The 109,733-nt window shown below is 61.7% G+C and carries 124 protein-coding genes and 16 pseudogenes (2 of these 140 only partly in view); 80 read left to right on the top strand and 60 right to left on the bottom strand.

All coding sequences use genetic code 11. From position 1 onward, the window contains the following. The 3 genes from ACFQT0_RS04805 to ACFQT0_RS04795 form a co-directional block, all read left to right on the top strand. Positions 1-284, top strand: the 3' portion of a protein-coding gene (locus ACFQT0_RS04805; protein WP_380200829.1) for a carotenoid biosynthesis protein. The gene continues 379 nt to the left of window position 1, outside the view; only the last 284 of its 663 coding nucleotides appear in the window; its start codon lies beyond the left edge, outside the window; its stop codon occupies positions 282-284. Positions 285-367: 83 nt separating this feature from the next. Continuing rightward, positions 368-982: a hypothetical protein gene (locus ACFQT0_RS04800; protein ID WP_380200827.1), complete on the top strand. Its 615-nt coding sequence runs from the start codon at positions 368-370 to the stop codon at positions 980-982. 397 nt (positions 983-1,379) lie between these two features. Further along, the gene (locus tag ACFQT0_RS04795) at positions 1,380-1,874 is read left to right on the top strand and encodes a YciE/YciF ferroxidase family protein (RefSeq protein ID WP_380200825.1); all 495 of its coding nucleotides are present in this window, start codon (positions 1,380-1,382) and stop codon (positions 1,872-1,874) included. An 87-nt stretch (positions 1,875-1,961) separates the two neighbouring features. Here the strand turns inward: ACFQT0_RS04795 and ACFQT0_RS04790 are convergent, their stop codons facing one another. Next, positions 1,962-2,222, bottom strand: coding sequence for a hypothetical protein (locus ACFQT0_RS04790; protein ID WP_380200823.1), 261 nt, complete (start codon positions 2,220-2,222; stop codon positions 1,962-1,964). Between the two features lie 256 nt (positions 2,223-2,478). Between ACFQT0_RS04790 and ACFQT0_RS04785 the strand changes: the two genes are divergently transcribed. Then, positions 2,479-4,209 (top strand): M28 family metallopeptidase, encoded by a 1,731-nt coding sequence (locus ACFQT0_RS04785; protein WP_380200821.1) that lies wholly within the window; start codon positions 2,479-2,481, stop codon positions 4,207-4,209. 259 nt (positions 4,210-4,468) lie between these two features. Further along, positions 4,469-5,053 carry an HdeD family acid-resistance protein gene (locus tag ACFQT0_RS04780; RefSeq protein WP_380200819.1) on the top strand — a complete coding sequence of 195 codons (585 nt, stop codon included), beginning with the start codon at positions 4,469-4,471 and terminating at the stop codon, positions 5,051-5,053. A gap of 64 nt (positions 5,054-5,117) precedes the next feature. Here the strand turns inward: ACFQT0_RS04780 and ACFQT0_RS04775 are convergent, their stop codons facing one another. Then, a complete protein-coding gene (locus tag ACFQT0_RS04775) occupies positions 5,118-5,549 on the bottom strand; it encodes a hypothetical protein (protein ID WP_380200817.1) in 432 nt (143 codons plus the stop codon). Positions 5,550-5,767: 218 nt separating this feature from the next. Here ACFQT0_RS04775 and ACFQT0_RS04770 point away from each other — a divergent pair. Together ACFQT0_RS04770 and ACFQT0_RS04765 are read left to right on the top strand one after the other, a co-directional pair. Then, positions 5,768-6,979: pseudogene (locus tag ACFQT0_RS04770) on the top strand (M13 family metallopeptidase); the annotation flags it as partial. A gap of 196 nt (positions 6,980-7,175) precedes the next feature. Beyond that, a pseudogene (locus ACFQT0_RS04765) lies at positions 7,176-7,818 on the top strand (M13-type metalloendopeptidase). Between the two features lie 33 nt (positions 7,819-7,851). Here ACFQT0_RS04765 and ACFQT0_RS04760 read toward each other — a convergent pair. The 6 genes and pseudogenes from ACFQT0_RS04760 to ACFQT0_RS04730 form a co-directional block, all read right to left on the bottom strand. Further along, positions 7,852-9,072 carry a sensor histidine kinase gene (locus ACFQT0_RS04760; RefSeq protein WP_380200815.1) on the bottom strand — a complete coding sequence of 407 codons (1,221 nt, stop codon included), beginning with the start codon at positions 9,070-9,072 and terminating at the stop codon, positions 7,852-7,854. A 348-nt stretch (positions 9,073-9,420) separates the two neighbouring features. After that, positions 9,421-9,855: a hypothetical protein gene (locus ACFQT0_RS04750; protein ID WP_380206153.1), complete on the bottom strand. Its 435-nt coding sequence runs from the start codon at positions 9,853-9,855 to the stop codon at positions 9,421-9,423. 117 nt (positions 9,856-9,972) lie between these two features. Then, on the bottom strand, positions 9,973-10,401 hold the full coding sequence (gene rpiB, locus ACFQT0_RS04745; RefSeq protein WP_380200813.1) for a ribose 5-phosphate isomerase B: 429 nt from the start codon (positions 10,399-10,401) through the stop codon (positions 9,973-9,975). A 57-nt stretch (positions 10,402-10,458) separates the two neighbouring features. Next, complete coding sequence (tatC, locus tag ACFQT0_RS04740) at positions 10,459-11,007, bottom strand: twin-arginine translocase subunit TatC (protein ID WP_380200811.1); 549 nt, start codon at positions 11,005-11,007, stop codon at positions 10,459-10,461. After that, positions 10,929-11,264 (bottom strand): twin-arginine translocase subunit TatC, encoded by a 336-nt coding sequence (locus tag ACFQT0_RS04735; protein WP_380200809.1) that lies wholly within the window; start codon positions 11,262-11,264, stop codon positions 10,929-10,931. Before ACFQT0_RS04735 ends, tatC begins: the two co-directional genes overlap by 79 nt. 147 nt (positions 11,265-11,411) lie before the next feature. Beyond that, a pseudogene (locus ACFQT0_RS04730) lies at positions 11,412-12,702 on the bottom strand (serine hydroxymethyltransferase). A gap of 247 nt (positions 12,703-12,949) precedes the next feature. Here ACFQT0_RS04730 and ACFQT0_RS04725 point away from each other — a divergent pair. From ACFQT0_RS04725 to ACFQT0_RS04715, 3 genes are read left to right on the top strand one after another with little or no spacing between them, the layout of a single operon-like run. Further along, on the top strand, positions 12,950-13,378 hold the full coding sequence (locus ACFQT0_RS04725) for a hypothetical protein (protein WP_380200807.1): 429 nt from the start codon (positions 12,950-12,952) through the stop codon (positions 13,376-13,378). Further along, positions 13,375-14,079, top strand: coding sequence for a hypothetical protein (locus tag ACFQT0_RS04720; protein ID WP_380200805.1), 705 nt, complete (start codon positions 13,375-13,377; stop codon positions 14,077-14,079). Before ACFQT0_RS04725 ends, ACFQT0_RS04720 begins: the two co-directional genes overlap by 4 nt. Beyond that, positions 14,060-14,191 carry a hypothetical protein gene (locus ACFQT0_RS04715; RefSeq protein ID WP_380200803.1) on the top strand — a complete coding sequence of 44 codons (132 nt, stop codon included), beginning with the start codon at positions 14,060-14,062 and terminating at the stop codon, positions 14,189-14,191. Before ACFQT0_RS04720 ends, ACFQT0_RS04715 begins: the two co-directional genes overlap by 20 nt. A gap of 158 nt (positions 14,192-14,349) precedes the next feature. Here ACFQT0_RS04715 and ACFQT0_RS04710 read toward each other — a convergent pair whose 3' ends face one another. The 5 genes and pseudogenes from ACFQT0_RS04710 to ACFQT0_RS04690 form a co-directional block, all read right to left on the bottom strand. Next, positions 14,350-15,630 carry a T9SS type A sorting domain-containing protein gene (locus tag ACFQT0_RS04710; protein WP_380200801.1) on the bottom strand — a complete coding sequence of 427 codons (1,281 nt, stop codon included), beginning with the start codon at positions 15,628-15,630 and terminating at the stop codon, positions 14,350-14,352. 1,806 nt (positions 15,631-17,436) lie between these two features. Beyond that, positions 17,437-17,715, bottom strand: coding sequence for a hypothetical protein (locus ACFQT0_RS04705; RefSeq protein WP_380206152.1), 279 nt, complete (start codon positions 17,713-17,715; stop codon positions 17,437-17,439). A gap of 86 nt (positions 17,716-17,801) precedes the next feature. Next, positions 17,802-18,080, bottom strand: a pseudogene (locus ACFQT0_RS04700) (metallophosphoesterase); the annotation flags it as partial. Positions 18,081-18,226: 146 nt separating this feature from the next. Next, positions 18,227-18,451 (bottom strand): hypothetical protein, encoded by a 225-nt coding sequence (locus tag ACFQT0_RS04695; protein ID WP_380200799.1) that lies wholly within the window; start codon positions 18,449-18,451, stop codon positions 18,227-18,229. 76 nt (positions 18,452-18,527) lie between these two features. After that, positions 18,528-19,031 carry a hypothetical protein gene (locus tag ACFQT0_RS04690; RefSeq protein ID WP_380200797.1) on the bottom strand — a complete coding sequence of 168 codons (504 nt, stop codon included), beginning with the start codon at positions 19,029-19,031 and terminating at the stop codon, positions 18,528-18,530. A 119-nt stretch (positions 19,032-19,150) separates the two neighbouring features. On the opposite strand from ACFQT0_RS04690, the gene ACFQT0_RS04685 reads away from it, so the two are divergent. The 7 genes and pseudogenes from ACFQT0_RS04685 (at position 19,151) to ACFQT0_RS04655 (ending at position 23,756) form a co-directional block, all read left to right on the top strand. Next, a complete protein-coding gene (locus tag ACFQT0_RS04685; RefSeq protein WP_380200795.1) occupies positions 19,151-19,408 on the top strand; it encodes a 4a-hydroxytetrahydrobiopterin dehydratase in 258 nt (85 codons plus the stop codon). Positions 19,409-19,686: 278 nt separating this feature from the next. Further along, positions 19,687-20,136, top strand: coding sequence for a 16S rRNA (cytidine(1402)-2'-O)-methyltransferase (gene rsmI / locus ACFQT0_RS04680; protein ID WP_380200793.1), 450 nt, complete (start codon positions 19,687-19,689; stop codon positions 20,134-20,136). 75 nt (positions 20,137-20,211) lie between these two features. Further along, complete coding sequence (locus ACFQT0_RS04675; protein WP_380200791.1) at positions 20,212-20,445, top strand: hypothetical protein; 234 nt, start codon at positions 20,212-20,214, stop codon at positions 20,443-20,445. Between the two features lie 16 nt (positions 20,446-20,461). Next, positions 20,462-22,135 carry an apolipoprotein N-acyltransferase gene (gene lnt, locus ACFQT0_RS04670; protein WP_380200789.1) on the top strand — a complete coding sequence of 558 codons (1,674 nt, stop codon included), beginning with the start codon at positions 20,462-20,464 and terminating at the stop codon, positions 22,133-22,135. Positions 22,136-22,191: 56 nt separating this feature from the next. After that, a pseudogene (locus ACFQT0_RS04665) lies at positions 22,192-22,994 on the top strand (inositol monophosphatase family protein). 75 nt (positions 22,995-23,069) lie between these two features. Continuing rightward, complete coding sequence (locus ACFQT0_RS04660) at positions 23,070-23,291, top strand: hypothetical protein (RefSeq protein ID WP_380200787.1); 222 nt, start codon at positions 23,070-23,072, stop codon at positions 23,289-23,291. Positions 23,292-23,414: 123 nt separating this feature from the next. Continuing rightward, positions 23,415-23,756: a hypothetical protein gene (locus tag ACFQT0_RS04655; protein ID WP_380200785.1), complete on the top strand. Its 342-nt coding sequence runs from the start codon at positions 23,415-23,417 to the stop codon at positions 23,754-23,756. A 109-nt stretch (positions 23,757-23,865) separates the two neighbouring features. On the opposite strand, the gene ACFQT0_RS04650 is transcribed toward ACFQT0_RS04655, so the two are convergent. From ACFQT0_RS04650 to ACFQT0_RS04600, 11 genes are all read right to left on the bottom strand, one after another. Further along, positions 23,866-24,885, bottom strand: coding sequence for an SPASM domain-containing protein (locus ACFQT0_RS04650; protein WP_380200783.1), 1,020 nt, complete (start codon positions 24,883-24,885; stop codon positions 23,866-23,868). A gap of 126 nt (positions 24,886-25,011) precedes the next feature. Next, complete coding sequence (locus ACFQT0_RS04645) at positions 25,012-25,920, bottom strand: TlpA family protein disulfide reductase (RefSeq protein ID WP_380200781.1); 909 nt, start codon at positions 25,918-25,920, stop codon at positions 25,012-25,014. Next, positions 25,917-26,819: a hypothetical protein gene (locus ACFQT0_RS04640; RefSeq protein ID WP_380200779.1), complete on the bottom strand. Its 903-nt coding sequence runs from the start codon at positions 26,817-26,819 to the stop codon at positions 25,917-25,919. The genes ACFQT0_RS04645 and ACFQT0_RS04640 overlap by 4 nt, the downstream gene beginning before the upstream one ends. 243 nt (positions 26,820-27,062) lie before the next feature. Next, complete coding sequence (gene radA / locus ACFQT0_RS04635) at positions 27,063-28,460, bottom strand: DNA repair protein RadA (protein ID WP_380200777.1); 1,398 nt, start codon at positions 28,458-28,460, stop codon at positions 27,063-27,065. A 288-nt stretch (positions 28,461-28,748) separates the two neighbouring features. Continuing rightward, positions 28,749-29,627, bottom strand: a complete 879-nt coding sequence (gene rfbA / locus ACFQT0_RS04630; protein ID WP_380200775.1) for a glucose-1-phosphate thymidylyltransferase RfbA — start codon at positions 29,625-29,627, stop codon at positions 28,749-28,751. A 116-nt stretch (positions 29,628-29,743) separates the two neighbouring features. Further along, positions 29,744-30,751, bottom strand: a complete 1,008-nt coding sequence (locus ACFQT0_RS04625; protein WP_380200773.1) for an SDR family oxidoreductase — start codon at positions 30,749-30,751, stop codon at positions 29,744-29,746. A gap of 91 nt (positions 30,752-30,842) precedes the next feature. Then, complete coding sequence (gene rfbB, locus ACFQT0_RS04620; protein WP_380200771.1) at positions 30,843-31,898, bottom strand: dTDP-glucose 4,6-dehydratase; 1,056 nt, start codon at positions 31,896-31,898, stop codon at positions 30,843-30,845. Positions 31,899-32,027: 129 nt separating this feature from the next. Further along, positions 32,028-33,062, bottom strand: a complete 1,035-nt coding sequence (gene galE, locus ACFQT0_RS04615) for a UDP-glucose 4-epimerase GalE (RefSeq protein ID WP_380205912.1) — start codon at positions 33,060-33,062, stop codon at positions 32,028-32,030. An 86-nt stretch (positions 33,063-33,148) separates the two neighbouring features. After that, a complete protein-coding gene (locus ACFQT0_RS04610; protein WP_380200769.1) occupies positions 33,149-34,222 on the bottom strand; it encodes a nucleotide sugar dehydrogenase in 1,074 nt (357 codons plus the stop codon). A 10-nt stretch (positions 34,223-34,232) separates the two neighbouring features. Beyond that, positions 34,233-34,442, bottom strand: a complete 210-nt coding sequence (locus ACFQT0_RS04605) for a hypothetical protein (protein WP_380200767.1) — start codon at positions 34,440-34,442, stop codon at positions 34,233-34,235. A gap of 29 nt (positions 34,443-34,471) precedes the next feature. Then, positions 34,472-35,104 (bottom strand): acyltransferase, encoded by a 633-nt coding sequence (locus tag ACFQT0_RS04600; protein ID WP_380200765.1) that lies wholly within the window; start codon positions 35,102-35,104, stop codon positions 34,472-34,474. A 92-nt stretch (positions 35,105-35,196) separates the two neighbouring features. On the opposite strand from ACFQT0_RS04600, the gene ACFQT0_RS04595 reads away from it, so the two are divergent. Then, entirely contained in the window at positions 35,197-35,412 is a 216-nt protein-coding gene (locus ACFQT0_RS04595) for a Uma2 family endonuclease (protein WP_380200763.1), read from the top strand. Next, complete coding sequence (locus ACFQT0_RS04590) at positions 35,402-35,785, top strand: Uma2 family endonuclease (protein ID WP_380200761.1); 384 nt, start codon at positions 35,402-35,404, stop codon at positions 35,783-35,785. Before ACFQT0_RS04595 ends, ACFQT0_RS04590 begins: the two co-directional genes overlap by 11 nt. Before the next feature lie 16 nt (positions 35,786-35,801). Here the strand turns inward: ACFQT0_RS04590 and ACFQT0_RS04585 are convergent, their stop codons facing one another. The 8 genes and pseudogenes from ACFQT0_RS04585 to ACFQT0_RS04550 form a co-directional block, all read right to left on the bottom strand. Beyond that, the gene (locus tag ACFQT0_RS04585) at positions 35,802-36,362 is read right to left on the bottom strand and encodes an aldehyde dehydrogenase family protein (protein WP_380200759.1); all 561 of its coding nucleotides are present in this window, start codon (positions 36,360-36,362) and stop codon (positions 35,802-35,804) included. Beyond that, positions 36,268-36,870, bottom strand: a complete 603-nt coding sequence (locus tag ACFQT0_RS04580) for an aldehyde dehydrogenase family protein (protein WP_380200757.1) — start codon at positions 36,868-36,870, stop codon at positions 36,268-36,270. The genes ACFQT0_RS04585 and ACFQT0_RS04580 overlap by 95 nt, the downstream gene beginning before the upstream one ends. A gap of 145 nt (positions 36,871-37,015) precedes the next feature. Then, positions 37,016-37,243 (bottom strand): annotated as a pseudogene (locus ACFQT0_RS04575) (aldehyde dehydrogenase family protein); the annotation flags it as partial. 150 nt (positions 37,244-37,393) lie between these two features. Beyond that, entirely contained in the window at positions 37,394-38,275 is an 882-nt protein-coding gene (locus ACFQT0_RS04570; RefSeq protein ID WP_380200755.1) for a glycosyltransferase family 2 protein, read from the bottom strand. 247 nt (positions 38,276-38,522) lie between these two features. Next, the gene (locus tag ACFQT0_RS04565; protein ID WP_380205911.1) at positions 38,523-39,029 is read right to left on the bottom strand and encodes a class I SAM-dependent methyltransferase; all 507 of its coding nucleotides are present in this window, start codon (positions 39,027-39,029) and stop codon (positions 38,523-38,525) included. Further along, entirely contained in the window at positions 38,962-39,183 is a 222-nt protein-coding gene (locus tag ACFQT0_RS04560) for a hypothetical protein (protein WP_380200753.1), read from the bottom strand. The genes ACFQT0_RS04565 and ACFQT0_RS04560 overlap by 68 nt, the downstream gene beginning before the upstream one ends. Positions 39,184-39,303: 120 nt before the next feature. Beyond that, complete coding sequence (locus tag ACFQT0_RS04555; RefSeq protein WP_380200751.1) at positions 39,304-39,444, bottom strand: hypothetical protein; 141 nt, start codon at positions 39,442-39,444, stop codon at positions 39,304-39,306. Continuing rightward, the gene (locus ACFQT0_RS04550) at positions 39,444-41,630 is read right to left on the bottom strand and encodes a hypothetical protein (protein WP_380200749.1); all 2,187 of its coding nucleotides are present in this window, start codon (positions 41,628-41,630) and stop codon (positions 39,444-39,446) included. Before ACFQT0_RS04550 ends, ACFQT0_RS04555 begins: the two co-directional genes overlap by 1 nt. An 888-nt stretch (positions 41,631-42,518) precedes the next feature. Between ACFQT0_RS04550 and ACFQT0_RS04545 the strand changes: the two genes are divergently transcribed. The 5 genes from ACFQT0_RS04545 (at position 42,519) to ACFQT0_RS04525 (ending at position 45,435) form a co-directional block, all read left to right on the top strand. Beyond that, entirely contained in the window at positions 42,519-43,205 is a 687-nt protein-coding gene (locus ACFQT0_RS04545) for a hypothetical protein (RefSeq protein ID WP_380200747.1), read from the top strand. A 279-nt stretch (positions 43,206-43,484) separates the two neighbouring features. Beyond that, positions 43,485-43,619 (top strand): hypothetical protein, encoded by a 135-nt coding sequence (locus ACFQT0_RS04540; RefSeq protein ID WP_380200745.1) that lies wholly within the window; start codon positions 43,485-43,487, stop codon positions 43,617-43,619. Positions 43,620-43,651: 32 nt separating this feature from the next. After that, positions 43,652-44,095 carry a hypothetical protein gene (locus ACFQT0_RS04535; RefSeq protein ID WP_380200743.1) on the top strand — a complete coding sequence of 148 codons (444 nt, stop codon included), beginning with the start codon at positions 43,652-43,654 and terminating at the stop codon, positions 44,093-44,095. Between the two features lie 36 nt (positions 44,096-44,131). Beyond that, positions 44,132-45,106, top strand: coding sequence for a hypothetical protein (locus ACFQT0_RS04530; protein WP_380200741.1), 975 nt, complete (start codon positions 44,132-44,134; stop codon positions 45,104-45,106). Beyond that, positions 45,079-45,435, top strand: coding sequence for a hypothetical protein (locus ACFQT0_RS04525; protein ID WP_380200739.1), 357 nt, complete (start codon positions 45,079-45,081; stop codon positions 45,433-45,435). The genes ACFQT0_RS04530 and ACFQT0_RS04525 overlap by 28 nt, the downstream gene beginning before the upstream one ends. 80 nt (positions 45,436-45,515) lie before the next feature. Here ACFQT0_RS04525 and ACFQT0_RS04520 read toward each other — a convergent pair whose 3' ends face one another. The 6 genes from ACFQT0_RS04520 to ACFQT0_RS04495 form a co-directional block, all read right to left on the bottom strand. Next, positions 45,516-45,704, bottom strand: coding sequence for a hypothetical protein (locus tag ACFQT0_RS04520; protein WP_380200737.1), 189 nt, complete (start codon positions 45,702-45,704; stop codon positions 45,516-45,518). Then, on the bottom strand, positions 45,692-46,453 hold the full coding sequence (locus tag ACFQT0_RS04515) for a hypothetical protein (RefSeq protein ID WP_380200735.1): 762 nt from the start codon (positions 46,451-46,453) through the stop codon (positions 45,692-45,694). Before ACFQT0_RS04515 ends, ACFQT0_RS04520 begins: the two co-directional genes overlap by 13 nt. Before the next feature lie 25 nt (positions 46,454-46,478). After that, the gene (locus ACFQT0_RS04510) at positions 46,479-46,781 is read right to left on the bottom strand and encodes a hypothetical protein (RefSeq protein ID WP_380200733.1); all 303 of its coding nucleotides are present in this window, start codon (positions 46,779-46,781) and stop codon (positions 46,479-46,481) included. 85 nt (positions 46,782-46,866) lie between these two features. Beyond that, on the bottom strand, positions 46,867-47,592 hold the full coding sequence (locus ACFQT0_RS04505) for a glycosyltransferase family 2 protein (RefSeq protein ID WP_380200731.1): 726 nt from the start codon (positions 47,590-47,592) through the stop codon (positions 46,867-46,869). A gap of 146 nt (positions 47,593-47,738) precedes the next feature. Beyond that, positions 47,739-47,975, bottom strand: coding sequence for an SDR family oxidoreductase (locus ACFQT0_RS04500; RefSeq protein WP_380200729.1), 237 nt, complete (start codon positions 47,973-47,975; stop codon positions 47,739-47,741). After that, complete coding sequence (locus ACFQT0_RS04495; RefSeq protein ID WP_380200727.1) at positions 47,929-48,534, bottom strand: SDR family NAD(P)-dependent oxidoreductase; 606 nt, start codon at positions 48,532-48,534, stop codon at positions 47,929-47,931. The genes ACFQT0_RS04500 and ACFQT0_RS04495 overlap by 47 nt, the downstream gene beginning before the upstream one ends. 174 nt (positions 48,535-48,708) lie before the next feature. Here ACFQT0_RS04495 and ACFQT0_RS04490 point away from each other — a divergent pair, with 174 nt between their 5' ends. The 11 genes and pseudogenes from ACFQT0_RS04490 to ACFQT0_RS04440 all read left to right on the top strand — a co-directional run bounded on the left by ACFQT0_RS04490 (position 48,709) and on the right by ACFQT0_RS04440 (position 57,810). Next, on the top strand, positions 48,709-49,065 hold the full coding sequence (locus ACFQT0_RS04490) for a DUF2079 domain-containing protein (RefSeq protein WP_380200725.1): 357 nt from the start codon (positions 48,709-48,711) through the stop codon (positions 49,063-49,065). Then, complete coding sequence (locus ACFQT0_RS04485) at positions 49,005-49,775, top strand: DUF2079 domain-containing protein (RefSeq protein WP_380200723.1); 771 nt, start codon at positions 49,005-49,007, stop codon at positions 49,773-49,775. The genes ACFQT0_RS04490 and ACFQT0_RS04485 overlap by 61 nt, the downstream gene beginning before the upstream one ends. Then, positions 49,730-50,272, top strand: a complete 543-nt coding sequence (locus ACFQT0_RS04480; protein ID WP_380206151.1) for a hypothetical protein — start codon at positions 49,730-49,732, stop codon at positions 50,270-50,272. The genes ACFQT0_RS04485 and ACFQT0_RS04480 overlap by 46 nt, the downstream gene beginning before the upstream one ends. Continuing rightward, positions 50,269-50,794: pseudogene (locus ACFQT0_RS04475) on the top strand (3-hydroxyanthranilate 3,4-dioxygenase). The gene ACFQT0_RS04480 and the pseudogene ACFQT0_RS04475 overlap by 4 nt, the downstream one beginning before the upstream one ends. Positions 50,795-50,798: 4 nt before the next feature. Continuing rightward, a complete protein-coding gene (locus ACFQT0_RS04470; protein WP_380200721.1) occupies positions 50,799-52,097 on the top strand; it encodes a glycosyltransferase family 39 protein in 1,299 nt (432 codons plus the stop codon). Positions 52,098-52,115: 18 nt separating this feature from the next. After that, positions 52,116-53,149 (top strand): annotated as a pseudogene (locus tag ACFQT0_RS04465) (amidohydrolase family protein). A gap of 43 nt (positions 53,150-53,192) precedes the next feature. After that, the gene (locus ACFQT0_RS04460; protein WP_380200719.1) at positions 53,193-53,747 is read left to right on the top strand and encodes a hypothetical protein; all 555 of its coding nucleotides are present in this window, start codon (positions 53,193-53,195) and stop codon (positions 53,745-53,747) included. Between the two features lie 22 nt (positions 53,748-53,769). Continuing rightward, a complete protein-coding gene (locus ACFQT0_RS04455) occupies positions 53,770-55,074 on the top strand; it encodes a hypothetical protein (RefSeq protein ID WP_380200717.1) in 1,305 nt (434 codons plus the stop codon). A gap of 46 nt (positions 55,075-55,120) precedes the next feature. Beyond that, positions 55,121-56,408, top strand: a pseudogene (gene kynU, locus ACFQT0_RS04450) (kynureninase). Positions 56,409-56,479: 71 nt separating this feature from the next. Further along, positions 56,480-57,160, top strand: a complete 681-nt coding sequence (locus tag ACFQT0_RS04445; protein ID WP_380200715.1) for a hypothetical protein — start codon at positions 56,480-56,482, stop codon at positions 57,158-57,160. Between the two features lie 56 nt (positions 57,161-57,216). After that, complete coding sequence (locus ACFQT0_RS04440; protein WP_380200713.1) at positions 57,217-57,810, top strand: alpha-ketoglutarate-dependent dioxygenase AlkB family protein; 594 nt, start codon at positions 57,217-57,219, stop codon at positions 57,808-57,810. Between the two features lie 72 nt (positions 57,811-57,882). Here the strand turns inward: ACFQT0_RS04440 and ACFQT0_RS04435 are convergent, their stop codons facing one another. Both ACFQT0_RS04435 and ACFQT0_RS04430 read right to left on the bottom strand, forming a co-directional pair. Continuing rightward, on the bottom strand, positions 57,883-59,463 hold the full coding sequence (locus tag ACFQT0_RS04435) for a TonB-dependent receptor domain-containing protein (RefSeq protein WP_380200711.1): 1,581 nt from the start codon (positions 59,461-59,463) through the stop codon (positions 57,883-57,885). A gap of 499 nt (positions 59,464-59,962) precedes the next feature. After that, positions 59,963-60,631 (bottom strand): annotated as a pseudogene (locus tag ACFQT0_RS04430) (carboxypeptidase-like regulatory domain-containing protein); the annotation flags it as partial. Between the two features lie 604 nt (positions 60,632-61,235). On the opposite strand from ACFQT0_RS04430, the gene ACFQT0_RS04425 reads away from it, so the two are divergent. The 4 genes from ACFQT0_RS04425 (at position 61,236) to ACFQT0_RS04410 (ending at position 63,399) form a co-directional block, all read left to right on the top strand. Then, positions 61,236-62,204: an FAD-dependent oxidoreductase gene (locus tag ACFQT0_RS04425; protein ID WP_380200709.1), complete on the top strand. Its 969-nt coding sequence runs from the start codon at positions 61,236-61,238 to the stop codon at positions 62,202-62,204. Next, positions 62,114-62,614 carry an FAD-dependent oxidoreductase gene (locus ACFQT0_RS04420; RefSeq protein ID WP_380200707.1) on the top strand — a complete coding sequence of 167 codons (501 nt, stop codon included), beginning with the start codon at positions 62,114-62,116 and terminating at the stop codon, positions 62,612-62,614. The genes ACFQT0_RS04425 and ACFQT0_RS04420 overlap by 91 nt, the downstream gene beginning before the upstream one ends. 70 nt (positions 62,615-62,684) lie before the next feature. Continuing rightward, a complete protein-coding gene (locus ACFQT0_RS04415; RefSeq protein ID WP_380200705.1) occupies positions 62,685-63,134 on the top strand; it encodes a LytR/AlgR family response regulator transcription factor in 450 nt (149 codons plus the stop codon). Then, the gene (locus ACFQT0_RS04410) at positions 63,097-63,399 is read left to right on the top strand and encodes a LytR/AlgR family response regulator transcription factor (protein ID WP_380200703.1); all 303 of its coding nucleotides are present in this window, start codon (positions 63,097-63,099) and stop codon (positions 63,397-63,399) included. Before ACFQT0_RS04415 ends, ACFQT0_RS04410 begins: the two co-directional genes overlap by 38 nt. A 29-nt stretch (positions 63,400-63,428) precedes the next feature. Here the strand turns inward: ACFQT0_RS04410 and ACFQT0_RS04405 are convergent, their stop codons facing one another. Further along, positions 63,429-63,722 carry a hypothetical protein gene (locus tag ACFQT0_RS04405; RefSeq protein ID WP_380200701.1) on the bottom strand — a complete coding sequence of 98 codons (294 nt, stop codon included), beginning with the start codon at positions 63,720-63,722 and terminating at the stop codon, positions 63,429-63,431. A gap of 100 nt (positions 63,723-63,822) precedes the next feature. Here ACFQT0_RS04405 and ACFQT0_RS04400 point away from each other — a divergent pair, with 100 nt between their 5' ends. From ACFQT0_RS04400 to ACFQT0_RS04355, 10 genes are all read left to right on the top strand, one after another. Continuing rightward, positions 63,823-64,137, top strand: a complete 315-nt coding sequence (locus tag ACFQT0_RS04400) for a hypothetical protein (RefSeq protein ID WP_380200699.1) — start codon at positions 63,823-63,825, stop codon at positions 64,135-64,137. Between the two features lie 181 nt (positions 64,138-64,318). Beyond that, positions 64,319-65,074, top strand: coding sequence for a hypothetical protein (locus ACFQT0_RS04395; RefSeq protein ID WP_380200697.1), 756 nt, complete (start codon positions 64,319-64,321; stop codon positions 65,072-65,074). A 52-nt stretch (positions 65,075-65,126) separates the two neighbouring features. Then, the gene (locus tag ACFQT0_RS04390; RefSeq protein ID WP_380200695.1) at positions 65,127-66,176 is read left to right on the top strand and encodes a carboxypeptidase-like regulatory domain-containing protein; all 1,050 of its coding nucleotides are present in this window, start codon (positions 65,127-65,129) and stop codon (positions 66,174-66,176) included. Further along, positions 66,145-66,480, top strand: coding sequence for a hypothetical protein (locus ACFQT0_RS04385; protein WP_380200693.1), 336 nt, complete (start codon positions 66,145-66,147; stop codon positions 66,478-66,480). Before ACFQT0_RS04390 ends, ACFQT0_RS04385 begins: the two co-directional genes overlap by 32 nt. After that, complete coding sequence (locus tag ACFQT0_RS04380) at positions 66,452-67,891, top strand: TonB-dependent receptor plug domain-containing protein (protein WP_380205910.1); 1,440 nt, start codon at positions 66,452-66,454, stop codon at positions 67,889-67,891. Before ACFQT0_RS04385 ends, ACFQT0_RS04380 begins: the two co-directional genes overlap by 29 nt. After that, a complete protein-coding gene (locus ACFQT0_RS04375) occupies positions 67,892-69,109 on the top strand; it encodes a DUF4249 domain-containing protein (protein ID WP_380200691.1) in 1,218 nt (405 codons plus the stop codon). A gap of 25 nt (positions 69,110-69,134) precedes the next feature. Next, positions 69,135-70,085 carry a DUF4249 domain-containing protein gene (locus ACFQT0_RS04370; protein ID WP_380200689.1) on the top strand — a complete coding sequence of 317 codons (951 nt, stop codon included), beginning with the start codon at positions 69,135-69,137 and terminating at the stop codon, positions 70,083-70,085. A 259-nt stretch (positions 70,086-70,344) separates the two neighbouring features. Further along, positions 70,345-70,602, top strand: coding sequence for a hypothetical protein (locus tag ACFQT0_RS04365; RefSeq protein ID WP_380200687.1), 258 nt, complete (start codon positions 70,345-70,347; stop codon positions 70,600-70,602). A gap of 735 nt (positions 70,603-71,337) precedes the next feature. Continuing rightward, the gene (locus ACFQT0_RS04360; protein WP_380200685.1) at positions 71,338-72,441 is read left to right on the top strand and encodes a hypothetical protein; all 1,104 of its coding nucleotides are present in this window, start codon (positions 71,338-71,340) and stop codon (positions 72,439-72,441) included. After that, positions 72,438-72,764 carry a hypothetical protein gene (locus ACFQT0_RS04355; RefSeq protein WP_380200683.1) on the top strand — a complete coding sequence of 109 codons (327 nt, stop codon included), beginning with the start codon at positions 72,438-72,440 and terminating at the stop codon, positions 72,762-72,764. The genes ACFQT0_RS04360 and ACFQT0_RS04355 overlap by 4 nt, the downstream gene beginning before the upstream one ends. A 16-nt stretch (positions 72,765-72,780) precedes the next feature. Here the strand turns inward: ACFQT0_RS04355 and ACFQT0_RS04350 are convergent, their stop codons facing one another. Continuing rightward, positions 72,781-73,185 carry a hypothetical protein gene (locus ACFQT0_RS04350; protein WP_380206150.1) on the bottom strand — a complete coding sequence of 135 codons (405 nt, stop codon included), beginning with the start codon at positions 73,183-73,185 and terminating at the stop codon, positions 72,781-72,783. Between ACFQT0_RS04350 and ACFQT0_RS04345 the strand changes: the two are divergent. The 9 genes and pseudogenes from ACFQT0_RS04345 to ACFQT0_RS04305 form a co-directional block, all read left to right on the top strand. Continuing rightward, positions 73,075-73,490, top strand: a pseudogene (locus ACFQT0_RS04345) (5'-3' exonuclease); the annotation flags it as partial. The gene ACFQT0_RS04350 and the pseudogene ACFQT0_RS04345 sit on opposite strands and share 111 nt — an antisense overlap. Positions 73,491-73,499: 9 nt before the next feature. After that, positions 73,500-74,036 carry a 5'-3' exonuclease gene (locus tag ACFQT0_RS04340; RefSeq protein ID WP_380205909.1) on the top strand — a complete coding sequence of 179 codons (537 nt, stop codon included), beginning with the start codon at positions 73,500-73,502 and terminating at the stop codon, positions 74,034-74,036. Then, positions 73,972-74,349: a hypothetical protein gene (locus tag ACFQT0_RS04335; protein WP_380200681.1), complete on the top strand. Its 378-nt coding sequence runs from the start codon at positions 73,972-73,974 to the stop codon at positions 74,347-74,349. The genes ACFQT0_RS04340 and ACFQT0_RS04335 overlap by 65 nt, the downstream gene beginning before the upstream one ends. Continuing rightward, entirely contained in the window at positions 74,319-75,053 is a 735-nt protein-coding gene (locus ACFQT0_RS04330) for a DNA polymerase (protein ID WP_380200679.1), read from the top strand. Before ACFQT0_RS04335 ends, ACFQT0_RS04330 begins: the two co-directional genes overlap by 31 nt. Beyond that, on the top strand, positions 75,050-75,904 hold the full coding sequence (locus tag ACFQT0_RS04325; RefSeq protein WP_380200677.1) for a DNA polymerase: 855 nt from the start codon (positions 75,050-75,052) through the stop codon (positions 75,902-75,904). Before ACFQT0_RS04330 ends, ACFQT0_RS04325 begins: the two co-directional genes overlap by 4 nt. Before the next feature lie 347 nt (positions 75,905-76,251). After that, entirely contained in the window at positions 76,252-76,671 is a 420-nt protein-coding gene (locus ACFQT0_RS04320; RefSeq protein ID WP_380200675.1) for a DoxX family protein, read from the top strand. A gap of 176 nt (positions 76,672-76,847) precedes the next feature. After that, positions 76,848-77,234: pseudogene (locus ACFQT0_RS04315) on the top strand (serine hydrolase); the annotation flags it as partial. Further along, positions 77,210-77,815 carry a serine hydrolase domain-containing protein gene (locus ACFQT0_RS04310; RefSeq protein WP_380205908.1) on the top strand — a complete coding sequence of 202 codons (606 nt, stop codon included), beginning with the start codon at positions 77,210-77,212 and terminating at the stop codon, positions 77,813-77,815. The pseudogene ACFQT0_RS04315 and the gene ACFQT0_RS04310, both read left to right, overlap by 25 nt. A 123-nt stretch (positions 77,816-77,938) precedes the next feature. Beyond that, the gene (locus tag ACFQT0_RS04305) at positions 77,939-78,421 is read left to right on the top strand and encodes a DinB family protein (protein ID WP_380200673.1); all 483 of its coding nucleotides are present in this window, start codon (positions 77,939-77,941) and stop codon (positions 78,419-78,421) included. 109 nt (positions 78,422-78,530) lie between these two features. Here ACFQT0_RS04305 and ACFQT0_RS04300 read toward each other — a convergent pair whose 3' ends face one another. The 9 genes and pseudogenes from ACFQT0_RS04300 to ACFQT0_RS04260 form a co-directional block, all read right to left on the bottom strand. Next, positions 78,531-78,653 (bottom strand): hypothetical protein, encoded by a 123-nt coding sequence (locus tag ACFQT0_RS04300; RefSeq protein ID WP_380200671.1) that lies wholly within the window; start codon positions 78,651-78,653, stop codon positions 78,531-78,533. A 161-nt stretch (positions 78,654-78,814) separates the two neighbouring features. Next, positions 78,815-79,117, bottom strand: a pseudogene (locus tag ACFQT0_RS04295) (outer membrane beta-barrel protein); the annotation flags it as partial. A gap of 11 nt (positions 79,118-79,128) precedes the next feature. After that, positions 79,129-79,491 (bottom strand): outer membrane beta-barrel protein, encoded by a 363-nt coding sequence (locus ACFQT0_RS04290; protein ID WP_380205907.1) that lies wholly within the window; start codon positions 79,489-79,491, stop codon positions 79,129-79,131. Between the two features lie 49 nt (positions 79,492-79,540). Then, entirely contained in the window at positions 79,541-80,065 is a 525-nt protein-coding gene (locus ACFQT0_RS04285) for an outer membrane beta-barrel protein (protein WP_380200669.1), read from the bottom strand. Continuing rightward, the gene (locus ACFQT0_RS04280) at positions 79,977-80,855 is read right to left on the bottom strand and encodes a TonB-dependent receptor plug domain-containing protein (RefSeq protein ID WP_380200667.1); all 879 of its coding nucleotides are present in this window, start codon (positions 80,853-80,855) and stop codon (positions 79,977-79,979) included. Before ACFQT0_RS04280 ends, ACFQT0_RS04285 begins: the two co-directional genes overlap by 89 nt. 530 nt (positions 80,856-81,385) lie before the next feature. Beyond that, positions 81,386-81,838 (bottom strand): hypothetical protein, encoded by a 453-nt coding sequence (locus ACFQT0_RS04275; RefSeq protein WP_380200665.1) that lies wholly within the window; start codon positions 81,836-81,838, stop codon positions 81,386-81,388. A 1,013-nt stretch (positions 81,839-82,851) separates the two neighbouring features. Further along, positions 82,852-83,336: pseudogene (locus ACFQT0_RS04270) on the bottom strand (peptide deformylase). A 168-nt stretch (positions 83,337-83,504) separates the two neighbouring features. Then, complete coding sequence (locus ACFQT0_RS04265) at positions 83,505-83,690, bottom strand: helix-turn-helix domain-containing protein (protein ID WP_380200663.1); 186 nt, start codon at positions 83,688-83,690, stop codon at positions 83,505-83,507. Then, complete coding sequence (locus ACFQT0_RS04260; protein ID WP_380200661.1) at positions 83,669-85,624, bottom strand: sigma 54-interacting transcriptional regulator; 1,956 nt, start codon at positions 85,622-85,624, stop codon at positions 83,669-83,671. The genes ACFQT0_RS04265 and ACFQT0_RS04260 overlap by 22 nt, the downstream gene beginning before the upstream one ends. Positions 85,625-85,859: 235 nt before the next feature. On the opposite strand from ACFQT0_RS04260, the gene ACFQT0_RS04255 reads away from it, so the two are divergent. From ACFQT0_RS04255 to ACFQT0_RS31525, 7 genes and pseudogenes are all read left to right on the top strand, one after another. Beyond that, complete coding sequence (locus ACFQT0_RS04255; RefSeq protein WP_380200659.1) at positions 85,860-86,246, top strand: hypothetical protein; 387 nt, start codon at positions 85,860-85,862, stop codon at positions 86,244-86,246. Further along, positions 86,243-87,193 carry a TolC family protein gene (locus ACFQT0_RS04250; RefSeq protein WP_380200657.1) on the top strand — a complete coding sequence of 317 codons (951 nt, stop codon included), beginning with the start codon at positions 86,243-86,245 and terminating at the stop codon, positions 87,191-87,193. Before ACFQT0_RS04255 ends, ACFQT0_RS04250 begins: the two co-directional genes overlap by 4 nt. Positions 87,194-87,341: 148 nt before the next feature. Continuing rightward, complete coding sequence (locus ACFQT0_RS04245) at positions 87,342-87,755, top strand: universal stress protein (protein ID WP_380205906.1); 414 nt, start codon at positions 87,342-87,344, stop codon at positions 87,753-87,755. Positions 87,756-87,896: 141 nt separating this feature from the next. Then, complete coding sequence (locus tag ACFQT0_RS04240; protein ID WP_380200655.1) at positions 87,897-88,217, top strand: hypothetical protein; 321 nt, start codon at positions 87,897-87,899, stop codon at positions 88,215-88,217. Continuing rightward, the gene (locus ACFQT0_RS04235; protein WP_380200653.1) at positions 88,175-88,477 is read left to right on the top strand and encodes a hypothetical protein; all 303 of its coding nucleotides are present in this window, start codon (positions 88,175-88,177) and stop codon (positions 88,475-88,477) included. Before ACFQT0_RS04240 ends, ACFQT0_RS04235 begins: the two co-directional genes overlap by 43 nt. Beyond that, positions 88,420-88,740, top strand: a pseudogene (locus tag ACFQT0_RS31530) (efflux RND transporter periplasmic adaptor subunit); the annotation flags it as partial. The gene ACFQT0_RS04235 and the pseudogene ACFQT0_RS31530, both read left to right, overlap by 58 nt. Further along, complete coding sequence (locus ACFQT0_RS31525) at positions 88,739-88,954, top strand: HlyD family secretion protein (RefSeq protein ID WP_449272039.1); 216 nt, start codon at positions 88,739-88,741, stop codon at positions 88,952-88,954. The pseudogene ACFQT0_RS31530 and the gene ACFQT0_RS31525, both read left to right, overlap by 2 nt. A gap of 90 nt (positions 88,955-89,044) precedes the next feature. Here the strand turns inward: ACFQT0_RS31525 and ACFQT0_RS04225 are convergent, their stop codons facing one another. Then, on the bottom strand, positions 89,045-89,455 hold the full coding sequence (locus ACFQT0_RS04225; protein ID WP_380200649.1) for a four helix bundle protein: 411 nt from the start codon (positions 89,453-89,455) through the stop codon (positions 89,045-89,047). An 84-nt stretch (positions 89,456-89,539) separates the two neighbouring features. Between ACFQT0_RS04225 and ACFQT0_RS04220 the strand changes: the two genes are divergently transcribed. Beyond that, on the top strand, positions 89,540-91,111 hold the full coding sequence (locus ACFQT0_RS04220; RefSeq protein ID WP_380200647.1) for a DHA2 family efflux MFS transporter permease subunit: 1,572 nt from the start codon (positions 89,540-89,542) through the stop codon (positions 91,109-91,111). Positions 91,112-91,406: 295 nt separating this feature from the next. On the opposite strand, the gene ACFQT0_RS04215 is transcribed toward ACFQT0_RS04220, so the two are convergent. The 3 genes and pseudogenes from ACFQT0_RS04215 to ACFQT0_RS04205 form a co-directional block, all read right to left on the bottom strand. Further along, entirely contained in the window at positions 91,407-92,438 is a 1,032-nt protein-coding gene (locus ACFQT0_RS04215; protein ID WP_380200645.1) for a hypothetical protein, read from the bottom strand. Positions 92,439-92,625: 187 nt separating this feature from the next. Continuing rightward, positions 92,626-93,135, bottom strand: coding sequence for an energy transducer TonB (locus tag ACFQT0_RS04210; RefSeq protein WP_380200643.1), 510 nt, complete (start codon positions 93,133-93,135; stop codon positions 92,626-92,628). A 110-nt stretch (positions 93,136-93,245) separates the two neighbouring features. Continuing rightward, positions 93,246-93,413: pseudogene (locus ACFQT0_RS04205) on the bottom strand (hypothetical protein); the annotation flags it as partial. A 312-nt stretch (positions 93,414-93,725) separates the two neighbouring features. On the opposite strand from ACFQT0_RS04205, the gene ACFQT0_RS04200 reads away from it, so the two are divergent. After that, a complete protein-coding gene (locus tag ACFQT0_RS04200) occupies positions 93,726-93,890 on the top strand; it encodes a hypothetical protein (RefSeq protein ID WP_380200641.1) in 165 nt (54 codons plus the stop codon). Positions 93,891-93,990: 100 nt separating this feature from the next. Here ACFQT0_RS04200 and ACFQT0_RS04195 read toward each other — a convergent pair whose 3' ends face one another. After that, the gene (locus tag ACFQT0_RS04195) at positions 93,991-94,377 is read right to left on the bottom strand and encodes a BlaI/MecI/CopY family transcriptional regulator (protein ID WP_380200639.1); all 387 of its coding nucleotides are present in this window, start codon (positions 94,375-94,377) and stop codon (positions 93,991-93,993) included. Between the two features lie 246 nt (positions 94,378-94,623). Here ACFQT0_RS04195 and ACFQT0_RS04190 point away from each other — a divergent pair, with 246 nt between their 5' ends. The 10 genes from ACFQT0_RS04190 (at position 94,624) to ACFQT0_RS04145 (ending at position 101,005) form a co-directional block, all read left to right on the top strand. Further along, positions 94,624-95,181 carry an RNA polymerase sigma factor gene (locus ACFQT0_RS04190; RefSeq protein WP_380200637.1) on the top strand — a complete coding sequence of 186 codons (558 nt, stop codon included), beginning with the start codon at positions 94,624-94,626 and terminating at the stop codon, positions 95,179-95,181. A 653-nt stretch (positions 95,182-95,834) separates the two neighbouring features. Beyond that, positions 95,835-96,227 (top strand): hypothetical protein, encoded by a 393-nt coding sequence (locus ACFQT0_RS04185; protein ID WP_380200635.1) that lies wholly within the window; start codon positions 95,835-95,837, stop codon positions 96,225-96,227. After that, the gene (locus ACFQT0_RS04180) at positions 96,227-96,964 is read left to right on the top strand and encodes a hypothetical protein (RefSeq protein WP_380200633.1); all 738 of its coding nucleotides are present in this window, start codon (positions 96,227-96,229) and stop codon (positions 96,962-96,964) included. The genes ACFQT0_RS04185 and ACFQT0_RS04180 overlap by 1 nt, the downstream gene beginning before the upstream one ends. Before the next feature lie 114 nt (positions 96,965-97,078). Then, entirely contained in the window at positions 97,079-97,354 is a 276-nt protein-coding gene (locus tag ACFQT0_RS04175) for a hypothetical protein (RefSeq protein WP_380200631.1), read from the top strand. Then, complete coding sequence (locus ACFQT0_RS04170; RefSeq protein ID WP_380200629.1) at positions 97,351-97,623, top strand: hypothetical protein; 273 nt, start codon at positions 97,351-97,353, stop codon at positions 97,621-97,623. The genes ACFQT0_RS04175 and ACFQT0_RS04170 overlap by 4 nt, the downstream gene beginning before the upstream one ends. A gap of 89 nt (positions 97,624-97,712) precedes the next feature. Then, positions 97,713-98,216 (top strand): hypothetical protein, encoded by a 504-nt coding sequence (locus ACFQT0_RS04165; protein WP_380200627.1) that lies wholly within the window; start codon positions 97,713-97,715, stop codon positions 98,214-98,216. Positions 98,217-98,287: 71 nt separating this feature from the next. Beyond that, complete coding sequence (locus tag ACFQT0_RS04160) at positions 98,288-99,163, top strand: hypothetical protein (protein ID WP_380200625.1); 876 nt, start codon at positions 98,288-98,290, stop codon at positions 99,161-99,163. 35 nt (positions 99,164-99,198) lie between these two features. Beyond that, complete coding sequence (locus ACFQT0_RS04155; protein ID WP_380200623.1) at positions 99,199-99,924, top strand: T9SS type A sorting domain-containing protein; 726 nt, start codon at positions 99,199-99,201, stop codon at positions 99,922-99,924. Between the two features lie 315 nt (positions 99,925-100,239). Further along, the gene (locus tag ACFQT0_RS04150) at positions 100,240-100,890 is read left to right on the top strand and encodes a porin family protein (RefSeq protein WP_380200621.1); all 651 of its coding nucleotides are present in this window, start codon (positions 100,240-100,242) and stop codon (positions 100,888-100,890) included. Beyond that, on the top strand, positions 100,850-101,005 hold the full coding sequence (locus tag ACFQT0_RS04145) for a hypothetical protein (RefSeq protein ID WP_380200619.1): 156 nt from the start codon (positions 100,850-100,852) through the stop codon (positions 101,003-101,005). Before ACFQT0_RS04150 ends, ACFQT0_RS04145 begins: the two co-directional genes overlap by 41 nt. A 299-nt stretch (positions 101,006-101,304) precedes the next feature. Here ACFQT0_RS04145 and ACFQT0_RS04140 read toward each other — a convergent pair whose 3' ends face one another. Next, a complete protein-coding gene (locus ACFQT0_RS04140; RefSeq protein WP_380200617.1) occupies positions 101,305-102,417 on the bottom strand; it encodes a vWA domain-containing protein in 1,113 nt (370 codons plus the stop codon). 17 nt (positions 102,418-102,434) lie between these two features. After that, positions 102,435-103,259, bottom strand: coding sequence for a von Willebrand factor type A domain-containing protein (locus ACFQT0_RS04135; protein ID WP_380200615.1), 825 nt, complete (start codon positions 103,257-103,259; stop codon positions 102,435-102,437). A gap of 102 nt (positions 103,260-103,361) precedes the next feature. Between ACFQT0_RS04135 and ACFQT0_RS04130 the strand changes: the two genes are divergently transcribed. The 3 genes from ACFQT0_RS04130 (at position 103,362) to ACFQT0_RS04120 (ending at position 106,986) form a co-directional block, all read left to right on the top strand. Beyond that, on the top strand, positions 103,362-104,054 hold the full coding sequence (locus ACFQT0_RS04130; protein WP_380200611.1) for an RNA polymerase sigma factor: 693 nt from the start codon (positions 103,362-103,364) through the stop codon (positions 104,052-104,054). Then, entirely contained in the window at positions 104,041-105,252 is a 1,212-nt protein-coding gene (locus tag ACFQT0_RS04125) for an energy transducer TonB (protein ID WP_380200609.1), read from the top strand. The genes ACFQT0_RS04130 and ACFQT0_RS04125 overlap by 14 nt, the downstream gene beginning before the upstream one ends. A 441-nt stretch (positions 105,253-105,693) precedes the next feature. After that, positions 105,694-106,986 carry a S8 family serine peptidase gene (locus ACFQT0_RS04120; RefSeq protein WP_380200607.1) on the top strand — a complete coding sequence of 431 codons (1,293 nt, stop codon included), beginning with the start codon at positions 105,694-105,696 and terminating at the stop codon, positions 106,984-106,986. A gap of 310 nt (positions 106,987-107,296) precedes the next feature. On the opposite strand, the gene ACFQT0_RS04115 is transcribed toward ACFQT0_RS04120, so the two are convergent. Beyond that, the gene (locus ACFQT0_RS04115; protein ID WP_380200605.1) at positions 107,297-108,364 is read right to left on the bottom strand and encodes a proline iminopeptidase-family hydrolase; all 1,068 of its coding nucleotides are present in this window, start codon (positions 108,362-108,364) and stop codon (positions 107,297-107,299) included. Then, a protein-coding gene (locus ACFQT0_RS04110; RefSeq protein WP_380200603.1) for a dipeptidase crosses the window boundary here: on the bottom strand, positions 108,324-109,733 show its 3' portion. The gene runs 30 nt beyond the window's last position; only the last 1,410 of its 1,440 coding nucleotides appear in the window; the start codon falls outside the window, past its right edge; the stop codon is at positions 108,324-108,326. The genes ACFQT0_RS04115 and ACFQT0_RS04110 overlap by 41 nt, the downstream gene beginning before the upstream one ends.

The raw sequence follows: 109,733 nt of genomic DNA, 5'->3' as shown, positions 1-109,733 counted from the left end.
TACTGGCGCGCTACATTCCCCTGCCTGAGCTGCCCCGGACCATTCTGGCGGCCCTGCTCATGGTGGGCCTCGACCTGTGCATGGAACCGGTGGCCAGCACTTACGACTTCTGGCACTGGACAGCCAACGTGATTCCGCTCCAGAACTTCCGCGACTGGTTTATTTTTTCGTGCGTGCTTCAAATGCTGTTTAACCGGGCTAATTTTACCAAAAGCAACCCGTTGGTGCCCATCGTGTACCTTACCCAACTCCTATTTTTCTTTTTGCTGGGCACTCTGCAATAAACCATTATTCCGAGTGGCATCGAAGTGCCCGCGCTGGCCTCGACTCGTCCTATTACACTTCCTCCCCTCCTTCCTTCCATTTGATGCCAAATTCTACTCTTTCGGTTACTTCTCTGGAGATGGCCATGCCGGTTTTTCATCGCTACGGCCTGCACTCGGCCACCGATGAACAGGTAGCGACGGCCCTGTCCATGACCGTGGATGACCTTACCGCGCAGTATCCCACCCGGGCCGATTTGGTGCACGACGTTCTACTGGCGGACATCGAGCGCCAGAAGCGCGAACACGCCGAGCTCTACGCCCAGTACCCCACGGCCGTCGAACGCCTGTATGGCCTGCTGCAGCTTGGGCTGCGCGACCTGGCCAGCATACCGGCCCCTTTTTATAGCGACCTGCAAAGCGGCTTTCCCCGCGCCTGGGAGGCGGCCATGACGCACCTGGCCAACTATTCGGGCCCGCAGCTGCAGCAGCTCATCAACGACGGCATTCGCCAGCGCCTGTTCCGCTCCGATATCAACATCCACTTGGTTACCAAAGTGTTGATGGAGCAGCTCAACTTGTTGCTCAACCCGCTCGTGTTTCCGCCCGACCGGTACAACATGTCAGAGGTCTTCCGCAGCATTTTCCTCTACTACATCCGCGGGCTGTGCACCGACGAAGGCGCCCGCATTGCGGCCGAGCATTTTGCCCGGCTGTAAGCGCCGACGCTTGCTGCTACGGCCAGATTAACGAGGCCCTATTGCTGGCTTCCGGCATGAAACAATGATTGAAGCACGCGTAGGAATGCCGGGTCAGGCCTCAGGTTGAGCCAGAATAGGGCCCACAGAATACGCTTCGGGAAGTACGGATTTTCAGGTCGGTACTTCACGCGCTTTGAGTTTGGCAACCAGCTCTGTAGCCGAAATCAATAGTTTATATTCCAGTCATATAACATATTAGAAAGCCCGCGCTGCGCTTGTCCAGGGCCGAACGGCTAGCAGGCGGGCGCCCTCACCCCGGGCCGCGTTGGGACGTACAGAAAAGCAGCCGGGTGCCCGCGTTTGACCACGCGGGCACCCGGCTGCTTTTCCTATTTCTCACTTTATTGCCCACGCTATGTTCGATAAAATGGAAACCCTCGACGACTTGTTCGAGATGCAGCTAAAAGACCTGTACAGTGCCGAAAACCAGCTGGTAAAGGCCCTGCCCATGATGGCCGAGAAGGCCAAAGACGGCCGCCTGCGCGCCGGCTTCGAAAAGCACCTGCGTGAAACCCAAAACCAGGTTGAGCGCCTCGAGCGCATCGGCAAAAGCCTGAAGCTCGACCTGGACAGCCACACCTGCAAAGCCATGAAAGGCCTGATTGCCGAGGGGCAGGAAACCATGTCGGAGCGCGCCACGGCGGAAGTAATGGACGCCGCCCTGATTGCCGCCTCGCAGCGCATCGAGCACTATGAGATTTCGGGCTACGGCACCGCCGCCCACTACGCCGAGCGCCTGGGCCACAACGAGGCCGCCAACCTGCTCCGCCAAACCCTGGAAGAAGAGCAGCTGACCGACACCAAGCTCAACGAGCTGGCCAAAAACTACGTGAACGCCAAGGCCATGTAGGCCCCGCCTAGTATACCAAAAGCCCCGCCGGCCGCCGCACTTCTCTCATGAAGACGGCAGCCGGCGGGGCTTTGCTGTTGGGCTGCGCTAGTACGCGCCGTGGTGGGCCAAGGGCTGCGCACTGGCCGAGGTATGGGCCAGGTGGTCGATGATGCGCCCCACGGCCTGCCCCAGGCTGCTCTCGTCGTCGATGTAACGCTGCAGATACCCGATGGAGGTGTCGTCGGGGCCGGTGCCGTTGGCGGCCATGGTGTCGAGAATGTTTTCGGCCACGAGCTGCCGGCGGGCGCAATGCAGGCGCTGGTCCGGGTCGAGACGCGTCGAAATGGGAGTAAAATAGGAGGACATCGGAAAAGAAATAGGTCTATTTAAGGGGCTAATGCAGCGCTGGCTGTACCGGCTGCTCGCGGTGCAGTGAAGCAAAGGCAGGGCCAAACTAGGCCGGGTAACCTGAGCAGCACATAATTATTTTGAGGAGCGGCATAGGCAAAGCCGTGGTTTCTGATGCTACATTCGCAGCGTCTGGGCCGTCAGGGTACAGATTGTCGCTGAGCGTATTGCCCGTGGCAGGCCGTTCCGGCGCTGGGCCGGAGTTATCTTTTTAATGATGCGTTTCTTCTCCTTGCGCCGGTGGTGGGCGCCCGCCGCCGTGGGCCTGCTTCTGGTGGGTTGCCAGAGCCAATCGTCTTCGGATAAGGCGACGGCCGATTCAGACGCCGCCTCCACTTCCGCCGCCGCGAGTACCGATACCGCCAGCGTGGCCTCCCCGCCCGACGGCATTACGGCGGCGCTCATTGGCCAGCACATCAAGGCACTGGCTTCGGATGAGTTTCAGGGCCGGCGGCCATTTACGGCGGGCGAGGAAAAAGCCACCAGCTATCTGGCCGCCGAGTTCAAGAAGCTGGGCCTCAAGCCCGGGCCCAACGGTTCGTATTTCCAGCCGGTGCCCTTGGTAGAGATAACCGGCACGCCGGCGCCCACCGCGACCGTCGCGGGCAACGGCAAAAGCCTGACCCTGAAGTACCGCACCGACTACATGGTGCTCACCGAGCGGGAGCAGCCCATGGTGGCCGTTAATTCGCCGCTGGTGTTTGCGGGCTACGGCGTGGTGGCCCCGGAATACGGCTGGGACGACTATGCGGGCCTGGATGTGAAGGGCAAGACCGTGGTGGTGCTCATTAACGACCCCGGCAACGCCGGCACCGACACCACGCTATTCAAGGGCAAGGCCATGACCTACTACGGCCGCTGGGGCTACAAGTACGAGGAGGCGGCCCGCCACGGTGCCACCGGAGTCCTCATCATCCACGACACCAAGCCGGCCTCCTACCCTTGGACGGTGGTGCAAAGCAGCTTTGGCGGCTCCAAGCTGTTTCCGCAAACGCCCGACCGCGGGGCCAGCAAAGTGGCCCTGGAGGGCTGGATAACCCTGGACGCGGCCAAGCGCCTCTTTACCGCCGTCGGCCAGAGCTACGACGAGGAGTATGCCGCGGCCAACAAGAAGGGCTTTCGGGCGCGGCCCCTGGGCCTGAATTTCAGCACCTCGCTGCGCAATAAAATTACCCAGAAGGCTTCCAAGAACGTGGTGGCGGTGCTGCCCGGCACCACCCGGCCCAACGAGTACATCGTGTACTCGGCGCACTGGGACCACCTCGGCATTGGGCCGGCCGTGGCCGGCGACTCCATCTACAACGGCGCCGTGGACAACGCCAGCGGCTGCGCTGGCCTGCTGGCCATCGCCAAAGGCTTTGTGCAAGCCAAAGAAAAGCCGGGGCGCAGCATTGTGTTCCTGGCCGTGACCGGGGAGGAACAAGGGCTGCTGGGCTCCGCGTACTACGCGGCCCACCCGCTCTTCCCGCCTGCCAGCACCGTGGCCAACATCAACATGGACGGCCTGTTGGGCTACGGGCCCATGCGCGACCTCACCATCACGGGCTACGGGCAGTCGGAACTGGACGACTATGCTCGCGCGGCCGCCAAGGAGCAGAACCGCTACGTGATACCGTACCAGCACCCCGAAACCGGCAGCTTCTACCGTTCCGACCACTTCAGCTTCGCCAAAATCGGCGTGCCGGCCCTGTATGCCTCGGGCAAGTACGACAGCCGCCTGCATGGCAAAGAGTTTATCGAGACGAAACGCAAAGAGTTCGAGGCCAAGCATTATCACCAACCCTCCGACGAGTACGACCCCAAGGCCGACTTGCGCGGCGCCGAGCAGGATGCGCGCCTGCTGTTCCGCATTGGGCAGCGCCTGGCCAGCGAAACCACCTTCCCCAAGTGGAAAGAAGGCTCGGAGTTTAAGGCCACCCGCGAGAAAAGCCGGCCGGTGCAGTAAACCTTCTGAAGCGGCAACGGAGGCCCTTCTTACGCCCGCACCACTTGGTTTACCTAAACGGCGCGGGAGTGGGAAGGGCCTCTCCTTTTGCTGAAATGCTTACCCAACAACTACGGAAACCAAGCCAATAAATACTGAAAATCAGTTTCTGGGCCCTCAACTAGCAACACCCGACCGGTGCCTGGGGTAATAGCAGGATAAGCTGCCGCTCGTCACGGGAAGCAACGTCGCGTCCCCTCTCCGGCCGGCGCTTCCCGCTATGATGGTTCCCACGGTATTGCACACGAACTGGTGGCTGCTGGCCTTGCGGGGCCTGGCGGCAGTTATTTTGGGCCTGCTCACCTTTCTGCAGCCAGAGATTACGCTCTTTGTGTTGGTGGCCCTGTTTGGCATCTACTGCCTCATCAACGGCATTCTTACGCTGGTGATGGCTTATCGGCGGGGCCGCGGCCAGTCGCGCTGGTGGACGCTTGCGCTGGAAGGCCTGGCCAGCCTGATAACCGGCGGGCTCACGTTGGCGTGGCCCGGCATCAGCCTGCTGGGGCTGCTGTACGTGGTGGCGCTGTGGGCCGTCGTTACGGGCATCTTCCAAATCGTGGCCGCCATCCGGCTCCGCAAGCAGATTACCGGCGAATGGCTCCTGTTCCTGGGCGGCGTGATGTCGGTGCTGTTTGGCGGCATTGTGGTGTTCTGGCCGGGCATTGGGGCCTTGGCCCTGTCTTGGTGGATAGGGGCTTACTTATTCGCTATTGGCATTACGCTGGGCATTCTGGCGTATCGGTTGCGGAAGCATTCGGCCGGGCATTCGTCGGCTTCTTCCTCCATGACCAGCGCCGCGGGCTGATACAGATTAGCGCGCTGTTAACAGAACGTGCTTTGGCTACTCAAGCCATCGCTTATTGAGCTGGCTAGCTGGCCAGCAGCCAGCCCAGTAGCAGGGCCCGGGCCGTCCAGGCCAGCGTGCGCAGCCAGTTGGTGCGCGTGAGGCCGTCGATGGCAATGTAGTCGTAGCCTTGGGCCAGGCGGTTGTGAAAGGGCACGGAGATGAAGAACGTAGCCGCCCACGCCAGCACCACCAGCGCCAGGCTCCACCAGCCGCTGCCGCCGGGCAGCACGCTGCGCCCGGCCCACGCCAGCCAGATGGCCAGGCCCAGCTCAATCACCATCGGGGCCAGCACCACGTAGCTCATGCGGCGGGTATGCGCCGCGTGGAAGGGCGCCCAGTCCTCTTTGGGTACCTGTCCGAAGCTGGGGTAATGCACTATTTGCACCGTCCAAATAAGGCCGGTGAGGTAGGCGGCCGCCGCAAAATTGAGCAGAAGCAACAGGTGAAGGGACATGGCGGGGAAGAAGTAGGGCCTCAACATACGGCGCCTTCGCGTAATAGCGCCACCTAGCCGTTCTCGAACAGTTCTGTTTGTTGGCTACGGCCTACTGCTGAAGTAGCGAGAATGCAACGGTTTAAGCCTAACATTGTCGTTGCAGCCCGCCACGAACAAAAGCGGCGCGCTTTGCTGTTTCCCACCTTCATTATCAAGCCGAGACTCTGCATTCCTGCATGAAAAAACACCTGCTCCTCTTGCCCCTGCTGGCGGCCTTTGTTACGGGCTGCCCATCCAATTCCCTGAAAACGGGCAGTTCCGAGGACAAACCCGACCTCCTGCACGCGGCCCTGGACACCACCGTGGCCCCCGGCGACGACTTCTTCGCCTACGCCAACGGCACCTGGCTCAAGAACCACCCCATCCCAGCCTCGGAAAGCAACTGGGGCATTGGCAAGGAAGTGCAGAACGAGATTTACGCCCGCCTGCGCCAGACCAGCATGGAGGCCGCCAAGGCCAACGCCGCGCCCGGCAGCAACCAGCAGAAAATCGGCGATTTCTGGGCCGTTGGGCTGGATTCGGTGAAGGCCGACAAGCTGGGCGCCGAGCCCATTAAGCCGGAGCTCGACCGCATTGCGGCCATGAAGACCGTGGCCGAAGTGCCCGGCGTCATCGCCCACGAAATACCGCTGGGCGTGAACGCGCTGATTGGCCCCCGCGTGAGCCAGGACGACAAGAACAGCGACAAGATGGCCCTGTACCTGCGCCAAACCGGCCTGGGCCTGCCCAACCGCGACTACTACTTCAACACCGACTCGCGGACCAAAAACATCCGCCGCGAGTACCTGAAGCACGTCGCCAACACCTTTCAGCTACTGGGCCAGGACTCGACCACGGCCAAGGCCAACGCCGCCCGGGTGATGACCCTGGAAACGGCCCTGGCCAAGTCTTCGCGCAAACTCGAAGCCCTGCGCGACCCCTACGCCAACTACCACAAAATGAGCATCGCGCAGCTCAACAAGCTGACGCCCGGCATCGACTGGAAAACCTGGCTCGGCCAGATGGAATTCACCAACGTGGACACCGTCATTGTGGGCCAGCCCGAGTTTTACCAGACGGTGGGCCAGTTGCTCAAGACCAAGCCCGTGGAGGACTGGAAAGCCTACCTGACCTGGCAAGTGGCCCGCGAGTTTGCGCCCACCCTCAGCAGCCAGTTCGTGAACGAGAACTTCCATTTCTACGGCACGGTGCTGCGCGGCGCCAAAGCCATCCGGCCCCGCTGGAAGCGCGTGCTCGATATGCAGGAAAATGCGCTGGGTGAGGCCCTGGGCCAGCTCTTCGTGAAAGAATACTTCAAGCCCGAAACCAAGGCCCGTTATGATACGCTGGTGAAAAACGTGGTGGCTTCCTTCGCCGAGCACATCCAGAAAGTAGACTGGATGAGCGCGCCCACCAAGGTGGTGGCCCTGGAAAAGCTCCGCAAAATCACCCCCAAAGTGGGCTACCCCAACAAGTGGAAGGACTACTCAGCCCTGACCATTGACCGCAGCTCGCTGGCCGCCAACGTTATGCGGGCCAACCACTGGCAGTACCGCTACGAGCCTCAACAAGCTGGGCAAGCCCGTGGACCGCACCGAATGGGGCATGACGCCCCAGACCTACAACGCCTACTACAACGGCTCGAACAACGAAATTGTGCTGCCCGCCGCGGCCTTCGCCGTGCCCGGCCTGCTCGACGCCGACGCCGACGACGCCCTGGTGTACGGCTACGCCGGCGCCAGCACCATCGGCCACGAGCTCACCCACGGCTTCGACGACGAGGGCAGCCAGTACGATGCCAAGGGCAACCTGCACGAGTGGTGGAGCAAGGAAGACCGCAAGCGCTTCAACCAGCGCGTGGACGGCATCGTGAAGCAGTTCAGCGGCTACACCCTGCTCGACTCGCTGCACATCAACGGCAAGGCCACGGCCGGCGAGAACATTGCCGACCTCGGCGGCATCGTCATCGGCCTCGATGCCTTCAAGAAAACCAAGCAGTACAAGGAAGGCAAGAAAATAAACGGCCTCACGCCCACGCAGCGCTACTTCCTGGGCTATGCCCTGGGCTGGCAGATGCACGTGCGCGACGAGAGCCTGGCCTCGCAGCCTGCTCACCGACGTGCACTCGCCCGCGCAGTACCGCGTGAACGGCCCCATGGCCGACGTGCCCGCGTTCTACGAAGCCTTCGGCATCAAGCCCGGCCAGAAGCTCTACCGCCCCGATTCCACGCGGGTGGTGATTTGGTAACGGGCCCGATAGCTCAACAAAAAAGCCCTTCCGCTAGTAGGAAGGGCTTTTTTCGTTTCTAACGGTCTTGGTTTCTTTCAGCTTCTCTTTGGCGGCCGGCAAGCTCACGGTCACGTTGGTGCCGGCGCCGGGACGGCTCTGAATGACGAGCGTGCCGCCGTGCCGGTGCACAAACGCCCGACACAGGGCCAGGCCCAGCCCGAGGCCCGGGCCGGTGGCGCGGGGCGTGGGGGTAGGTTCGGGCAGGGCCGGGCCGCTCATGAGCGCGGCCACGGTGGCGGTGCTCATGCCCGGGCCCGTATCGGTGCAGCTCAACAGCACCATCTGGGGGTCGTCGGGGTCGGGCGCGGCCTCGAGGTGCACGTGCCCGCCGGCCGGCATAAACTTGAGCGCATTGCCCACCAGGTTGCGCAAAATAGTACGGGCCATGTTGCGGTCGGCCATCAGGCGCAGGTTGGCCGGGGCCGACATGGTGATGTGCTGCCTGGCGGCGGCCGTGGTCTGGTACAGGGCCTGGCACTCGGCAAACAGGTCCGACACAAGCAGCGGCGCTGGCTGGCATTCCAGCTCTCCGGTTTGGCTCACGGCCCAGTTCAATACGTTGTCCAGCAAATGGTTAAGACTATCGGCGGCCTGGCGCACCAGCGCGGGCAGTCGCGCCAGCCCAACCTGGTCGTTTTGGGCGATGTAGGTATCAATCAAGCTGGTAACGCCGGCAAAGGCCGTGACCGGGCCGCGCAGGTCGTGGGCCACAATGGCGTACAGCTTGTCCTTGAACTCGGCCACGCTGCGCAGCTCCGTAGAGGCTTTCTCGAGGGCCTGGTTGTTGGCGGCTAGGGCCGCGCGGTTGCGGCGCAGCTTCTGATACAGGTAGGCCGAAACCAGCAGGCCCATGGCCAGCACGGCCACGGCGCCGCCCAGCATGCGGCTGCGCCACACCTGGTCTTCGTGCTGCTGGGTGAGCTGGCGCAGGCGGCGGGCGCGGTCCTGGGTTTCGTCGTTAACTTGGGCCGCGGCCAGGGCCTGAATCGTCTGGCGGTTGTTCAGGCTGTCGTTCAGGGCCAAGTAGCGCTTGTTCCACTCGTAGGCCTGGCGGTACTGGTTTTGCTCGGCCGCCTCCAACGACAGGATGCTGTACGCATCGAGCACGCGCTCCAGGTACCCGCTCTGGCGGGCCAGGCGCAGGGCCTCGTGCACCGCCGCGTTGGCCCGTTCCGGCTCGCCGGCGCGGATGTAGTACTGCGCAAACAGCACCGCTGGTTGGCCTGGCTGCGCAGCGACTGTTGGCGGCGGCTGATGGCCAGCGCCTGCGTGAGCAGGCGCTTCACCCGGCCCATGTTCCCCATCCGCATTTGGTAGGTGGCCAGGCTGGAAAGGTAGTTTGACTGCGCCGTCGAGTCGTTTTCGCGCCGGGCCAGGGCCAGGGCCAGCGAATCATAGTGCATGGCCTGCGGGTACTGCTCGCGGGAAAAGAACAGGCCGCCAACGCTGCCCAGCAGCCGCATCTGGGTGCAGGACTCTACTCCCGCCTGCGAAGCCACCTGCAGGGCCCGGCGATAGTAGCGCCAAGCCGTAGCGGAGTCGCGCCGTTCGTGGTAAATGCTACCCTGCGCCGTGTAGGCATGCGCCAGGGCGTCGCGGTTGTCGAGCCGGCGGGCCAGGGCCTGGGCTTCGGTGAGCAGGTCGAGGGCCTCCGCCCCGTTCGAGAGGTTGGCGTAGCAGGCTCGACAGGTTGAGGAGGCTGTGGAGCAGGGCCGGGCCCTGCTCCTCCTGGGGCAGGGTGCGAGCCAGGGCCACAGCGGCTTCGCCATACGGCAGGGCCCGGGCGGGCTCCTCGCTTTTCAGGGCGCCGCACATGGTATCCAGCAGCCGCAAACGGGTGGTGTCGGGCAGCCGGGTCTCCAGTTTCCGGCGAATGGCCTTGGCGGCCGCGGGCGGCAAGGTCCCGCCCATGGCCCGCGCCGATGCCGCCAGCAGCAGCCCGAAGGCGAGCAGCCACATTAGCAAAAATCCGGGCCGCTTCAGGGTTAGCTGCATAGTGCTAGCCAAAGATAAGCATAGCGCAGCTAATCTTCATGCTTTAATGCTATTCCAGGAAATAAGTTTTTTCAGCCGCCTGGGCCGGCAGCAGACTGACATTCACTTAAATGAAGCTCAGCCGTCTATTTTTGAAACCCGGTGCTGGTGCCGACCGCCTTCAAAATCCGTTTTGAGGAAAGCTGATACAATTTCCTGCGCCTGCTCGCCGCTCACGTAGCGGGCCGGCACGCACAGCACGTTGGCATCGTTGTGCTGGCGGGCCAGGCTGGCTAGCTCGGGCAGCCACGCAATGGCGGCGCGCACGCCGGCGTGCTTGTTAGCCGTAATGGCCACGCCATTGGCCGAGCCGCAAAGCAAAATCCCCTCTTCGTATTCGCCGGCGGCCACGGCCTCGGAAAGCGGGTGCGCTACGTCGGGGTAGTCCATCGAGTCGGCCGTGTGCGTCCCAAAATCATGCACTTCGTGGCCCTGGCTGCTGAGCCAGGTGCGAAGCATTTCCTTTTGGGCAAAGCCGGCGTGGTCGGAACCGAGAGCGATTTTCATACTAGCAGGAGGTGAAGGGCGAAAAGAGGTGGGCAGTGCGGTTAATTCCTCGCCGCCCTACTTTCCCAGCTCACTGTTCAGGCGGGCGGTATCGTTGCGCCGCACGGCACGGGCAATGTTGATGCTGAGCTCGTAGAGCAGCAGAATGGGAATGGTAACGATGATTTGCGACGTAATATCCGGCGGGGTGATGACCGCCGCAATGACCAGAATGACCACAATGGCGTGCTTGCGGTACACCTGCATGATTTCGGGGGTAATCAGCCCCGCTTTGGCCAGGAAAAACACTATCATGGGCAGCTCAAACACGAAAGCACACGAGAGCGTCATGGTCGTGAGCGTGGAAATGTAGCTCTGCATGTCAATCTGGTTCTCGATGGTGGCATCCACCGTGTACGAAGCCAGGAAGTTGATGCTCAGCGGCGCCGCGATGTAATACCCAAACAGCAGGCCCAGAATGAACAGTATCGACACAAAGAACACCGCGCCCTGCGAGTTCTTGCGCTCGTGCGGGTAGAGCCCCGGCTTCACAAAGCGCCACAGCTCCCAGAACAGGTACGGGAACGCCAGCACAATGCCCACCACAAACGACGTGCTGATGTGCATGGCCGCTGCCCGCTCATTTCACGGTTCTGAATCACGAAGTTGACGTTGTTGGCGCAGGGCTCCGCCGACGAGCTCATCCACTGGCCCAGGCGGCAGAAGGCGCGGTAGGTCCAGAAATCGTTGCGCGACGGCCCCAGAATCAGGTCATGAAACAGGAAGTCTTTGGCAAAAAACGCGCCCGTGGCAAACACTACCACCGAAATCGCCGCCCGGATGACGTGCCAGCGCAACGCCTCCAGGTGGTCGATGAAGGACATTTCGTGCTGTTCGCCCAGCGGAGATTTTTTGCGATTGAGATTGCACGGAAGAGTGACTGAGTGAATGAGTAACTGAGTGAATGGGTGAATGAGCAAACGTCTTATTGACGCATTCGCTCATTCACCCATTCACTCCCTCACTCCTTGTTAAGCAAAAAGCGGGTAGTCCTGCAGCCAGGTGTTCACCCGCTGCCGCACCTGCCCGATGCGCGTGTCGTTGTCGTGGTGGGCCAGGGTTTCGTCAATCAGCTCCACGATGCGGCCCATGTCGGTTTCGCCCAGGCCCCGGGTAGTTACGGCGGCCGAGCCGATGCGGATTCCGCTGGTCACAAACGGCGACTTGTCGTCGAAGGGCACCATGTTTTTGTTGATGGTGATGTCGGCCCGCACCAGCGTGTTTTCGGCCAGCTTGCCGCTGATGCCTTTCGAGCGCAGGTCAATCAGCATGAGGTGGTTGTCGGTGCCCCCGAGATGATGTTGTAGCCCAACCCCACGAAACCGGCGGCCAGCGCCTGGGCGTTGCGCGCCACTTGCTGGGTGTAGGCCTTGAAGTCGTCGTTCAGCGCCTCGCCGAAGGCCACGGCCTTGGCAGCAATCACGTGCTCGAGCGGGCCGCCCTGGGTGCCGGGGAACACGGCGCCATCGAGCACGGCCGACATCTGGCGGATTTCGCCTTTCGGGGTTTTCAGGCCGAAGGGGTTTTCGAAGTCTTTGCCCAGCATGATGAGGCCGCCGCGGGGGCCGCGCAGGGTTTTGTGGGTGGTGGTGGTCACGATGTGGCAGTGCTCGAACGGCGAGTTGAGCAGGCCCGTGGCGATGAGGGCCGAGGGTGCGAAATATCGGCCAGCAGCAGGGCGCCCACCTCGTCGGCGGCTTCGCGCAGGGCGGCGTAGTTCCAGTCGCGCGAGTACGCCGAGGCCCCGCAGATAATCATCTTGGGTCGCTCGCGGCGGGCAATGTCCTTGATTTTCGACCAGTCGATGAGGCCGGTTTCTTTCTCGACGCCGTAGAAGCTGGGCTGGTAGAGCTTGCCGGAGAAGTTCACGGGCGAGCCGTGGGTGAGGTGGCCGCCGTGGCTCAGGTCGAAGCCCAGGATTTTGTCGCCGGGCTGCAGGCAGGCCAGCATCACGGCGGCGTTGGCCTGGGCACCGGAGTGGGGCTGCACGTTGGCCCAGGCCACGCCGAACAGCTCTTTCACGCGGTCGATGGCCAGCTGCTCCACCTGGTCCACGATTTCGCAGCCCCCGTAGTAGCGCTTGCCGGGCAGGCCCTCGGCGTACTTGTTGGTGAGCACGGAGCCTTGGGCGGCCATCACCTGTTCCGAAACATAGTTCTCGGAGGCAATGAGCTCGAGGCCGTGGGTTTGGCGGATTTTCTCCTTAGCGATAAGGTCGAAAACGGCGGTATCAAGAAGGCGGGCGGGGGCGACTGTTTGCATAAGCCCAAAGGTAACAGCTGACGGGGTGTTGCGGTAACGCGGAATGAACCATCCGGGAGGTACCGGGGCCGGGATAAATCCCGAGGCCAAGCCAAATGCCCGGCGCCCTCTCGGCCGCGGTGCTGCATTACCTCGTCCGTTGATAACCGATTCCGTTGTTACTTGCCAGTGCCTTTGCTATTTCCCATGTCCGCGCCTCTCGCCGAAACCCTTACCCAGCTGCGCGTCGGCAACCAGAAGTTTCTGGTTGACTTTTACCAGCGCAGCCGGCACCTGTTTGCCCGCTGGGCCCAGCGTAAGCACCGGCTGGCCGCCGCACAGGCCCACGAGCCTGCTGCAGGACACCCTGCTCGACTTTTACGACCAGGTAGCCGACGGCCGCCTCACCCTGATGCCCGCCGACCTGCGGGCGCACGTCTACGGCATGGCCGAGCTGCGCCTCGCGGCTCACGTGCCGGCCCACCAGCCCCTGCCCGCCGCCGAAGCCAGCCGCCGCCAGCGCCTGCTCACGCAGTTCAACCAGGCTCGGCCCCGATTGCCAGCGGGTACTGACCTACTTTTACTTCCACGGCTACCACTTCGAGAAGATGGGGGCAAAATGGGCTTTGCCAACGCCACCGTGGCCCGCCTCCAGAAAAGCACCTGCCTGCGCAAACTTTACGAGCTGTTGAAATGAGTCCCCTGACTCCGTCTCCCGACCTGCGCCCCTACTTCGAGGAGCTCGAACGCTTTGCCGACGGCCAAATGGCGCCGGCCGAGCAGGAAGCGTTTGAGCTGCGCCTGGAGCAGGACGAGGCCCTGGCCGATGCCCACGCCGCCTACGAGCAGCTGACGGCCGACCTGCGCTGGGCGGCCGGGCACGACACGCTGCGCCAGCGCCTGCAAGCCCTCGACGCCCGCATGAACCAGCGCGGCGATGCCCTGGCCCGCATGCAGCGCCTCACCCAGCGCCGGCAGCGGCGCTGGTCGGTGCTGGGCACCATAGGCGTGGTGCTGTTGCTGGCGGCCGGCGCCGCGGCCTGGTACTTTAGCCGCCCCAGCCCGGCCCGGCCCGCCCGCAACTGGGAAGCCTACTACCAGCCCGACCCCGGCCCCGCCGTAACCACCGGCCTGCTGCACAGCCGCCCCTTGCTCAGCGAAGCCCTCGACCAGTACCAGTCGGGTCACTATCCGGCCGCGCTGCACTCCTTGGGCCGCGTGTCGCCCAGCAGCGTGGGTGCCGACACGCTGCAATACCTTCGCGGCCTGATTCTGCTGCGGCAAGGCCAGGGCAGCGCAGCCCAGCTTTACCTGCGGCGCGTGCGGGAAGCCAGCGGCGCCGGCGAGCCTGGCCCGGCGGGCACAGTACCACTTGGGCATGGCCCAATGGCAGGCTAAAGAAACGGCCCAGGCCTTGGCCACCCTGCGCAAAGTAGCCGCCGATTCGCTCAATCCCTACCGTGCTTCGGCTCAAAAAGCCATAGCCGCCGGGATACTGGAGAACAAGTAAACCCAGCTCAATTTTTCATAGACACCCCTTCGAGGCAACATCATAAAACAAAAAGCCCCAGCCAATAACGGCTGGGGCTTTTTGTTTAGGGGCACGCACCGTGCTTTCTGGCTCAATTCCGACTTTTTTTGTCCGGGAGCAAGCTTGGATGTGGACTGCTACTCCTTCACCACACGCTGGCGCAATACCTGGCCGTCCATGGTAGCTGTGAGGATATAGCTGCCGGCGGCGCAACCGGGCCGCACCTGCACGGGGCCGGAAGTCACGTTCTGCTCCTGGTGCCACACCTCGCGGCCCATGGCATCGAAAAGGCGCAGCGTAGCCGTGGTGGCGGTGGGGCTGGCGAGCAACACCGTCAGCTCCGAGCCGAACTGCGTGGGGTAGGCCGCAAACGAAGTCGCGGAAGCGTCGAAGCTCACCAGCTTGGGGCCGAAGTAGGAAACCGGGCCTTTGTGGTCTTCCTGGCGGAGGCGGTAGTAGCGCGCTCCGGTTTTGCCCGCGGTAGCATCCACGAAGCTGTAGCGGCGGGACGAGCTGCTGTTGCCGCCCTCGGGGGCAACGAAGCCGATTTCGCGGAACGTGCGGCCATCCAGGGATACCTCAATGCCGAAGCCGCGGTTGTCTTGTTCGCTGGCCGTGGTCCAGGTGAGCAGGGCGTTGCGGCCCTGGCGCTCGGCCTGGAAGGAAATCAGCCCAACGGGCAGCGGATTGGTCACATCACCCAGGGTCCAACGAGCGAGCGAGAAGTCGTTCACACCGTTGAGCACGGCGTAGCCGACGCCGGCGCTGCTCACGCCTTTGTTCTGCCAGGTAGTGCCGCCATTCACCGACTTGAAGAACTTCAGGTTGGCGGGGGCGATGTTGTTGAGCTCGTGGTCGAAATACTTGAAGGTCATGTTTACGCTCACGCCCGCAGTGGTAGTAGGGGCTAAATCAAAGTAGCGCAAGATGCCTTGGCGCCCACTCACCCCAATTGGTGCAGTACCCGTTACACGCGTTACTTTGGTAGCGCCTGGTAGGCTAGAACTTGGCAACAATTGCACTGATAGGCCAACGCCACCAAATTGTTCAGCGGTGTTTCTAGCTGGTGTCCGGGTCACTATTATAGTTCCCAGTACATAGCTGGCTTCCGTTTCGGTGAGGTTAGCCGACGAGCCCAACTTGATGCGGTAAGAAGGGCCAGTAGCAAGCACACCATTAATCATCTGAATGCCATTGAATACATCGGCATCATCGGTAAAAGTCTTGGTGCCGGCGCCATTTACTTCCAGGTTGAAGTACAGACCGCCACTTACACTTTGCGGACCAGTACCCGTCAGCTTCACTCTACCAGTCGAACAGGTGAATTGACCGCTGTTCACCATGTCTCCTTTTATTTCGATGTCGCCTAAAGTCTGGGCGAATGTGCCGCTATTGATGAAGTCGCCGGTGATAAGCATATCGCCTCCCGTGTGATTGATAATGCCAGCGTTGCTCAGGTCGCCAGTTACAGTTGTTAAGCCGCCTTCTACAACCATTAACTGTTCGTTACTCACATTAAAAGAGGTCAACAAAGTAGTGGCGCGACTCACGAGGTTATTAACACCACTTGTACCACTATTGCTCAGGAAGGACGCGGTGTTCGCATTCAGTTCGCAGCGGCCGGTAGCTATTTCAAATGCGGTGAGGGCGGCAGAGCTGGCAACAGTCAAGCTCACGTTGCTCACAGTGTTGCTGGTTACCTCGTTGGTAAGGGTGGCGCTAGTACCGCAATTAATTACAATGCCGCGAAAGTTTTGGCTGCCAGTGTTTTCCCAAATGCCTCCTGAGGCGCCAGCGGTTTTTCCACCAATGAAGTTACCGGTAATGGTCACGTCATTGGCACCGCTGCCTGGACGGAAGTCAATGCCGGTTTGGGCAGTGGAGGGAGGCGTTGACAAGTTGTAGTAAATGCTGTTTGCACTGATAGTCCATCTGTCGCCGTTACCGGCCGCTACCAGTACCGCGGTATTAGTGAAGTTGAAGAGCTCATTTTCACTCAGGGTAAAAGCATCGTTGGTTCCGTTACCCGCGTTGGCAGCGTAAACCAGGTTTGCTGGCAACTGAGAAATACCCGCGTTAGCTATATAACTTTTAGTGAGGCTGTTGTGGTCGTTGCCGGTGCTTACGCCATCGCCTATTACTACCACGCCACTTGTAGCCGAGCTAGTGGCGCCATAGATATTCGCTTCGCTAACCTCATTATAAGATGCGTCGCCACTGAACACAAGCGCAGACTTTGCAGCGTCGGGCTGACGCAGCGTGAGCGCGCGGGTTTTGCTGGCAGTGCTGTTGTTGCTGCTATTGCCGTTAATAGTAGTGTACGCGCTGTTTGCTCCAAACGTGACCGTGCCGTTGATTGCGGTGGTTGTGTTTGCAGCAGGGCGAATGGTGAGGGTATTTCCTATAGACCCTTTTTTGTTCAGAACTACATTTTCGGGGTAAGTGGCATCAATTAACTGCAGTTCAATTGAATTCGAGAGCGTCATTGGCATATCTGCTAAAGCCTCCGCAATTGTAGCATAATCAGCTTTTTTGATACACCGACCGTGTAGGTTGTAGTGTTGTTCTGGGCGTGGCTGCTAAAAGGCAAGGCCAGGCTCAGGAAAAGCCCCGCTAGCGGCCAACGGCGCTGCAGCCACTGGGAAGCCGAAGGAATGGGAAAGCGTAAAATGTGATTCATATAGTAGAAAATAAATTGTGACAAAGTCGGTTGAAATCCTTCCCAGCACTTGCCAGCCTTAATGGGGCGCATGCAATTCATAAAGGCCGGAGCAAATACCCATAGTTACATTTTACAACATCAAGCCGATACGGTGCTTATGTTTTAACGAGTAGAAACAGGTAAAGCATAATAGGATTTATCAAACCTATAGCCCCCGGAGCCAATTGCAATAGCGCGCCCAAATTGTAGATAGCATAATGCAATTTTATGCCAACAATATATTCTATATCCTACGCATTTCAGGCTATTTTACAATTATTTTTTGATCTTTCTGTTTTTTCAAGGAAAGACGGTTAGCTCCTGGAAACAGCCTTTCAATTACAGAATTCCCCGATTTCGAGCAGGCAAGGTTTCATAATTATTTCCGGCTCTATTTTTCCAGAAGCACAACAATTTCTTTACTGAATTCAAACATATAGAACTCCATATGGTAGCATAACACAAAAAAGCCTCTGCCCTCAAAGCGGAGGCTTTTCTGAATACCGTAAGACACGACTGGCATCTACTCAACGTTTGCCGATGGTATAGGGGGTTCCCGGTTGGGCACCAGGGCCAGCTCCCACGTGTCGAGGTTGAGCGCCGCGAGGTGGGCCAATTCGGGGTTATGGCGGTACACGCAGCCAGTATCGAGCCCGAGGGCGCCGGGGTGCAAAGCTGCTTTGGCGCGTACCTGAGCGGTGGGTGTGGGCACATGGCCGTGCAAGAGGCGTTTGCCTGCGAGCCGCGAGGGGTCAAACACAAACTTTTTGATGTTGAGCATGGAGCTGAGGTCGCTCCGCATTTCGGCGGGGGCAGCGCGAAATTGTAGCCGGCATGCACGAGCACGAAGTCGGGCAGCTCAATTTCGTAGGGCAGGGCGGCCAGCCAGTTCAGGTACAGCGGAGGGATATCGGCCATGCGCCGCACCCCGAAACTGCGCAGCGTGGGCAGCCGGCCGCGGGGGCCCATCCAGTCCCAGCGCCAACGGTGGCGAGAGGCGTCGAGCAAGGCTTGGTCGTGGTTGCCGCGCAGGCAGTGCACGCGGTAGCCCGTGGCCTGCAGGTGCATGAGGTAGTCGAGCACGCCGCGGCTGTCGGGGCCTTTGTTCACGTAGTCGCCCAGCAAGTACAGTTCGTCGGCGGGGGTCAGGCGCAGCTCTTGCTCCACGAGATAGCGGAAGGTTTGCAGGCAGCCGTGCAGGTCGGTGGTGGCGAAGCGGCGCACAAGAAAAGTATGAGCAAGAAAAACGTCCTGCCGGGCGGGTCGGAACGAGTTGACCCGCCCGGCAGGACGTTTTTCAGTAAGGAAGAAGATTAATGACCGCCGCCGTACGCGGGGCGGTCCAGTTCCGGCTTGTCGAGGTTGCGATTGGGGTGGCGCAGGCCAGCGTCGAGGGCTTCCTGCTCCAGGCGGGCCTGCATGGCCTCATCCGTCTCCATAACAGGCAGTTCGCCAGAGGCTTTGGGCTGGCCTTTGCCGGCCGGAGCGCCTTTGTTTTCGCTGGATTGCTGGTTGGTGTTATTGCTTTTGTACGGCATGATAAAGGACGGTTAGAAAGTGGAAATGTGGAAAAAGGAATTTCTGTCGTCGCAACCCGGTACCAGGCGCCGCGGCCTATTGGTCGATGGCGGTGTCGGTGGCGTTGGGGTCGTTGAGTTCGGCGTTGGTGTCGGTGCCGGTGATGGGCTCGATGGGGCGGGGCTCCATCTGGCCCATGCCCACGCGGGAGTTGGGGTTGCGCATTTCGTCAACGCCGGGCCGCAGGTCGTGCGCGTCGAGTTCATCTACCGGGCGTCCCGAGGGAATTATCGACTCCGTGTACTCGGAATCAGCCGGCATGTCCTGGTTGGGCCGGTCGGGGCGGCCTTCGTCGGTGGAGCGCATGTTGTCGTGGGGCGGGCTCATGCGGTCGGCGGTTTCGTTCACCGACAAGGCGGTTTCACCGCCTGCGCTGTCGGTGCCGAAGCCTTCCTTGCCGTCGCGGTTGCCAAAGCCGCCGCGGGCCGCTTCGTTCTTGGGCGGGTCGGCGTTGGGGATGTGGTGGCCGGCCTCCATTTCTTCTTGACTGGTATCGTCGTTGATGACGCGAATGGGGCGATTGTTGGGGTCGATGGCCATTGTGTTAAGTGAAAAGTTAAGGATGCAACTAGGAGTAAGGTGTACTTTAGTTTGGCCGTTTGGGTTGTACCGTAGCCGGTGGTTACCTCTTCGTTAAATACCGTAATTTCCTTATTTGTATGTGGGTCGAAACCGACAACAGCCTGCGCCAACGCTTCCGGTTTGATGATTTTAAAACCGCCTTTGCCTTCCTCACCGAGGTAGCTGCCGAGGCCGAGCGCCTCGACCACCACCCGTGGTTTAGCAACGAATACAACGTGGTCGAATTCCGCCTCCGCACCCACGACGCCGGCAACACCGTCACCAAGCGCGACCACCGCCTGGCCGAGGCCATTGATGCCGTAGCCGCGCGATACGCTGCGCTTAATGAGGAATGAAGAATGGAGAATGAGGAATGGGCGGACAACTCCCCTCCTCAGTTGAGGAGGGGATGTTCGAGCTTTAGCTCGGACGGGGTGGTTGCCCTCGTTGAACGACACCCGAACAATTCCAGCTCAACTCGTTCTGTCGCCAGTCGTTCGGGTGTCGTTCAACGAGGGCAACCACCCCACCAACTTGGCAGTTGAGCGTCCCCTCCTTAAAAAAGGAGGGGAGTTGTCGTTCGCTCATTCCTCATTCCTCATTCTTCATTAAGCGCAGCGTCTACCTTTGCCTTATGCCCAACACGGTCCTTTACCTCGTGCCCACGCCTATTGGCAATCTGGAAGACATCACCCTGCGGGCCATCCGCATCCTGGGCGAAGTGGGCACGGTGCTGTGCGAAGACACCCGCACCAGCGGCCGCCTGATGCAGCACCTGGGCCTGAAGAAGCCTCTGCTCTCCTACCACCTGCACAACGAGCACCAGCAAGTGCCCCGCCTGCTCGAGCGCCTGGCCAAGGGCGAAACCATGGCCCTGATTTCGGACGCCGGCACGCCCGGAATTTCCGACCCGGGGTTTCTGTTGGTGCGCGAGTGCCTGGCGCAGGGCCTGGGCGTGGAGTGCCTGCCCGGCCCCACGGCCTTTGTACCGGCCTTGCTCAAGTCGGGCTTTGGGGCCGAGCGGTTCACATTCGAAGGCTTCTTGCCGGTGAAAAAGGTCGGCAGACGCGCTTGCGGGAGCTGACGGCCGAAACCCGAACCATGATTTTTTACGAATCCCCGCACCGTATCGTGAAAACGCTGGGCCAGCCTGGCCGAGGTGCTGGGCCCCGAGCGGCCGGCCTCCGTCAGCCGCGAATTGACCAAATTATTTGAAGAAACCGTGACCGGCACGCTGGCCAGCCTCGAGGCTGACTTTGCGGCCCGTCCCACTATCAAAGGAGAAATTGTCGTTGTCGTCGAAGGAAATCTTGCCCCGCCCGCCCGCGAGCCCCGCCCCGGCCGCGAAGACCGCTACCGCCGCCCCGAAGACGACGCCGACAGCGAAGACTAAGCTGCCGCGCCCGGCGGTGCTGGCCGTACTCAGCGGCTTACTGCTCTGGGGCGGCTGGCCGCCGCAGCCCTCGGCGCCGCTCTCGCTGCTGCTGTTCATCGGCTGGGTGCCGTACCTGCTCATGGAGCGGCAGCTCACGCGGCAAGGTGCCCGCAAGCGGCGCGTGTTTGCCTACACGTATCTTTTTCTGGTGCTCTGGAACGCCGTCACCACGTGGTGGGTCAGCTACGCCGAGCTCACGGCTGGCATTGCCGCCGTGGTGCTAAACGCCCTGCTCATGTGTTTGCCACTCATGGCCTTCCGGCAGACCAAGAAGCGCCTAGGCAACCGCATTGGCTACCTGTCGCTGCCCGTGTTCTGGATTGCCTTCGAGCAGCTACACCTGACCTGGGACCTCACCTGGCCCTGGCTCACGCTGGGCAATGGCTTCGAGGCCGCACCGCAGTGGGTGCAGTGGTACGAGTACACGGGCTTCCTGGGCGGCTCGGTGTGGGTTTGGGTTGTGAATCTGCTCCTCTTTCACGAGTTGCTGAAAAGAATTCCTGCTTTGGCGGCTTCTACACGGGGGCAGGAGAATCTGGGCAAAAATTCAGGTCCTGACCGGCGGTCAATCATAGCTGGGCCTGCTTTTGCGCGTGGGCCCTTCGTTATTCCCGCTCTGGCCATTCTGCTGCCCATCGGTTTGTCTTACCTGATTGGAGCTACCTACCAGGAAAAAGGTCCTACGACCGAGGTTATCGTGGTGCAGCCCAACCTGGACCCTTACGTGGAGAAGTTTGAAGGTGGAGCCAAATTCGTCCCGTACGACGAGCAGCTAACGCGGCTTTTGGCGCTATCGGAGCAGAAGCTCACGCCGCAGACGCGCCTGGTGATGTGGCCCGAAACGGCGCTGGAAGAATCGTACTGGGAAAACACGATTGAAAGCAACCCCAAAATCCGGCGCATCCGCGAGTGGCTGGCCCGGCACCCGGGCGTGGCGCTGCTCACGGGCATCACCACCATCGACTCTTACCCCAACAAGGAAGCCGCCAGCGAAACCGCCCGCTACCGTGACGACCTGGGCTATTACGACGTTTTCAACACCGGGGCCTATTTCGCCGACGCCACCGCGCCCATTGCCTTCTACCACAAGTCGCGCCTGGTGCCCGGCGTCGAGAAGGTGCCGCCCCTGCTGGTTTCCATTGTCTCACACATCGACTTGGGCGGCACGGTGGGCAGCGTGGGCAGCCAGGCCGAGCGCACCGTGTATCCGGCGCACCCCAGCGTGCCGGCGCTGCGGGTGGCGCCGGTTATCTGCTACGAGTCCATTTACGGCGATTTTGTGGCCAAATACGCCCGCAACGGGGCCACACTGCTCAGCGTCATCACCAACGACGCGTGGTGGCACGACTCGCCCGGCTACCGCCGCCTGCTGCGCCTGGGCGCCCTGCGCTGCATCGAAACGCGGCGCGACCTGGCCCGCTCCGCTAACACGGGCTTCACCGGCTTCATCAACCAAAAAGGCGAAATCACGCAGGTTGAGCCGGCCTGGGTGCCCACTGCCAGCCGCGGCACTGTGCACCTCAACGACGAGGTAACGTTTTACGCGCGCTACGGCGAGCTGATTGGGCAAGGCACCCAGATACTGGCGGTGCTCCTGCTGCTGGTGGCGCTGGCGGTGGGCTGGCGCAAAAAGCATCTGGCTCAATAAACCTGCCGCTTCCCTCCTATCCAAGCAGCAGCCCACCGTTCACTTTCTAGCCTTCTATGCCAACCAATTTCACCGAGCTTTCCCTCGCCCTCGCGGCCTTGTGCCGCAACACGGCCCTGTTCATCCGCCAGGAAGCGTCTACGTTCGACCGCGCCAAAATTGAGCACAAAGGCGTGCACGACCTGGTGAGCTACGTGGACCAGGAAACCGAGCGCAGGCTGGTGGCCGGCCTGCGCGAGCTGCTGCCCGAGGCCGGATTTATTACGGAAGAAGGCACCGCCGGCCCCGACACCCACACCGAGGAGTTCACTTGGATAATTGACCCACTCGACGGCACCACCAACTTCGTGCACGGCCTGCCGGTGTACTCCATCAGCGTGGCCCTGTTGCACGGCAAAGACCTGGTGCTGGGCGTGGTGCACGAAGTAAACCGAGACGAGAGCTTTCGGGCCGTGCGCGGAGGCGGGGCATTTTGCAACGACCGGCCCATCCGCGTGACAGACATTGCAGAGCTCAACGGCTCGCTCATCGCCACGGGCTTTCCTTACAAGGACTTTGGCAGGATGGACACTTATCTCCAGGTGCTGGGCGCCTTCATGAGCCGCACCCACGGCGTGCGCCGCCTGGGTTCCGCTGCCGTGGATTTGGCTTACGTGGCCGCCGGCCGCAACGAGGGCTTTTTGAGTTCAACCTCAACTCCTACGACGTGGCCGCCGGCATCCTGCTGGTGCGCGAGGCGGGCGGGCACGTCACCCAGTTCCTGGAAGACGGCGACCCGCTGTTCGGCCGCGAAATAGTGGCCAGCAACGGGGCCGTGCACGCCGAGATGCAGCAGACCATTCGCGAGTTCTGGCAATAGCCGGGCCCTGCTTTACAAGTAATTTCAGCTCAACTTCCCAGCAAACTATTCTCTCGCCAGCGCAGTTTACCCATCATGCTCCTGCTTGCTCTCACCTCCGTCGAAGTTCAGTATTTTCTGATTGCTGCCTTGTTTGTGGCGGCGGCTTTTTATGTCGGCCGCATCTTTTGGCGGGCCTTTTTCAGCAAGACGGCGGCGGGCTGCGCCAAGGGTTGCGGCGGAGCCTGCGGCACCCTCGACGTAGACCAGCTGCAGCGCACCATCGAAGCGCGCGCTGCCGCGCAGGCCAAGCGCTAGCCTCGCCACTTCTTTGTAGTCGCCCATATAACCCGCCCCCGCCCCGGCTTCGTATAGCCAAAGCGGGGGCGGGCTGCGTTAGCACCGCCCCCTGCGCTTTCACTCTCCAAAACACTAACCGCCATGCAGGACAAAGAAGAAGAACGCTCACTCGTGAACGTTGAAAACGAACTCAACAAGCGTGGCTTCACGCAGGATTTTAACGTCGTGGACGGCCGCCTGCAAACCATTGGCAGCGATTCAAATAAAAGCTACGCAGCCGACGAGGTTACCATCGTAGACTTTTACCGCTTCGAAGGCGAGAGCGACCCCGACGACATGTCCATCCTCTACGCCCTGGAAGCCAAGGACGGTGTGAAGGGCACCATCGCCTCCGCCTACGGCACCTATGCCGATTCGGACACGCTGGACTTCTTGAAACAGGTGGAAGACCTGGGCAAAAACCTGACGAAGGGCCACAAGTAGGACGCCTTCGGCTTAATGGATAATGCAGAATGAGGAGTGAAGAATTAGTCCAACGACCAATTCTTCACTCCTCATTCTGCATTATCCATTCTTCATTAAGTCACTGACCTCAGCCCCACACTTTGGTACCTTCCGAGCAGTTGCGGCACATCTCAATCTGGTCGCGCCCTTTGAGCAAGGTGCTGCGAAACTGCCGGTATTTGGGGCCCCGCCAGAGCTGGCGGAAGGTCTCGGTTTTGAGGTCGCCCTGGCGGTACTCGGCGTCTTTGTCGAAGCAGCAGGGCACCACCAGGCCATCCCAGGTGATGACGCAGGAGTGCCACATCTTCCAGCAGTGGTTGAGCAGGGCATTTTTGAGGCTCCAGGTACCGTTGCCGTTGTTCTGGTAGCGCGAGTAGTAGTCGATGGTAGGGATGAGCGGGGAGCCGTGCGTGTGGTCGTAAATCTGAGCTGTTTTGAACCACACGTCGTCTACGCCCAGAGCCTCGGCCAGCTGCTTGGCGTCGTCAATCTGGTGCTCGTTGGGCCGCACCACCAGAAACTGGAAGATGATGCGCGGCGTGCTCGAGCCGAGCTCCTTGCGCCACTTCACTACGTTGCGAGTGCCTTCGAGCACCTTCTCCAGTTTGCCGCCCACGCGGTATTGCTGGTACACCTCCTGGGTGGTGCCGTCGAGCGAGATGATAAGGCGGTCAAGGCCGCTCTCTACGGTGCGGCGGGCATTCTCGTCGTTGAGGTAATGCGCGTTGGTGCTGGTGGCCGTGTAAATGCCTTTGTCGGCGGCGTACTTCACCAGCTCCAGAAACTGCGGGTGCAGGTACGGCTCGCCCTGAAAGTAGAAAATCAGGTACCACAGCCGGCTGGCCACCTCGTCGATGGTTTTCTTAAATAAATCGGCCGGCAGCATGCCCGTGGGTCGGGTAAAGGAGCGCAGCCCGCTGGGGCACTCCGGGCAGCGCAGGTTGCAGGCGGTGGTGGGCTCAAAGCTCAGGGCCATGGGCAGCCCCCGCAGCCGGGCCTTGCCGGTGAGCTTGCTCAGAATGTAGGAGCCCGTGATTTGGACAGCGTTCCAGACGCGGAGCGGCGTGGCTTTGGATAAGACGTTGAGGCCGTCGGCGAACGAGGACATAGGAGCTGGGTAAAAGCAGTAGCGCGAACATTGTAGTTCGCTTCCTTAGGCCGCGTGAGTAGCTCAACGGCGCGGGGAAGCGAACTACAAAGTTCGCGCTACTTAGGTTGCGTCGCGGCCGACGCGCTATTTCTTGGTAGCTGGAAAATCGATGGCGCTGGTGTAGGTGCTGGCCTTGCCAAACGACTGGTTGATTTCGTCGATGGCGGCGCGGCTGCTCAAGCGTTTGGGCTTGGTGTTGAGGAACGTACCATCTTCACCGACCAGCATGTACGTGGGCACTTCCTGCAGCGCGTAGGCACTGGCCACGGCCGAGCGCAGGCCCCCGCCGGGCACGCGCACTTGCACGCCGGGCAGTTTTTTCACCGTCACTAGCTGCTTCCAGGCTTGCTCGTTCTCGTCCAGCGCGATGTTGATGAAGGTAATGTTCTTGCCTTCAAACTTGCGAATCAGTTCCTGGGCATACGCCAAGTCGCGCAGGCACAAGCCGTTGGTGGTCTTCCAGAAGTTGAGATACACCAGCTTGCCGGCAAAGTCGTGCAGGCTCACGGTGTCGCCCGTGGCCGTGGCCAGCTTAAAGTCGGGCGCCGGCGCGCCAATGGCGAAGCTCTTGTGCTGGTCGAAATCGCTCTGCAGCGTGGGGTAGAACTGGTTCTTGGGGTCGTAGTTGCGGAAGTCCGCCAGCATGGCCGCCGACTGCTTCACGTGCCCAAACCGGAAGGATTCCTGCAGCACGCGGCCCAGAATGATGGCGCGGGTCGGGCCCGTGAGCTTCTTGCTGGCCAGCGCATAAGAGGCCGGGTAGAAGTCCGGGTCGGTGCGCAGGTGCTTGTCCTGCGCCACGGCAAAGTGCACGTAGTTGAGCAGAAATTCGTGGTACAGCTCGCTTTGCACGGCAGTGGGCTCGTTTATCAGGCCCGGCTCGCGCAGGAAGTTGTAGTAGTTGGGCTCCATTTTAAGGCGGCCCTCGGTGTTCACCACCTGCTCGCGCAGGTCCTGGAAGGTCAGCCGGTCGTTGGCGTACGCATATATCACCTCGGCGTGGGCGTAGTTGTAGAAGTCCTGCGTAAACGACTGCTTGGCCGCGTGGTCTTCCAGAAACTCCAGTGGTGCTTGCGCCGGTACTCCAGAAACGACAGGAAGGGCGCTTCGTAGAGCTGAATGTTGTCGGGCAACACCTGGAAGCCGTCGTTTTCCACAAACTGGGCGTCGGCTTCTACCAGGTAGTTGTTGGCGTTGGCGGCTTGCTGGCGGTGGCGCTGCTCCTCGCTCAGGTTCGTGCGGTTGCGCAGCTTGGTGGCCAGGCCGGTGGGCACATCGTTGGGCTTAAATCGCAACGTACCCGACATATCGTCGCCTTTAAAGCGCACGTCCATGTCGGTGCCGGCATCCAGGTACAGCGGGGCCACGTCATCGCCGTACACCAGGTCGGCTTTGGTGGAGCCGTACACGGGGATGACCAGCTTGAAATCGCCTTTCTCACTGAGGGGCACGCGGATGAGCTTTTCCTTCGGGTCGAGCGGATTTTCACGCAGCGTGACGCCAACCGAATCGGTAGTGGCCCCACTTACGCGGCCGGTGAGGATGGCCGTGCCGGTGGGCTTGGCCACGAATGGCTTGGCAGCAACCGGGGCGGGTGCGGCAACGGGCGTTGCGGGCGCCGTCGTAATGCCGGCGGGTACTTTGGCAGCCGGCACCACCGTATCGGCGGTCACCGTTTCCGAAGGCGCCACCGCTTTCGCAACCGGAGCGGGTTTGCGTTGCACCGTTTTGGCCGCGGCCTTGCGGGGTTGCGTTTTAGCCGCCGGGGCGGCCTTGCGCTGCACCGTGCTGCCCGCGGGAGCCGGCTTGCTCTGCGCCTGGCCAAGCACCGGCACCAGCAGGAGCGCCGTGCCCAGCAAGCAGCGCGTACGGGTGATGAAAGAGGATATCATATCACAAAAAACTAGCGGCGGACGACCGCTACCGACCGCCGACAACTGACCAAAAACCCATATCGCCGAGGGCGGTTACCTAAACAATTCGCGGTAAAAGCCAATCAGCCAACCGAAGATAAGGCTTTTTGATTTATAAAATCCAAATCAGTCCTTCATCATTTGTGTGGCGGCCGTGCTTCGCCGCGGCCCAACCGCTATCTAGCGATGTTTACATGGGCTGATTATCAGCATGCTTTTCGTTTAGCCGAATAACCCGTTCAGTACTTCGTCGAGTCGGCTCACGGCCTGCACTTTTAAGCCAAAGCGCGCGAGGTCCAGCCCTTTACCATTGAACTGGGAAACGTACATTTCCTGAAATCCTAATTTTTCGGCTTCGGCTAAGCGCTGGTCGAGGCGCGAAACGGCCCGAATTTCGCCGCTCAATCCGACTTCGGCGGCCAGGCACACATTGCCAGGAATCGGCAGGTCGTTGAGCGAAGAAACCACCGCCGCGCACACGGCCATGTCGAGGGCGGGGTCGTCGAGGCGCAGGCCGCCGGCAATGTTCAGGAACACGTCGTGCTGGCCAAGACGCAGGCCGGCGCGCTTTTCCAGCACGGCCAGCAGCATCTGCAGGCGCTTGGCGTCGAAACCCGTGCTGCTGCGCTGCGGCGTGCCGTAGGTGGACGGCGTGACGAGGGCCTGCACTTCCACCAGCAGCGGGCGGTTGCCTTCGAGCGTGGCCCCGATGGCCATGCCGCTCAGGCTTTCGCCGCGCTGGGAGAGCAAGATTTCGCTGGGGTTGCTCACCTGCCGCAGGCCATCGCCCTGCATCTCGTAAATGCCCAGCTCCGAGGTACTGCCGAAACGGTTTTTGGTGGTGCGCAGAATGCGGTAGCTCATGTGCCGGTCACCTTCAAACTGCAGCACGGTATCCACCATGTGCTCCAGGATTTTGGGGCCCGCTATGCTGCCATCCTTGGTGATGTGGCCGATAAGCAAAACCGGTGTGCTGGTTTCCTTGGCAAACTTCAGGAACTCGGCCGTGCACTCGCGTACCTGGCTCACGCTCCCGGCCCCGCTTTCCACCAGCGTGGAATGCATGGTCTGGATGGAGTCGATGACCAGGATGTTGGGCTGAACCTGGTCAATCTGCCGGAAGATGTTCTGGGTGTTCGTCTCGGTGAGGATGTAGCAGCCCGGGTGCTGGCCGTCGGCCAAGCGCTCGGCGCGCATTTTTATCTGGGCCTCGCTTTCTTCCCCGCTCACATACAGCACCTTCATCTGCCGCAGGCTTAGGGCAATCTGGAGCATGAGCGTGCTTTTGCCGATGCCCGGCTCGCCACCAATCAGCACAATCGAGCCCGGCACGAGGCCACCGCCGAGCACACGGTTCAGCTCACCGTCCGGAGTGATGATGCGCGGCTCGTCTTCGGCCAGAATGTCGCCGAGCGGCACCGACTTTGCCGCTTTGGTGAGGTTGCCGCCGGGTACGGTGCTGGCGGGCTTCCACTGCCCGGTGGTTGTGGCCACGGTTTCCTTCTGCACCACTTCCTCAACGTAGGTATTCCACTCCCCGCACGCCGGGCAGCGCCCTATCCATTTCGCCGATTGAGCACCGCAGGATTGACAGAAAAAGACAGTTCTCGCTTTAGCCATGTAAGGGCGTATTTTCGGTAGATGAGTAATGTTTTATAAGGTCGACAGCGCCGAAAAAGTTGCCTAAAAACGAAAGCAATTGCCCGGCCATACCGACTAGAATCGGGCCGCAAGGTACGGCTCGCCAGTACCGATTTTAGCTCAATTTTCCATGCGCGCCAAAGCCTAGCGTCCAGCCCAATCACCGTCCTGACTTGCTGGCAATGGACGGGGCTGGCTCAACTAACTAAAATAAAAAACGCCCCGCAACGGTGCTGCGGGGCGTTTTTTATTTCAAGCGCAATATCCTTACTCGGCCATCACCAATTGCTCGGGCAGGTGCATCAGGTAATCGCCGTAGCCGCTTTTACGCAGCGGCGCCGCAATGGCCCGAAGCTGGTCGGCGTCGATGAAGCCTTGGCGGTAGGCAATTTCTTCAATGGCGCCCACCTTCAGGCCCTGGCGCTGCTCAATCACCCGCACAAACTCGCCGGCCTGCATCAGGCTCTCAAATGTGCCCGTGTCGAGCCAGGCCGTGCCGCGGCCGAGAATACCAACTTTCAGCGTGCCGCGCCGCAGGTACTCGCGGTTCACGTCGGTGATTTCGTATTCGCCGCGCGGGCTCATCTCCAAGTTCTTGGCGATTTCAATAACGTCGTTGTCGTAGAAATACAGGCCGGGCACCGCGTAGTTGCTCTTAGGCTGCGCGGGCTTTTCCTCGATGCTCAAGGCCTTCTTGTCGCCGTCGAACTCCACCACGCCGTAGCGCTCGGGGTCGAGGACGTGGTAGGCAAACACCACGCCGCCCGTTGGGTCGCTGTTGGACTTCAGCAGCTCTTCCAGGCCAGCCCCGTAGAAGATGTTGTCGCCGAGTACCAGAGCCACTTTATCGTTCCCGATGAAATCGGCGCCAATCACGAAGGCCTGGGCCAGGCCGTTGGGCACTTCCTGCACTGCGTACTGGAAGTCACAGCCCAGGTTCTTGCCATCGCCGAGTAGCTTCTGAAACTGCGCCTGGTCGTGGGGCGTGGTGATAATCAAGACTTCCCGAATGCCTGCCATCAGCAGAATCGACAGCGGGTAGTAAATCATCGGCTTGTCGTACACCGGCATGAGCTGCTTGCTCACGGCCAGCGTGAGCGGGTGCAAACGGGTGCCGGAGCCGCCGGCAAGAATAATTCCTTTCATGAGGGACTGTCATGTTGAGCGGAGCGAAACATCTTATCACGCTCGCACCGCATGGATTGGTATTTCTGACAAAGGCCGCCGTGATAAGATGCTTCCTGCGTCAGCATGACAAACGATTAGTTGCGCTCGGTGATAAACTCTTGGTTGGCCTTGAACCAGTCCAAGGTCTGGCGCAGGCCTTCGCGAATGCGAATCTGCGGCTCGTAGCCCAAAAGGTTGTTGGCCTTGGAAATATCTGCCAGCGAGTCGCGGATGTCGCCGGCCCGGTCGGGACCGAACTTGGGGGCTAGGTCGGAGCCCGCTTCTTCGCGCAGGATGTCGTACATCTCCACCAGCGAAGTCCGGTCGCCCACGGCAATGTTGTACACTTGGTTCAATGCCTCGGGTCGCTGCACCAGCGCCGCGCGGATGTTGGCCTGCACGCAGTTTTCCACGAAGGTGAAGTCGCGGGTCTGGCCGCCGTCGCCGTTGAGCGTGGGCGGCTGGTTTCGCAGGATGGCATCGATAAACAGCGGAATTACCGCCGCATAAGCTCCGCCTGGGTCCTGGCGTGGACCGAAGATGTTGAAGTAGCGCAGGCCGATGATTTCCATACCGTAGGTGCGGCCGAACACGTCGGCGTACAGCTCGTTGGCATATTTGGTAACGGCGTAGGGCGAGAGCGGCTTGCCGATGCGGTCTTCCACCTTGGGCAAGCCGGGGTGGTCGCCGTAAGTGCTGCTGCTGGCTGCGTACACGAAGCGCTTCACGCCCGCGTCTTTGGCAGCGGTGAGCATCTGCACAAAGCCGCCCACGTTCACGTCGTTGGTCAGCACCGGGTCCTTGATGGAGCGCGGCACGGAGCCCAGAGCGGCTTCATGCAATACCACATCAACCCCGGCGCAGGCAGCCGCGCAAACCGCCGCGTCGCGGATGTCGCCATCCATGATTTCCAGGGCCGGGTTATCGGCAAACAGCGCCAGGTTTTTGCGGAAGCCGTTGGAGTAGTTGTCCAGCGTGCGCACCTTCTTAACGCCGTATTTCAGCAGGTACTCCACGATGTTCGAGCCAATGAAGCCCGCGCCGCCAGTCACCAGAAAAGTAAGATTGTCGAGCGGCCGCTCGTGAAAAGGGGTTTCGTACACTTCGTTTAATTAAGAATGAGGAGTGAAGAATGAGGAGTGACAGACCAGGAATTCCTCATTCCTCATTCTTCACTCCTCATTAAGCGCAGCGTTAGCGGTCCGCGTATTGCTTTTGGTTGTACTCCTGGTACGCGCCGCTGGTCACACTGTTCAGCCAGTCTTCGTTGGCGAGGTACCAGTCCACGGTTTGGGCCAGGCCCTGCTCGAAGGTGACGCTGGGCTTCCAGCCCAACTCGTTCATGATTTTAGATGAATCGATGGCATAGCGCATGTCGTGGCCGGCACGGTCCGTCACAAACTTGATGAGCTTGCGGGAGGTGCCCTGCGCTTGGCCGGTTTTCTCGTCCACTACGTCGCAAAGCAGCTCAATCAGCTTGAGATTCTGCCACTCGTTCACGCCGCCGATGTTGTAGGTGTCACCGTTTTTGCCTTTGTGGAACACCGCGTCGATGGCCGTAGCGTGGTCTTTCACAAACAGCCAGTCGCGCACGTTTTCGCCTTTGCCGTACACGGGCACCGGCTGGCCGGTACGCAGCCGGTGAATGGCCAGCGGAATCAGCTTTTCGGGGAAGTGGTTGGGCCCGTAGTTGTTCGAGCAGTTGCTCACCTTGATGGGCAGGCCGTAGGTGTGGTGCCAGGCGCGCACGAAATGGTCGGAGCTGGCTTTCGAGGCGGAGTAGGGCGAACGGGGGTCGTAGGCCGTCTCTTCGGTGAACATCTCGGGGCCGAAATCCAGCGAGCCGTACACTTCGTCGGTGCTCACGTGGTAGAACACGTGGCCGTCGTAGCCGCCGGGCTGCCACAGGTGGCGGGCCGCGTTGAGTAGATTCACGGTGCCGATGACGTTGGTTTTCACAAACGCCATCGGGTCGGTGATGCTGCGGTCGACGTGCGACTCGGCCGCGAGGTGAATCACCGCGTCGGGCTCCTCGTTGGCAAATAGCTGGTCAATAAACGACTGGTCGGAAATATCTCCTTTGATGAAGCGGTAGTTGGCCGCACCTTCGATATCACGCAGGTTTTCCAGGTTGCCGGCGTAGGTCAACGCATCAAGGTTAAGAATCTGGTAGTCCGGGTACTTGGTAACAAAGAGCCGAACGACGTGGGAGCCAATGAAGCCGGCGCCGCCAGTGATGAGGATTTTCATGGTGTTTTATTGTTTGTCATGCCGAGCGAAGCCGAGGCATCTCGCGTGCATTAGTAATTAGTTACTTACGCAGCAGAGATGCTTGCCTGCGGCGACCTTCGGTTCAGTAAGCTCAGCATGACGGTCTGGTTATTTCTTGTCGGCCAAGGCCTGCTGCCATTTCCAGGCGCTGGCCAACGAATCAGCCAGGGAAGTTTCGGTTTTGAAGCCCAAAACCTGCTCAGCCTTGGTCGCATCCGCGTAGATGGCGGGCACGTCGCCGGGGCGGCGCGGGCCAATGCTGTAGTTGAGCTTCTGGCCGGTTACCCGCTCAAAAGTCTGCACTACTTCCAGCACTGAGTTGCCGTGCCCCGTGCCCACATTGAAGGTTTCCACGGTTTCGGTGGCTTTGTGGTCCAGCAGGCGCTGTACGGCTACTACGTGCGACTTGGCCAAATCGACCACGTGGATGTAGTCGCGGATGTTGGTGCCGTCGGGCGTGTCGTAATCGTTACCGTTAATGGTAAGTTTTTCCCGAATACCGGCCGCCGTCTGAGTAATGAACGGCACGAGGTTGTTAGGCACGCCCAGCGGCAGCTCGCCGATTTTGGCCGAGTCGTGGGCACCAATGGGGTTGAAGTAGCGCAGCAGAATGGTGCGCAGCTTGTTATCCGGAGCCGCCGATACATCGTGCATGATGTCTTCGCACATCTGCTTGGTGCGGCCGTAGGGTGACGACGCCGGCTTGGTGGGCGTGGCCTCCGTCACGGGCAGCGCATCGGGGATGCCATACACCGTGCAGGACGAAGAGAACACCAGATTTTCAACGCCAAACTCGGGCATTACCGCGAGCAGGGCCAGCAGCGAGCCCACGTTGTTCTTGAAATATGCCAGCGGCTTCTGCACCGATTCGCCCACGGCCTTGAATGCCGCAAAGTGAATAACCCCGGCAATGTTGGGCTCGGCAGCAAACACCCCGCGCAGGGCCGATTCATCGGCGCAATCCACGCGGTAGACGGGCACGGACGTGCCGATAATGGATTCGATGCCCTGCAGCGCCGACTCCTCCGAGTTGCTGAAATTATCAACGATAACCGGCTGGTAGCCGGCCTGGTACAGCTCCACTACAGCATGGGAACCGATGTAGCCGGCGCCGCCGGTAACAAGAATTTTTTCATAAGCTATTAGCTGAGAGCTGTTAGCTATTAGCTTTCCTAGCTGCTGCCCCAACGGAGGCTAACAGCTAGCAGCTAATGGCTACCAGCTAAAAATTATAGGCTCCAGTACTGCAGCTCCTTCATTTTGCCGCGGTACAGGCCCTTGATGTCGACCAGTACGGCGTTGTCGGAGGTGATGGACTGGAAGAAGGCTTCGTCTTTGTCGGCGTAGGGCAGGTGGCCCACGGCCACGATTACGGCGTCGTAGTCCTGGCGCATGTCGTCGTTGAGCGTGAGGCGGAAGCCGTACTCGTGGTGCAGTTCGTCAGAGTCGGCGTGCGGGTCAACGATGTCTACGTTCACCGAAAAGTTTTTCAGCTCCTGGATAACGTCGGCCACCTTGGAGTTGCGGATGTCTTCCACGTTCTCCTTAAAGGTGGCGCCCATCACCAGTACGCGGCTGCGGGCCACGTCTTTGCCCTTTTTAATCATCATCTGCACCGTCTTACGAGCGATGTAGGCACCCATGTTGTCGTTGGTGGTGCGGCCGCTCAGGATAACCTTGGCATCGTAGCCCAACTCTTTGGCCTTGTAGGTCAGGTAGTACGGGTCCACACCGATGCAGTGCCCACCGACCAGGCCGGGCGAGAATTTCAGGAAATTCCACTTCGTCCCAGCCGCCTCCAGCACCTCGTAGGTGTTGATGCTCATGCGGTCAAAAATCATCGACAGCTCGTTCATCAAGGCAATGTTGACGTCGCGCTGGGTGTTTTCGATGATTTTGGCGGCCTCAGCCACCCGGATGCTGCTGGCGCGGTGCACGCCGGCGTCTACCACCAGCTCGTAGACTTTGGCGATGGTGTCGAGGGCTTCCTGGTCATTGCCGGACACCACCTTCACGATGCGTCGCAGCGTGTGCTCCTTGTCGCCGGGGTTGATGCGCTCGGGCGAGTAGCCCACCTTGAAATCGGTCGGGAATTTCAGCCCCGAGTGGCGCTCCATTACCGGAATGCAGTCTTCTTCGGTGCAGCCGGGGTACACGGTGCTTTCAAACACCACGTAGTCGCCCTTCTTGAGCACCTTGCCCACCGACGACGATGCCCCCAGCAGGGGCTTCAGGTCGGGCTGGGCGTGCTCGTCGATGGGCGTGGGCACGGCCACAATGTAGAATTGGGCCTGGCGCAGCACCTCCAGCGAATCAGTGAAGGTGATGTCGCAGCCCTCGAAATCTTTTTTCTAATTCCCCGCTGGGGTCGATGCATTGCTTCATCTGGGCCACGCGGCCCGCGTTGATATCGAAGCCAATAACCTTGAGTTGTTTGGCAAACTCGAGGGCGATGGGCAAGCCCACATAGCCGAGGCCGATGACGGCCAGGGTGGCCTCTTTGCGCAATAGTTGGTCGTACACTTGAGTAGTCAGTTGCTAATTTACAGAGTTTAGTTGCTGATTTTCGGCAACTTATTGCTTGCCCGCGTTACCGGCCGAACCGTTTTTTTGTCGGGGCTTAGTTCATAGGTTTCGCCGCTCTCGGGGCAGGTAGCGCGGCGGGTGGCATCGAAGTTCAGGCGGTGTCCATACGCACTCATCCAACCTTGCGGCCGGGCGGGCGTGCCGTATACGAGGGCATAAGCTGGAACGTCGTGCGTGACGACGCTGCCCGCTCCCACAAACGCATAGCGCCCCAGCCTTACGCCACAAACGATGGTCGCGTTGGCTCCAACGGTCACGCCCTGTTCCAGATAGGTGGTTTGGTACTGCCCGGCGCCTTTGCGCGGCACGGCGCTGCGCGGGTTTTTCACGTTGGTAAACACCACCGACGGCCCAATAAAGACGTCGTCTTCGCAGACCACGCCCCCGTAAAGGCTCACGTTGTTCTGCACTTTCACGTTGCGGCCCAGAGTCACGCCGTCGGCCACGAAGATGTTCTGGCCCAGATTGCACTGCTCGCCGATATCAGCCCCGGCGCAGATGTGGCAAAAGTGCCATATACGGCTGCCGGCGCCTATCTGGCAGCCCTCGTCGAGGACGGCCGTGGGATGGGCATAGTAATCGGCAGTGGGATGGGGCATGCGGGGCAGGCGAATGGTTGGGCCTGCAAAGGTAAGCCGACGGACGGGGTTGACTTCGTACTTTTGGGTAAACCCCTTATTCCGCTTGCATTATGGGCCAGTCTGCTTTCCAAACCGAACCTACCGCCCATCTCACGCCCGCTGAGTACCTGCGGCTGGAGCGCGAGGCCGAGCAGAAACACGAGTATTTCGACGGCGAAATCCGCGCTATGGCGGGCGCCGGCTACGCGCACAACCTCATTTGCGCGAATTTGACGGGAGAGCTATACAGCCAGCCTGCGCGGGAAAAGCTGCACCGTGGTGGGTAGCGACCAGCGTCTGCAGATTCTGAGCGGCAGCGCCTACGTGTACCCCGACCTGACGGTGGTGTGCGGCCCGCCGGTATTCAACGAAGAAAAAACATTTGATACGCTGCTGAACCCCACGCTGCTAGTGGAGGTGCTTTCGCCCTCAACGGCCAATAACGACCGGGGGCAGAAGTTCATGTTTTACCGCCAGATTCCGAGCCTGCAGCAATACCTGATTCTGGAATCCCAGGAGATTCATGCCGAATTATTCACCCGGGATGAACTGGGCCGCTGGGTGCTCACCGAAACCCGGGACCTGAGCACGGTGCTTGAGTTGAGTAGCATAAGCTGCCAAGTGCCGCTGGCCGAGGTGTACGCGGGGGTTGGTTTTTAACCCCGGCCTCGTTGAGCTAAAGCTTCACACACACGTTCTGGGCCTCCGTGAAGAAGCGCAGCGCTTCCAGCCCGCCCTCGCGACCGACGCCGGAGTTCTTCATGCCGCCAAAGGGCGTGCGCAGGTCGCGGTGCAGCCAGGTATTCACCCACACGATGCCGCTGTGCAGGGATTGAGCCACGCGGTGGGCCCGGTTCAGGTTCTGGGTCCAGATGGTGGCCGATAGGCCGTAGTCGGTGCAGTTGGCCCAGGCTACAGCTTCTTCTTCGGTGTCGAAGGGTGTGAGCGTAACCACGGGCCCAAAGATTTCTTCTTGGTTGGTGCGGCAGTTGGGGGGCAGGTTTTCAAAGACGGTGGGCTCCAGAAAATAGCCCTCGGCGCAGCGGCCGGGCACTGTCACGCGCTTTCCGCCGGCCAGGAGACGGCCGCCTTCTTCGTGAGCCAGTTGAATGTAGCCCAATACTTTGTGCAGGTGCGCTTCGCTAACCAAGGCCCCTTGTTTGGTGTCCGGCTCCAGCGGGTCGCCTATCTTTTGGGCCTCGAGCCTGCTGGAGGAATTCGGCCTTGAACGCCTCATACACTGGGCGCTCAATAAAAATCCGGGAGCCGCACAAGCATATCTGGCCCTGATTGGCGAAGCTGCTGCGGATGCTGGTGGCCACGGCAGCGGCCAGGTCGCAGTCGGCAAAAACGAGGTTGGGGTTCTTGCCGCCCAGCTCCAGGCTCAATTTCTTGAACATGGGCGCGGCCGTGCGGGCCAGGTGGCGCCCCGTGGCCGTGCCCCCTGTGAAGCTGATGGCCTTGATGCCCGGATGCTCCACAATGGCCTGCCCGCAGCCCGGCCCGGTGCCGTGCACAATATTGAGCACGCCTGCCGGCAGGCCGGCTTCCATGCACAGCTCGCTCAGCAAAAAGGCCGTGGCCGGCGTGATTTCCGAGGGCTTGGCCACCACGCAGCAGCCCACGGCCAGGGCCGGCGCAATCTTCCAGGTAAATAGATACAGCGGCAGGTTCCAGGGCGAGATGCAGCCCACTACGCCGATGGGATGGCGCACGGTGTAGTTCAGAGCCACGCCTTCCTGCATGTGCGCCTCGGTGGCAAAATGTTCGGCGGCAGTGCCAAAAAGTGAAAATTGGAGGCCGCGCGGGGGATATCCATCGAGCGGGCCAGGCTGAGGGCTTGCCGTTGTCCTGGCTTTCGGCCTGGGCCAGGCGCTCCAGGTTAGCGTCTATCAGGTCGGCGATTTTGACCAAGATGCGGCCGCGCTCCTCTACAGCCAGAGCGCGCCAGGCCGGCAGCGCGGCTTCGGCAGCAGCCACGGCGGCGGCTACGTCGGCCGCGTCAGAATCCGGAATCTGTCCGTAGACCTGGCCGGTGGCTGGCTCAATATTATCGAGGTAGCGGCCGGAGCGGGGCGGCACCAGGCGGCCGTTGACGTAGTTTTGGATGCGTAGCATGGAAGTTGAGCTCTGGCGCTAAGGCTCCAAAAGTAGGCCTTCTGTTAGCAACATAGGAACACCAGGGACTGGCCCAACTGCTGCCCATAAGGCCCACCTTTCGTGCAATGCTTTCCAATGGACAGGCCGGATGGCACCTCTGGCCGGCGGCTATTGCAAGTGACCCACTTCGGTTGCTCTTACGGGCTGCCCCGGCTGAGTTGGAGATGGTACGGCCGGGATGTTGGTGTCCGAAATCAGGTAGAGCGGGCGCTGGCGCACGTTGGCCGACAAGCGGGCCAGGTACTCGCCGATGATGCCCACCGAAATGAGTTGCACCCCGCCCAAAAACAGGATGCTCACCATGAGCGAAGGCCAGCCGGGCTCGTAGTCGTGGGTCACAAACCGGGAGTAGAGCGTGTACAAGCCCACCATAAAAGCCAGGCCGGACACAAAGAAGCCCCCGAGGGTGGCCGCTTTTAGAGGCACATCGGAAAACGCCGTGATGCCATCGAGCGCCAGGCGAATCATTTTGCGGTAGGTGTAGCCGGTTTCGCCCCCGGCCCGCTCGGCCCGGTCATATTCCACAAACGTCTGCCGGTAGCCAATCCAGGAAATCTGGCCCCGGATGAACTTGTTCTGCTCCGGCATGAGCCGCAGCCCCTCCACCACTTTGCGCGAGATAATGCGGAAGTCTCCCGTGTCGACGGGTATCGAAATGCGCGTGATGCTGGCCAGCAGGCGGTAAAACAAGCGGGCCGTAAGCTTCTTGGCGGCGCTGTCGCCCTGGCGCGACCGGCGCTTGGCGTACACCACCTCGTAGCCCTCGTGCATCTTCTGATACAGCCGGGGGATGAGCTCGGGCGGGTCCTGCAGGTCGGCGTCGATGATGACCACGGCCTGGCCGGCAGCCCGGTCCAGGCCGGCCGTCACGGCAATCTGGTGGCCGAAGTTGCGGCTGAAGTCGATGTAGCGCACCCGCGAGTCGCGGGCGGCCAGGGCCAGCAACAGCGGCAGGGATTGGTCGCGCGAGCCGTCGTTGATGAAAATCAACTCAAATCCCCGGGCAGCGTCATCGGCTCAAGCACGCTCAGCAGGCGGCGGTACAGCTCACCGATGTTGCTTTCCTCGTTGTAGATGGGAATGATGACGGACAGGTCCACGCGGATTGGGTTAGGCAGATGAAAAAGGAGCAGGGAATCAGGCCGGCTTTTGGGCCAGGGCAAACACGCTCACCCCCAGCGGGAGGTTGAAGCGCCGCAGCAAGCGGTTTTCCAGCTTTACCCAGCTCAATAGCAAGCTATTGGCCGGGCCGGCAAAATGGTGCAGGTCGCCGGTAGCGCCGGGCTTGATTTCGGAGGAGGGCGACCCGGAAAGCAGGCGCCGGCCCACCCGCAGCGCGGCCGTGGGGAAGAACATGCCCGCGTTCCAGAACGAGCCTGCGCCGGACGCGCAACCCGGCCCGCGCAAGTGCCGCCACCAGCCCTTGGCGGGAATAGCGGCGGAAGTGGTGGTTCACCACGTCGTGCTCGCTCCAGAGGTAGGCGTGGGCCGGGACAAAGACCAGGAGCTGCCCGCCCGGCTTGAGCACCCGGTTCCACTCGCTCAGGGCTTTGGCCTCATCCTCAATGTGCTCGAGCACATCGGAGGCAATCACCACATCAAACCGGGCGGTGGCGAACTCCAGGGCCGCGCCGTCCATCACCGACACGTTGGGCACGCCCCGGGCCACGGCCAGCTCAATTGCCGGCGCGCTTACGTCGATGCCCGTGAGGTCGGTGTAGCCGGCCGCCCGTAGGCGCTGCAGCAGCGGGCCACCCGAGCAGCCAATTTCCAGAATCGCCGCCGAGGCCGGCAGGTTGAGCCCTGCAATCAGGTCGTATACCGCGTCGCGCCGGCTGGCAAACCACCAGTGTTCTTCTTCGAGCCTGATGGTATTTGGCTTCGTAGGTCAGGTCCATGCTTCAAAAGTAGGCAATCGAACGGGCTGCCGGGACGGAAATGCCCGTTTCCCGCTTCCGTTTTTCCGGTTGGTTTTCTTCCGGCTCAGGCCGTCGGTTCGCTTATAGGCATCTGTCTCATTACCGCGGCGAGGCAGGATAAAGCGGGTAAGTGTTTTTGCTCAGGCTTTCTACCTGGCCGGGCCGGGCATAATAATACACGTCGGTGTCGAGCGGCCGAATGAGCAGGTCGTCGGCCAGCACGTCCCGGCCTTCGTACATCACCTCCAGCCGCGAAACCCCGGGGCGCATCCGCACGGGCAGCGCCACCTCAGCCAGTCGCCGTCGACTTCGGTCATGCCCGAGGCGCCTGCGCCCTGCTGGTCCACCACCTGGTCGCCCACGTACTGGCGCACCAGCATACTGCCCAGGCCGTAAGCCGTTTTACCGTTTATCCACACCGAAACTTCGTAATTCCCGGTGTCGGCTGGCATGGGCACGGGACCGTCGTACAGCACCGAATACTTTGGCGCGGCCTCGTAGAAAGCGCCTGCGGCCAAGTGCCCGCTGCGGTTGGCGCCGTCATCGAAGGTGCGCAGCAGCACGCCTTTGGGAGTAGTGCAGCGCAGGCCGCCGGAGCGCACGGGCAAGTTGGGTAGCAGTTTAGCCGCTTGCGCCCGTTCGGCAGCCTGTGTGGTGGCGACCAGGGCGGCTACCGGCAGCTCATACAGCGCGCCTTCTGCCCCCGCATAGAGGAGCTTTGCCATGGCCGTGATGCGCTGCTCGGCGGGCGACAGGGGCCCATTGCCCACCACTACCAGGAACGGTTTAGCGGAAGGCAGATGGGCCAGCAGCTCCTTGGGCAGCAGCGGGCTGCTCAGCAGCTGGATGTGACGCAGCGCCGCCCCGGCCGAAGCCCGGGTGGTGTGGTTGGCCAGCAGCGGCAGGCCCGTCACGAAAGCTGTGTTATAGCTTTGATAAAAAGACCCTTCGGAGCCGTTCAGGCTCAATTTATCGGTGCCGAGGATGAAATACGGAAGCGAGAGGATGGCCTGAAATTCCTGGGGCCGCCGGTTCACCCACGAAAGCTGCTGGCTGATGCTGGCATCTTTATCCAGCAGGCTGGAGGCGCCGGTCAGGTCGCGTATCATGCTGGCGCGGAAGTCGACGTTTATCCACGCCTCGCCGGCCCAGCCCAACAACACCAGCGGTAGCCAGACCAGCTGCCAGCGCGGGGCCCCGCGCCGCACCTGTCTCTCCCACACCGTGTACAGGCAATACGCCGCGTAGCAGCCGCCCACATAGTAAAAAGGCCACGCGAACCGCCCCAACGCCCGGAACTGCTTGATAGGCCCGGCGTGGTCGGTGAGCCAGGCAAACGACTCCCACCGGAAGGGAATGGCGAACGAGAAGAGCAGCAGCAAGGTGGCGGCCCACAAGCCGGTGCGCAGATGCACGGGCACCGCCGCCCAGCACTGCACGAAGGCGGCCCGCTGCCGCCGCACCACCAGCGCGGCCAGCGCCAGCAGCCCCGACACCACCAGCGTGATGGTAGTAGCCAGCCCCACGTAGGACCAGCCCTCCCCTTCCGCCATTTCCAGCGGCACCACGCGGCTCCAGAGCGGCTGCAGGGGCGCCAGCACCGGCAGGAAAACACTCGTGAGCGTGGCCTTGTACACCAGCAGGCCGTAGGGGTTGGCCGGGCGGTCAGTCACCGAATCGGTGAGCCAGAGCCAGCCCTGCATTATCAGCAAGGGCACAATGGCCGCCACCGCCATGCGCCACGCCAACGGCCCCAGCCGGCGCTGCCAGAGCACCAGCAGCAACACGTGCCCGAGCAGAAAGAGGCTGCCCAGGGCCACGTAATACGGAACAATAAATCCCATCAGGGTTAGGCTGACGGCAAAAATCGTGTACCAGCGCGCCGCCCGCGGCTCGTCCTGCATGCGCACGATGCAGTACCACAGCCACGGAAAGAACACCACGTAGCTCAGGGCCAGGTGGGCGCTGAAGCGCAGCACCTGCGGCGAGAGAAAAGCAATCAGAAGTGCGGTAATGCCCGCGTACCAGGCTGGCAGCCTGGAGCGGCGCAACAGCAAATACAAGGGCCCCGGTGCCAGGGCCAGCCCCAGCAAGGCCAGCAGGTTGGTGATGCCCACCGTGTAGGTGGCTACCGGCAGGCCAATGAGCTCCAGCAGTCGCATGGTTCCGGCCAGCAGCGGCTGCATGTTGGTGTAGTTGATGTGGTCGCCCTCGGGGTAGTTCATGCCGCTGAAGTGCGCCCAGGCACCGTAGCGAGCGTAGTAGCTGGTGGTGAAGTAGGCCTGCACGCCATCGCCCAGGCCGAAATAGTAGTCGTTGGGCGCCAGCAGCACAAACCAGAAAAACGCCCCCACCAACACCGCCCCCGCCAGAAGTACCGCCAGCAACCCCGCGCGGGACGAGGCTTGCAAACCGCTTGCTTTCATAAAATCCAAATAATTGAGCCGGCCAACCAACCTTGTTTGCCTGACAAGCCTGCAAGTTAGGCAGCCGGCCGCTCGGCATTCCGGCAGCCGAACCCAACCGTCCGGCACTCCCCTTTCCTGGGCTGTGGGGTCGGAGGCGCCCGCCCGACTCTGGCAACCCCCGCCCTTACATTTGGGCCGAACGTTGGTCAACATCCCGCGCCGGGGCACATATGGTGAGATTGGTTTGCTGGCTGGTTATTCTAAAGTGCCTTACCTCGGCTACCCTGGGCCACGCCCAGAGCCGGCCGGATACGCTGCGCCACGCCGACTGGCACCTGTACTGGCACGACGAGTTTGACCGCGCCGGCGACAGCAGCACGGTGGCCCGCCACTGGCAATTCGCCTACCCCTGGGGGCGGACGCTGGGCGGGAACGAAGGCGAGTACTACTCCGGCCAGCAGGTGAGCGCAGATACGGCGGGGGTGCTGCACCTCCGGGCCCGGCGACGGGCGGCCCCGCGGCACTACCAGATGCCTGGGGGCCCCATACGCCAGCTACAGTACGAGTCGGGCATGCTGTTCAGCCGGGCGGTGCAGGACTCCATGCGGCTGCCGGCCTGCGGCGAACGGACGGGCTTCACGTACGGCCTGTTTGAGATTCGCTGCCGGATGCCGAGCACACCCAACTCGTTTTCCGCCTTCTGGCTTTATGGCAATCCCGACGAAGTCGACATTTTCGAAGCAGGTGGCTCGGATTTGATATCGAACAACGTCATCCACGGGAGCCACGAGTTCTGGCGCCCCGGGCCGGACGAGGCGTCGCAAAGCTTTTTCTACTGGCCCGGGCCCGGCCGCCTCACCGACGGCTTTCATACCCTGGCCCTGAGCTGGCAGCCCCAGGAGCCTGGTGTATTATTTCGATGGCCTCCCGATTCGCCGCGAAACGCGCCTGCTGCCGCTGGGCTGCTCGCTGGAGCTGATTGCCAACCTGGCCATGTTCAACTGGGCCAGCGCCCAGACTGCCTCCTTCGACATCGACTACATCCGGGTGTACAAGTCCCGAAAGACGCTGGCCCAGGGCCCCGTACGGCCCGTGGCCCCGGCCGCGGGCGCTTATCTGGGGCCGCGCAGCCCGGACGGCGTGCGCGGGGCCACGCGCCCCGAGATGCGCTGGCGCGTGCTCGAACAGCTCAACCAAAGGCCGCGGCTGGTGCTGGAAACCAACCTGAACCCGCGCGATTTCAACACGCTGGCGCTGCCGTCGCAGGGGCGCTGGGCGCCGTCGATGCCGTCGTTCAACGAAGCCGACTCGCCCCGGCACTACGTGGCCGCGCCCGACGCCGATAGCGGCCGCGCGGCCCTGAGCTGGACCATTTATGACCTGTGTGGCCGGCCGATTCAAAGTGGCCGGCAACTGCCCGCCGCCGGCTGGGAATTGAGCTGGCCCGGCCTGGTCCCCGGCGCTTATTCACTCAGCCTGCAAATAGGCAACCGGCAGCTTTATCAAAACCTCTACCAGCTCGGCCGGCCCGCCAGGTCGGAGTTTACAGCTCGATGGCTGGTGCGCCCGGCAGCCGCTCTGCCCCCAGAATAACTGATGCGCAGTGGTCCCAGCTTCGGCAGAACTTGTTCCATACACCGCTTTTAAACAGGCAACCCAGCCCGCCCATTCCTCCGGGGCGCGGCCTGGGGGACGGGCCCTGGCACCATCGGCCCAGGGGCAGCAGAGGATGCGCAGCTCTGATTTAAGGCGGAGCTGGTAAAGCGGAATTGTCTAATTTTGGCCACTCGAGCCCCTTCATTCCTTATTACTTACGCTAGCTTAATGCTTTCCTCACTTCTGGTTTCAGCAGAACGCCACCTCCTTCGTTTCGTGGCCGCCGGCGCCCTGCTGGTCGGGGCCGCGGCGTGCTCTTCGGCCAGCAAGGAGGCCGCGGCACCGGCCAACCTGGTGACGCGCAACGATTTTGAGACCATGGAGGGCTGGGGGTTGCCTCGCCTTCGCTGACCAAAGCGAAAGCGCATTCCGGCCGGTTTTCCGTGAAAGTGGACCGCGAAACCGAGTACAGCATCGGCTACCGCAACACCTTGCTGCAGGTTTCCAACAGCAAAATCAATAAGCTGCACGTGCACGGCTGGGCCCTGCTCTCGGGCCCGCAAGCCAAGGCCGTGATAGTGGTGCAGATTACCGACCCCGCCAAAGGAGGCGAAAAAGTGTACTGGCAGGCGCTCGACATCCGCGGGGAAGTTAAAACGCTCAACCACTGGACCGAAATCGACAAAGACTTTGATTTGCCCGACACCATCGCTCGAGCCAGGAGCTGCAGGTGTACATGTGGCGCACCAGCCCCGACGACACCACCTACCTCGACGACCTGGAAATCACGAAAGATTAAGCCCGCTCCACCTTCCCTCACGGCCGTTGCCCAACGGGGCAATTGGGCTGGCTGCTTGCATAGCGTATTGGCCTTGCGCAAAAAATGAACATCGGTCGGCATGGTCCCTCAAAATAGCCTCTTTGTGCAACGCCTGTTTTCGTGGGCCGTGTTTGGGCTGGTCCTGCTGGAGGCCGCCCAATTCACTTTCTTCAACCAGCAGGCGGGGCCTTACGGGAGCCCGGTGGCGGCGTACCTGACGGCGGTGGCGCTGTGCTGGGCGGCCAGCCGGGCCGTTCGGCACCGGCCCTGGCCCGGGCTGCTCCCCGTGGCGGTGTGCAGCTCGGGGTGGTGGCCCGCAGCCCTGGCGCTGGCGGGCGGCCTGTGGCTGTGCGTGCCTATGCTGCGCCTGCAGGTAAGCGACGTGCACCCGCAGGACTATTCCGACATCATTCCGGCCCTCACGGTGTACTGCCAGCGGTTTCTGGCCGGCGAAGTGGTGCACCGCCCCCTCACCGAAGACCTGGGCTACTTTCTGGAGCCCGGCTACCTGCCAGCCACCTGGTTTCCTTTCATCGTGCCCGAATACCTGCGGTTCGACTACCGGTGGATGAGCAGCTTTGGGCTGCTGCTGGGCGTGCTGGGCTACCTGGTGGTGGTGGTGCGGCTGCGGCGTCCGGCCTGGGTCATCTTCGGATTGAGCGCCCTGCCGCTGCTGTTTACCTACAGCATCCTGCTCACCATTCCCGACATCTTTTCCCTCACGGTCGAGCCGCTGGTGGTGGGGTATTACCTGCTGCTGGTGGCCGGGGTGCTGCTGCCGTCGCGGCCGCTGCTGGTGGCCGCGCTGGTGCTGTGCCTGCTTTCGCGGTATTCACTGGTATTCTGGGTGCCGCTTTATATCGGGCTGCTCTACTTTAATGAGTCGCGGCGCTGGGCCTGGGCGCTCACGGGGCTGGCCGCCGCCGGCGTGCTGGCGCTCTACGTGGTGCCCATTCTCTCGCACGACTGGGGCCTGTTTGTGCGCGTGCAAAAGGTGTACACCGAAACCACGCTGGGCGAATGGCGCCATCTCAACCCCTGGGCAAGCCCGTGCACCTGTACAACGGCATCGGGCTGACCAACTTCTTCTACCGGTTTGCTCCCGGGGAGCTGCTGGCCCGGCTCACCCTAGCCAAGCTGGTGCACCTGGCCGCGGTGCTGGCCATCGTCGGGGGCGCGGCGCTGGCCTACTGGCGCCAGCGCGTGCCCCGGACCCACTACCGCCTCTACGCCGTCATTGTGCTGAAGCTCTACCTCACCACATTCTACGCCCTGCTGCAGGTGCCGTACGCTTACCTGGCGGTGGTGGGCTTCTTCACCTCCTTTTACCTGGCGGTAATAGCCGTAGGCCCCAGCGTGGCGGCAGCCCGCCCGGTGGCCCCGTCCCGGCAGGCTGCCGCGGCCTGAGTCCCGCCGCTTTGCCGAGGCAATTCTGCTGTGCTGCTAAGCACCCAGCCTCCCCAGCCCAGTTCAGCAGCTTTGTTGAGCTAGTGATAGGTGCCGGTGGTGGCAATGGCGTACATGTAGTACAAGCCACTCATGAAGCTGAGCGCCACGGCGCTTAGCAACACAACTTGCCGGGCCCAACCGGCTTGGTTGGCCGGCCGCGGCGACCGCAGCACCTCCAGCGCCACTACCCAATACAGCAAGTGGTTGGCGGCCATTACCTGCCACATAAAGTTGCCGTGCCCGGCCCGGGAGCCGGATTCGTAGACCAGCATAAATTGAGCAAAGGCAAAGACCGTACTGAGCACCGCCACTGGTGGGCGGGCTGCCGCAGCCACGCGGGCCGCAGCGCATACGCCAGCAGCGGCAACGCAAACGAGCCCAGGCCCAGCAGGAGGCTGTCCCAGCCATCCACGTCCGTTAAAAACAGCAACATCTTCCAGCCGGCCGGAAACGCCAACGCGACGTGCGATTCGCCGTGGAAGCTCACTTCCGGGTGCCGGGCAATCCACTGAGCCTGCCCCACTATCACCAGCAGCACCGGGAGCACGGCCAGGGCCAGGCCCGTCAGCAGGCGCCCCACTGGCTGGTGCCGGATGTGCAGCAGCCGCAGCACCCCGTAAGCCGGCACAAACGCGAAGGCATAGCTGGGCTTGCACAAGGCGCACCCCACCAGCACCAACCCCAGCAGCGCATCGCCCCAGAAGCTGGCCCCGCTGCCCGCCCGCCACTGGCGGAGGCCCAACCCAAACGCCGCGATGGAAAACGGCATGGCCGCAACCAAGGTCGAGTTGTGGTACACGTTGGGCGGCAGCAGACCCAGGTAATTATCGAAGCCGCCAATCAGCCAGCTGGCCGGGAACGTATAGAAAAAGCACGCGCCGACTGCCGCCAGCAGTACCGCCGTGGCCGACCAGCGCCTGGCGCCGGCCGCGCCCTGGCTCCCGGCGGCGCGGGGCAGGGTATGGCCAACCCACATGGCCAGGTAGGCCGATGCGCCCCAGCTAATGCCCAGCGCGTAGCAGGCCGCGTGCAGCAGGCTGGCCGCGGTCGCATTTCAGCCCGCCCACCGCCCAGGCCAGCCAATGGAAGCCCGGATTGGCCGGCCAGGCATAGCCCTCGCCGCACACCCGGGCGAGGTAATCGATGTGGTCCTGCACATCCGTGGCCACCTTCAGGTCGAGCAAAAGCCACTGGTAGTACCGGGCCATGGCCAGCCCAACGACCAGGCCAATGCCCACCCCCAGCCAGTGCCGGCGAGCCGGAGCCGTGGTTTCGAAGGCCGGACGAGGAAGGAGTGCTTGCATGGAGAAACCAGGGGTAACGAGGGGGCTAATAGGGCTGAGCTGGCTGGCGTGGCAGTGCCTGGCCCCGGCCGGCCGGGCCCCTGTCTTACTGCCCCAACAGCCCGTACTTGATGATGCAGTAAATGGCCCGAAAGCCGTCGCGCCAGCCAATTTTCTTGCCTTCGGCGTAGGTGCGGCCGTAGTAGCTGATGCCCACTTCGTAGATGCGCACGTCCTTCACGCGGGCCACTTTGGCTGTGACTTCGGGTTCGAAGCCGAACCGCTTTTCCTGCAAGTCGAAGCGCTGGATGATATCGCGCCGAAACAGCTTGTAGCAGGTTTCCATGTCGGTCAGGTTCAGGTCGGTCACCATGTTTGAGAGGAAGGTGAGCACCGTGTTGCCGATGCTGTGCCAGAAGAACAGGATGCGGTGCGGGTTGCCGCCCATAAAGCGCGAGCCGTACACCACGTCGGCAAAGCCCTTGAGGATGGGCTTCATCAGCTGGTTGTACTCTTCGGGGTCGTACTCCAGGTCGGCGTCCTGAATGATGACGTAGTCGCCGGTAGCGGCCCGGATGCCGGTGTGCAGCGCCGCGCCCTTGCCCTGGTTCACGGCGTGCTCAAACAGGCGCAGGTTCAGGTCGGGATAGCGCGCGGCGTAGGCCCGAATGGCATCGCCCGAGCCGTCGGTGGAGCAGTCGTTGACCAGGATAATCTCCTTGCCGATGTTGCGCACCAGCGTCAGCTCGCGCAGTACGTCCAGCACCTGGTGGATGGTGCGGGCTTCGTTGTAAACCGGAATGACGATGGAAAGCGTGTCGAATTTTACCAAAATCAGAGAGGAGCTTGCGGGGCGTAAAAGTAACGCTGCGCTTAATGAGGAATGAAGAGTGAGGAATGAAGAATTGGTCGTTGAGCAAATTCCTCATTCTTCACTCTTCATTCATAATTAAGCCGCAGGCGTCCAAGCCACAGGCGTCACAGGCTGCTGGTGCGGCCGCCGTCCACGGGCAGGCTGGTGCCGTTGATGTAGCCCGCCGCGGGCGAAGCCAGGAAGGCCACGGCGGCGGCTACCTCCTCGGCCAGCCCGAAGCGGCGGGCCGGAATCAGCTTGAGCATGTCGGCTTCGATGGCCTCGGCGGGCTGGCCGGTTTGGGCCATTTTCTTCTCAACAAGCGAGGTGTGGCGCAGGGTGAGGGTGGCGCCGGGCAGCACGTTGTTGACCGTGATGCCGTGCGGGCCCAGGCTCGTTGGCCAGGGTTTTGGCCCAACTCGCTACGGCCCCGCGGATGGTGTTGCTCACGCCCAGCCCGGGCAGCGGGACTTTCACGGAAGTGCTCACGATGTTGATGATGCGCCCGAAACCCGCTTCCTGCATGGCCGGTACCACGGCCTGGGCCAGCAGGTGGTTGGCGATGAGGTGCTGCTCGAAAGCGGCCCGGAAATCGGCGGGCGTGGCCGCGAGCAAGGGGCCGCCGGCCGGGCCGCCGGTGTTGTTCACCAGGATGTCGAAGCCGATGCCGACGGTGCGCAGGTAGTCGCGCACGCTGGCCGCCAGCAGCTCGGGCTCGGTATAGTCGGCCACGATGAAGTCGTGCGTCTGGCCTTCGGGCGTGGGCAGGGCGTCGGCTACCTGCTGCAGGCGCGCGGCGTCGCGGGCCAACAGGGTGACGGTGGCGCCTTGGGCAGCCAGCGCCTCGGCCACGGCCCGGCCGATGCCTTGGGTGGAGCCGCCCACGAGGGCGCGGCGGGAAGAAAGGGGCAAGCTCGTCATCAAGGGGAAGCGAAGAGGTGAGGCAAAGGGGATTCGTGCGTTGTTTTGTGCTTTTGGGGCGCGACGCCCCTGTCATTTGTAGCGAAGGCGGGGCGTTGAGCCAGTGCGTGCTGCATATTTATCTGCTCAGTCTGACCCGTGGTGTTCTCGCAAGCAAAGCTACCAACCCGACGCGTGGCACTGGTGCTGGTGGTTTTCGGCGTGGCGTTTGGGCTGCTGGCGCTGGTCAACCACTACCTGTTCCGGACGTTTGCCTACGACCTGGGCATCTACAACCAGGCACTGTGGGACTATGCCCACCTGCGGCCGAATGTCAATTCGGTGATGCGCTACAACAACCTGTTCGGCGACCATTTTACGCTGCTGCAGCCGCTGTATGCGCCGCTGTACTGGGTATTTGGCTCCTACACCCTGCTGGTGGTGCAAATTGGGCTGATACTCGTGGGGGCTACGGCGCCTACCGCCTGCATATGCTGCGCACCCGCGGCACCCAGCCCGGCGCGGCGCTGGCCCTGCTGGTGCTGTTTCTAAGCACCTGGGGCATCTACTCGGCTCTGGCTTTCGACTACCACGACAACGTGGTGGCGGCCATGCTGCTGCCCTGGCTGTTTTACTGGCTGGAAGCCGACCGGCGCGGGCGGGCCGCCATAGTGGCCGCGCTCATGGCCGTGAGCAAGGAAAACATGGCCTTGTGGCTGGTATTTATTGGGCTGGGGCTGGCCGTGCTGCACTGGCGCGAGCCGGCGCGGCGGCGCTGGGCGCTGGGCGTGGCGGCCGCGGCCGGTCTCTATTTTCTGGTGGTGGTCAAGCTCATCATTCCGGCCCTGGGCGCGGGCGATGCTTACCTCTACCAGCAGCAGTACGTGGCCCTGGGTACCACACCCGTCGAGATGCTGCGCACCCTGTTCACGCGGCCGGGCTACGTGCTGGGGCTGCTGTTTAAGAACCATTTGCCCTCGCCCATCGGCGACTACGTGAAGGTGGAGCTGCACCTCATGGTGCTGCTGGCGGGCGGCCTGGCCCTACTGCGCCGCCCGGCTTATCTGCTGATGCTGGCGCCCATTTACGGCCAGAAACTTTTGTCGGGCACGGTGGCGCATTGGGGCATCAACGTGCAGTATTCCATCGAGTTTGTGCCGGTGCTCAATGCCGCCCTGAGCCACTGGCTGGTGCGGGTGGCGCCGCGCCGGGCGGCGTGGGTGGCGGCGGGGTGGCCCTGCTGGCGGCGACGGCTACCGTAGCTTCGATGCAACTGCGCAAGGCGCCGGCTTTTGATAAAATCGCAGCTCAATTTTTCCGCAGCCGCCACTACTCCGTGGGGTTCGATGCCGGGGCCGTGCACCGGGGCCTGGCCCTGATTCCGGCCACGGCGCGGGTGAGCGCGACTTCGGCCCTGGTGCCGCATTTGGCGGCGCGGCCCTACATCTACCAGCTCCCCTACGTGGCCGATGCCGACTACATCGCGGCCCTGCGCCAGGCCTCAACCTTCCCGCTCAGCCCCGCCGAGCTGGAGGCCCAGGCGGCCGGCTACCAGGCCAGCGGGCACTGGCAGGTGGTGCTGGCCCAGGGCCCGCTGCTCATCCTGCGGCGCACGCGCCCACTGCCGCAGCCCACCCAGCGCTTTTCGAGCGCCGGGCGCTGGGGGCGGGCGATACCGCCCGCGGACCGGGAGCCCGACAGTAGCGGAGTCTCCGCAATTAGTAGCTTAGCACCTGCAACCAACCCTTTCCGCCCATGATAGCCCGCCCGTTTAACTTCCAAAAGTGGATTGACGAACACCGCCATTTGCTGAAGCCCCCGGTGGGCAACCAGCAGGTGTTCAAAGACAACAAGGACTTTATTGTGATGGTGGTGGGCGGCCCCAACGCCCGCAAAGACTATCACGTGGACGCCGGCGAGGAGCTGTTCTGGCAAATCGAAGGCACGATGACCGTGAAAATCATCGAAGAAGGCCAGCCGGTGGACATCACCATCGGGCCCGGCGAGATGTTTCTGCTGCCGCCCAATGTGCCCCACTCGCCGCGCCGTCCGGCCGGCACCGTGGGCATGGTGCTGGAGCGATACCGCGAGCCCGGCGAGCTCGACGGCTTTCAGTGGTACTGCGAAAACTGCGGCCACAAGCTCTACGAGGAGTTCGCCGTCATCACCGACATCGTGGCCCCTGCCGCCCATCATGAACAAGTTCTGGGCTTCGGAAGAGCTGCGCACCTGTAAGAACTGCGGCACCTACATGGAGGCGCCCGCGCCAGTGGCCGGGTAAGCGGGTGGTGCGTTCGCTACACGTGTGGCTGGTGGTGGCGGTGCTGGCCACGCTGGCCGTGTTTCAGGACCGGCCGTGGAAGGCGCTGGAGGTGCTGGATTACGATGCGGGCGGCTACTACGCGTACCTGCCGTCGGCCTTTATCTACCACGACCTCGGCCGGGCCGACTCGTTGCAACGGCTGGCCTTGGCCGCCGGCCGGCCCCGGGAGCGGGGCCTCTACACGCTGCCCAATGGCCGCGTAATCTCGAAATACCCGCTGGGCGTGGCGCTGGGTGAACTGCCGTGGTTTGCGGGCGCGCATGCCTACGCTCGCCTCACCCACCGCTACCGCACCGATGGCTTTTCGCGCCCTTACCAGCACAGCGTGATGCTGGCCGGGCTGGTCTATGGCCTGCTGGGCCTGTGGATAGTGCGCAAGCTGCTGCTGCGCTTCTTCGACGACCGCCACACGGCCTGGGCGCTGGCCGGCGTGGGGCTGGGCACCAACTATTTCAACTACAGCACTTACGACGCGGCAATGGCGCACGCGGCCCTGTTTATGTGGCAGGCGGCCTTACTGTACTGCACCGTGCGGTGGTACGAAACGTTCCGGCCGCGCTGGGCCGTGGGCACGGGGCTTTTCCTGGGCCTGGCCACGCTTTGCCGCTTTACCGAAGCCCTGTATGTTGTTATTCCGCTCACCTGGGGCATCACGTCGTGGGCGGCGCTGCGGCAGCGGCCGGCGCTGCTGCTGGCGCATGCGGGCCAATGGGGGCTGGCGGCGGCCGTGGGCGCGACGGTGCTGGGCCTGCAATTCCTGTTCTGGCGCGTCGTGTCCGGGCACTGGGTGGTCGACAGCTACAGCGTGGAGCACTTCTCCTTTTCGCAGCCCCACGTGCTGTACGGGCTGTTTAGTTACCGCAAGGGCTGGCTGCTGTACACGCCCCTGGCCGGGCTGATGCTGCTGGGCCTGGTGGCGGCCCGGCGCCGCCTGCCGGCCGCGGTGGTGCCGGCGCTGGTGCTGCTGCCGGTGCTGCTCTACGTTACCTTTAGCTGGGAGGCGTGGTGGTACGGCGGCGGTTTCGGCGCCCGGCCGTTGGTAAGCCTCTACCCGCTGCTGGCGTTGCCCTTTGCGGCGCTGCTGGCCGTGGCCCGAGGCTGGAGCCGGCCGCACCAAGTGGGGCTGCAAGCGGCCGTGGTGCTGTGCATCACCCTTAATTTGTGGCAAACCTGGCAGTACGCCGCCGGCTATTTGCTCGGCGACAAAAACACCCGCGAGCTGTATTTCAGTAAGTTTTTTGAGTCGCCTAACCTCTTCTAATCCCTAGCTCGCCCACCCGTGCTCTCCATCGACATTCATACCCACATTCTGCCCGAGCGCTGGCCCGATTTAGCGGAGCGCTACGGCTACGGGGGCTTTATCCGGCTGGAGCACCACAAGCCCTGCTGCGCCCGCATGATGCAGGACGACAAGTTCTTCCGCGAAGTGCAGGACAACTGCTGGGACCCGGCCGTGCGGCTGCGCGAGTACGACCAGTTTGGGGTGCAGGTGCAGGTGCTGAGCACCGTGCCGGTAATGTTCAGCTACTGGGCCAAGCCCGCCGACTGCCTCGACCTGAGCCAGCTGCTCAACGACCACATTGCTGACGTGGTGCACCGCTACCCCACCCGCTACGTGGGCCTGGGCACCATCCCGATGCAGGCGCCCAAGCTGGCCATCAGGGAGCTGGAGCGCTGCATGAAAATTGGGCTGGCCGGCGTGCAAATCGGCTCCCACGTGAACGACTGGAACCTCGACCAGCCGGAGCTTTTCGAAGTATTTGCCGCCGCCGAGGAGCTGGGCGCCTGCGTGTTTGTGCACCCCTGGGACATGATGGCCCAGCAGAAAATGCCCAAGTACTGGCTGCCCTGGCTGGTGGGCATGCCCGCCGAAAGCACCCTGGCCCTCTGCTCGCTGATATTCGGCGGAGTGCTGGAGCGGCTGCCCCGGCTGCGCGTGGCCGTGGCCCACGGCGGGGCTCGTTTGCCAGCACCATCGGGCGCATCGAGCACGGCTGGCAGGTGCGGCCCGACCTCTGCGCCGTCGACAACCCCCACAACCCGCGCAACTACCTGGGCAAGTTTTGGGTGGATTCCCTGGTGCACGACCCGCTCATGCTCGACTACCTGGTGAAGACCCTCGGGGCCGACAAAATCACGCTGGGCTCGGACTACCCCTTTCCCCTGGGCGAGCTGGAACCCGGCCAGCTCATCAGGTCCATGCCGTTTCCGGCCGATGTCAAGGCGCAGATGCTGGGCCAGAATGCGTTGGACTGGCTGGGGCTGCCCCGGCACCGGTTCCTGAACGAAACGGCCCGAATAGCCAGGTTCTAACATCACCCTCCAACGCTTCCACTGCTTTCCCGCCCTGCTCTTCTTGGCCATTTTCATTACTGTTTTCCGAAGCGCGTTGCGAAGTTGGGCTGGCCTGGGGCTGGTGTGCGGGCTGGCGAGCTGCGGCGCGGGCGCCGACCAGCGCTGCCTGCTGCTCAATTCCGATTTTGAGCAGTTTGAAGGATGGGTGACGCCGTTGCCCCCTTTTCTCTCCACCGAAAAGGCTCACTCCGGGCGCTACTCCTACTACGTGGCCGATGGCGCCGAATTTGTGGCACCCTACCACACCACCCTGGAGGCCTGCGCTTTCGTGCCGACCAGCCTCCGGCTGCAGGCTTGGACTTACCTCACCAGCGGGCTGATTCGGTCTACCAAGCTGGTGGTGGAAATCCGCTGCCACGGGCGCCGCCCCGATATCTGGCGGGCCCTGGAAGTATCGCAGGTAGTGCGCCGCTACCAGAAGTGGGAGCACCTCACCAAAACCATTCATCTACCCTCCGACCTGGCGCCCACCGACGAGGTGCTGGTGTACGTGTGGTGCCCCGAGCGGGGCGCGGCCAAATACTTCGACGACCTCACCCTGGAGGCTGTCCGCTAGCCGTTTTTTACCAACTCTGTTTGTGCTGACTCCTGTAGTTTCTCCCGCGGCTCCGGCTTTGTTTGCGAAGCGGTATCCTATTCCCGCAGTGGTGGCGGGCCACCTGCTGCTGCTGGCGGCGCTGGCCTCCACGCTGTACTGCTTCGGCATCATCCGGTACCTGCCTACCAACGACAACATTTCCCGCTGGGACGTGTACTGGTACAACCTTATCCGGGAGCAGGGCTACTTGTATTCGGCCACGAGCATGAGCTCGGCCGCCTTTTTCCCGCTATTTCCCTACCTGTGGCGGCTCACCGGGCTCGATGCCTTCCACATGGGTTTGCTCAACTTCGGCTTGTTCATCGCGGCGTTTACCTGGCTGGCGCAGCAGCTGCGGCTGCCCGCACGCTGGGCCTTGCTGCTGCTCTCGACGCCACCGCTGCTGTTCATGGTGATTCCCTACACCGAGGCGCTTTTTTGGGTTTGCCACGCTGCTGCTGCTCGGCCTGCACCGCGGCCGCCTGAGCTGGTGGATGCTGGGCCTGCTGGGCTGCGGGCTCACCCGCTCGGCCAGCACCATGTTTACGCCAGCGCTGCTCTTTACCACGCTGCTCTGGGCCGCCCAGCCGGGGCAGGCGCGCCGGGCCCTGCTCTGGGGCGGGGCGGGCCTGCTCGCTATTGCTGCATCGGTGGGGTCGGTGGCCTTCATCCAGTGGAGGCAGGTGGGCGAGCCGTTCGCATTTATCAAAGCGCAGCAGTTCTGGGGGCACGTGCTGCAGTGGCCGCAGCTTCCGTTTGCCACGCCCTCAGGCATCAATATGCTCTGGCTCGATGCGCTGGCGCTTTGGGTGGGCGGCGCCTCGATTGCGGCGTGCCTGTGGCTGGCCGGGCGGTGGCTGCTTCGTGGAAAGCGCCCGCTGCCCGCCGTGCCCCCGGCCGTGACGTTTGCCCTAGGCTACTGCGTCAGCATCACCTTGTTTATCCTCTTGTACCAGGGGGCAGCATCTGGAACTTCAGCCGCTACCTGCTGGCCACGCCGTTTTTGGTGGTACTGGTGGGGCATTTGGGCACGCAGCCAGCCTGGCCCCGGCGCTATTATTTCTATCTGCTGCTGGCCACGCTGGGGTTGTGGCAGGTGTTCGGAGCCTACACGCTGGAGTTCGACAACTTCACCCGGGGCCAGGCGCTGTGGTACTTCGGCTTGCTCACGGGGTACCTTTTCGCATACCTGCTGCTGCGGGAGCTGCGCTGGCAGCGCGAGGTGATTATGGTGCTCTACGTCTTCAATCTGGTGATGCAGCTGCACTTGCTCGAGTGCTTTCTGCAGGACTACGTGGTGCAATAAAGCCCGCCCGGCCGGCGCGTAGTTGGGCCGGCTATCTTTGCGCGCAATGACGACCACCCTTTCCGCTGCCCAACTCGACACTGCCGACCCGCTGGCCGCTTTCCGCCAGGAGTTTCACATTCCTCCGGGGCCCGACGGCCGGCCGTGCGCCTACCTCTGCGGCAACTCGCTCGGCTTGCAGCCCAAGGCGGCCCGCGCGGCCGTGGAGCAGGAGTTTGAGGCTTGGGAGCGACTGGGCGTGGAAGGCCATTTCCACGGCACTTCGCCCTGGATGCACTACCACGAAACCCTGACGGATGCCTCGGCCCGCTTGGTGGGTGCCCGGCCCCTGGAGGTGGTCGTGATGAACAACCTGACCGTGAACCTGCACCTGCTGCTGGTGTCGTTTTACCGGCCCACGGCCACGCGCTACAAGATTCTGATGGAGGGCGGCGCCTTCCCGTCCGACCAGTACGCCATCGAGAGCCAGGCCCGTCTGCACGGCCTCGACCCGGCCGAGGCCATTGTGGAGCCTGGTGCCGCGCCCCGGCGAGCACACCCTGCGCACCGAAGACATCGAAGCCACCATTCAGGCGCTGGGCGACTCGCTGGCCACCATCCTCATCGGGGGCGTGAACTACTACACCGGACAGGCCTTCGACATGGCCGCCATCACGCGGGCGGGCCACGCGGTGGGTGCGCTGGTGGGCTTCGATCTGGCCCACGCGGCCGGCAACCTGGAGATGCATCTGCACGACTGGGACGTGGATTTTGCCTGCTGGTGCTCCTACAAGTACCTGAACTCAGGCCCCGGCGGCACCTCCGGCGTGTTCGTGCACGAGCGGTTTGCCCACCGGCCCGATTTGCTGCGGCTGGCCGGCTGGTGGGGCCACGACCCCTCCGATAGGTTCCAGATGAAAAAGGCTTCCGGCCCATGCCCGGCGCGGCCGGCTGGCAGCTTTCGAACGCCCAGATTTTCCCCATGGCCATTCACCGCGCCAGCCTCGAACTCGTGGAGCGGGCCGGCGGCATGGCCGCGCTGCGCCGCAAAAGCGAGCAGGCTCACGGCCTACCTCGAAACCCTTATCCGCGAATTGGGCTTGCCCACTAGTCAGCTCGAAATCATTACCCCCACCGACCCAACTCAGCGCGGCTGCCAGCTCTCGGTGCTGGTGCACCAGCGCGGCCGCGAGCTGTTCGATTACCTCGCCAGTCTGGGCATTATTGCCGATTGGCGCGAGCCCAACGTCATTCGCCTGGCACCCGTGCCGCTCTATAATTCGTTTGAGGACGTAAGCCGGGTGGGTGTCGCGCTGCGGGAATTTTACAGTGAACAGTTAACAGTGAACGGGTAGGGGTTATTTCTGACCTCCCACTTGCCACAACTCAGTGTTCACTGTTCATTACTAACTGTTAACTGACCAAAATGGAAGATTACGCCGCTAAGATGCTGCTCAAGACCGACGCAGCCCTGCGCGAATACGTGACCGGCTACGTCCAGTACCGGGAGGCGGCCGTGCTGGCGGCTTTTGATGAGCTGCGCCGCCGCGGGCAGCCCGCCCCCGAAGAAGCCGCCCTGCGTCCCGGTCTGGAAGAAGCCGCCGCGGCCCAGCGGGCCACCGAAGAAGCCGCCGAAGCCGAGCGCCTGCAAGCCACCGAGGCCGAAGACCCCACCGCAGCGGCGGGCCCGGCGCTGTATTCGCCCATCACCATTGTGCTGTTCTCCATACCGTTCACGTTTCTGGCCGGGGGCACGCTGCTGGGCATCAACCTGTGGCGCCTCGACCGCAAGCGGGCTTTGTTGGGGTTGATTTTGTTCATCGCGGCCTACATGGTGCTGGGCGCCATCGCCCTGCGGTGGGCGCTGCCGCGCTTTGGCATGAGCCCGTGGTACGGGCCGCTGTTCAACCTGCCCGCTATCCTGGCGTACGTGCTGTGGTTCTGGCCCCGCAATGTGGGGGCGGTGAGCTACCGCAGCCGGAGCTGGCTGCCCCCGCTGCTGGTGTGCTTTGCGCTGCTGTTCGGTATCCAGAAGCTGAACAACTACCTGATGCAGAAGCAGCCCAAGGAAGTGCGCGAGCAGTTGGAGCGCATGATGCCCAAGTAGCGCCAACTGGCTCGCTCCGACTGCTGAAGCATCGCCCTCAACGCCCTTCGTTGCCCATGGCTTTATCGCCCCTGCTGCTGCCCCAGGCCGACCTGCTTTTCGACCCCGAATTTCTCCCGGCCGCAGAAGCCGACGCCCTGTTGGCTCAACTAACGGCCGAAGTCGCCTGGGAGCAGCGCGCCATTCGCCTATTTGGGCAAGAGGTGCCGCAGCCCCGCCTCACGGCCTGGTACGGCGACCCGGCGGCCCACTACACCTACTCCGGCCTGAGTTGGGAGCCCATGCCCTGGTCGCCCGCCCTGCTTGACCTGCGCCAGCGCCTGGAAGCTGCCACCGGCGCCCGCTACAACAGCGTGCTGCTGAACTACTACCGCGACGGCCGCGACAGCATGGGCTGGCATTCCGACGACGAGCCCGAGTTGGGCCCGGCACCCGCCATTGCCTCGCTCAGCCTAGGCGCTACCCGCCGCTTCCGGCTGCGGCCCCGGTCCGGTGTGGTCCACCCACCTTTCGGCCTCGACTTGCCGAATGGCAGCCTGCTGCTCATGCGCGGCCCTACCCAGCAGCACTGGCAGCACGCGCTGCCCAAGACGGCCCGACCCGTTGGGCCCCGGCTCAATTTGACTTTTCGCTGGGTGCATCCGCATTAAGCGTTGCGACAAAACAAAAAGCCCCGACCTGCAAGCAGGTCGGGGCTTTTTTCATCAGAGATTTTAGCTCAACTATTTGATGTCGAACAACAGCCCGGCGTAGACAATGCGGCCGATGCTGGGCGCGCCGTACACCTGCAGGTTGGCCGAGTCGAACAAGTTGGTGCCGCCCACTTGCAGGGTGGTGTGCAGGCTCTTGAGCGTGTAGCCTACTTGCGCGTCGAGGGTGTGGGCCACGGGCACGGTGCCGGTGGCAAAGGTCGACTCGTAGAGGAAGGCGTCGACCCAGCGGTAGTTCACGTTGTAGCTCAGGGCGCGCTCCAGCAGGCGGCCGTCGAGCCCGAAGTTGAACTTGTGGCGGGGCGTGTTGAAGAACGACTGCGTGCCCACCTTGAATTCTTTGGTGATGAGGTCATTGTAGCTGTAGTTGCCGCTCACCGTCAGCTCCGGCGCGAAGGCGTAGCTCAACGTGATGCCGGCGCCCTGGCTTTGCACGCGCTGGTCCACGTTGGCCGCAATCTGAATCACGCGGGTGGGCAGAGCGTTGCTTTGGAAGCGGGCGGGCGCGGCGGCGGCTACCTGGGCAGGCGTGGGCCGGCTGCCGTCGATGTTGCCGATGAAGTTTTGGGTGGCAATGAAGTTGTTGTACGTGTTGTAGAAGTAGTCCACGTCGACGTAGAGCTTCTTGGCAAACTGGGCGCGGTAGCCCACTTCGTAGCTGTTCACTTCTTCCAGCTTGAGGGCCGCAGCGCTGTACTGGTAGCTGTCGAACTGCACCGGCTGGCCGGTAGCAAGCTGCGAGCCCAGGGCCGAGGTATAGCCCTGGAAGCCGCCGCTCACGTTGCCCAGCAGAATGGCCCGGCCCACGTCGAGGCGGATGTACTGGTCGTTCTGGGTGGGCGCGCGGAAGGCGCGGCTGAAGCTGGCGCGGAAGTTCTGGTCCTTGTCGGCCCCCAGCGAATACACCACCGAGGCACGCGGCGAAAACGCCGTGCCGAAGTTCTGGAAGCGGTCGACGCGGCCGGCGGCGGCCAGCTTGAGGTGGTCGTCGAGCAGGGTTTTGCTGGCCTGGGCATAGGCGCCGTACTCGTAGTTCTTTATACGGTCGCCGTCCTTGGTGTCTTCAAACAAGCTGCCGTCGGAGCCCAGCAAAAACTGGCGGTAGGCCGCGCCGAAGGTCACGTCGGCGAAATTGTTGCGGTAGGTGTACTGGCCGCTGCCCTCGTTCAGGATGGAGCGCAGTATCAGGCGGGCGCCCTGGCCCGGAGTCGGGTCGTGGATAATTTTGTCGCGGGCGGCGGCAAACTCCGGGGTGCCGGGCTGCAGCAGCGGGGCATTGGCGTTGGCCGCGTTGCGGGCAGTCAGGGCCGCGGCGTCGGCGTTGCGGCCGTTGGCGTTGTACGCCTGGTTGTACACGGCGGCGTAGGTGCCAAAATAGCGCTCGGCGTAGGAGCCGGGGCGGGTGCCGCCGGTGGGCACGGGCACAAAGAAGTTGGGCGCAATCTGGGTCTGCAAAAACGCACCCAGGAAGCCCAGGTTGTAGGAGCCGTCGGCTTTGGGGTCGCGTCCGCCGGCGTTGTCGTGTGTGGTGAAGCCGCGCACAAACCAGTTGCGGCCTTCGAGCCTGCAGGCGGCCCTGGTGGGCGCCGCCATCCAGAAAGCGGTAGCGGCTGGCGCTCTGGTAGCTGGTGCTGGCGCTCACAAACTTATAGTCGGCCGTGGCCTTGATGGTGTTGGTGAGCAGCACCGCCAGGCTGGGCGCTACTTTATACGAACGGGTTTTGTCGTCGCCCGCAATCAGGTCGCGCTCGGTGAAGCCGGGCAGAAACACCGTTTTGCCGGCCAGCGCGCCGCCCGTGGCCGTGAAGGTGTTGCCGAGGTCGCCGTAGCGGCTTACGGCGTCGTAGCCCAGGTTCGAATCGCGGCCGTTGTTGCCGGGCTCAATGAGCGAAGAGGTGGCGTCTTCATTGGACGCAATGAAATCGTCGGCTACGGTGGCACCGCCCGAAATTTTGAAGGCTGCCCGCTCGCCGATTTTAACGGCGTAGCGCAGGCGGCCGTCGAGCAGGCTGCGGTTGCCGCCGCGCACGCGCACGGTCAGGCCCGGGTCTTTGAACGGGTCTTTGGAGTTGGTGAGCAGCACGCCGTTGAAGGCGTTGGCACCGTAGAGGGCCGAGGCCGGGCCGTGCACAATTTCCACGCTGGCCACGTCGAGCACCGGCATGCCCAGCAGGTTGCCGAAGTTGCTGCTCAGGCTGGGCACCTGCGTGTCCATGTAATCAGCCAGCTGAATGACCCGCTCCGAGCGCGAGGAGTTGAAGCCGCGCGTGCTGAAGCTGGTGGTGAGCAGGCTGGAGCTGCTGATGTCGATGCCTTTGAACCGGCCCAGGCCGGCCACCAGGTCGGGCGTGGTGATTTGCTCCACCTGGCGCTGGTTGAGCTTTTCCACCGTCACCGGCACCTGGCCGATGCTTTCCTCCACGCGGGAAGCGGCCACCACTACCTGGTCGAGCATGGCGCTGGGCCGCAGCGTAACCGTAATGGCGTTGTCGGTCTCGGTAAGCGGAAGCTCCTGGGTTTCGTAGCCGATGAACGACACCGACAGCACCACCGGACCCTTGGAAAAGTCCGATTTTATCTGAAACTGGCCTTCCTCGTTGGTGCTGGTGCCCGTGTAGGTGCCTTTGATGAACACCGTGGCCCCGGGCAGGGCCGTACCGGCCTCGGTTTGCACGGTGCCGCTAACGCTTTGCGCGCCCTGGGCCCAAGCGCCGAGCGGCAGCAAAAGACATAGTAAAATAAGAATGTAAAATGGACGCATGTATGGGAATTTGAAAAAGTAGGGTGCAAATCTACCATCCTTCTTCCCTCACATCGCAAAATATCAACTTATTAAATCGCCCTACCGCCGGGCTATAATTATCTTCTTAATAAATAGTTAATACCTAATACCCGGGTGCCCCAGCAGTTGCGGGTCGCCCTCTTCGCTGATGATGAAGTCCCCGTATTGTAAAACTTTATTCGCCGGGCTCAATTTCGACAAGGCCGGCATGCTGCGCCGCCAAAGCGCCGCGCTCCGGGGGTGCTGCCCCAGCACCGGGGCGAGGGGCAAAAACAGCCAGACAGCCCGCCGGCTGGAGTTCCGGCACCGCCACCGCATGTAGCCGACCCGCTTGTATCGAAACCGAAAATGTGTCATAGCTTAAATAAATATTCTTCTACATATTCTTCAAAGGTCATGCTATGGTTGTTCCTCTGATTCCGTTTCCGGCGAACGCGCTTTCAAACTCGACAAACACCGCTGCCCGCCCGTTGAGCCTTTAGATGCCTCTATCACAGTATGTACAAATACTCAGTTTAACCAATGTAAATACGTCGGGACCGGTGCTCGTAGTAGCTTCGTTGCCCCACTCGCTTTCTCACTTATGTCCACTGCTGTTCCTCCTGTGCCCACCGCCGAATCCCTCACCGTGATGGGGGCCGGCCTGGTGGGCTCTTTGCTGTCGTTGTACCTGGCCCGGCGCGGGCACCCCGTGCAGGTGTTCGAGCGCCGGGCCGACCCGCGCCGGGCGGGCTTTCAGGAAGGCCGCTCCATCAACCTGGCCCTCTCGGACCGGGGCTGGCGGGCCCTGGAGGGCGTGGGCGTGGCCGACGACATCCGGCAGGTGGGCATTCCCATGACCGGCCGCATCATGCACGACGTGCAGGGCAACCTCACCCGCCAGCCCTACGGCGAGGCCGGCCAGGCCATTTACTCCGTGAACCGCGGTCACCTCAACCGCCGCCTGCTCGACCTGGCCGAGGCCCAGCCCAACGTGCGCCTGCACTTCGGCCAGCAGTGCCTGGGCATCGACCTCAAAAAGCAGCAGGCGCAGCTGCTCGATACCGCCACCCAGCAGGAGCACACCGAGCCCTACACCCGTTTGTTTGGCACCGACGGCGCGTTTTCGGCCGTGCGCGGGGCCCTGCAGAAAACTGACCGGTTCGACTACTCGCAGGACTACCTCGAGTACGGCTATAAGGAGCTCACCATCGAGGCCGGCCCCGGGGGCGCGTGGGCCCTGGAGAAGCACGCGCTGCACATCTGGCCCCGCGGGCAGTACCTGATGATTGCGCTGCCCAACCTCGACGGCTCGTTCAACTGCACGCTGTTTTTTCCCTTCGAAGGCCCGGAGAGCTTCGCCGCGCTGCAAACGCCGGCCGATGTCACTGCCTTTTTCACCCGTGTGTTTCCCGATGCCGTGCCCCTGATGCCAGCGCTCACGCAGGAGTTTTTGAGCATCCCACCGGCTCGCTGGTCACGGTGCGCTGCTTCCCGTGGAAGTACGAGGACGACGTGCTGCTGCTCGGCGACGCCTCGCACGCCATCGTGCCTTTCTACGGGCAGGGCATGAACGCGGGCTTTGAGGACTGCAGCGTGCTCAACGAGCTGCTCGACCAGCACGGTGATGCCGACTGGCCCGCCATCTTCGGCGAGTTTCAGGCCCAGCGCAAGCCCAACACCGACGCCATGGCCGACCTGGCGGTGTACAACTTCGTGGAGATGCGCGACCGGGTGGCCGACCCGCGCTTTCTGCTCCAGAAGAAGATTGAGGCCCGGATTGCCAGCCAGTTTCCCGGCCGCTGGACGCCGCTCTACTCGCAGGTCACGTTTTCGCACACGCCCTACGCCCAGGCCTGGGCCGCCGGCCAGCGCCAGGACGCCATCATGGCCCGCCTCATGCCCCACATCCAGACCGAGGCCGATTTTGAGCAGCCCGCCGTGCAGGAACTGGTGCAGCAGGAAATGGCCGCGCAGAACTGAGCAGTAGCCCAAGCGGTTAATTTAGCGGTCGCCATATTTGCGCACCACACTCGCTCTTCCTTCTTTTCCTATGTTAACATGCGCCATCATTGACGACGACGAGATAAATCGTCTGACCCTGGAGCACTACATTGAGCTCACCCCCAACCTGAAGCTGGAAGCTTCCCTGGCCGATGGCATTGCCGGCCTCACGTTCTTCCGGGAAGGCAACAAGGTGGACGTGCTGTTTCTGGACATCGAAATGCCCCACCTCAGCGGCCTCGAGCTGCTGCGCGTGCTCACCGACCCGCCCGAAGTCATCATCACCACCGCCCGCCAGGATTTTGCCGTCGACGCCTTCGAGCCTGCGCGTGACCGACTACCTGGTGAAGCCCTTCGACTTTGCCCGCTTCTCGCAGGCGGTGCAGCGGGTGCAGTCCCGCCAGAGCGTGGCCCCAGCCGCCCACGCCACCCCGGACGGCCCCGTCAACACCGACCTGTTTGTGAAGGTGAACAGCCGCATGGTGCGCATCAATTTTGACGACGTGCTGTACGTGGAAGCCCTTTCCGACTACGTCAACATCGTCACCGACAAGCACAAGTACATCGTGTACACCACGCTCAAAGCCCTGGAAACCCGCCTGAGCACCTTTCCCAACTTCATTCGGGTGCACCGCAGCTACCTGCTCAACACCCAGCACATCGAATCCATCGAGGACAACACGGCCAACCTGCGCGGCGGCCACTACGTGCCCATCGGCAAGTCGTACCAGGATGGGTTCTACAAGAGCTTGCAGCGCATTTAGGCGCGGAAGCGGGGTTGAGCCAGGCGGCGCTAGTCGCCGTTCACTTGCCGGTACACCGGCAACTCGTAGAACGGGCGCAGCAGGCGCACCACGTCCAGGGCATCGGCGAGGGCTTCGTGGGCCACTTCGCGGTCGTCGAAGCGGGCGCGGGCCTTGCAGATGCTCATAGAAGGCAGGCGCGAATCTTTTTGCCAGTTGAGGTAAAAGGCCGCGGGGTCGAGCATGGCCGGGTCGGCGCGCACGAGCGTGCCCCAACCGGGCAGCTCTTTCAGAAACCCCAGGTCGTAGGACGCCACGTTTTTGCCGGCCAGCGTCACGGCCACGCAGTCGTGCGGATTGGGCCGGAAGCCGTGGGTGAGCAGAAACGCCCGCAGTTGAGGCAGCAGGCTCGGCGGGCGTGCACCGCTCGGGGTTGGGGGTGGGTTGAGCCAGCTCCACGAGCAGGCGGGCGTTGAGGGCCAGGGCGCCGGCCGTACCTACGTACTCGGGGTGGTGCACCACGCGCCGGAAGGCCGGCAGCTCGGCCAGCGGCAGCGGCCGGCGCGTGTCTTCGATAACGGCGGCCAGCTCCAGCACCTGGTGGCGGTGCGGGTGCGGGCCGGACGTTTCGAGGTCGAGGGAAACGTAGCGCATGGATGCTTGCAGGTAAGGTCGCGGACGGCTCAATTAAGGACTGCAGTAGAAAGCAGCCCGGCCACCAGATGTTCGGGGCAATGTAATTTTTCGCAGGTTGCGTAGGCAACCAATCCGTACTTGAGCCGGTCAGCTCAATGATTGATACATTTCTATGGCTTAACTTTCGTCGGCTAAGGTTCGGCTTACTGCTCTTTTGCCACTTTTCTTGCCCAACGGAGTGCTCGGGACTGGTGCCGGCACTCGCCAGCCGCTTTCAAATATCTCCACTGCCGCACTGGTAACCATGAAAACACTTGCCATTGCGCTTTCGGCGGTATTCTGCCTGTTGGCCCTGCGCCCGGCCGCCTTCGGCCAGTCAGCGGCGGCCGATGAATCTGTCGCGGTGGCCACGGCAAAGCTGCAGGAGCAATACGCGGCCTCTTTTGGAGGCCACCCGCAGCTTTACAACGGGCCCGAGTACGTGGACTACGCCAAGCGGTACCACGCGCGCACCGGCCATCAGTTCTTCTTGTCGCCGGATATGCAGACCGGCCGGGTGGACTACAACGGCCAGTCGTTCCAGAACATTCGCCTGGCGTACGACGTGGTGCTGGACCAAGTGGTGCTATCGCACCCCACGAGCCCGCTGCTGCTGCGGCTCATCAACGAGAAGGCGCGCGGCTTCACCGTCAACAACCACTCCTTTATCCGGCTGGTGGCCGATAGCGCGTCGGGCGCGGTGATACGCACGGGGTACTACGAAGTGCTGGTCGACAGCAGCGTGCAGGTGCTGGCCAAGCGAGCCAAGCGCCAGCAGGAGCACCTGCAGCAACAGCAAGTCGACGTGGAGTTTACCGACACCGACCGCCTCTTTATCAGGAAAGCCGGCCAGTACTACGCCATCAAGCGGAAGTCGCAGGCGCTGCGCCTGTTTGCGGACCAGAAGCCGGCCCTGCAAAAGTTTATGCAGGAGCAGAAGCTGAGCTTTAGAAAGGCTGATTTTGAGGCCTCGGTTGTGCAGCTGGCCCGTTACTACTGCAGCCTGCCGACGGCCAAGTAGCGAGCCCTCCGCCCACGTCCTACCCCATTGCCCGCGCTAGTTACCGCCTTTTATGAAGCACGCTTATTCATTATTCTTACTGGTATTTTTTGCGCTGCTGAGCCTGCCGGGCCGTGGGCAGCAGGCCGAAAAACTAGTCAGCGGTAATTTTTCGCATCTCCCGTTTGAGCAGTTCGCCAGCCAGGTAGAAGCCCAGGCCGCGGTGCGGTTTTACTTCGACCCGGCCGCCGTAGACAGTCTGTTTGTGACGCTGCAGGTGCAGCAGCAGCCGGTGCGCGCCGTGCTGCAGCAGGCCCTGCAAAACAGCAAGTTCCGCTTCGCCATCGACGACGAAAACCGGGTGTTTGTGTTCTCGGGCGCGGCCATCGACCCCGCGCTGGCGGCCGACTTCTACACGCCTCGTGCCGTAACGAGCAGCGCCGCGGCGTCCGACGAGCCCGTGGCCGCTGAGACGGGCCGCTCCCGCTACGTGAGCGCTTCGGAGTACAAGGTGTACGAAATTGGCGGGGCGGGCAGCGGCGCCGGCAAGGTGACGCTGGCGGGTCACATTCGCGAGCAGAAGTCCGGTGAGCCGGTGATTGGCGCTTCCATCTATTCCGAGTCGCCCAACATTGGGGCCAGCACCGACCAGTTTGGCTACTACTCGCTCACGCTGCCGGCGGGGCGCTACGACCTCAAAATCCGGGGCGTGGGCATCAAAAACACCAAGCGGCAGGTGGTGCTGCGGGGCGACGGCAAGCTCGAAATCGAGGTGGAAGAAGACATCGTGCAGCTCAAGGAAGTGGTGATTGAGGCCGAGAAGGACAAGAACGTGTCGGGCATGCAGATGGGCTTGGAGAAGCTCGACATTAAGACCATGCGCCAGGTACCCACAGCTTTTGGGGAAACCGATATTCTGCGGGTAATTCTCACGCTGCCGGGCGTGAAATCGGTGGGCGAAGGCAGCACCGGACTGAACGTTCGCGGCGGCGCCACCGACCAGAACCTGATTCTGTTCAACGACGCCACCATCTACAATCCCTCGCATTTGTTCGGCTTTTTCCGCCTTCAACCCCGACATTCTGCAGGGCGTGGAGCTGTACAAGAGCGCCATTCCGGCTAAGTACGGCGGGCGCTTGTCGTCGGTGCTGGACATTGCCACGCGGGAAGGCAATAAGAAAAAGCTGGCGGGCTCGGGCGGCATCGGGCCGCTCACCAGCCGCCTCACGCTGGAAGGGCCGCTGGCTCAAGACCGCAGTTCCTTCATTGTGAGCGGGCGCGCCAGCTACTCCGACTGGATTTTGAAACAGCTTTCGGACAAAAACTTCAAGCAAAGCTCGGCGGGGTTCTACGACCTTACGGGGCACGTGAGCCACCAGGCTCAACGACAAGAACTCCATCTACGCCACCGGCTATTTCAGCTCTGACCGGTTCCGGCTGGCCAGCGACACGGCCTACCACTACACCAACCAGAACGCCAGCGTGAAGTGGCGGCACAGCTTTACCAACCAGCTCTACGGCGTGCTCACCGGCACCTACAGCCACTACGACTACGACGTGACGAGCGAGAAAAACGAGGTGACGGCCTCGCAGCTCAAGTACGCCATCGACCAGACCGGGCTGCGGGCCGATTTCAGCTACTTCCCCAATTCCCGGCACACGGTGGACTTTGGAGCCAGCACGCAGCGCTACAACATCGCGCCCGGCAGCTTCCTGCCGCGCGGCGCCGCATCGCTGATAAAGCCCGACGTGCTGCCTCAGGAAAAAGCCCAGGAAAGCGCGCTGTACGTGTCGGACCGGTTCGACATTACGCCCCGCTTTTCCGTCTCGGCGGGTTTGCGCTACTCCTACTTCCAGGCGCTGGGGCCGCGCGAGGTGTACCGGTACGCCCCTGGCGAGTCACGCTCGGAAGCCTCTATTACCGACACGGTGACGTACGGCTCCAACAAGGTGCTGGCCACCTACCATGGCCCCGAATATCGGCTCTCGGCGCGGTATTCGCTCAACGATAAATCGTCGGTGAAGGCCAGCTACACGCGCACCCGCCAGTACATTCACCAGCTCACCAACACGGCGTCAGTGTCGCCCACCGATGTGTGGAAGCTCAGCGACGCCAACATCCGGCCCCAAATCGGCGACCAGGTGTCGGTGGGCTACTACCGCAACTTCAAGTCCAACACCATCGAGGCGTCGGTGGAAACCTACTACAAGACCCTGCGCGACTTTGTGGACTACAAGAGCGGCGCCACGCTCGTGCTCAACCACCACATCGAAACCGACATTATCAACGCCGAGGGCAAAGCCTACGGCGTGGAGCTTTTCGTGAAGAAGCTCACCGGCAAGCTCAATGGCTGGGTGGGCTACACCTACTCGCGCTCGCTGGTGCAGGTGAACGCGGCCACCACCGCCGACATGGTGAACGGCGGCCGCTACTACCCCACCAATTTCGACAAGCCCCACGACGTGACCCTGGTGGGCAACTACCGCTTCAGCCGCCGCTTCAGCACCTCGCTGAACGCCAACTACAGCACCGGCCGCCCCATCACGCTGCCCCTGTCCAAATACTACCTCGGCAACTCGCTGCGGGTGTATTACTCGGACCGCAACGCCTACCGCGTGCCCGACTACATGCGCCTCGATTTGGCCCTGAACATCGAGGGCAGCCACAAGGTGAAGAAGCTGGCCCACAGCTCCTGGACGGTGGGCGTATACAACCTCACGGGCCGCCGCAATCCCTACTCCATTTACTTCAAGTCGGTAAATGGACAAATCAAGGGCTACCAGCTGTCCATCTTCGGCCAGCCCATTCCCACGGTCACCTACAATTTCAAGTTTTAGATGCGCCGCCCTACCCTCTTCGCCCGTCTGGTGGGGCTCTGGTGCCTGGGGGCCCTGGCCAGCTGCACCGACCCCTACCTGCCCGACGCCATCAAGAGCCCGCCCAGCTACTTGGTAGTCGACGGGTTCATCAACACCCAGGGCGTCAGCACCATCAACCTCACGCGGGCCTACGCCATTGCTTCGGCCGGGGCGCCGCCCGTCGAAACGCAGGCCACGCTTTACATCGAAGACGAGGCCGGCGGGCGCAATGTGCTGCAGGAAGGCGTGAAGGGCACTTACACCTCGGCCGCGCTGGTGCTGAGCCCGGCCAAAAAATACCGGCTGCGTCTGCGAACGCAAGCGGGTAAGGAGTTCGCCTCCGACTTCGTGGCAGCCAAAACCACCCCGCCCATCGACAACGTCCGCTGGCGGGTTGAGAAGTCGGAGCTGAACATTCTCGTGAACGCCCACGACGACACCAACACCACGAAATACTACCGCTGGGAAACCGCCGAAACCTGGGAAATCCATTCTCCCTATCAGCCCAACGTGGAGTACGTCAACAGGGTCATGCGCAGCATCCGGGTGCCTTACCCCACCGTCTGCTGGGGCAATGCCGCATCCAGCACCATCCTTATTAACAAAACCACCGCCCTGAGCCAGGACGTGGTGGCTGACTTCCGGGTGAAGGTCCTGGCCGCCTCGTCCGAACGCTTCAGCACCCGCTACAGTATCCTGGTGCGCCAGCACGCCCTCGGCAAGGAGGAATACGAGTACTGGGAACTGCAGCGCAAAAATACCGAAAGCATCGGCACGCTCTTCGACCCCCAGCCCGTGCAGCTGTCCGGCAACGTCCACGCGCTCAGCAATACCGGCGAGGTGGTGTTGGGGTACGTCGGGGCGCACTCAGTCACCGAAAAGCGCATCTTCATCGCCCACACCGAGCTGCCCGACCCCGCGCCGTGCGCACGGGCTATGAGGCCTGCATTCCGCCCGACAGCATATTCGTGCCCACCCGCGGGGTGTTTCCCCGCCCCGCCCCAGGAAGTGCTGGACGCCGCCTTTGGCCAACCCCAGTACTTGCCCATCAGCGACTTTAGGACATCCAAGGGCGGGGCTTCCTCGGCCAGTCGCGCGACTGCATCGACTGCCGCACCCGGGGTACCTCCGTCAAGCCTGGCTTCTGGTAATGAACGCCCCTGGTTAGTCAGCCTTTCAGCTCAATTTCTGGCTTAAAGCCCGTTCTCAACTTCTCTTCTCCATGCCAGCATCTCCTTTCTCTGCCCGCCGGGCCTTGCTCTGCTGCCTGGCGCTGCTTTTTGGGTGCACCGACCCGTACCTGCCCGAGGCCATCACGGCGCCCAAGAGTTTCCTGGTGGTTGATGGGTTCATCAACAGCCAGGGCATGACCACGATTAAGCTCACGCGCACCTACGCCATTGGCTCGCGCGCAGCCGCGCCCATGGAAACCAAGGCCACGGCCTACATCGAGGACGAAGCCGGCACCCGCTTCCTGCTCCGGGAGGCGCCGGTGGGCACGTACACCTCCGCCTTTCTTACGCTGAACCCCGGCCGCAAGTACCGCCTGCACCTCAACACCCTGGCGGGCAAAGAGTACGCCTCGGCGTTTGTGCCCGTGAAAACCACCCCACCCATCGACCAGCTGAACTGGCGCCAGGAGAAGTCGGAGCTGAATTTCTACCTCAATGCCCACGACGCCACCAACGCCACCCAGTACTACCGCTGGGAAACCGACGAAACCTGGGAAATCAACCCCGTGTACCGGCCCACGGTGGAGTACGTGGGCGGGAAAATGCGCGACATTGTGGTGCCGTACCCGACGCTGTGCTACGGCACGGTTCATTCCTCGGCCGTGCAAATCGACAAGACTACGGCCCTGAGCCAGGACGTGGTGTCCAACTTCCGGGTCAAGCAATTGCCCGCCAACTCGGAGCGCTTTTACTCCCGCTACAGCATCCTGGTGCAGCAGCATGCGCTCACCAAGGAGGAATACGGCTACTGGGAGCTGCTGCGCAAAAACACCGAAAGCATCGGCTCCCTATTCGACCCTCAGCCGGCTCAACTCACCGGCAACGTGCGCTGCCTCAACAGTGACTCTGAAATTGCCCTGGGCTTTATAGGGGCTCACTCGCTCTCGGAAAAAGGATTTTCATCCGGCGGCAGGAGCTGCCCAGCACTTTGGCGGTCCTGAATGGGTACGAAAGCTGTTTGCCGCCCGATAGCGTGTTCCTCAACCGAGGCATGCCTCCTCCCAAGCCCGAAGAACTGCTGCATGCGGCCTTTTCCGGACCCAGTTTTATCCCTATTCAACCCATTCGGAACCCGAACAGTGTTGTGATAGGCTACGAGGCCAAGTCCCGGGAATGCGTCGACTGCCGCAGCCGCGGCACCGTCACCAAGCCTACATTCTGGTAATCATGAGGTTCGTATCATCCAGCCCTTGCCACGACATGGCCCTTTCTAAACACCACTCCGCCAGCGGCTTCTGTGCATTTTTTGGATGGCTGCTCGTGCTTGGGCTGGCGAGCCTGGGCACCGCGGCCGGCCAGGCCGGGCCCGGCGAAACCATTACCCAAAAACTGGCTCAATACGAGCAGCGCGGCCCGCACGAAAAGCTCTTTCTGCACCTCGACCGGCCCGTGTACCTGAGCGGCGAAACCATGTGGTTTAAGGTGTACGCCGTGGAAGGCACCCACGCCCGCCCCTGACCCTGAGCAGCGTGGCCTACGTGGAGGTCCTGAACGCAGCCCAGCAGCCGGTGCTGCAGGGCAAGGTGGCCCTAAAGCAGGCCACCGGGCAGGGGTCGTTTGTGCTGCCGGCCTCGCTGGGGGCGGGCAGCTACACGGTACGGGCATATACGAGTTGGATGAAGAACTTCGGGCCCGATACGTACTTCCACACCACCGTGACGGTGATTAACACCTCAGCGGCCTCGGGGGCGGCCAGCCAGGATTCGGCCAGCTTCGACGCGCAGTTCTTCCCCGAAGGCGGCAACCTGGTGAAGGGGCTGCGCAGCAAAGTGGCGTTCAAGGTAACCGACAAGGCCGGCAAAGGCATTGCGGCCGACGGCAAAGTCCTCGACCCCAGTGGGGCGGTGGTAGCCACGTTCCGGGCGGGGCGGCTGGGCATGGGCTCGTTTACCCTCACCCCGGCCGTGGACCAGGGGCCGTACTCGGCCGTGGTGACGGTGGGCAAAAACCAGGTCATCAGCCGGAAGCTGACCCGGGTGTACGAGCAGGGCTACGTGCTGCGCCTCGAAAACACCAGTCCCGACCAACTGAGTGTGACGGTGAACGGAACGGCCAACCCGGCGGAAACGGTGTTTTTGCTCGGCCACGCCCGCCAGAAAACGGTGGTGGCCCTGCAGGCGCAGGCTCGTGAATGGCCAGGCAGTGTTTGTGGTCAACAAAGCCCAACTTCTGGATGGCGTTTCGCATTTCACCTTGTTCAATTCCGGCCAGCGGCCGGTGTGCGAGCGGCTGTATTTCCAGGCGCCCCAGCGCCGGCTCACCGTCGCGGCCCGCCCCGACAAGGCCCACTACACCGCCCGCGACAAGGTGAGCGTGCAGGTAGCCACGGCCGACCAGCAAACGCCCGTGGGCGCCAACCTATCGATGGCCGTGTACCGCCTCGATTCGCTCAATACCACGGCGCCGGCCACCATCGACCGCTACCTGTGGCTCTCCTCGGACCTGAAGGGGACCATTGAAAACCCGGACTACTACTTCACTGCCACGGGCCCCGAAGCGGCCGAAGCCGCCGACCACCTGATGCTGACGCAGGGCTGGAGCCGCTGGCGCTGGGAAGATGTGCTGGCCGCCACGTCCAAGCCGTTCGAATTTCTGCCCGAGCCCAACGGGCCGGTGGTGCGGGGGCAGCTCATGCGGGCGGGCACTGCCACGCCGCGCACGGCCGTGATGACCTACCTGGCCTCGCCGAGCCGCATCACCCGGCTCACCAATTCGCTGAGCGACGCCAACGGACGGGTGCAGTTTGAGATGCACGATTTTGTGGGGCCGCAGGAAGTTATTGTGCAAACCGACCCGCGCCAGGACAGCACTTGCCAGATTAAGCTACTCGACCCGTTTTCGCAGCAGTACGCCAGCACGGCGCGGCCGTCTTTTGGCCTCACGGCGCGCTTCCAGAACGACTACGCCCGGCGGCACTTCCAGTCGCAGGTGCAGAACGCATTTGCCGGCAAGTACCGGAACCGCTTTGTGGCCCCGGCCGTCGACACCGTGGCGTTTTATGGCAAGCCCGATGAGAAGTATTTTCTGGACCGGTACACCCGCTTTAAGGTGCTGGAGGAAGTGCTGCGCGAATACGTGCCGGGCGTAGTGGTTCGCATTCAGAAAGACGGCTTTCACCTGCTAGTGCTCGACAAGCTGAACAATACGGTGTTTGCCGACAACCCCATGGTGCTGCTCGACGGGGTGCCCGTGTTCAACATGAACAAAATCATGGCCATGAACCCGCTCAAGATTCAGAAGCTCGAGGTAATAGATGGCCGCTATTTCCACGGCCTGGCCGTGTACAGCGGGTGGTGAGCTTCACCACCTACAAGGGCGACCTGGAGGGCTTCCCGCTCGATGCCCACGCCCTGGTGCAGCAGTACGAGGGCGTGCAGCGGCAGCGCGAGTTCTACGCCCCGCGCTACGACACGCCGCAGGAAAAGCAAAGCCGCCTGCCCGACCTGCGCAACCTGCTCTACTGGAACCCCAACATCAACACGATGGCAAGCCAGCCCAACACGCTGGATTTTTACACCGGCGACCAGGCCGGCCGCTACTTAGTGGTGCTGCAAGGGCTGGCGGCTACCGGCCTGGCGGGCAGCACCAGCTTCGTGGTAGAAGTGAAGCAGCCGCTGTAAGCCAATCAACCATCTGTCATGCTGACGAAGGAAGCATCTTCTCACCGTGGAACGATTGGTTCTGACTTGATAAGATGCTTCCTTCGTCAGCATGACAAGCGAAGTGGTAAAGATGCTTGGCTACGCCGACCTGCGATTTGCTGCGCTCTGCATGACATTCGACTGCATGACAGGCAACGCGCGGCTGCACGCCTTCCCCGTTCGATTTCGATAAGCTGTACCCTTCTGCAGCCGACGCCCGTACCTTCGCTCTATGTCTGAACAACCCGCCGCTCCTGCCAAAAAACTCTTCCTGCTCGACGCCTTTGCGCTGATTTACCGCTCGCACTTCGCGTTCAGCAAAAACCCGCGCATCAACTCCAAGGGCATGAACACCGGCGCCGTGCTCGGCTTCACCAACACGCTGGTGGAAGTGCTGCAAAAGGAAAAGCCCACCCACATCGGCGTGTGCTTCGATGGGCCGAAAAAACCTTCCGCCACGAGCAGTTTGCGGCCTACAAGGCGCAGCGCCAGGCCATGCCCGAGGACATCGGCATCGCCATTCCGTATATCAAGAAGATTATCCAGGGCTTCCACATCCCCATCCTGCAGCTCGATGGCTTTGAGGCCGATGACGTTATTGGCACGCTGGCGCAGCGGGCCGAGGAGCAGGGCTTCGAGGTGTACATGATGACGCCCGACAAGGACTACTGCCGCCTGGTGACGGAGCACATCAAAATCTACCGCCCGGCCTTCATGGGCAACGCGGCCGAAATCCTGGACGTCGACCACGTGCTGGCCCGCTTCGAAATTGAGCGGGTGGAGCAGGTGATTGACATTCTGGGCCTGCAGGGCGACGCCTCCGACAACATTCCCGGCATTCCGGGCATCGGCGAGAAGACGGCGAAGGCCCTGATAAAGCAGTACGGCACGGTCGAGAACCTAATTGCCAACTCCGACCAACTCAAGGGCAAGCAGCAGGAAAACGTGCGCAACTTCGCCGAGCAGGGCCTGATGAGCAAGGAGTTGGCCACCATCCACGTAAACGTGCCGCTGCCCTTCGAGCCCGAGGCACTGGTGCTGGATGCGCCCGACGAAGCCAAGCTGCGCGAGCTGTTCGACGAGCCTGGAGTTTCGGCAGCTGGCGGCCCGCGTGCTGAGCGGCGGACCTCAGCGCACCCCGGCCAGCGTGGCCAAGCCCGGCACCACCGGCGCCCGGCGCCCGCGGGTGGCGGCCGGCCAGGCCTCGCTCTTCGCCAACCCCGGCGACGAAGCCGTTGCCATCGGGGCTGAGGAAGGCGAAACGGGCAGCTACGGCGCCCCCAGCGGCCCGCGCAAGCGGCTGGAAGACGTGCCCTACCAGTACCACCTGATAGATACGCCCGAGCTGCGCAAGATGCTGCTGGGCTTCCTGCTCCAGCAAAACGAAGTCAGCTTCGACACCGAAACCACCGGGCTCGACATTATGACCGCGCGGCTCGTGGGGCTGAGCTTCTGCTGGCTGCCGGGTGAGGCCTACTACGTGCCCGTACCCACCGAAGACCATGAGGCCGTGCAGGCCATTGTGGACGAGTTTTGCCCTTTTTCGAGGCCGAGCACATTCTGAAAATCGGGCAGAACGTGAAGTACGACCTCACCATTCTGCGGCACTATGGCGTAGAAGTGAGCGGGCAGCTGTTTGACACCATGCTGGCTCACTACCTCATCGAGCCCGACATGCGCCACAACATGGACGTGCTGGCCGAAACCTACCTGCACTACTCGCCCGTCTCCATTATTGAGCTGATTGGGCCCAAGGGCAAGAAGCAGAAAACCATGGCCGACATCCCGCCCGCCGAGGTGAAGGACTACGCCTGCGAAGACGCCGACGTGACCCTGCAGCTCAAGCACGTGTTTGAGCCCATGCTGCAGGACCTGGGCTTGCTGGGCTTGCTCAACGACGTGGAAAACCCGCTGGTGCCGGTGCTCTCCAGCATCGAGTACGAGGGCGTGCGCATCGATTCCAACGCCATGAACGAGTACTCGGCCGAGCTGCAGGGCTACATCACGGAGCTGGAAGGCCAGATTTTTGCCGAAGCCGGCGGGCCGTTTAACATCGGTTCGCCCAAGCAGCTCGGGGAGGTTTTGTTCGACAAAATGCAGCTGGGCGGCGGCAAAATCAAGAAAACCAAAACCGGCCAGTACGCCACCGGCGAGGAAATTCTGAGCCAGATGGCGGCCGAACGCCCCATTGCGGCCCTGATTCTGGAGCACCGCCAGCTTACCAAGCTGCGCAGCACCTACGTGGAGGCCCTGCCCCAGGCCTGGTGAACAAAGCCGATGGCCGCGTGCACACCAACTTCAACCAGGCCGTGACGGCGACAGGACGCCTGAGCAGCACCAACCCCAACCTGCAGAACATCCCCATCCGCACGGAAAAGGGCCGCGAAATCCGCAAGGCCTTCGTGCCGCGCGACGAAAACCACGTGCTGCTCGCCGCCGACTACGCGCAGGTGGAGCTGCGCATCATGGCCGACTTCTCGGGCGACAAAACCATGATTGAGGCCTTCCGCCAGGGCATCGACGTGCACGCCAGCACGGCTAGCAAAGTCTTCAAAGTGCCGATTGACCAAGTAGACGCCGATATGCGCCGCAAAGCCAAAACAGTCAACTTCGGCATCATCTACGGCATCTCGGCCTTCGGCCTGGCTCAACGCATCGGCATCGGCCGCAAGGAGGCCACCGACATCATCGAGACCTATTTCCAGGAATTCCCGTCGGTGAAGCAGTTCATGGACGAGAGCATTAACAAAGCCCGCGAGCTGGAATACGCCGAAACGCTGCTCAAGCGCCGCCGCTACCTGCGCGACATCAACTCGCGCAACGCCACGCTGCGCGGCTACACCGAGCGCAACGCCATCAACGCCCCCATCCAGGGCACGGCCGCCGACATCATCAAGATGGCCATGATTAACATCTACCACTGGCTGCGCGAGGAGAAGCTCCAAACCCGCATGATTCTGCAGGTGCACGACGAATTGGTGTTCGACGCCGTGAAAGACGAGGTGGAATACATCACCCCCAAAATCAAGGAGCTGATGACTCATGCGCTGCTCCTGCCCCGCGGCGTGCCCTTGGAAGTGGAAGTAGGCACCGGAAACAACTGGCTGCAGGCGCACTAGGCACCCACGAGGCACTTTGAAAAAGGCCGTCATGCCGAGCGCAGCCGAGGCATCTCGTATGGTGGAACCTCACCCCCGACCCCTCTCCCCAAGGAGAGGGGAGCCACGGCACAAGGTTTTAGCTCAATTCCAGAAAACAGAAAGCCCCGGCCCAATTGAGCTAGGGCTTTTTCTTTTGGTTACCGTCAGGCTCCCCTATCCCCAAGGAGAGGGGCCGGGGTGAGGTTCCTCCCACGCGAGATGCCTCGGCTGCGCTCGGCATGACGCTCTTTCGAGCCTCAAAATTCTATTACTGTCCATAGCCGCCCGCCGTATAGCATAGCTTCCAACCAACCGCTCCGAAAGCCATGCTTCACCAACCCCACACAACAACTTGGCAAAACGTGGCCCGCGGGCTGCTGGGCACCTTTATGGTAGTGGCCGGCACGGGGCACCTCACCTTTGCCCGGCAGGATTTTCAGGCGCAGGTGCCCGATTTCGTGCCGCTGAACAAGGACACGGTGGTGCTGCTATCGGGGGTAGCCGAGATTGGGCTGGGGCTGGCGCTGCTGCTCTGGAAGCGCCGCCGGGTAGAAATGGGCCTGGTCCTGGCCGTATTCTACGCGCTGGTATTTCCGGGCAATATTCATCAGTACACCCACCACCTTTCCGCCTTCGGCCTCGACACCGATGCCAAGCGGTTGGGCCGGCTATTTTTCCAGCCCGTGCTGATGGGGGCAGCCCTGTACTCTACCGGCGCCTGGCAGGCGCTGCGGCAGCGGAAGTAGCTCTAGCAGCGCAGGGTGGACAGTGCGCTGGTTTTCCGCCGACATTTGAAGCGCCTCCTGCCCTCTCTCTCCCTTCATGAAATCCCTTTTCCTACCCCTACTGCTGTGTGCAGCGGCCAGCCGCGCCCAAACGCCGCCCACGGCCGCCACCCTCCTCACCCTGATGCAGAAGGCCGGTGTGCCGGGCATGCAGGCTGGTGTACACCAAGAACAAATCGGTTACTTCGTACGCGCTAGGGGTGCGCGCGGCCGGCAGCGCGGCAGCCGTCGATGCCACCACCGCCTTCGAGGCGGCTTCGCTGGGCAAAGCCGTCCTGTCTTACATAGCGCTGCGCCTATTCGACCGCGGCGTGTTCGACCTGGACAAGCCCCTGCTGGGCTACCATGCCTACCCGCGCCTGCAGGGCGCCCCAAACGCCGACCGCATCACCGCCCGCATGGTGCTGGGCCACACCGCCGGCCTCCCCAACTGGGCCGCCAATCCCCTCAGCCCGGAGTGGAACACGGCGCCCCTGCGCCTGAAATTTGCGCCCGATAGCTGCTGGAACTACTCCGGCGAGGGCTACGTGTTTCTGCAAAAACGCTGGAACACCTCACCGGCAAGTCGTTTGAGACGCTGGCGCGGGAGGAAGTTTTTGGGCCGCTTCGCATGGCCCACAGCAGCTTTATGTGGCAGGAGAAGTTCGCCGCCAACGCGGCCTCGGGGCACGACGGCAAGAGCCAGCCCACGGCCATCAACCACTTCCCGGCGGACTTCGGAGCATATAGCCTGCTCAGTACGGCCGCCGATTACAGTCGTTTTGTGCAGGCCCTGATGACCGGACGGAATCTGAAACCGGGTACTGCCCAGCTACTCCTCACCGCGGCCAATGAGGCCCGGCGCTACGGCAAGCCCGCCACTGCCACCGACCCGTTTATTGCCTGGGCCTGCGGCGTGGGGCTGGCCACCACCAGCCAAGGCCTGGCCCAGTGGCAGTGGGGCGACAATGGCAGCTTCAAAGGCTTCTACCTGACCCTGCCCAACCAAAAGGAAAGCCTGGTGTTTCTCACCAACAGCTCCAACGGCCCCAAAATGACCGACGACCTGCTTCGGCTTTTCCTGGGGCCGGGCGAGTACCACGCCACACAGTGGCTGGCCGAGTAAGCGGCACTTCCGCCGCCCATTCCCTCGGCTGGTGTGCGCAACACGGTGCGCGCTGCAGGTTGATAATCGTAAATTCAAGTCCTCGCCCCGGCCGATTTCAAATCCACCTAAATAGCCAAGCACATGGAAAAGTCGACCCGAGCAGGATTGGTAGCCGAGCTTATCGGCCTGCTCACCAAGGGCCACGCCCACGTCACCTTCGAGGAGGCCTGTGCCGGCCTGATGCCAGCGCTTTGGAATAAGCACGTGCCAGACGTGCCGTATACCGTCTGGCAGCTGGCCGAGCACGTGCGCATCACGCAGTACGACATCGTGGAGTTCTGCCTCGACCCGAAGTACGAATCGCCGGACTGGCCAGCCGGCTATTGGCCCGCCAAAGACGCTACCGCCGACGAAATAGCCTGGCAAAAGACCCTGGCGCAAATCCGCGCCGACCGGCAGCGCTTCATCGACTTGCTTCACACCGCCGCCACCGACTTGCTGGCGCCATTGCCACACGGCACCGGCCAGACCATCCTGCGCGAAGCCATGCTCATTGCCGACCATACGGCCTACCACACCGGCGAAATTATCCTGGTGCGGCGCCTGCTGCACGCCTGGAAATAGGCGGGCAGTCGTTGTCATTCACTCGTAGATTTTCAAACAAAAGAGCCCGGATTCAAACAAAAGAGCCCGGAACGTCAGACATTCCGGGCTCTTTTGTATCCTGAAGAAATTACTTCTTCTGGGTCTTAACGGTCTTGCCCGAGGGCTTGTCTTTCACCTCCACTTCGTTTTTCTTCTCTTTGTTCTTGGTGGCCGGGTCGGTGTGCTGCGGCGTGCTGGTGGTATTAGCCATGGCGTTGATATCTGATTGATTTGTGGAAAGATATCGGGGTATACGGCTGGCTTGCGCGGCAGGCTATCCAATTCAGGATGTATTTCGGTGAGGCAGCTGTTGGCCGGTTTTAGTTGAGCCAATCCAGGTTGCCGGACCAAAACCGCCGCGCCGTCTTGAACTCAGATTTTCGAGAAGCGGTAAGTAAACCCCACGTTGAAGCGGCGAATGACAACGCGCGATTCCTGCGCCTGCTGAAAGGTAACGTCGGTGAGTTCGCTGGAAGTCCGCCGGTATTGCTGAAACGGGCTGCTGACGGACAGGCTAACCCGGGCCTTGTTGTTTCTCAGCAAATCCTTGTTCACCGCCACGGTATTCCAGAGGGTGCCTGCGCCCTTGCCCTGCAGCAGAATGCCCGGCGAGGAGTAGCCCAGGCTGCCACTGGTTCGCCAGGTTTTGCCGAGCCGGTAGCTGGCATTGGCCGAGGCCTGGAGCGTTAAGCCCTGGTTGGTGCGCGCCCGCCCCCCAGCGTGCTGCTAAACCGGACGTGGGCCAGGGTGCCGTTGGCGCCGATGGTGAGCTTGCGAAAAAGAGTGGTGTTGCTGCTGAGCGTGAGGTTGGTTCGTTGGTTTCGGCCGCCGTTGCCCGAAGTGGTCCGGGCTACCGAGTCGGCCCCCAGGGTGGTGAGCTGCTGGATGGCGCTGGCCGTGAAGTCGTGCGCCAGCCCAACATTGATGGACGTGCTTTTAACAAAGCTGTTGAACCCGACACTGACTACATGGGTGGTGGCCGGCTGCAGCCCGGGGTTGCCGTAGGAGATGTTTTGCGGGTCGGTCAGGTCCACGTACGGGTTGAGCAGATATAAATCGGGCCGTTGCAGGCGCTGCGTGTACGAGGCGCTGAGAGTACTAGCCTCTTTGAGCCTGGCGCGAGATGTTCAGGCTGGGCACTAGGTTGGTGTAGTGCTGGCGGGCCAGGGTGCCGGAAGTCCGGAAGTCGGCGTCCAGGCGGGTTATTTCCAGCCGGCCGCCGGCCTGCAGGCGCCACTTGTTCTTTTTTATAATGAGGCTGCTGTAGGCCGCCTGAATGGCCTGCTCGTAGCTGAAGTTGTTGCTCAACCGCGGGTCGAGCACGAATACATCGGTGAGCGAATCCCGGGTTTGGTAGAAGTAGTTGCTGCCGTTGCGTTCGAAACTGGCTTTAAGGCCCATTTCCAGGGTTTGCTTCCCAATTGGCTGCACGTAATCGAGCTGCAGGGTTTGCTCCCGGGTACGGTCGTCGTTGCGGGTGTTGCTTACGCGGCCCTGGTAGTTCAGGAGGGGCAACACGCTGAAATCGCTGCTGTTAAGGCTGGTATTGGTGCTGGCTTTGTAAGCCAGGGTAAGCAATCGGGCGTCGTTGTTTTTGAAGTTGTGCTGGTAGTTCAGCCCCACATCGTAGCCGGATTGTGCATTGTGGCCGGCGTTCAGGTTCTGGTAGGCCTGCTTCAATTCGCCCGCGCCATTTAGCATGGGCTTGCTGCACGCTGGCGTTATCGCCCCGCCCCCGATTAAAGCCATAGCTCACGCTCGCCTGGTTTTGGGCATTGGGCTCGAAGCCGGCCTCGCCGCTCAGGTACTGCGAGTGGCTGCTGTTGCGCCCCGTACTGGTTTGTTCCAGGCGGCTTTGGCGGATGTAGTCTTCCCTAACACTGCTGCGGCGCGAAGTTGGGCTGGCCCGCTCCTGCCCTCCCGCGTTGGCCGAGACGTTGAACAGCCCAATTTTGGCGCTGGTGTAGCCGCCGTACGACAGACCCTTGGGGCTGCTAGCGCCCGCATTCAGCGAGCCGTTGTAGCCATTGAGGCTTTTCTTGTGAGTAATGATGTTCAGCACGCCTCCCACGCCCTGCGCATCGTAACGGGAGGGCGGATTGGTAAGTACTTCAATGCGCTTAATCATGCCCGCCGGCATGCTGCTGAAAACCTCGCTGGGGTTCTGCGCAAAGAGCGAAGATGGCTTCCCATTGATAAGCACCTGGTAGTCGCTCTTGCCGTTGAGCTGCAGGTTGTCGTCGGCATCGACGCTCAGCAGGGGCACTTTGCGCAGCATCTCCAGAGCGGTCAGCGTGCTGCTTTCCGGGTCAGCCTCCACGTTGTAGCTGATTTTGTCGATGTCGTGTTCAATGAGTGGTTTTGGGGCCATTACCTGCACTTCGTTGAGTTGCGTGGCGGTGGGGACCAGCATTATGGTGCCCAAGTCGAGCGCCGCGGTGGCGAAAGCCGGAACCTCGATGGTTCTGGACCGATAGCCCAGGTGGCTGAGCAAGAGTTGATGGCTTTTATTGTGCAATACTTTTAGCTCAAACCAACCATTATCAGCAGTAGCAGTAGTTAGCGCGGCTCCAGTTTTGCCGTTCTCCTGCGATACAACCACAAGGTGGCCTAAGCCTTCCAAGCTAGCCGAGTCTATAACCGTTCCCCTTATTGTATTGGTGGTAAAGCTGACAGGACTTTGAAGGGACTGAGCCATCCCTGCCGAACAACAAAGAGAAGCTAGTAACGCAGTTGGCACTACTAGCTTCTTCATTGCTATGCGGATCCACTTTTGCAGCATAACATAATCCTTTCCATTTCATTGGTATAGGGCGAATTAGCTGCACATGGTAAGCCGCTGATTCTTGACTCAAGGCGACGAACTAAACGTCGCTCTAAACGTCGGCGCGAATGATAAGGCTCCATTTAGAAGCAGGATTCGTTACGGCGAGCGCTAAGTGCTCAAGGCAACGGTGGGTAATACTGTACGCCTCCTATTTTGAAGACTACATTTGAAAATGTTACATCAGCAAGTTCGGCAGTCCAGCCGCCATTTGGGCAATCTGCTTTAGACTGGTCAATCACAATGGCTTTGGTTGTATAAGTGCCTCTCGCTCTGCCGTTATTCACAGGAATTGTAAAGGTGTCGATATGGTCGTCGTCGTCATAGCTTTGCCCGGGAGCTACATTACCTCCGTGATTTCTGCATTGGGTTTCGACATGGATGTCGTAAGTCAACGTTGCCTGAGTAGAACGAATATTACCTAGGCCAGATATGTCGTATTTTATCTCTAACTGGGTTCCTATATCCTTGACTGTAACAGGGCTCTTAACGTTTGGATGTTGCGCTGAAGCAGTTCCATAGCTGAAAAGCGCAAACAAAAAGAAGACGAAAGCTGAAATATTGGTTTTCATGGCGTTGGTTATTAGCGTTGGTTATTAACAAAAAACAATTTATGATTAAAGGGCCCCGGTAAGGCGAAGGCCTTATCATTGAGGGAGCAATTGTAATTGGCAGGATTAATGCGAAAGCCTTGGGTGGCGTCGGGCATCAATGTGCTAACAATCAGTTGTATTAACTGACATTCAGACGTTCCCAATCAAGCACACAAAGGCCACTTCCTCATAGGCAAGGATGATTTAAGGTTCCGTTTTTATGCAGGGCGGTACGACAGCCAGTTGGCTGTGAGACCGGGTGCTACTAGCGCCGTAATACGGCGGACCCGGTAATTACTAAGGGCATGGGGCGCTGTGTAACCGGGCCCGGTTAGGCACAGCAGCGAGTTGCAACTTCTTACAAGGAGCGGGAATCGTCTCTAAGTCAGAGGACTGGTGTAATTCTGCCAGTAAGACCAGAAAGAAAGTGCGGGGCTACACAGGCTAGCGGGATACCCCGCTACGGGATTAGTAGTGTAGAACTAGAGTTCCGTTGTCAGTAGGGTGTAGGTTTTTATCATAATACTAATGTTATAACATTGATTAATTAGCTCAACTTTGAATCAGGATGTCAGCTTAAATGATGAGATTATCACTTGTTAATCAATAATATTGGCAACAGAACCGGCTGTTACCTTTACTAATATACAATGAAAAGCCATAAAAATTATTTAAGTATTACAAAATATTTTCTACTGTTCAGACAGTTTTTCCTTTTATTTTCCAAGACCTGATAACGAGTTATGTCGCTTATAAATATTACGATAATTTGTCCGGCGTGGAAAGCACTCAGTAAATCAAGCTATTGGTCACGCTATCAAACTCGGTGTTTAAGCTAGCTGTGCAAACAATAGAGGAATAGCATATTCCAAGGTTACCGGTAGCCTCGCCGGGAAATAATAGGCAACTTTTTCAAGACACTGCATGGAGTTCTGGGAATCAGCTCTCCCAGCTCTTCTGTACCACTGGCAATAGGAAGACGCCCGGCAAAGTCAGGATTTCCAGCGGAATGACTGCTGGTCGATGGCACGCATGGTGCAGAGGACGCCGTCGAGGTGGTCGCATTCGTGCTGGAGCAGCTCCGACAGGGCGTCCTGCACCGGCCAGACCTGCGGCTGCCAGTGCTCGTCCAGGTACCGGACCGTGACGGCCGAGTGGCGCATCACCCGCACCAGCAGGTTGGGGAAGCTCATGCAGTCGTCCCAGAGCTCAAACATGGCCTCGCTTTGGTCGGTGAGCTCGGGGTTGATGAGCACCATCGGCCGGTCGAGGTTGAGGTAAACTAGGCGCTTCATGATGCCCAGCTGCGGCGCCGCAATGCCGCGGCCGAAGTGGTACCGGGCCCGCACCTCATTCATCACGTTGTCCAGGTCGGCCACCCAGCCGGCCAGGTGAGGCAAGTCGGCCTGGGTCACCGGCTCGCACTTTTCGTACAGGCGGGGTCACCCAGCAACACCATGTCAGCTAACGTTTTCATCGGGACAAGAGGTAAGGGCGAGACCATGTAGAAACGCATATCTCGTTGTTGAACGATAGCCGCACCAGCTGTGCAACGAAGGTTGTTCAACGACGAGACGCAAATATGCGTCGCTACAACGTTTTTGCTGATTACTTATACAGCCAGCAAACTTCCCCCTGCTTTACGTCACCCCATCACGGTGCGCCGGATGCCGAGCTTTTTCATGCGGGCTTCCAGGGTTTTGGGGTTGATATCGAGCAGCAGGGCCGCCCCTTGGGCGCCGCTCACCCGCCCGCCGGTGCGGTGCAAAGCTGCCAGAATGTGGTCACGCTCCTGTTCCCGCAGGGTTTTCAGGGGCCCGGGGCCCGGCAATAGCGCTGCGGCCGGCTGGGCCAACAGGGCGCAGCCGCAAACCCCATAAATTCCAGGAATGGCCCCTGGCTCACGATAATGGCCTGTTCGAGCACGTGTTCCAGCTCCCGGATGTTGCCGGGCCATGTGTAGGCCTGCAGGGCGGCCAGGTCGGCGGGGCGCACCTGCCGGATGGGCTTGCCCAGGCGCTTGCTTAGGCGCTGCACAAAGTGGCGGAGCAGCGGCTCAATGTCTTCGCGGCGCTCGCGCAGGGGCGCCAGCGCTATGGGAAAAACGTTGAGCCGGTAGTACAAATCGGCCCGGAAACGGCCGGCGGCCACTTCGTCGGCCAGCACGCGGTTGGTGGCGGCTATGACGCGGGCATCGGAGTGCAGCACCTTGGTGCCGCCCAGGCGCTCGAACTCGCGTTCCTGCAGCACGCGCAGCAGCTTGGCCTGCAGGTCAAGGGGCAGCTCGCCGATTTCGTCCAGGAAAATGCTGCCGCCGTTAGCCAGCTCAAACTTGCCGATGCGCCGCTCCACCGCGCCGGTAAAGGCGCCTTTTTCGTGGCCGAACAGCTCGCTTTCGATGAGTTGAGCCGGCAGGGCCGCGCAGTTGAGCTTGATGAGGGCGCGGGCGTGGCGGGGCGAGGCGTTGTGCAGCTCGCGGGCCACCAGCTCTTTGCCCGTGCCGGTTTCACCCGAAATCAACACCGTGGTGTCGGTGGCCGCGACCTGGCGGATGCGCAGCAGCGTGTGCTGCAAGGCCGGCCCGCTGCCGACAAAAGTGCCCGAATCGGCCCCGAAGCGCGCGGAGGTGTTGATTTCATCGACCAGGTAGGTGCGCTCCTGCTCCACTTGCGCGCGCAGCTCCTCAATTTGCTCGAAGGCAAAGAGGTTTTCCAGGGCTAGCGCAATCTGGGGCACCAGGGCCAGCACCGTGGCCAGGTCTTCGGGGCGGAAAGCGTCGGGCCGGGCGGCCGAGAGCGTGAGCACGGCCGCGCCGTCGGGCCGCTGCCAGATGGGCGCCACCAGCAGCGCGCGGGTGCCGTAGTGCTCGTACACGTAGCGCAGGCGCGGGTAGCGCACGGCCAGGTCCTTGAACTCGGGCCCGGAATAAATGGCCGCGGTGTGGAGCAGCCCGGTGCTTTGCTGAAAAATACCAGCCGTGTTGGTGAGGGTTTGGTCCAGGTCGCGGTCGGGCGCAAGGGCTTCCAGCGGGGCGCCGGGGGCCGAGCGGGAGAACTCGGCAAATACTTCAAACATCTTTTCCTGCCCGGCCCGCTGCACCCGAATGCCGAAGTACTCGAATGGCACGAGCCGGCTCAATTCCTCGGCAATGGCCCGAAACAGCGGCTCCCGCTGCTTGATGCTGAGCAGCGCGTTGGTGATGTTGAGCTGCAGGGTGCGCTCCTGCTCGCGGCGCGCCACTTCCTCAAACGCCAGGGTGTTGGCCACGGCCACGGCTATGAGGGAGCCTATTTTTTCGAGCAGCTTTTCGTCGCCCGCCGTCAGATTGGGCCGGCGGCGGGAGGCCAGCGTGAGGAAGCCCGTGAGGTGCCCGCTCGTGCGCAGGGGCACCACGGTTAGCTGGGAAATATTTTGCTGCTGCATGCGCTGCAGGGGCTCGTAGTCGGGGTAGTCGCGCAGGTAGTCGGCCAGCGTGATTTGCTGCACCCGCGGGTCGGCCACGAGCTTTTCGACGGGCGAGCCGGCGATGGGGGTGAACTGGTCCATTTCGGCCGGCCGCGGGGCTCGCTCCTCGGCGCCGTAGTAGTCGCGCAGAAACAGGCGCTTCTGCTTCAGCTCCACGTCGAAAACGTTGATGCCGATGAGGTCGAAAGGAAAGATGAGCCGCAGCTTGGTGGTGACGACTTTAAACAGCGAGTCCTTGTCACGAATGGTAGCGATGGCTTCATTGAGGTGTAGCAGCAGAGTTTCGTCTTTTTCCGGCATGAGGCTTCAGCAACAAATTCGCTGGCGTTTTCCTGAAATATGAGGAGTTCATTTACAGGGATTCCTATTATTTAAGGAATACAACTCAGGTCATCTATTGTTCGACAAAAACCTTTTATCACCCTAATCATCTGATAAATAACCAACAACGATTGATTCCAAGGTGATTTACGGCTCAGTGTATCCCTGGCACAAGTTTCGGTAAGGGCACGGCAACTAACACTTGCACTTACTTATGTTTTCACGCATTTCATCTCCGGCTGTCTTCGTGCTGGCGCTGGCCTGGTTGGGCGGCGGGGCAGCCTCAGCGCAGACGGCGCCCGGCGTTGACGTAATCTCGGATTCGCTGACGCTGGACGGCACCCTGCGCTCGGTGCTCGATGCTAATCCGGCAATTACCTCGCTCGACGAGCTAGCCAACGCCGCCAGCGGCCGCCTGGCCCAGACGCGCACCGGCTTTTTGCCCCAGGTAACCGGCACGGCCACTTACACCCGCATCGACCCGGTGGTGAAGCTGCCCTTCGGCGGCGAAACCCTGCACTGGCGCCCAACAACAACTACGACGCACACATCACGGCGCAGTACCTGCTGCTGGACTTTGGCAAAAGCGACGCGCAGGTGAAAGTGGCCGAGGCGCAGGTGCAAACGGCCCGCGACAACGTGACCGTGTCGAAGCGCGACCTGGCCTTCAACGCGGCGCAGGTGTACTACAACATCCTGTTTATGCGCGAGAGCATCAAGGTGCAGGACGCGCAGATTGCCTCGCTGCGGGCCCACCGCAATGAGATGGAGAAGCGCGTGCAGGGAGGAGTGAGCACGCGCTTCGACGTGACCACCACCGACGTGCGCATCACGCAGGCCCAAAACACCAGAATTGACTTGCAGAACCAGCTCCGCAACCAGCAGGTGCAGCTGGCGCGCCTGCTGCACAAGCCCACCCAGGCCGACGTGCCGGTGAAAGGCCGCCTGGCCTTCCAGCCCCAGCCCGTAGACGTGAACGCCGAGGTAACGAAAGCCCTCGAAAACCGCCCCGAAATCAAGCTGGCGCGCGACGCCGAAACCACCGCCACGCTTCAGCAGCGCCTCGTGGAGCGCAGCAACCTGCCCAGCCTTGGAGTGGGCGCCCAGGTAGGCGCCAAAAACGGCTACCTGCCCGACCTCAACCAAATCCGGCCCAACACGGTGGGCGTGGTGCAGCTCTCGGTGCCAATTTACGACGGCAACAAGAACAAGAACCAGCGGGTGGAAGCCCTCGCCAACGCCCGCAGCGCCGTGGCCCGCACCCAGGACGCGCAGGAACAAATCCGCGCCGACGTGCGCCAGGCGGCCAACAATATGGAGTTCAGCCAGGCCCGCTACGACAACGCGGAGCGGCAAATCGCCCAGGCCACCGACGCCCTCACCCGGGCCCGGGCCCGCTACCGCTACGACGTTGGCACCAACCTCGACGTGCTCGACGCCGAAACCCGCCTGGCCCAAGCCCGTCTGTCCCGCGCTCAGGCCATCTACAACTACACCCTGGGCCAGTTCCAGCTCAAGCGCGCCACCGGCGAGCAGATTTGGCAATAGGCATTTGGGGTAAGAGGGTATGGGGATAAGAGGGCAAGCGTTGTTTCTGACCCTGGCCCTCACTCCTGCCACCTATTGACTCTTACCCTCCTACCCTCACACCCTCTTACCCTAAAAATGAACCTCTCCACCATCCTTTGCCCGCTCGATTTCTCGGCTGCGTCATCGGGGCTGGTGGCGTACGCGGCGGCGCTGGCTGCAGCCACCGGGGCCGAGCCTGCGGCTGCTGCACGTGTGCGAGCCGCAGGAATACCCCGCCGGCCGGCGGCCCGGCACCCCGGCTACGGAGCGGCCGGTAGCCTGCGCCGAACGGCTCAACAAGCTGCGCGCTGAGGCCGAGCAGGCCGGGGCCCCGCGGGTGCACATCGGCATCGTGCAAGGCGAGGCCGCGGCCGAAATTGTGGCCGCAGCTGGTCACCACCGGGCCGACCTGATTGTTATCGGGGCGCACGGCTGCACCGGTCTCACCCGCTTTCTCATGGGCAGCACTGCCGAAACCGTGCTCCGCACCGCCCCCTGCGCCACCATGCTGGTGCGCGCCCCTTTGCTCAATGAGGAATGAAGGATGAGGAATGAAGAATTGACCGTTTCGGCGGCGCCCTTCATTTCAGACTTCTCATTCTCGCTTTTCCCTCGTAATTCTTCATTCTTAATTCCTCATTCTTAATTCGATTAAGATGGCCCAGACCGAAATCACCCCCCTGTGCAAAATGCCCCGACTCCTTACCCCAACGCCACCTCGACCGAGGCCGGTCCGCTCATGGAGGAGCCCAAGCGGCGCAACCCGCTCATCCTGATTATCCTGGCGGTGGTGGTGCTCGCCGGCGCCTACTATGGCTGGACGCGCTACCAGTTTGCCAAAGCCCACGAAAGCACCGACGACGCCCAGGTCGAAGGCGACGTGTACCCGATTCTGCCCCGCGTGGGCGGCCCGGTGCTCGACGTGAAGGTGCAGGACAACCAGCCCGTGAAAAAGGCGACGTGCTGGCCGTCCTCGATGCCGCCGACTACCAGCAGCGCGTGAACGCCGCCGAAGCGGCCCTGGCCGCTGCTCAGGCCCAGGTGCTGGCGGCCCGCGCCAGCGTGGCTACGGCTCAGGCCAACGTGCGCACGGCTCAATCTACCATCGGCGTGAGCGAGGCCAACCAGGCCAAGCTGCAAAAGACCTCAAGCGCAGCACCTTCCTGCGCCAGCAGGATATCATCCCGCAGAGTGAGTACGACGCCGTGCAGGCCAACCTGCGCGCCACCAGCGCCCAGCGCGCCACTGCTACCGACCAGGTGAGCGTGGCCCGCCAGCAGGTAGCCGCCGCCCAGCAGCAGGTAGCCGTGGCCCAGGCCGTGGTAAAACAGCGCCAGGCCGACCTCGACAACGCCAAGCTTCAGCTCAGCTACACCACGCTGGTGGCCCCCGGCAACGGCATCGTGAGCAAGAAAAACGTGCAGCCCGGCCAGGTAGTAGCCCCCGGCCAGCAGCTGATGGGCCTCGTGGCCAGCGAGAAAACCTGGGTCATCGCCAACTTCAAGGAAACCCAGCCTGGAAGACATGAAAGTGGGCCAGCCCGTGAAACTGGAAGTAGACGCCTACCCCAACGAGGATTTCCAGGGTCACATCGAGTCGCTCTCCGCCGCCACCGGCGCCCGCTTTGCCCTGCTGCCCCCCGACAACGCCAGCGGCAACTTCGTGAAAGTGACCCAGCGCGTGCCCGTAAAAATTGTGCTGGATAAAGTAGACCCCCAACACCCCTGCGCGCCGGCATGAGCGTGAACGCCGTGGTGCAGGTGAAGTAGTCATTTAGTGAATTAGTGATTCAGTGATTTAGCGAGCAGACTTTCTCTTATTCCCGTCAAATCACAGTATTACTAATTCACCATTTAACTGAATCGCCGCTTTTGCTTTCTTACGAGCAGTGGCCAGGATGGAGACTATTTCTAGGTATTCTTGGCTGATGTGTTCTAGTCGGGACTTTGGCATAATGGCCGCGTCACCAATTAATTCCAACCAGAAAAGAGATTCGTCGGCTTCCTCCACGCATATGCAGAGTTTGGCATACCATTCGGCGGCCGAACGGCCTCGGCACGCCGCCCGATAATTAGCGGCTACAGAAGTGGCCGCACGCAGCAACTGCTTGCCGATTACTGCGGCTTCTCCTGTACGCGGCAGGCCCTGATACAACGCAATAATGCGCAATGCAGCAGCCTTGGTTCGCTCCCGCAATGCTTGGTTGAAAGCAGCCCTGGATTGTAAAGTATTTTCTTCCATAAGATTTAGAGAGGCAAGCATTAGGCCCTGCGCAAGCCGCACAGCCAAGCTACTTCACTAATTCACCATTTCACTAAATCACCGATGGAAACCGGATTTACCAAGTGGATTATCGTTGTCACGGTGGTCCTCTGCTGCTTGCTGGAGCTCATTGACACCAGCATTGTGAACGTGGCCCTGACCCAAATGATGGGCAACCTCTCGGCCACCCAACAGGAAGTAACCTGGGTGATAGCCTCATACGGCATCGCCAACGTGATTGTGATTCCGATGACCGGCTTTCTGGCCGAGCAGTTCGGGCGGCGCAACTACTACTTCGCGTCGGTGCTCATCTTCACCATCGCCTCCATCGCCTGCGGGCAGAGCACCAATATCTGGGAGCTGGTGGCCTTCCGCTTCATTCAGGGTATTGGCGGCGGTGCGCTCATGGCCACGTCGCAGTCTATTTTGATTGACACTTTCCCGCCCAAGCAGCTGCCGTTGGGCCAGGCGTTGTTTGGCATGGGCGTGATTATCGGGCCCACCATCGGCCCCACGCTGGGCGGCTACATCGTGGACAGCAACCTGGGCTGGCCCTGGATTTTCTACGTGAACGTGCCTGTGGGCATTCTGGCGGCCATTTTCACCATGCTGTTTATTCGCGACCCCGAGCGCATCAGGAATGCGGTGCCGCGACCCTTGCGTGAGATTGATTGGTCGGGCATCGGCTTGCTGATTCTGGGCGTGGGCTCGCTGCAGCTTGTGCTGGAGCAGGGCGAAAGCGAGGACTGGTTCGACAGCGCGTACATCAACTTGTTCACGGTGCTCGCGGTGGTGGGCATCGTGGGCTTTATCTGGCGCGAGCTGACGGCCGATAAACCCATCGTGGATTTGCGCGTGCTGGGCAAAAGCCGCAACCTGGCAGTGGGCGCGTTTCTGTCCTTCATTCTGGGCTTTGGGCTGTTCTCTTCGGTGTTCGTATTTCCAATATTCACGCAGCGCATTCTGGGCTTTACGGCGGCGCAAACGGGCCTCATCCTGCTGCCCGGCGCGCTGGCCTCGGGCTTTATGATGCCGCTTATCGGCAAGGCCCTGCAAGCCGGCGTGCCGCAGAAATACATGATTCCGGTGGGCTTCACCATCTTCTTTTTCTTCACCTTCTGGATGGCCGCGCGCATCTCGCCCACGGCCGGCGAGGCCGATTTCTTCTGGCCGCTGATGGTGCGCGGCGTGGGCCTGGGCCTCATCTTCCTGCCCATTACCACCATGAGCTTGGCAGGCCTGCAGGGCAAAGACGCGGGCCAGGCCGCGGGCCTCACCGGTATGATTCGGCAGCTCGGCGGCTCGTTTGGCGTGGCCATCGTGGGCACCTACCTCGAGCGTAGCCTCATGCAAAACCGCAACGGCCAGTCGGCCAACATCTCGCTCTACGACCCCGAAACCGTGCAGCGCGTGCAGGCCTTCACCCACAATTTCATGGCGCGGGGCTTCTCCTTCGAGCAGGCCCAGCAGCAGGCTTACGCCGCCCTCAACGGCATTTTGATGAAGCAGGTCTCCATCATTACCTACTCGCAGGTGTTCTCCATGCTGGGCTTCTTCTTCCTTGCCTGCCTGCCGCTGGTGCTGCTCATCAAGCGCGTGAAGGTGACGGGCAAGATTAGCCTGGACGCCCACTAACGGTGACTGAGTGAGGGAGTAACTGAGTGAATCCGCTTTTGGCTTCTTACCCAGAGCGGTTTTCGTAACCGTGCACGGGTAGCGTGGACTCTGCGAGTCCGCGCGTGGCGATGCGGACCGAACGACGCGCGGACTCGCAGAGTCCACGCTACCTGTATACCAAACTCAAAGCCGCTGTGGAATGCAGAACGCCCCGACAGTTTTACCTGCCGGGGCGTTCCTTTTTCATTGAAGGAGTGGCTGAGCCAATAACACCCGGTTACTTCACTCAGTCACTCAGCCGCTCAGTCACTCCTTACTGGTACTGGATGTACAGCGGGGAGGGCGTGAGGGCAATCACCTCTTTCGGTGTCATGATGTGGTGGGGGGCCGGGCGGGCGTCGTACTCGTAGAACAGCTTGAAGCCGGTGTACTGCACGGGCTCCGTCTGAATGTAGTCGTGGTAGGAGTCCTTTTTGAGGGTCGGTTCGCCGTGGCCGTCCATGTGCATCACAATCTGCACGCGCGGGTCGAGCTTGATGTTTTTGTAGTTCGTAATCATCTTCCGCGTGAAGCGGTGGACGGTGAGCACCTTAGGCGGCAGCTTGTTTTCGCTCACGATGCGGGCCAGGAAGCTCACGGCGAAGTTTACGTCCTTGGCGTCGAAGGTGCCGATTTTCTGGTTGGGGCGCACGCCGGGCATGGTGGCCAGCGAGAACTCGGGGTCGATGCCTAGGTGGATGTCGGGCGACTTGAGGTATTGTTCCAGCTTGGGCAGCTCGGCAGCCAGGGTGCTGTGGCCCACCTGCACGTCGAGGAAAAGGATGCAATTGTGCTCGCGGGCCCATTTGATGACCTCCTCAATGGTGGCCTTGGAGTTCATCAGGCGCCATTTGCCGTCCTTGCCGGGGGTGCCCTGGGCCGTGATGGTTACGTTGTGCAGCGCCGGCTGCACGGGAATGCTGGGGTCGGCGGCGCGCCACTCGTCCAGTACCTTTTCAAACTTGCGGAACATCTGCTCCTTGGGCTCGCGGCCCAGAATGCCCATGCCCTTCGAGCGGATGTTGCCATAAAACGCGATGATGCGGTGGCCCGGCAGGATGGCGCCCGGCAGCTGCCCGCTTTTCTTCACGATGGAATCGGCGCGGAGCGAGTCGCGGCGCATGGCCTGGGCCCGCAGCTGAGCGGAATCCAGCGGAGCCGGCTTGGCAGGCGCCTCCCCGGCGGCAATGCCGCTGGCGGGTTCGCCCTCGGCGGGGCGTGTTTGGCAGGCGGGCAGGCTGGCGGCGGCCAGCAAGCTCAACGATGCGGCCACAACAGCGTGGCGCGGCAAAAAGGAAAATAACACTGAATAAATGGGGCTTAGTAGGTCAATACGACACGCAAGTTAACCCATTTCGGGCGGTTGCCACGGACATTAACGCAGAAAGGCCCCGGCAAATGCCGTGGCTTTTCGAGCGGTTTCTCTCAACTATTGACGTCAACGGACCTGATAGGCCCGAAGAAGAACAAAGCAATTACTTGATTCTATCTGCCTACTTCTTGGCAAACATGACCGGTAGAGTAAAGCTGACCGCTACGGGCTTTCCTTTTTGTTTGCCAGGCACAAAAGTGGGCAATTGCTGCAAAGCAGCAACCACGGCGGCATCATATTCAGGCCCTAAGCTCCGCCTGATTTTTATATCCTCGACTTTCCCTTTATCAGTTACGGTAAAGGATACATATTCATGGCCACTAGGCTGTTTATCAGGGGCTACATTGGGATACACCAAGCGGCTCTGGATGTATTGTACGATGGCTGTTGGGCCGCCACCTCCGGGTAATTGCGGCATATCTTCCACATAGGTATATACCCCATCCGGCCCAGGCTTGATGTCGTTCCTTGCTATTGGCGGCGGAGGAGGCAGAGCATCAGGTACTTCGGCCGGGGGCGGAGGTGGCGGCGGCATTGAGGCATCGTCGCTAGAAGCAGATGCTGCGGTCTTCGGTGGTGCCATCGACTCGGTGTTGCGCTCGCAGGCAATTGTGAAAAGGCATAAGGCCACCAGCGGCAGCGCGAGCCACTGCTTCCAGCGGCGGGCGGGGAGGTTTCGTGTATCATGGCAATGCGACGTAAGGTTTGGGAATGGGAAAACGTGTGCGCAAGCGGGACGGAGAAACCGAGGCGGGTGGCCACTTGCCGGGCCAAAAGGTGAGCGTAGGAACGGGAAGTTGAGAAAGCGGATGGTGCGCCGGCGCGCAGGGCGGCTTCATCGGCCAGAAACTCGTGGGTGAGGCCCAGCGCCCGGCCGCACAGGTGCACGAAGGGATTGAACCAGAGCACGGCGCACAGCACCTCGAGCAGCAGCCGGTCGTAGGTGTGGCCCTGGCGCACGTGGGCCAGGCTCGTGCTGCAGCACCTGGTGGGCTTCGGCGGCGCTCAACGGCAGGGTTTCGTCCCACAGCACCACGCGGCCGAAGGAGCCTGGTGGGCAGCCGGCCGTGGGTTTGCACCAGCACGTAGTCGGAGCCGGGCTCCGCGGGCAGGCCGCGGGTGTTGAGCCACAGCTTGCCCAGGCCATACGCCGCCTGCGCCCCCATGAAGGCCACCCCCATCAGGTAAACCGCTTTAAGCCAGAAAAACCACTCCGGGCCGGTGGAAACGGCGCCATCGGCGCTTATCTGCACGGTGGGCAGCAGGATGGACGTCATGGCCGGTACGCCCACGAGGCTTGTGCTCCACGCCGTGGGCCAGCTCACTGGCAGCAGCGGCAGGCCGGCCGCCAGCAGCGGGCCCAGCACCAGAAACCAGCGGTTGTAAGCAAAGCTGCGCTCCTGGCGCAGCGCCACCCGGTAGCAAAGCCACCACGCCCCCAGCAGCACCGTGCTGAGCAACATCCAGTTAAGCAGGCTGAGAGGGTTCATCGGTATCGGGGGTTTGAGGTTGGGAAGCGTGGCGAAGCAGCTCGTCGAGCCTGGGCGGCGTCGAGGTTTTCTTCTTTGGCGAAAAAGGACACCAGCCGGCTGAAGGAATTGCCAAAGTGCCCGCCCAGCAGCTTCCGCAGCGAGAAGCGGCGGTAGTCGTCCTGGGCTACCAGCACGAAGTAGCGGTGGGTACGTCCGAAGGCTTCGTGCCCCACAAAGCCCTTGGTTTCCAGAATCCGGATGATGGTGGAAACGGTGTTGTAGGCCGGCGTGGGCGCCGGCAGTTCGGCCAGCACGTCCTTCACGAAGGAGGGGCCGCGGCGCCACAGCACCTGCATAACCTGCTCTTCGGCGCGGGTGAGTTCGGGGAAGGATGGGTCCATAAGGTACTGGGACTAGGGTGTCATATGAGGCTAACGCAAACATACAACTAATGTTTTAGTTTAATGACTAAAACATTAGTTGTGGTGTGTGACATTTTTATTTAGCTCAATCTTTCTAGTATTTCGTCTTGATTATCAGACGACAATAGACAATAGCGAAAATATTATTTTCTGGATATAGCAGCCTTTGAAGCATTTGCGCTGTCTGCCCTGCTCCTGCCGATTGCGCAGGCTTACCTTGCCCAAATGCCAGCTCTACCTGCTGACTTATCGGACCTGCTTTCCCGATGCGGCCGCCGCGAACCGGCCGCCCAACGCCTGCTGTACGCACGCTACGCCGGGCGCATGCTGGGCGTGGCGCGCCGCTACGTGCACTCGGTAGCCGAGGCCGAAGACATCCTGCAAGACGCCTTTGTGAAGGTGTTCACGCGCCTGGGCGACTTCCGGGCCGAAGGCTCGTTTGAAGGCTGGCTGCGGCGCATCGTCGTTACTACGGCCATCAACCACTGGCAAAGCGGGCAGCACCGCCGCCAGCAACTGCTTCTCGACGACGTGCCCGAGCCTTACGCGGCCGATGCCGACGCGCTTGACCGCCTGGGCGTGGCCGAAGTGCTGGCCCTTATCGAGCAGCTGCCCGATGGCTGCCGGCTGGTGCTCAACCTCTACGCCGTGGACGGCTACACCCACGGCGAAATCGCCGAGCTGCTGGGCATTCAGGAAAGCACCTCCAAGGCCCAGTTGAGCAAGGCCCGCAAACAACTCCACCTGCTGCACCAGCGGCAGACTAGCTATTTGAAATTATGATGGAAGAACCGGAAGAAAACCGCCTCGACCATTCCCTGCGCGACCAATTCGAGGACTTCGACCTGCCCCCGTCCGCGCACGTCTGGACTGGTATTGAGCAGCGGCTGGCCGCCCCGGCGCCCATGTTGCGCGTGCGCCGCCGACTGGTGCCCCTACCCTTGCTCTTCGTGCTCACGGCCCTGCTAGCCTGCGTATTGGGCTGGCTACTGCCGCACCAAAAAGGACGCGAGGCAGCGCGTGTCGTTTCAGTTAGCTCAACGATAGCCACGCCAGCAACTACTCGCGCGCCTCAAGGCAGCAGCAAGCTCAATAAAGCAGCCCCCGAGACTACAACCAAAGCTCAACCGCATTCTACTGTTAACCGCTTACTAGCTCAACGGCAAGCCTCAGTTTCGAGTGCCCTTAATGAAACACGGTTGCGCCAGTCATTAACGGCAAAAAAGGCACACGGATTAGGGATAACAAGTCCGAACCAAAACAAGCGCCAACTTTCGAACGGAGCATCTTCAGCATTCTCACCCGCTGCACTGGCGGTTACGCCCACAGAAACGTCGCCCCCAACCTCAACTGTTGTGGTGGCAGTTGAGCCAACCTCAGCCGCCTCTGCCACGACTGTAAGTACTACGGCAGCCGCCGAAATCATACCAACGACCTTGCGCACCCTGGCAGCCCTGGAACGCGAGACGCTGACGCAACTGCCCAGCATTGCCACGTTAGCTCCTAGCACGCCGCCCGCCGGAAACCACGCCGCGCTGCTCCTCAATCTGCGGGCCGAACGCGCCGAGCTCTTGCGCCTGCAACGCCGCACCGATAGCACCCTGCTCGCGCTCGGCGACTTACCTGGCGCGCCGCTGCCAACTGTTGCCACGGTAGCGCCAGAGGCTGCCGATACGGCCCGCGTGCGCCCCTCCGGCACCGCTGGAGCCTGCTGCTGGCGGCCACGCCCGAGCAAAACACCCTCACCCTGCAAGGCCCCGAGGGCGACAGCCTCACCGCCCTGCGCCGCAACCACGAAACCGGCCGCGCCGGCCTCAATACCACGCTGATGGCGGAATACCGCCTCACGCCGCGCCTGAGCGTGGGCGGCGGCGTAGGCTACAGCACTTTCGGCGCCGACCTGCGCCTCACCAACAAGAAAACCGACATCAGCGTGGCCTACGACACCACCACCACGCGCACCACTAGGTTCTACACGTCCACCAACCGGACGTATTCCATTCGTATCGTGCAGGTGCCCCAGCTTTCGCCCATTTTCAACAGCAACGGCCAGGTCATTGGCTACAACACGGTGTACGTGCCCCGGCAGGACACCGTATTCACCACCACCGTGCAGCGCGACAGCGTTCACTCCGTGAGCAATACCGTCACGCCGCGCATCAGCAAGAAGGAGACGGTTAGCACTACCCTGTTGCAGCCCAACTATCGCTTCTTCACGGTACCCCTGATGCTGCGCTACCGCCTCACCATGGGCCCGGGCCGCTGGTGGGCCGACGTGGCAGCCGGGGCGCAGTTCCAGTTTTTTCTGGGCGGCACCCAGGTAATAACCGAGGACGGCGAGAACTTCCGCACGGAAGCCATCCGGCCCAGCAGTGGGCCATTCCGCCCGTTGAACCTGGCCTTGGCGGGCTCGCTGGCGCTGAACTATGCGCTTACCAACCGCCTGAGCGTGAGCGTGGCCCCCAGCATGCGCTGGCAAGCCCTGTCGGTGTACAAAACCGAAACCGGGCTGCGGCAGCAGCCCACCGCCACCGGCCTGCAGTTGGGCGTGCGATTTAAGCTATAAATACTTCTATCAACCAGCAGCCTTTTTCGGCTGGTCCTGGTCTGGCTAGTTGAACGCGGTGCTGCGCTCCGGCCGGAGCAGCCCTGCCGTTCGCCTAGCTGCGCGGCCACGCTTTTGGCTCCATCCCTCCCCTTTCTTGTTGCTGATGAAAATGCTACGCCATTGCTACCTGTTGGCTTTTTCCTGTTCGTGGCCGGCCTTGGGCCATTGCGGGCCCAATCCTTTGCCTGGGCCAAGCTGGCCCGCACCGATTCTGATTCGGTAACCGTTTCGCGGTCGGTTAGTGCAACCGATAAGGACGGCAATACCTACGTGTACGTCCCCTTTCGAGACCACCTGACAGTTAATGGCACCGTCTTCACCGGCACTCCCCATACTCTGCCGCGGTGATTAAATACGACGCCACTGGCAACGTGCTATGGGCAAAGCCGCTGCTTAACATCACCATTACCCAGTTGGCTGCTGATAACAGCGCGGGTGGAGTGTTTATGGCGGCTGCTCAATGGGGTGGCAATGGCACCTGGGACGGGGTAGCATTGCCGGTGACTGGCGATGCCTTCTATGCCAAATGTTCAGCCACTGGCGCTCTGCAGGGGGCCGAGGCGTTGCCCGGTGTAGCGGGCCCCACCTTTACACCGTCGGTGAGTTTGGGGTGGTAGCCGATGAGGCTGGCAGTGCTTACATCCTGGGAACGACGAGCACCACGAGCGTGATTGGGGGAACAACTGTGGACGCCAATCACACTTTTGTGCTCAAAGCCAATGGTGCCGGCACCGCGCAGTGGGTTCGTGTGCTACACGACACTTCCGGTTTGCTGAGCACGGTGTATTTGGGACCGAAGCCAGGAGGTGGCTGTTTGGTGAGCGGGTATGTTAAGGGTTCCTTGTACCTGGGAGCGGGCACGGCTACGCCCTTGCTAACGGCCGCCGCCCTCGGGAGCGGATTCTTGAGCAGCTTTGATGCGGCCGGTGCGCATCAATGGAGCAACGTGGTGGGCGTATCGGGACCGTCCCAATACTCTTTCCTCAACAGCGTGACCATCAACAGCACGGCCGCTGATGCCAACGGCGAATGCTACGTCACGGGCTCGGCATACCCTCCGTTTCAACTGGGCAGCCAAACGGTGCTCAATGGCTACTTCCTAGCCAAATATGACCCTTCAGGTGCTTTGGTATGGGTGCGCGATGCACTGCCAACGCCCGGGGAAGCTCCGCAACCGGTGTTCTTTTGGCCGCGAACACAAACGGCGTAACAGTCGTCATTAGCAATAACTTCAATCCAACAAACTTGAGCACGCTGCGGCTAACATCACCCTATAACTTCGTGCACTATACATCCCAGGGGATAGAGCAATGGGCAGTGGCCGATGCCTGGCAAGGCCGCAGCACTGCCGGTGTTATCAGTCCTTATTTTATGCCTGCGGGCCTGGGCTTCGATGCCGGGGGCAATCTGTACGCGGCAGGTCCAGTTATTCGTACCTCTCAGCGTAACCCTTCGGCTCCCCTACCCACGGTTCAGCTAGGAGCCCAAACTACCGTTGGCCTCGGTACCATCGTGACGCGGCTCAATGCTTATGCCAATACGTTGCGCGGGCTGGTGTACCTGGACCAGAATGGCAATGGGAAGCGGGAAGCTACCGAAGGCGCTTTTCCGCAACCGCTCACCGCTAACTTGGTGCAAGCCGGCAATACCACTTTCTCAGCAGTAGGGCCCGGTGGCCAGTTGCAAGCCTATGCCAGTCCGGGCTCCTACTCGCTAAGCCTGGCGCACGTACCGGCTAACTACACGGTGTCGCAGCCCAGTTCTGCGGGAACTTACACCGGTACCCTCACGGGCATTAGCCAAGTGGTGACGGGGCTTGATTTTGGAGTAGCGCCAGTCCCTAATCAGCCCGACTTACGCGTCACGTTTGTGCATGGCATGGCCCGGGCCGGATTCCCACTCAGCTATTATGTGTCCGTAGAAAATGTAGGCACCACCTCCCCTAGCGGCACCATCACCGTCACGCTTGATAGTCATTTGGACTTCATTACCAGTACCCCCGCGGCCACGCACACGGGCCAAACCCTGACGTGGACGTATACCAACTTACCGCCGTTTGGTAAGCTCAACTTCAACATTCTGTCCAGCCTTCCCACCAATACCGTTATGGGTACGGCACTGATTTCCACTGCTGCCGCGCCCTCGCCGGGGATATAGCGCCTGCCGATAACATCGCTACCGCGGCCCAAACCGTGGTGGCCGCCTACGACCCCAACGCAATCGAAGTAAATTACCAACGCCTCACCCCGGCTCAGGTAGTGGCCCAGCAGCCCCTGGACTATACCATTCACTTCCAGAACCTAGGCACCGCGTCGGCCTTCACAGTAGTACTGAGCGACACGCTGGACTTCCCAAAATTGAACCCCGCCACCCTGGAACTCGTGGCACAGTCGCACAACTGCCTGTGGAGCCTCACCAGCACCGGCCCCAATACCGGCTTGCTCACTGTACGATTTTTGGACATTAATCTGCCTGAGCGCAATGTGGACGTCCTTCGCTCGCAAGGCTTCGTGCGGTTCCGGGTGCAGCCACGCCCTTCTCTGGTCTTGGGTGAGGTTATTCCCAACCGCGCCAGTATCGTGTTCGACTATAACGAAGCCATCCCCACCAACACGGCCACCACCACGGTGTTTCTGGCCACGGCCGCGCTGGCTCGGCACGCGGCTCCGGCCTGGGAGGCCTACCCCAACCCGGCCACCGATGCCATCACTGTAACCGCTGAGCTAGCTGCGGCCGGCTTGGTGCGCCTGGAACTGCTGGACGTGCTGGGCCGCGTCGTGCGCCAGCAAACCCTAACTGCTTCGGCAGGCCCATTGCGCCAAACCCTTGATTTGCGCGGCCTCGCGCCGGGCATGTACGTGTTGCGCATCACACCGCCTACTGGCCCTGCCACGAGCCGCCAAGTGGTGCGCGAATAGTTGCGGCGCCGCCCTGAACCCCGAGCCGGGCTGTCCTGAAAGGGATGGTCCGGCTTTTTTTGTGAAGCGTTTTGGTCGATTCCGTTTGGCTTCCAATAGGGAATTTGGGGGCGTTGGTCGGCACAGTTGACGTAGCCCAATTCTGGCCCGGACTTGCTGTTTCAGGTTTGGCACGGTTTTGTAATATACCCCTTCATCGGCTCAATAATCCGGCGCTTAGCCCGGCACTCACGGAGCCTCTTTCTTTCACACTCATCCATCTTTTTGGACATGAAATTTTCACGCCTTTCGGGCGGCCTGGCCGCGGCTTGCCTTTTGATTTCTGCGGTTGCCACTACTGCTTCGGCCCAGGGCCCGCGCGATGCTTACGGCAATCCCAAAGCGGCACCTTCGCCCCGCACTTCGGCGCCGACGCGCCGGGCGCCGGTTAGCAGCCAGTCTACTTACTCGGCTCCGGCCAGCGCCAACTCCGGCGTGCGCTTCGGCTTCCGCGGCGGCCTGAACCTGTCCGACGTGCAGGGCGATGCCGTGAAGAGCTTCACCGACTTGGCCGGCTACGCTCCCGAGGGCACGATTACCCGCGAGATGCGCCCGGGCTTTTATGCCGGCGTGTACGCCACGCTGCCCCTGGGGCCCGGCTTCGCTATTGAGCCCGGCGTTTCCTACTCGGAAAAAGGCACCGTGCTGCGCGGCAAAGTGCCCGTGCCGGCCCTCGATTTCCTGAACACCAACCTTACCGGTACGGCCCGGCTTGCTTATGTGGACGTGCCGGTACTGGCCAAGGTCTTTGTAACGCCCGGCTTCTACCTCTACGCCGGCCCGCAGGCCTCGTTCCTGGTCAGCGGCAAGGCCCGGGTGGAAGCCGGCGCCCTGGGCTACACGGCCTACAAGCAGGATTTCGACATCGCCAACCAGCCTGCGCAAAGTGGACTTCTCGGCCGTGGGCGGTTTGGGCTACCAGTTTGAAAACGGTCTCGGCTTGAGCGCGGGCTACGACTACGGCCTTTCCTCCCTGGATTCCGGCAACCGCTTCGACGCCCAGAACCGGGTGATTAAAGTCGGCGCAAATTTCTCCTTCTAAGCTGGTTATCAGCCATTATTCCCCTTCTATCCTATCCCATTTATTGCTCGGGCGACTATCCCAATTATAACACTAAAAAAGGCCCCACCGCTGCAACGGTGGGGCCTTTTTGGGTCTGGAGAACTTGTATTTCGTCGTTAACGTGGCCAGTCATGTCGAGCGCAGCCGAGACATCTCGCGTGGGGTAGTAATCCAGTCGATTGAGTGTTAGTGCCCCACGCGAGATGTCTCGGCTGCGCTCGACATGACTTTCTTTATCTGCCTTAGTTATTACCGCACTCCTACCTCGGCGCTGCCGCTCAGGCCCTGGGCGAGGCGCACGAGGCGCACCAGGCTCGGCCCGGTAGCCGTCGGGGTCGGTGCCGCGGGCGCCGTTGGCCAGCCTGCTCGGTAGCGGCCCAGGTGGCGCTGCCGCGCTGCTCACTTTGGCGCAGCAACATGCCGAATTGAGCCACCGCGGCGGCAAAGCGGAAGTCGGGCGTGGCGCTGGCAATGGCCGTGGGTGGGCCGGCAAGGGTTTGGGCCAGGAGCTTGCTGCTGTTGCCCTGCGGCTCTTTGTAGCGCAGCTTCACGGTCAGCACTTCGCTTTGGGGGTTGGGCTGGCCGGGCGAGGCTGCGGGGCTGGTTTGGTACTTAAGGTTGTCGATGAGCGGCTGGGGGCTGCCCACGGGCACAATTTCGTAGAGGGCCGTGACGGTGTGGCCCGCGCCGAGCTCGCCGGCATCCTTGCGGTCGTTGTTGAAGTCCTCGGCTTCGAGCAGGCGGTTTTCGTAGCCCACGAGGCGGTAGTTGGCCACGCGGGCGGGGTTGAACTCCACCTGCAGCTTCACGTCTTTGGCCAAGGTGAAGAGCGTGCCGCCGAATTGAGCCACCAATACCCGGCCGGCCTCGTCGAGGTTGTCGAGGTAGGCGTAGTTGCCGTTGCCTTTGTCGGCCAGGGTTTCCATGCGGGCGTCGCGCAGGTTGCCGCGCCCGCAGCCCAGCACCGTGAGAAACACGCCGCTTTCGCGCTGGTCCACAATGAGCTGCTCCATGGCCTGGTCGCTGCTTTCGCCCACGTTGAAGTCGCCGTCGGTGGCGAGTATGACGCGGTTGTTGCCCTCTTTATTGAAGCGTTGCATGGCCGTGGCATACGCCAGCCGCAGGCCCGCCCCGCCCGCCGTGGAGCCGCCCGCCTGCAGCCGGTTGATGGCATGGAGGATAACCTGCGGCTGCGAGCCGGAGGTGGGCGGCAGCACGAGGCCGGCCGCGCCGGCGTAGGCTACCAGAGCCACGTGGTCCTGGGGCCGGAGCTGCTTTACCAGCAGCTTGAGGCCGGCTTTCACCAGCGGCAGCTTGTCGTCCTGGTCCATGGAGCCCGACACGTCGACCAGAAAGACCAGGTTGGCGGGCGGCAGGCTGGCCAGCTCCACCTTGCGGGCCTGAATGCCTATGCGCGCCAGGCTGGTGGGCCGGGTTCCAGGGGCACACGGCCAGGCTCGGTGCTGATGCGCACGGGGTCGGGAGAGGTGGCGGGCGGCGCGGCGTAGTCGTAGCGGAAGTAGTTCAGCATTTCTTCCACCCGCACGGCGTCGCGCGGGGGCAGCTGGCCTTCGTTGAGGAAGCGGCGCACGTTGGTATAAGACGCGTTGTCCACGTCGAGCGCGAAGGTGCTCAGCGGTGCCTGCTTCACGGTTTGGAAGGTGTTTTCCTTGACGTGGGCGTAGGTATCGCCGGCGCCGGCCTCTTCCTGAGCCGGATATAGCACTCCCGCCACCTGCTTGTCATAGGCAGTTACCGCAGGGCTTTGCTGCGCTCCTCTGATGCGGACGCCTTGTGTCCGACCTGCCAGCCGGGCGCTGACGCTGCCGGTTATCGTGCGCGCGGCCCCTCGCAGGCCATAACCCGTCACCACCACCTCGTTGAGCTGCTTCGTATCGGGGGCGAGTGCCACATCCAGCACGCGCAGGGAACCCACCGGGCGCTCTACCGTGACATATCCGATGCTGGAAAACACCAGCCTGGCCTGAGCCGCATTGGGCACCAGCAGGTTGTAGAAGCCATTGGCGTCGGTAGATACGCCGATGGTGGTACCCTTCACGAGCACCGTGGTGCCCGGAATGGGCTGGCCGGTGCCTTTTTCGCGCACAGTGCCGCGCACCTGACGGTTGGCCACGGTATCCTGCGGGGCAGCAGTGATGGGGGATGGTTGGGCCAAAGCCGTTTGGGCCGGAGCCAGCAGCGCGAGCAGCGCCGGAAGCAAGAGGTTTTTCATGGCAGCAGGGGTTGAGGTGCGTATGGCTAGTTGATGCGGGCCGCCGCTGGATTGCACATACGCCCTCAAAAATTCTGGGCCCCGCGCTATCTTCCCAGCCCAATGTTCTTTCGCCGCTCCTCGCCGTCTACCGCCCTGCCGGGTACGACGCCGCTCTCCGACCAGGAGCTGCTGGCCCGCTACCGCCAGCGCGGCGACGTGGCCGACCTGGGCGTGCTCTACGACCGGTACCTGCCCGAAGCCTTTGCCGTGTGCCGCCGCTACCTCGCCCCGCCCGACGAAGATGCCCAGGATGCCGTGATGCAGCTCTTTGAGCACCTCGTAAAAGCCCTGCGCACCCACACGCCCGACAACTTTCCCGCCTGGCTGCACACCACCGCCCGCAACCACTGCCTGATGCAGCTGCGCGCCCGCAAGCGCGCCGGCCCCAGCGCCGGGCCGCTTATTCTCACCTTTCCCGACGCCGCCGATGTGGAAACTGCCGGCGCCCGGCATCTGCAGGATGAAGTAGCCGCTGCCGCCGAGGCCGAAGACGCCGAAGCCCGCCTGCAAAGCGTGGAAGCGGCCCTGGCTCAACTGCCGCCGGCCCAACGCCGTTGCCTCGAATTATTTTACCTCGAAAAGAAGTGCTACCGCGACATCGCCACCGAAACCGGCCTGGAGCTGAACCTGGTGCGCAGCCACCTGCAAAACGGCAAGCGCATGCTGCGCCGCCGCCTGGAGCCGCCCGCGCCCTTGGCCCCGCCCAAGTCCTCGCCTTCCGCTTCTAACAATCCCCTGCATGTTGCCCGCTGACTCGCCTTTTGCCCCGCTGCCCGCGCCTGGTCCCCACCCGGCCACGGCGGAGCTGCGCGCGTACGCAGCCGGCGCCCTGCCCCCGGCCGAGGAGCATCGCATTGAGGCGCACACGCTGGACTGCGAGCGCTGTGCCGACCTCGTAGCTGGGTTTTCGATGAGCGACGCTGCCATAACCGAACAGGCCGTCGCGGACCTGCGCACCCGCCTGCAAACGCGGGTCGGCGGGCCCGAAGTGGAGCCGACCGGTACCAAGTGGGCGTGGCCCCGGCTCGCGGCCGCGGCTGCCCTGCTGGGCGTAGTGGCAAGTGGCCTGTGGGTTTGGGAACAGCGCGAGACGCCCGCCGTGGCTACAGTCGCTCGCCAGGAAATACCCCAGCAACCCACCCCTGCTGCACCGCCAGCCGCTCCGGAACCGGCAGTCCAAGCCTCACCTCCTCTTGAAACAACTGCTGCCACGGCTACGGTGGCGGAAGCAGAAACGGAGCCAGCCAAAGCCAGCTATGCCGTTGCCACGCCGCCCGCAGGGCGTCGGGCGCGGCCGATGCGTTCAGCGCGCCAGTCGGCTGTTTACGACAAACGCCTGGAAGTACCCGATATGGATGCGGCTACTGACCTCGCTGCTACTGCCGAGGCCGCGGAAACCCAGGAAACCAGCCGAATGGCCGTGGCTTCTCCTAAGGCCAAAGCCAGTATGGCCATTAAGGAGGCAGCTGCTCCGGTGCCTGCGCCAGACCACCAAGTGTTGGCTGAAGAAGTAGCTATTACTGCCCCGGATAGCGCTGCCGCTCCAAACACGGCCGGGTTGAGCCGCGTAGCTCAGGACAAAATCCGGGCATTAGCGGCGCCGGCTCTTGGCAATGCTACGGCGGCCCGGGTGGCGGCCACGCCCATGCCGGCCGGGCCATCCATTGGTCCCGCTCCGGTGGGCGGCACCGGGGCACTGCGCGACTATATCCGCAAGCAGGCCCTGGAGTTTGTGCCCGAAGACGGGGCACGGCCCCTCTCCGGGGTGGTGCGCATCAAGTTCGTGGTGGGGGCCGATGGCAAGTTGAGCAACCTGAAAGTAACCCGGGGCCTGCGCGGCGACTATGACGCCGAAGCCCTGCGCATTGTGTGCGAAGGCCCGGCCTGGCAGCCGGGAGTGTCGGCCGGGCGGCGGGCGCCGCTGCCCATGGAAGTATCAGTGCCGTTCTAAGGCTAAGCCACCCTTCTGACTAGCTGGCCCGCTCCGGAAATCCCGGGATGGGCCAGCTTTTTTATGCCCGTTTGGCAGCGGGAAGTGTCCCTCAGCCCGCGCTTTTTACTGGCCAAAGCACGTCTGCTATTGCCGATTATTCGGGCATAATAGTTTTACAATAACTCGTCCTTTTAGGGTCTGAAAATATAACAAATTTGAGTTTATATGGCAGCCGTAGAGGGAAATCATTTTTAATTGGCCTTTGGGGAATCATTCCTTTAGGTGACGAGTTTGGCAGCCCAACAACGAAAGAAGTGCTACCATTTCGTTATTTATGGTATTTATTTAAGATTTTTTGGCCTGTTCATTTTTCAACTCAATTGTAGATTTATTGGTCCAAGCAATCTTTCCACCGCTCAGCTTCTAACTCAAAAATTTAATTATTTCTTTTTTCAGAACATGAACAAACCCACTCTAAACATTCGCCTCGCTTCCTGGGTCCTGAGCGGCTCGCTGGTAGCCTCCTCGGCCGTATTCATGGGCTGCTCACGCGAAGAAGTTGAGCCATCGAACCCCACCGCGGCAACCGCGGCCGCCGACGCCAAGGCCGACGGCGCTGATGTGATTCCCGGCCAGTACATCGTGGTGCTGAAAGATGGCGCCGTGGAAACCGCGCCCTCGGACAGCTACGAGGAGAAAGTAAAGAAAGTGAAGGCTTCGGCCCAGGGCTTGCTCCGCGGCCGTGGCCTGAGCTCCGAGGCGGTAGGCCAGGCCTACGGCCATGTTCTGAAAGGCTTTGCCGCCAAGCTGACCCCCAAGGAAGCGGCCGAGCTGGCTAAAGACGAGCAGGTGAGCTACGTAGAGGCTGACCGCATTGTGGCCCTGGTGAAGCCCGTGAGAGGCCCCAAGAGCCCTGCCCCCGCTCCTACTGAGCCCGCTCCGGCTCCCACGCCTACCCCAACACCGGCACCTACGGACCCAAGCATTGTGTACCAGCCTGTTCCCTACGGCGTGGCCCGGGTGGGCAGCGGCGATGGCACCGGCAAAACCGCCTGGGTTATCGACACGGGCATCGACCTGAACCACCCCGACCTGAACGTGGACGCAGCGCGCAGCCGCTCGTTCCTGACTGGGGACGCTTCGGCTGAGGACGGCAACGGCCACGGCACCCACGTAGCCGGCACCATCGCCGCCAAAAACAACACCTTCGGCGTGGTAGGCGTAGCCGCCAATGCCTTTGTGGTAGCGGTGCGCGTGCTGGACGCCAGCGGCAGCGGCAGTTCCTCGGGCGTAATCGCCGGCATCGATTACGTTAGCGCCAACGGCCGCGCCGGCGACGTGGCCAACATGAGCCTTGGTGGCGGTGCCTCGCAGGCCCTCGACGACGCCGTTCTTAATGCTTCGAACAAAGGCATCCTCTTCGCCCTGGCTGCCGGCAACAGCAGCGCCAACGCCGCTACTTCCTCGCCGGCCCGCGTGAATGGCCCGAACGTATTCACCATCTCGGCCATGGACAGCAACGATACCTGGGCGTCGTTCTCGAACTTCGGCAACCCGCCTATCGATTACTGCATGCCCGGCGTGTACATCAACTCTACGTGGATTAACGACGGCTACAACACCATCAGCGGCACCTCGATGGCTACGCCCCACATGGCCGGCGTGCTCCTGCTGCGCGGCAAGTCCTTCACTACCAGCGGCAGCGTGCGCAACGACCCGGACGGCACGGCCGACCAGATTGCCCACCTGTAAGGCATTGGCCTAACCAGTTTCAACAGTAAAAAGGCAGCCCAATCAGGCTGCCTTTTTTGTTGGGCTAAAAGTTATTGAAAGCCAATAGAACGGTCATGCTGAGCACAGCGAACTGAAGGTCGCCGTAGGCAAGCATCTTTACCGCGCAAGTAAACCCAACCGTCTGTCATGCTGAGCCTGCGAAGCATCTTATCGCCGCTGAACGAATCGTTGCGGCGGGATAAGATGCTTCGCAGGCTCAGCATGACAAGAGTCGCGGTAGAGGTGCTGCGCTCTGCAGGACTGTCGGTTTTAGCCCAAGTGCCGCTAGCTACAGGGTAGCGCCAGCTTTGAACGTCCCTTCGTTCACCGATTTCAGGAATTTTATCAAGCCGGTGAAATAGGTTTGCTGGTCGTCGTAGAGGCTCATGTGGCTGCCGTTGGGGCAGATGAGGGCGTTGCCATTCTTCACTTTCTGGGCAATCATGCGCATGTGCTCGGGGTCCATGGTGTCGTACTTGCCGCCGATGGAAAGTACCGGCACGGTGAGCTTGGGCAGGTCGGGGACACGGTCCCAGTTGGTGAGCTTGCCCGAGATACCGAACTCGCTGGGGCCCTGCATGGTGACGTAGAGCGATTGATTCATTTTGGCGAAGGAGCGGTTCACCGGCTCGGGCCACTCCGCCAGCGGCAGGCGCAGGATGTGCTCGGCGTAGAAATTGGGCATGAGCAGCTCCATGTAGCGCGGGTTGGCGAAGTCTTTCTTGGCTTCAATCTTCCGAACCTCGGCCAGCACTTCGGGCTTCATTTGCTTGGCCAGCACGTCCTGGGCGTATTTGCCGTAGGCGCGGCAGCTCATCATCATGTTGGAAATGATGAGACCCTTGAGGTTTTGCTGGTACTTGAAGGCGTATTCGGCCGCCAGAATGCCGCCCCAGGAATGGCCCAGCAGGTAGAAGTTGTCCTTGTTCAGGTTCAGGGCCTGGCGCACCTGCTCCACTTCTTCCACGAAGCGCGGCAAGCTCCACATGGCGGTATCCTTGGGGTTGTCGGAATTGCCGCAGCCGAGCTGGTCGTAGTAGATAAACTCGATGCCTTCCTTGGGCAGGAAGTTTTCCATGCACTCGAAATACTCGTGCGTGGCGCCCGGGCCGCCGTTGAGCAGCAGCACTTTAATCTTGGGGTTGTTGCCAAACGTCTTGGTCCAGACGTTGAACTTGCCCTTGGGCGTGGTAATGGGCACGACCCGCACGCCGCCGTCCTGAACGCCCGTTTCCGTGGGCGCGAAGTATGAGGCCACGGGGTTGCTGGCCGGGGTGGTGGTGTCGATTTCGCCGGGGCTTTTGGGCTGGTTGCAGCTAGTAAAGGGGGTGGCACTGAGCAGCAGCGCCGCAGCCACACGCAGGGAGTAAAAGAGCTTCATGGGCAAACAGAAAAAGGGGTGAAATGAAAGAAGGAGCGGAGGCAAAGCAGCTGGCAAATAGCTTGGCGGCGCTGGCGCCCGCAGTTATCGTCGCACGGAGAGCGGCGTGCTTTTGCCGCGTTCCACGGCGCGCATCACCCGGAACAGGTTGCCGCTCCAGATTTTGTTGAGGTCGTGGGCCGAGTAGCCCCGGCGTACCAGGCTCCAGGGTCAGGTTGGGGAAGTCGCCCACGTTGGCCAGGCCGTTGAGCACGGTGCCGCCGTCAAAGTCAGAGCCGATGCCCACATGGTCGATACCGGCGACTTGCACGAGGTGGTCGATTTGGTTCACGGCGTCCTGCACCGTGGCCAGCGGCACGGGAAGCTGCTTTTCCAGCTGCGCGTACTCGGCCAGGGCCTGCTGCTTTTCGGGAGCGGGCAGGGCATACACGTTGAGGGGATTTTTGATGTGGTATTTTGCAAGCAGCGCCTGCTCGGCGGCTTGCCGTTCGGCGGTTTTCACTTGCGTTTTCACGTAAGGACTGTACAAGTTGAGCTGCACTACGCCGCCCTTTTTAGCCAACGCCCGCACCATGTCGTCGGTCAGGTTGCGCGGCACGTCGCTCAAGGCCCGGCTGGCCGAGTGCGAGGCGATGACGGGCACCGTGGACAGCTTCAGCACATCGTAAAAAGTAGAATCCGAGGTATGCGACACATCCACCATGATGCCCAGGCGGTTCATTTCCTGCACCGCTTGCCGGCCCAACTGGCTCAACCCCTGGTACTCCGGCCCGGTGGGGTCCGTAGACGAGTCGCAGAGGTCGTTATTCGACGAATGACACAACGTGATGTAGCGGGCGCCCTGGTTGTAGTACGTCTGCAGCAGGCCCAGGTCCTGGCCGATGGTGTAGCCGTTCTCAATCCCAATAAAAACGGCCCGCTGGCCCGCCTTGCGCACGCGCAGCGCCTCGGCCGGCGTGGTAGCCAGGGCAAGCTCCGTGGGGTACTTCTTAATGGTGGCCGCAATGGCATCGAACTGCGCCTGCGCTTCCTGCCGGATGTTGGCGTAGCCGGCCGGCGTGCGGGGCCCTTGCCCTACGTACACCACCCAAAAAACCGCATCCAGGCCGCCCCGCTTCATTTTGGGCAGGTCGACCTGGCTGCCGTCTTGCAGGGTGTGGTCCTGGGCCAGGTCGAAGGCCGCATTAAGCAGGCTCTCGCTTGGCGTGTCTTCGTGCGAATCGACCGTGAACGCCCGCTCGTGAATGGCGCGGGCTTTGGCTTGGAGTTTGTCTTCCGATTTTTGAGCGGCTACCGGCTGCCCCGTAAGCGCCAGGCACAAGCCTAGATGCAACGGAAAGGCAGT

Source organism: Hymenobacter humi (genome assembly GCF_042665855.1).
Taxonomy (GTDB): Bacteria; Bacteroidota; Bacteroidia; order Cytophagales; family Hymenobacteraceae; genus Hymenobacter; species Hymenobacter humi.
Note: the sequence above shows the minus strand (reverse complement) of the source record. Positions and strands in the feature narration are given on the sequence as shown.

Bases quoted from the DNA above. Each gene is read 5' to 3' on its own strand.
- ACFQT0_RS04800 (WP_380200827.1), top strand. From the start codon at position 368: ATGCCAAATTCTACTCTTTCGGTTACTTCTCTGGAGATGGCCATGCCG.
- ACFQT0_RS04795 (WP_380200825.1), top strand. From the start codon at position 1,380: ATGTTCGATAAAATGGAAACCCTCGACGACTTGTTCGAGATGCAGCTA.
- ACFQT0_RS04790 (WP_380200823.1), bottom strand. From the start codon at position 2,222: ATGTCCTCCTATTTTACTCCCATTTCGACGCGTCTCGACCCGGACCAG.
- ACFQT0_RS04785 (WP_380200821.1), top strand. From the start codon at position 2,479: ATGATGCGTTTCTTCTCCTTGCGCCGGTGGTGGGCGCCCGCCGCCGTG.
- ACFQT0_RS04780 (WP_380200819.1), top strand. From the start codon at position 4,469: ATGATGGTTCCCACGGTATTGCACACGAACTGGTGGCTGCTGGCCTTG.
- ACFQT0_RS04775 (WP_380200817.1), bottom strand. From the start codon at position 5,549: ATGTCCCTTCACCTGTTGCTTCTGCTCAATTTTGCGGCGGCCGCCTAC.
- ACFQT0_RS04750 (WP_380206153.1), bottom strand. From the start codon at position 9,855: ATGCAGCTAACCCTGAAGCGGCCCGGATTTTTGCTAATGTGGCTGCTC.
- rpiB (WP_380200813.1), bottom strand. From the start codon at position 10,401: ATGAAAATCGCTCTCGGTTCCGACCACGCCGGCTTTGCCCAAAAGGAA.
- tatC (WP_380200811.1), bottom strand. From the start codon at position 11,007: ATGCACATCAGCACGTCGTTTGTGGTGGGCATTGTGCTGGCGTTCCCG.
- ACFQT0_RS04735 (WP_380200809.1), bottom strand. From the start codon at position 11,264: ATGTCCTTCATCGACCACCTGGAGGCGTTGCGCTGGCACGTCATCCGG.
- ACFQT0_RS04720 (WP_380200805.1), top strand. From the start codon at position 13,375: ATGAGTCCCCTGACTCCGTCTCCCGACCTGCGCCCCTACTTCGAGGAG.
- ACFQT0_RS04715 (WP_380200803.1), top strand. From the start codon at position 14,060: ATGGCCCAATGGCAGGCTAAAGAAACGGCCCAGGCCTTGGCCACCCTG.
- ACFQT0_RS04710 (WP_380200801.1), bottom strand. From the start codon at position 15,630: ATGCTTATCACCGGCGACTTCATCAATAGCGGCACATTCGCCCAGACT.
- ACFQT0_RS04705 (WP_380206152.1), bottom strand. From the start codon at position 17,715: ATGCGGAGCGACCTCAGCTCCATGCTCAACATCAAAAAGTTTGTGTTT.
- ACFQT0_RS04695 (WP_380200799.1), bottom strand. From the start codon at position 18,451: ATGCCGTACAAAAGCAATAACACCAACCAGCAATCCAGCGAAAACAAA.
- ACFQT0_RS04690 (WP_380200797.1), bottom strand. From the start codon at position 19,031: ATGGCCATCGACCCCAACAATCGCCCCATTCGCGTCATCAACGACGAT.
- ACFQT0_RS04685 (WP_380200795.1), top strand. From the start codon at position 19,151: ATGTGGGTCGAAACCGACAACAGCCTGCGCCAACGCTTCCGGTTTGAT.
- rsmI (WP_380200793.1), top strand. From the start codon at position 19,687: ATGCCCAACACGGTCCTTTACCTCGTGCCCACGCCTATTGGCAATCTG.
- ACFQT0_RS04660 (WP_380200787.1), top strand. From the start codon at position 23,070: ATGCTCCTGCTTGCTCTCACCTCCGTCGAAGTTCAGTATTTTCTGATT.
- ACFQT0_RS04655 (WP_380200785.1), top strand. From the start codon at position 23,415: ATGCAGGACAAAGAAGAAGAACGCTCACTCGTGAACGTTGAAAACGAA.
- ACFQT0_RS04650 (WP_380200783.1), bottom strand. From the start codon at position 24,885: ATGTCCTCGTTCGCCGACGGCCTCAACGTCTTATCCAAAGCCACGCCG.
- ACFQT0_RS04640 (WP_380200779.1), bottom strand. From the start codon at position 26,819: ATGATATCCTCTTTCATCACCCGTACGCGCTGCTTGCTGGGCACGGCG.
- radA (WP_380200777.1), bottom strand. From the start codon at position 28,460: ATGGCTAAAGCGAGAACTGTCTTTTTCTGTCAATCCTGCGGTGCTCAA.
- rfbA (WP_380200775.1), bottom strand. From the start codon at position 29,627: ATGAAAGGAATTATTCTTGCCGGCGGCTCCGGCACCCGTTTGCACCCG.
- rfbB (WP_380200771.1), bottom strand. From the start codon at position 31,898: ATGAAAATCCTCATCACTGGCGGCGCCGGCTTCATTGGCTCCCACGTC.
- ACFQT0_RS04600 (WP_380200765.1), bottom strand. From the start codon at position 35,104: ATGCCCCATCCCACTGCCGATTACTATGCCCATCCCACGGCCGTCCTC.
- ACFQT0_RS04595 (WP_380200763.1), top strand. From the start codon at position 35,197: ATGGGCCAGTCTGCTTTCCAAACCGAACCTACCGCCCATCTCACGCCC.
- ACFQT0_RS04585 (WP_380200759.1), bottom strand. From the start codon at position 36,362: ATGAGGCGTTCAAGGCCGAATTCCTCCAGCAGGCTCGAGGCCCAAAAG.
- ACFQT0_RS04580 (WP_380200757.1), bottom strand. From the start codon at position 36,870: ATGCAGGAAGGCGTGGCTCTGAACTACACCGTGCGCCATCCCATCGGC.
- ACFQT0_RS04560 (WP_380200753.1), bottom strand. From the start codon at position 39,183: ATGGACCTGACCTACGAAGCCAAATACCATCAGGCTCGAAGAAGAACA.
- ACFQT0_RS04555 (WP_380200751.1), bottom strand. From the start codon at position 39,444: ATGTACGAAGGCCGGGACGTGCTGGCCGACGACCTGCTCATTCGGCCG.
- ACFQT0_RS04550 (WP_380200749.1), bottom strand. From the start codon at position 41,630: ATGAAAGCAAGCGGTTTGCAAGCCTCGTCCCGCGCGGGGTTGCTGGCG.
- ACFQT0_RS04520 (WP_380200737.1), bottom strand. From the start codon at position 45,704: ATGTGGCAGGTAATGGCCGCCAACCACTTGCTGTATTGGGTAGTGGCG.
- ACFQT0_RS04515 (WP_380200735.1), bottom strand. From the start codon at position 46,453: ATGTGGGTTGGCCATACCCTGCCCCGCGCCGCCGGGAGCCAGGGCGCG.
- ACFQT0_RS04510 (WP_380200733.1), bottom strand. From the start codon at position 46,781: ATGCAAGCACTCCTTCCTCGTCCGGCCTTCGAAACCACGGCTCCGGCT.
- ACFQT0_RS04495 (WP_380200727.1), bottom strand. From the start codon at position 48,534: ATGACGAGCTTGCCCCTTTCTTCCCGCCGCGCCCTCGTGGGCGGCTCC.
- ACFQT0_RS04485 (WP_380200723.1), top strand. From the start codon at position 49,005: ATGCTGCGCACCCGCGGCACCCAGCCCGGCGCGGCGCTGGCCCTGCTG.
- ACFQT0_RS04445 (WP_380200715.1), top strand. From the start codon at position 56,480: ATGGAAGATTACGCCGCTAAGATGCTGCTCAAGACCGACGCAGCCCTG.
- ACFQT0_RS04440 (WP_380200713.1), top strand. From the start codon at position 57,217: ATGGCTTTATCGCCCCTGCTGCTGCCCCAGGCCGACCTGCTTTTCGAC.
- ACFQT0_RS04435 (WP_380200711.1), bottom strand. From the start codon at position 59,463: ATGGCGGCGCCCACCAGGGCCGCCTGCAGGCTCGAAGGCCGCAACTGG.
- ACFQT0_RS04425 (WP_380200709.1), top strand. From the start codon at position 61,236: ATGTCCACTGCTGTTCCTCCTGTGCCCACCGCCGAATCCCTCACCGTG.
- ACFQT0_RS04415 (WP_380200705.1), top strand. From the start codon at position 62,685: ATGTTAACATGCGCCATCATTGACGACGACGAGATAAATCGTCTGACC.
- ACFQT0_RS04395 (WP_380200697.1), top strand. From the start codon at position 64,319: ATGAAAACACTTGCCATTGCGCTTTCGGCGGTATTCTGCCTGTTGGCC.
- ACFQT0_RS04390 (WP_380200695.1), top strand. From the start codon at position 65,127: ATGAAGCACGCTTATTCATTATTCTTACTGGTATTTTTTGCGCTGCTG.
- ACFQT0_RS04375 (WP_380200691.1), top strand. From the start codon at position 67,892: ATGCGCCGCCCTACCCTCTTCGCCCGTCTGGTGGGGCTCTGGTGCCTG.
- ACFQT0_RS04370 (WP_380200689.1), top strand. From the start codon at position 69,135: ATGCCAGCATCTCCTTTCTCTGCCCGCCGGGCCTTGCTCTGCTGCCTG.
- ACFQT0_RS04365 (WP_380200687.1), top strand. From the start codon at position 70,345: ATGGCCCTTTCTAAACACCACTCCGCCAGCGGCTTCTGTGCATTTTTT.
- ACFQT0_RS04340 (WP_380205909.1), top strand. From the start codon at position 73,500: ATGGGCAACGCGGCCGAAATCCTGGACGTCGACCACGTGCTGGCCCGC.
- ACFQT0_RS04320 (WP_380200675.1), top strand. From the start codon at position 76,252: ATGCTTCACCAACCCCACACAACAACTTGGCAAAACGTGGCCCGCGGG.
- ACFQT0_RS04305 (WP_380200673.1), top strand. From the start codon at position 77,939: ATGGAAAAGTCGACCCGAGCAGGATTGGTAGCCGAGCTTATCGGCCTG.
- ACFQT0_RS04300 (WP_380200671.1), bottom strand. From the start codon at position 78,653: ATGGCTAATACCACCAGCACGCCGCAGCACACCGACCCGGCCACCAAG.
- ACFQT0_RS04280 (WP_380200667.1), bottom strand. From the start codon at position 80,855: ATGCTGGTCCCCACCGCCACGCAACTCAACGAAGTGCAGGTAATGGCC.
- ACFQT0_RS04275 (WP_380200665.1), bottom strand. From the start codon at position 81,838: ATGAAAACCAATATTTCAGCTTTCGTCTTCTTTTTGTTTGCGCTTTTC.
- ACFQT0_RS04260 (WP_380200661.1), bottom strand. From the start codon at position 85,624: ATGCCGGAAAAAGACGAAACTCTGCTGCTACACCTCAATGAAGCCATC.
- ACFQT0_RS04255 (WP_380200659.1), top strand. From the start codon at position 85,860: ATGTTTTCACGCATTTCATCTCCGGCTGTCTTCGTGCTGGCGCTGGCC.
- ACFQT0_RS31525 (WP_449272039.1), top strand. From the start codon at position 88,739: ATGAAAGTGGGCCAGCCCGTGAAACTGGAAGTAGACGCCTACCCCAAC.
- ACFQT0_RS04225 (WP_380200649.1), bottom strand. From the start codon at position 89,455: ATGGAAGAAAATACTTTACAATCCAGGGCTGCTTTCAACCAAGCATTG.
- ACFQT0_RS04220 (WP_380200647.1), top strand. From the start codon at position 89,540: ATGGAAACCGGATTTACCAAGTGGATTATCGTTGTCACGGTGGTCCTC.
- ACFQT0_RS04195 (WP_380200639.1), bottom strand. From the start codon at position 94,377: ATGGACCCATCCTTCCCCGAACTCACCCGCGCCGAAGAGCAGGTTATG.
- ACFQT0_RS04190 (WP_380200637.1), top strand. From the start codon at position 94,624: ATGCCAGCTCTACCTGCTGACTTATCGGACCTGCTTTCCCGATGCGGC.
- ACFQT0_RS04180 (WP_380200633.1), top strand. From the start codon at position 96,227: ATGGCGGAATACCGCCTCACGCCGCGCCTGAGCGTGGGCGGCGGCGTA.
- ACFQT0_RS04135 (WP_380200615.1), bottom strand. From the start codon at position 103,259: ATGAAAAACCTCTTGCTTCCGGCGCTGCTCGCGCTGCTGGCTCCGGCC.
- ACFQT0_RS04130 (WP_380200611.1), top strand. From the start codon at position 103,362: ATGTTCTTTCGCCGCTCCTCGCCGTCTACCGCCCTGCCGGGTACGACG.
- ACFQT0_RS04125 (WP_380200609.1), top strand. From the start codon at position 104,041: ATGTTGCCCGCTGACTCGCCTTTTGCCCCGCTGCCCGCGCCTGGTCCC.
- ACFQT0_RS04120 (WP_380200607.1), top strand. From the start codon at position 105,694: ATGAACAAACCCACTCTAAACATTCGCCTCGCTTCCTGGGTCCTGAGC.